The sequence below is a fragment of the Flavobacterium suaedae genome (genome assembly GCF_014642915.1).
Lineage (GTDB): Bacteria > Bacteroidota > Bacteroidia > Flavobacteriales > Flavobacteriaceae > Flavobacterium > Flavobacterium suaedae.
In genome coordinates, this window is sequence record NZ_BMJE01000001.1 from 1 (window position 1) to 115,343 (window position 115,343).

A 115,343-nucleotide genomic window follows, 5' to 3' on the forward strand; every position below is an offset into this window, starting at 1 on the left:
CCACAGAAGACTTAGCAGGCTTATCAGCAGGAACATACGATGTAACCGTAACCGATGCCAACGGATGTACAGCAACCGAATCAGTAGAAGTAACTGAACCAACAGCTATTGTAGTTGATGTTGTAGTTGACGAAAATGTAGTTTGTAACGGAGGTTCTACAGGGGCTGCTTCAGTAACAGCAACAGGAGGTACAGCACCATTTGAACTTACTGTTAATGGCACTACGTATAGTAACCTTCCTGATAATACGACTATACCTGTAGAAGGATTATCAGCGGGAACTTACCCTGTAAATGTAACAGATGGTAATGGATGTACAGCGACTGAATCAATAACTATAACAGAACCTGCAGCTATTGTAGTTGATGTTGTAGTTGATACAAATGTTAGTTGTTTCAATGGTAACGACGGTTCTGTAACTATTAACTTAACAAACGGTGTTGCACCATTTGAGTATACTATTAATGGTACAACTTGGAGCGGTGTTCCTGATGCGTCATTATTTGTTGACGGATTATCAGTAGGAACTTATCCAATAAATATTGTAGATGCTAACGGATGTACTGCAACTGGTTCGGTAGAAATTACAGAACCTGCAGAGGTAATGCCTCCAACAGCAGATGCACAAGTATTCTGTAACGAAGGTACTGTAGGTGACTTAGTTGCTGAAGGTACTGATGTATTATGGTATGATGTTGAAACAGGAGGTACTCCTCTAGATGCTTCAACAGATTTAGCTACTGCTACTTACTACGCTACTCAAACAGTAGACGGATGTGAAAGCCCAACAAGAACTGCAGTTGACGTAACTGTAAATGTTACACCTGCACCTTCAGCTTCAGCTCAGGTATTCTGTAATGAAGCTATGGTTTCAGACCTTGTTTCTTCAGGAACAGATGTACTATGGTATGATGTTGCAACAGGTGGAGAGGCATTAGCTTCAGACGCTATGCTTGCTACAGGTACTTACTATGTTTCTCAAACACTTAATGAGTGTGAAAGTGCTTCAAGAACAGCAGTTAGTGTAACAGTAAATGTTACTCCTGCACCTACAGCAGATGCTCAGGTATTCTGTAACTTTGGTACTGTAGGACAGTTAGAAGCTACAGGAGATAATATCCAGTGGTATGCTAGTGAAACAGCGGTTAACCCACTTGCATCAACAGCAAACCTTGCTACAGGTACTTACTATGTTACACAAACAATGAATGACTGTGAAAGCCCGAGAGCAGCAGTTGAAGTAACAGTAAATGTTACTCCTGCACCGGCGGCTATCGCACAGGTATTCTGTAACGAAGCTGTAGTTTCTGACTTAGTTGCTACAGGTGAAGGTACTATACTTTGGTATACAGAGGTTACAGGTGGTACTGCACTTGAAGGAGATGTTGTTCTTTCAACAGGTACTTACTATGCATCTCAGGTAATTAATGAATGTGAAAGTGCAGCTAGAGTAGCGATTAACGTAACAGTTAACGTAACAGAAGCACCAACAGCAGAAGCTCAGGTATTCTGTTCAGGAGCTATGGTTTCTGACTTAGCTGCTACAGGAACTGCTTTACTTTGGTATGCAGACGAAACAGGTGGAGAAGCATTAGCTTCAGATGCTATGCTAGCTACAGGTACTTATTACGTATCGCAAACAATGAATGATTGTGAGAGCCCAAGAACAGCAGTTGACGTAACAGTTAATGTAACTGAAGCACCAACAGCAGAGGCACAAGAATTCTGTAATGAAGCTATGGTTTCTGACTTAATTGCTACAGGAGATAACATCCAGTGGTATGCAGATGAAACAGGTGGAGAAGCGTTAGTTTCAGATGCTATGCTTGCTACAGGTACTTACTACGTATCGCAAACAATGAACGATTGTGAAAGTCCAAGAACAGCAGTTGACGTAACAGTAAATGTAGTTGCTGCTCCTGTTGCCGAAGACCAAACAATTTGTACTGCAGGTACTGTTGCAGATTTAGTTGCTACAGGTGATAACGTTTTATGGTATGCTGATGAAACTACTGATGAGCCACTTGCTGGTGACACAGTATTATTAGATGGTACTACTTACTATGCATCTCAAACTGTAGGTACTTGTGAGAGTACTGAAAGAACAGCTGTTATGGTTACAATAACTATGACTCCTGCACCAACTGGTGATGATGCACAAATAGTGGGTGAAAATGCAACATTTGCAGATCTTGTTGTTGATGGTACTGATATAGTATGGTATGCTTCTGCAGAAGATGCTGCAAACCATGAAAATGCACTTGATGCTTCTACAATACTTGTAGATGGTGTAACGTATTACGCTACTCAAACTGTAGATGGTTGTGAAAGTGTTGATTCACTTGCAGTAACTGTTACTGTATCACTTAGAGCAGATGTATTTGAAGCTAATAAGCTTACTTACTATCCTGTTCCTGTAGTTGATGTTCTTAACGTAGAGAACAACAACATGATAACATCTGTTACATTAATTAACATGATGGGACAAGTGGTACTAACGCAAGAAGTAAATGCTACAACAGCTAAAATAGATATGCGTTCGCTACAAGGTGCAACTTACATTATGCAAGTTGAAACTGAAACAGGAGTAATAACTGTTAAAGTAGTAAAGAACTCTGTTAACTAATTAATACATTAGTTATATAAATTAAAGTCCACGCGAAAGCGTGGACTTTTTTTATTAATTATACTTAATAGTATAGTATTAATATCTGTTTAGTTATTTTCTGTATTTAGATAATTATATGTTGTAGTAGCAAATACCGAAAAAATAATATGAGCTATAAATAATTGACTGTAATATCCTGAACGGTTGTTGTATGGAGGGTTTTTATGCTGTAAAAAAGTTAGTTCCCAAGTAATAATACCTACAGCCCCGCTAACAGACCCAAAGGCAAGCATAGATGATAATAAGTCTTTATCTAATAGTTTGTTTTTAATTGCTAAATGATAAGCTGACACAAAAAGTATACCTGCACCGGTATGTATTATCCATCCGTAAGGATTTACTTTTTTGTTTTTAATTTTCGGAAAATTTTCAGATTTATCAATAAGTCTGTTCAACAATTCTGCTTCTACATATATTTGTTTTTCTTTTTTTGATTTTAAGTAGCTGTAAAGCGACATAAAAACTGTTCCTGCTACTCCCGCTATTATTATTTTGTTTATAGTACTCTCCATAATCCACTGTATTTAAGTAATGTTTTAATACTTACTTATTAAAGTTATAGATTAACAAAAAGTATTTAGGTTAACAGTTTGCCAAAAAATATTGGCTATATAACTTATTTCTTTTGTACCTACAATGGTTAAACATACTATTAGTTTTTGATAATATATTATAAACCAAAAGATATGTTTTAGTGGTAAATTTATCGAATTGCAACTTTATCGATTTAGTATCTGAACAAAACGTAATTTATGGTCACTATTTTTCATCGTTTTTTAATTTTAATAATATTACTGTTTATCCAAAATATTTATTCTCAAAGTACAGCTAAGAGTATAGCTGTACGGGAAAAAATAGCAATAGATCATAACTGGCGATTTGCTTTCGGGCATCTATATGATACTGACAAAGATTTTAATCATGCTACAGGGTACTTTTCTTATTTAGCTAAAGCAGGAAACGGAGACGGGGCGGCAGCACCTGATTTTGATGACAGAGCATGGCGATTACTTAATATACCGCATGACTGGGCTGTAGAACAACCTTTTGATGAAAACGGAAGTTTTAGCCATGGGTTTAAAGCAGCCGGTAAAGGTTATCCTGAAAAAAGTATTGGGTGGTACAGAAAGAAAATAGATATACCGGAGAGTGATTTAGGACGAATAATTACCTTACAGTTTGATGGTGTTTTCAGAAATTCTAAAGTTTGGTTTAACGGACACTTTTTAGGTACAGAAGAGAGTGGGTATAACAGTTTTGAATACGATGTTACCGATTATATAAACTATGGCGGCAAGAATACTATAGCTGTTCGTGTAGATGCCTCTATGGAGGAAGGGTGGTTTTATGAAGGAGCAGGAATATACAGGCATGTATGGCTCAAAAAAACAGAACCGCTGCATGTTGCGACTAATGGCACTTATGTAACTACTGATATAGAAGATGATTTTGCAAATGTTACTGCCCAGGTAACTATTGAAAACAAAGGAAGTAAAAAAGGTGAGGTAGAAATAGTACAAACTATTTTTAATCAAAAAGGCGAACAGGTTGCTAAAACAAGTCAAAAAGCACAAGCTCCTGATTTTTATGGCACAACTACAGTAAATTCTACTTTAAAAGTAAATAACCCTCAGTTATGGGATATAGATAGCCCTAATTTATATAAACTGGTAACAGAAATAAAGAGAAACAATAACCTAATAGACCAATACACTACAAAATTTGGTATTCGCAGTTTTTATTTTGATGCAGAGAAAGGCTTCTTTTTAAATGGAAAACATGTAAAATTAAAAGGGACAAACAACCATCAGGACCATGCGGGAGTAGGAGCAGCTATGCCTGATGAGCTTCAATATTTCCGAATTAGTAAGTTAAAAGAAATGGGCTCTAATGCTTACAGGTGTTCGCATAACCCACCAACCCCTGAGTTATTGGAGGCATGTGATAGTTTAGGTATGCTTGTTATTGATGAAGCCCGATTAATGGGAATTAATAAAATGCATTTGGATAATCTAAGAAAGATGATAGAGCGCGATAGGAATCACCCAAGTATAATATGCTGGTCTGTAGGAAATGAAGAGTGGAAAATAGAAGGCGGTATAGTAGGGGAGCGTATTACACTTACCCTGCAGGATTATGTTAAGACTATTGATTCTACCAGACCTGTGTCTGTTGGTATAAGTAGCGGTTTTAAAAGCGGAATATCATCTGTAGTAGAAGTTATGGGGTATAATTACCTTGGTAATGGTGATATTGATGCGCACCGTAATGAGTATAAAGAGCAACCGGGGATGGGCTCGGAAGAAGGCTCTACGTTTGCAACAAGAGGTGTATATTTTACTGATGATGAAAAACATTATAAAAGTGCTTACGATGTTAAACCACGACCCAGCTTTTACAGTATAGAAGAAGGTTGGAATTTTTATGCTGACAGAGAATATTTGGCGGGAATGTTTATCTGGACAGGATTTGACTATCGCGGAGAGCCTACACCTTACGGTTGGCCTTCGGTAACATCGTATTTCGGGATGATGGATGTATGCGGATTTCCTAAAGACAATGTATATTATTTAAAGTCGTGGTGGGGGACTGAGCCTGTAGTCCACGTGTTCCCACATTGGAACTGGGAAGGTAAAGAAGGAGAAGAAATACCGGTATGGGTATATTCTAACTGTGAAGAGCTAGAATTGTTTTTAAATAATAAAAGCCTTGGTAAAAAGAAAATGAAACAAAACAGCCATTTAGAATGGCAGGTTACGTATAAAAAAGGAGAAATAAAGGCTGTTGGTTATAATAATGGTAAAAAGGTGCTGACGGATGTACAGAAAACAACAGGTAATCCTGAAAAAATAGCCTTAATAGCACATAAAAAGCAATTAACCGGGAGTGATGATATTGCTGTTATAACAGTTGAAACTCTTGATAAAAAAGACTTACATGTGCCTACAGCTAATAATGAAATCACTTTTAGTGTAAACGGTGGCGGAAAAATAATAGGTGTAGGGAACGGTAATCCAACCTCTTTAGAAAAGGATAAGTTTTTAGATGATATAACAACAATTGCATTTACTCAATTACAGGAACAGGCACTTGCAAGTGAGGTGCTTCCTGAAACATTATCTGAATATAATGAAAGCGATTGGAAAGAAGCTTTTAAGGATAGAGATTATAAAAACCTTGCTCCAAGCTATATTTATAAAACAACTTTTAAATTAGATGAACTATCTAAAAAAGATAAGATTACTTTTTTCTATGAAAAAATAGGTGAGGAAACAGCAGTTTTTGTAAATGGGCATTTAATAGCTCCGTCACAAGAAGATTCACAAAAATATGTGCTTAATAATGGGGTTTTAAAGCAAGGTATTAATACACTACACATTATAGCTACACCAATACATAAAGTAAATGATTGGGCTGTTATTAATAGTAGCCCTGGTATAATACAAGTAATAACACCTTCAGAATCATGGAAGCGTAAACTGTTTAACGGTTATGCTCAAGTAATTGTGCAGACTGATGGCAGTGATAATGAAATTACAGTAACAGCTACAGCAAAAGATTTAAAATCAGACACTATAGTTATAAAGAAATAATCTATTTTTTTTGTGATTATTCAGGTTAATAACCTTATTTCATTTTTCGGTTTACATTACTGCTGATAAACATTTCGTTTTTCTCTTCAATAATAATTTCTATAAACCTTTCGTAGTGTTTAAGCACATCAGATATTAGTTCATTTTTTGTAAACAAGTGTACATCATACCCTTCACGTGCATCACCAAAATACGCACGTGGGTAAAATGTTTTATTTTCATCAATATCCGGTAAGTTATCTTCATTAACAATATATTCCGAAACATCTCTTGATTTGTTTTCAATACCGTACTTAAAGTTGTTTACTATATCATAATGAATTTCAATTTCTACCCTTTTAGGGTTTTCATATTCATTAATTTTAGTTTCTATTTCATTGTTAGTAAACTCTTCTTGTAGCTCTCTAAATGCAGGCTTTGCTTTTGTTTCTATAAAATCATCAATTGTTTTTTTATCATTGAAAGAAATTATTTGTTTAAGACGTTCTTTCCAAAACTCTCCCGACCATGAAACAGTTGAAACAGAAAAATCACGTTCGTAATAATTTCGGTCAATAGCCAGTGCTTTAACTAAACTTACCATAAACAATAGTATAATTATTGAGAAAGGTAGGGCTGTTATTAACGTCATACTCTGCAGGGCTTTAAGTCCACCCGCATTAAGCAATAAAAGTGATAATATAGCAAGTAATGCACCCCATGTTATAGTTTGCCATTTCGGTGATATTTTTGCATTTTTTGTAGCAATACTGTTCATAACAAATATACCGGAGTCAGCAGAGGTTACAAAAAATATGATTATAATAGCTATAACCAAAAAGCTTACTACAGCAGGGAACGGTAAATATTCTAAAAATCGGAACATTAAAGCATCTGGGTTATCTGCCAGTTTGCTAAGTGCACCACCCGCCTTATTTACATCAAACCATATAGCACTGTTACCAAAAACAGACATCCATATAAAATTGAATAGGGTAGGGATAATAAGTACTGCCGATATAAACTCTCTTATAGTTCGCCCTTTAGAGATTTTAGCAATAAATAAACCTACATAAGGCGACCATGAAATCCACCATGCCCAGTAAAGAATAGTCCAGTTATAAAACCAAGGGAGTGTTTCTTCATCATACACATGGGTACTAAAAGTAAGGTTGAAAAAGTTGTTTATATAGCCTCCTATTCCTTCGGTAAAGCTTCCCAGTAAGTACACTGTAGGACCAAGTAAAAGCACAAAAAGCAGTAAAATAATTACACTGATTATATTGATACTACTTAATAGTTTCACGCCTTTATTAACCCCTGCAACAGCAGAGATAATGGATATGGATACCAGTATAGCTACTATTATTATTTGGTTTGTAAAGTTGTTACCGGGAAGAATGTTTAATGTTTCTAGTCCTGAACTTATTTGTACTACTCCAAAACCAAGAGTTGTAGTGATACCGAAAAAGGTACTGCACAAAGCAAAAACATCTATCGCATTACCCAAGCGGCCATTAATTTTATTTTTTAGCAGCGGATAAAAACAACTTCTTAACGATAACGGTAATCTGTACCTATAAGCGAAGTAGGAGAGTGAAAGTCCTACAATTCCGTAAATAGCCCAGGCGTGTACACCCCAATGGAAGAAGGTATAAAGCTGTGCATTCTTTGCACGGTTAACATAGTGGCTGCCCGAAAATATTTCATTAGAATAATGTTGCATAGGTTCTGCCACACTAAAATACATCAAGCCAATCCCCATTCCGGCAGCAAATAACATTGAAATCCATGAGAAAAACGAATACTCAGGTTTACTATCGTTTTTTCCCAGTTTAATATTGCCATATTTACTAAACATCAAGTACACCAGGAATATTACAAATATGGTAACAGCCCAAACATATACCCAGTTAAGGTTTACAAATATGAATGTTTTTATGTAATTAAGTGCACTTTCCGTAAGTGTAGGAAAAACAGCAGAGAGTAAGCAAATGAGAATTATAAATAGTAAACTGGGTACAGTTACTCCTTTATTAAAGGTTGTTCTCAACTTAAAGAATTTATTCATAAAATAATACTTTGGTATGTAGTAAGCTTGTTTTGCTTATACTCTTTTTTATGTCTTAATAATGATTTGAATTCTGTACAGGGAATACATAATTATATTAAGAAAAGGTAGTGCAATTGGTTATTATTTATGCAAAGATATTAATATTCTAGTTTACCTCCCGATACAGAAATTATAAAGCCTTTATATTGCTGTTTTCCAATGTTTTGTTAACTCTTCTTTCGATAATGCCAGAATGGGAAACTTTTCGGGGTAGAAACATAATGAGCTGATGACGTACTTAAAGTGCTAAGACAGAAATACAAAAAGATGATAGACAGGGAAGGTTTTGACCTTGCTTGTTCTGGTGAAGGATTATTTCGTGCACATCCCAATATTTTTATCTCAGCAATATTTACAGCGCTTATTTAGCTTTTTGGATTCTACTATTTTTTAAATGTAAAAAGTCATAAAAATTAAATTATCATCAGAGTACCAGCTATTACTACTCTGCTCATCTCTTTCACTAACTATTATTTATATTAAAAAACGATATTACTATTTAACTTTACTTTATCAGCAATTAACATATCTATACAACTAACACTTAAATAGTATAATTAACTTTATAGTAATTAATTATAAAACTTTTTGTTATGGAAACTGATAAAGAAAAAAATGGTCTCAATATTACAAGAGAGGAAAGAATTAACGAAGGAAGTGGACATTTTGATTCAGAAAAAGATCCTTCCGGCACAGATCCTAACCGATATGAAAATATTTCCTCGGAAAAGAATAAGGATAATGCAGATAAAAAAAAGGATAAATAAATATTTAATTCTGAAAGGTAATATTGGAAGAGAAGAAAAATTAAGTCAGTCTAATTTTAGGTTTTAAAACATTATTTTCCGATACAGAAATTAGCAAGTCTTTATATTGCTGAATTTCAGGGTTGTGAGGTACAATAGGGATACAGTTTTTATCCAAATATCGACAAACATCACAAACGAACCATTTGTTTGACTGTCAAAGACATACCAGCGAAGGGCTGCTGGTTAGACCACAAATGTAAAATATTTTTTGAACGAAAAAGTGCAAATTTGCTAATTTTTGGAGGTGTTTAGAAACCGATAATATAGTGGAGGTACAATCAGTTTCTATTTCGGGTAATTTTGTTTAAGGATGATATATTGAAATTTATTTTCTATTTTTACAAACGATGCAGAAAACAAGGCAAATATTTATCAAGTTTTTATCAGTTTATTTACTGGTGCTAATGATATTGCCTTGCAGTGATGCCCATGCTTCTCTTGGTAACACAAACTCAGTGCAATTGAGTCAACAGGCAGACGATGAACATCATGATATGGAAATTTGTACACCCTTTTGCGTTTGCAGCAGTTGTGTTGTAGGTGTAGTATTACAACCTGTGACGGAGTTCTGTATTTTCATTCCTGAAATACCTTCTGCTCTAATTTCAAACTTCTACCAATCGGTAAAGTCCGATTTTCATGGCTCCATCTGGCAGCCACCCCAATTAGTTTAATGATTTTCCGGCGATGAGCCGGGTTATGCCGCATGTATATATGTGGTGGTATTTATTAAATCATTATACTAATAAATTTTCAATGTTAGATAAAATCATACGTTTTAGCATCAACAATAAGTTTATTGTTGCTTTATTGACTTTGGTATTGGTTGTAGTGGGCACATACTCATTGTATAACCTTCCAATCGATGCCTTGCCTGATATTACAAATAATCAGGTACAAATTATTACCAGTTCTCCAACACTTGCAACCCAAGAGGTGGAACAACTTATTTCTTACCCTATTGAGCAATCCGTAAAGTCGATACCCAAGATAGTAGAACTTCGCTCCATAAGCCGCTTTGGGCTAAGCGTGGTAACCATTGTTTTTAAGGAAGATGTCGATATTTACTGGGCGCGTGCACAAATCTCAGAGCGCATAAAAGAGGCGGAGAATATTATCCCGAAGAGCCTGGGTACTCCGGAAATGTCCCCGATAAGTACAGGTCTTGGTGAAATTTACCAGTATGTAGTTTTTCCTGAAAAAGGTTTTGAGGATAAGTATGATGCGACCCAATTGCGCACCATACAGGACTGGATCATAAAACCGCAATTAACCGGGACACCCGGCGTGGCAGAGGTAAATACCCTTGGCGGCCTGCTCAAGCAATATGAAATTGCCGTGCAGCCGGACCGCCTTAAAAGCATGAATACGACAGTTGCCGAAATTTTCGAAGCGCTTGAAGCCAATAACGAAAATACAGGAGGAGCTTATATTGACAAGAAGCCTTATGCCTACTTTATCAGGGGTATAGGAATGGTTAGCAGTATTGATGACATCAATAAGATTGTTATTAAGAATGTTAATGGCATACCTATCCTTATAAGGGATGTGGCAAAGGTGCAGATTGGGAGCAGCATCCGTTACGGAGCGGTTACCAAAGATGGCAAGGGCGAGGAGGTAAGCGGATTTGTAATGATGCTTAAAGGAGAGAACAGTGGACAGGTTGTACAACGCGTGAAGGATAAGATGGAACAGATTAAAGCTACCTTACCTGAGGGCGTTGCCATTGAGCCGTTTATTGATAGAACCGTTATGGTTGATAATGCTATAGATACCGTTCAGACCAACTTAATAGAAGGTGCCCTGATTGTGGTATTTGTACTGGTGTTGTTGCTTGGTAACTGGCGTGCAGGACTGGTCGTGGCTTCAGTAATCCCACTTGCACTTTTGTTTGCTATTAGCATGATGAAATTATTTGGTGTCAGCGGTAACCTGATGAGCCTCGGTGCTATCGATTTTGGTATTATTGTAGATGGTGCGGTCATAATTGTAGAAGCTATCATTCACAGGCTTGAAGTCAGGAAGAAACAAAAGCTTACCGTCAACGAGATGGATGCGGAGGTTTACGGGGCTGCCTCAAGGATACGTAGCAGTGCGGCCTTTGGAGAAATCATCATACTGATAGTTTACCTGCCGATATTGGCCCTTGTGGGTGTGGAAGGTAAAATGTTCGGGCCAATGGCACAAACCGTATCATTTGCTATCCTAGGGGCGTTTATACTTTCCCTGACATATGTGCCAATGATGAGTGCTTTGGTGCTTAAAAAGGAAACCGGACATAATCCAAATTTTAGCGATAGGATCATTTCTTCGGTATACAATATTTATCGTCCCCTGCTTGACAGGGCACTGAATGTAAAGGGAACGATACTTGGGTTTTCGGTGGCATTATTTACTGCTGCGCTTTTAGTTTTCAACTCGTTGGGAGGGGAATTTATACCTACTCTGGACGAAGGTGATATTGCTACACACCTTATAATAGCGTCGGGAAGTTCGCTGTCTCAGGAAATTGAGGCCACTACCAAAGCTGAAAAAATACTTAAGGATAAATTTCCGGAAATTAAAATGATCGTCACCAAGATAGGCAGCGCCGAAATCCCGACGGACCCTATGCCCATTGAGGCAGGTGACATGATCATCATACTCAAAGACAAGGATGAGTGGACCTCCGCAGAGACCAAAGAAGAGCTCATGGAAAAAATGGAGGAAGCCCTGGAGGAAATACCGGGGGCTACTACGGAGTTCTCGCAACCGGTACAGATGCGTATGAATGAGCTAATGACAGGGGTAAGGAGCGATGTGGCCATCAAGATATTTGGGGAGGATATCGATATGCTGGTTAGCAAGGGAGACGAGGTTACCCAAATGATCAAAGATATACCCGGGGTCGCTGATGCAAAGGCAGAGCGGGTTGCAGGCCTCCCCCAGATAACGATACGCTATAACAAGGACAGGCTTGCGCTCTACGGGCTGAATGTAGGTGACCTGAACAGGGTGATCCGCATGGGTTTTGCAGGCGAGAAAGCAGGTATTGTATATGAAGGCGAGAAACGTTTCGACCTGGTGGTAAGGCTGGAAGAAGAAAGCAGGCAGGATATCAGCAGCCTTAAATCGCTTTACGTTACACTGCCATCGGGCAGCCAAATCCCTTTGGAGCAGGTAGCCGATATCAAATACGAGGAAGGGCCGATGCAGATCAGCAGGGAAGACGGCAGGCGCAGGATAGTTATAGGGTTTAATGTCCGTGGGGCAGATGTGGAATCGGTTGTGAACAAAATACAGGATAAGCTCGGAGCAAGCCTTAAGCTGCCTGCAGGTTATTACATTACTTACGGAGGACAGTTTGAGAACCTTGTGGAGGCTAACAAGCGCCTAATGATTGCCGTGCCTGCGGCTCTTGCGCTGATTTTCGTATTGCTGTACTTTACGTTTAAATCTTTGAAGCAATCCATCCTGATCTTTACCGCAATACCCCTTTCGGCAATAGGCGGCGTGTTTGCGCTGTGGCTGAGAGGTATGCCGTTCAGTATTTCCGCTGGTGTCGGATTTATAGCCCTGTTCGGAGTGGCGGTATTAAATGGTATCGTACTGATCGCCTATTTTAACCAACTTAAATCAGAAGGCATGACTGATATTTTCAAACGCATCCATGAAGGCACGAAGGCGAGGCTCAGGCCTGTAATCCTTACCGCATCGGTGGCGTCCCTGGGCTTTTTGCCAATGGCGCTGAGTACGGGTGCGGGTGCCGAGGTGCAGAAACCCTTGGCAACGGTTGTAATCGGGGGGCTCATCACAGCTACGCTGCTAACCCTTGTAGTGCTGCCGATACTGTATTACTATTTTGAGAAGGGATTTGGATACAAATCAAAAATCGGGGTTGCTTCCATTATAGCGCTGCTGTTCTCGATCTCGGGCAACGCCCAGACGATAAAGAGCCTGGATGTGAATTCCGCCATTACAACAGCAGTCCAGAATAATAAAGGTGTCCAGTCCTCCTTACTGGAGAGCCGTATGCAGTCACAGCTGAAGGGGACGGCTTTTGATTTGCCTAAGACTGAAGTTAGCGGGACCTTCGGTCAAGTGAACACCGCCGCCCAGGATAAATATATCAGTATTTCCCAGAATTTCAGCCCCTTCCAGTTTGGGGCGCGGAGGAAACTGTTGAATGAGACCGCCGCAGCATCGGAACTGCGCGTTGCGGTCACAAAGCAAGAGCTGTCCTACAGGGTACGGCAATCATGGAACGCCATGCTTTATTATACAGAGCTCAATAAGATACTTCAGGAACAAAACGGCTATATGCAGAAATTTGTACGGGCAGCCGACCTGAAATTCCGGACAGGGGAGACGGGATCCCTTGAAAACACCATGGCAATTGCCAAACAGCAGGAACTGCAGCAGCAGATCAAGCAAAACGAGACCATGATAAAAGTGGAGCATTCCAGGATGCGGATCCTGCTGAACCTTGAAGGAGACTTCACCATTACCGATACAACCTTCATTCCGCTTGTGGGTATCGCCGTACGTGATTCGGCCCGTTTGAAGCAAAATGCCAATGTACAGCTCGCAGTACAGGAGCTGGAAGTAGCCAAAGCCGGCTCAAGGGTGGAGCGTTCTGCCCTGATGCCTGATTTTACAGCAGGTTATTTTATCCAGTCCATGCGAGGTGTGCAGGATGTCAACGGTTCGCCGGTCAACTATGGCAGCTCCCTGCAATTTCAGGGATTTTCGGTAGGCATCGGGATACCTATTTTCGCAGGGAGCGGGTCAGCCAGGATCAGGGCTGCCAAGACCAATGTTGAAGTACAGCAGATGAACGCAGATTACCTCCTGGCACAATTACAGGGTGAATTTCAACAGCAGCTGGAACAGCTCAGCACTTTTGAATCGCTGATAAACTACTATAATGCCACAGCATTGCCCAACGCCGATACTATCGTTAATAATTCGACGAAGGCATACATGAATGGTGATATATCCTATGTTGAATATATGCAGGGCCTGGAAACAGCCCTGAATATAAGGACGAACTATATCAATGCGGTGAACAAGCATAACCAGGCGGTGATCTACCTTCAATTTCTATTAAACCAATAATGTGACTATAATGAAAAATATAAAGCTTAAACATATACTGTATATAATTTTGGGGCTGGCAGCCGTGTTTGCCTTCGATTACTTCCTGCTGAGCAATACTATGGAAGGCGATGCCCACAACCATGAGCACGAACAGGAAGAAAAGAGGCAGGAAAGCGGTGAAAAGAAAACATCTGCCATTAAGGAAGTCGAGCTCAATGAGGCGCAGTTCACAGCTTCCTCAATCGAGCTCGGGACATTTTCATTGAAAAACCTCAGCGAAGTTGTCAATGCCAACGGCTATACAAAACTTCCCCCGCAAAACCAGGCGGACGTCTCAGTGCACATGACAGGTATCGTCAAGTCCATTAACGTCATAGAAGGGCAGTTCGTAAAGAAAGGGCAGGTGCTGGCGACCCTTGAGAGCCCTGAATTTGCGCAGCTACAAGAAGCTTACCTAACTTCCAAAAGCAACCTGGAGTTCCTAAAACTTGAATACGATAGGCAGAAGATACTCAGTGAGGAAAACGTAAATTCCAAGAAAGTGTTCCAACGCACCAAATCCGATTATGATATCGAGAAAGCGCGGCTGGCTTCCCTTGACAGGCAGCTGTCAGTGCTGAACCTCAGTAAGTCATCGGCCACATCGGTAATGTCACTTACCGCACCTTTATCAGGCTACGTTACGCAAGTGAACGTCAAACTCGGCAGCAATGCGGAAGTTGGTAAGCCGCTGTTCACCATCGTGGATAATTCCAAGCTCCATGTAGACCTTCTTGTGTATGAGAAGGACCTCCAAAAGGTAAAAGAGGGGCAAAACATCAGGTTCGTGCTGACCAACCAGGACAATACCGAAATAATAGGCAAGGTATTCAATGTGAGCAAGTCCTTTGAAAACGATACCAAGTCGGTTGCCGTACATGCGGAGATACTGAACCCGACAAAGTCACTTATATCGGGGATGTATGTCAATGCGCTTATCGATGTGGGCACAAGCCAGGTAGAGGCACTGCCTGCCGATGCGGTTATAAGGGCTGACGGCAGGGAGTATATCTTTGTCCTGGAAGAAGGGCATGAGGAACCCCCTCATGATAAGCAGGAAGGCCACAGCCACGATGACGGGCATGGGCACGACCACGACGCCCAGGTGGGCCACACTCATGATGACGGCCACGAGCATAAAGAACCGGAAGGCAAAACCTACCATTTCCAGCGTATTGAGGTCAAGACAGGAACAAGCCAGTTAGGTTATGTCCAGGTGACAATCCTGAAGGATATTGAAAAAGATGCCAAAATCGTGCTCAAAGGCGCTTATTATATCCAAAGCCACCTGCTTAAGAGCGAAGGAGGCGGAGGCCACCAACACTAATCACAAAATTATGCACTATGAATAACGACAATGCTTCAATTACACAGGGCTCGACCGCAAAAATTGTGGAAGACAATGAGGGCTGTAAAGGGCACTGGCCGTTGCTTTTGGCAATAGCCATTCTTTTTGTAATGCTTACACTGGAATATGGTTTTGACTATATTCCGGTATTTCCTTATAATTTTATCATTTATGCTATAGCTTATTTGTTATCAGGATATAATGTACTTTTTTTAGCCTGGAGTAAGGCAAAAAGATTTGCTTTCTTCAATGAGTTTTTTCTTATGAGCGTTGCCACCTTAGGTGCATTTGCTATCGGATCCTACAGTGAAGGGGTAGCTGTTATGGCTTTTTACTCCATAGGGGAGTGGTTCCAAGACAGTGCGGTAAATAAAGCTAAACACAGTATCAAGGCACTGCTTGATGTTCGACCGGACGAAGTGACAGTAATCCGTAGCAATAAGACAGAAGTTATTCATCCTAAGGAGGTAAAGGTTGGTGAGGTTATACAGGTGAAGCCGGGGGAGAAAGTTGCCCTGGACGGTGAGCTGGTATCTGATAAAGCCTCGTTTAACACAGCAGCCCTGACCGGTGAGAGTAAGCCTGATACTAAGCAAAAAGGCGAGAGGATCTTTGCCGGAATGATAAATCTCAATACAGTGGCCGAAGTAAAGGTTACAGCTTTGTTTCAGGACAGCAAGCTCAGCCGGATACTGGAAATGGTGCAGGATGCTACCTCACGGAAATCACAGACACAGCTTTTCATAAGCCGTTTTGCTAAGGTGTATACGCCCATTGTTTTTGCATTAGCTTTGCTTGTTTGCCTGGTCCCTTACTTGTTTGTAGAGGACTATATTTTTGAGGTTTGGTTCTATCGCGCACTTGTCTTTCTTGTTATCAGCTGTCCGTGTGCCTTAGTGGTCTCTATCCCATTAGGCTATTTTGGAGGGATCGGCCTTGCTTCACGAAAAGGTATCTTGTTTAAGGGTTCTAATTTTCTAGATGTAATGACGGAGGTTGATGTTGTAGTAATGGATAAAACAGGGACATTGACCGAAGGCATTTTTAAAGTACAGGAAGTTGTAGCTCAGGGTGTGACGGAAAACGAACTGCTTAAATTGGCGGCTGTCTTGGAAAGCCAATCAACACATCCTATCGGACTGGCAGTAATGGAATACGTCGGTAAGGAAGCTTTGCACAACATCTCTATCTCAAATGTAGAGGAGATTTCCGGGCACGGGCTCAAAGGCATCGTCGCTGGGAAAGAAGTCCTTGCAGGCAACACAAAACTGATGAAGAAATTTAATATTGATTACCCGCATAGTGTAGATGCAAAAGTATATACCATAGTTGTGGTAGCTATTGATAATCAATACAGCGGGTACATTACTATAGCTGATCAAATAAAGGAGGATGCACCAGTAGTTATAACTGAACTGCATAACTTGGGTATACAGACAGTTATGCTCTCCGGAGATAAAGAGACTGTGGTTAAACAGGTTGCAAAGGAAATCGGGATTGACAATGCTTATGGCGACCTGCTTCCAGAAGGTAAGGTTGAAAAGGTTCAGGAATTAAAAGACCAGGGAAAACGGATAGCTTTTGTGGGTGACGGGGTTAACGATGCACCTGTTGTGGCACTCGCTGATGCCGGTATTGCCATGGGAGGACTTGGTAGCGATGCCACAATAGAAACAGCTGATATCGTAATACAGAATGATCAGCCTTCCAAAATAGTCACCGCTATTCGTGCCGGAAAGCTAACAAAGAAAATCGTTTGGCAGAATATAATTTTAGCGATGACTGTTAAAATTATTGTTTTAGGACTTGGTGCAGGAGGAGTTGCCAATTTGTGGGAGGCTGTTATTGCCGATGTAGGTGTTGCCCTGCTTGCCATACTGAATGCAGTACGAATACAGAAGTCTGACATTTAGACATTTCTTTTAAATATAAAGTTGAGAAATAAATACAGGCTAATATTTTCAATGTAAAATCAATTGTAATGGATACTTTAAGTTATTGGTTAATTTGAGAAAGAAGATAGATCTTACAATGTTTTCTGTGACAGTCCACTTTTTAGTATGAAACCCAAAATGGCAGTCAGATACAAAAGTGGTATTGTCACAAAAATTATTCGATCTTCCATAGTTATTCTCAAAGGAAAAGACCGAAAAGCGAGTACCATGGCAAACGGGGCATTCCACCTCATAAAATTTTTGTAAAAGACTGATTTTCTGCCAAAAAGGCATATCTAAGTATTCAACCGCCAGTAATGACTGTTTTCGCTGTCAGTTGCTATTAAGTGTATTGAGACTATCTTTCCTGTGGTTTTGATGCATTGAAAGCACTTTTTTTACAACTCACTGAACGCTTTTTGTAACATGTTTCAATAAGGATACTTATATATTGCATGGCTTAATGACACAAAATGAAAAAGCATCCCTTTACAGCTGACGGTATACAGGCATTTCACAGTGAAATGTCGATGTATGATGAGGAACGCCTGGTAAACGAAGCTGTCGTTTTAGCAGAGGATTGCCTTGGCTACCTCAATCAGAAATTTGAGATTGATGTTTCAATGCTGGAAGCCATGAGAATGTTGGATACACAGCAGATGTTCACTTTAGGATGGTGCCTTGCCATCGCGGTTATCAACAGGCAACCTATAACTTTTGCAGATAATATTTTCAGTATTGCAAGTCCTGTAGTGTTGCATAACCCAATTTATACTTTTACTATCAAATGAGTTTAGCTGACCTTCCCGGATTGTCAGATAGCTATTATAGTTTGTCGCTGAAATCATAAGATATAACTTTTTCAACCAAGTGCTTATCCAGCTGTTAATGCTCTTAATCAAGGTCACCTAATATGCTATCCGATGTAACTATTGTAGGGTCGTACCAGTCGGCCTTTGCAAGTGCCCAATCTATCCAAAGTTGTATCTCTTCGGAAATTCCACCCTTTATCATTGCCGTACGCTCTGCAGCAGCGACAAAAGCCCGTATTTTTTCCGCCTTCGCAAAGTTATCAGCCTGTGAGAGGAGAGTATCCAGCTTTGCCTGCTCGGCCTTTCGCAACCTTTCCTTTTCCTGTCTTAGCTGCTCTTCTTTCTCACGCTCTATGGCAGCGATCCTTGCCGTCTCTCTCCACTGGGCTTCTTTTTGCGCATCAAGTTCGAGCCGCACTACGATTCTGGGCAGCATATCCTCAATTTTTGTTTTATTATCCCGCCATTCTTTATCAAAGGAGTACCTGCCTGATTTCAGGATGAGCTTGCCGTTGGGTATCAGTTCAGAGGTAGGCCATCGCGATTCGGTGTTGTAGACTCTGTTGGAAGCTTCCCGAAGCGAGAGCTTTATCTCAACGCCATCAATAAGGGCAAAAGTACCCCTTTCGTTGATGGCAACTCCATGCCCGCGGTATTCCAGTAATTTTATAAGGGTATCAAAGAAAAGCAGTGCCCTCGGTCTGTTGGCTTTCTCTGTGCCGATACTGAGATGGGGCATGGCATTCCCAAAACGGAAGCGGTCGCTGTGCTTGTTTTGTTCCACCCAGTAGCGCTTGGTTTCCCTAATATGGGGATGTGCCTTGGCAAGGGTTTCGGGTACGATCAGCGGTGCATCAGGGTCAGCCTTCAGTTTCCGTACCAGAATTGTTTCAGGCGAGGCGTCAAGGTTAAAGGGGTTTTCATCTCCGCGAAGGGTGAGTTCAATGGCATCATTACCCGTACCAAAAGCCGGCAACTTCCCGGGCATCACCGGCTTGTTGAACTTCAGTTTCTGCCAGTAGCCGTTAGGCGGTATCGGGACTTGGTATTTTTTGCACATCTTACGAAGGCCGTTATCCGATATGGCATAGGTCTTTGCCAGCTTGCTCAGCGGAGTACTCCATACCAGGTTATAAAATTCTTTTCGGGTTAAGGTTACCTTTTCCATCCTTTATATTTTCAGGGGATAAACAGATGCCTGTTCCCATCCAGTAATCCGATTACTTCCCGAAGGCTATAGGCTTTCGATTTATGTTTATAATAAATTTCCATAATATCATTCTTTAGGCGGTGATAATAAAACAAGTCACCCCCGGTTGCATTTATTTTTCGGAAATCCATTTTAGAGAGCCTTTCAATTACCACAGTACAGGTAGCAGCATCATAATTCTTACAAATATTTATCAGCGCTTCCGAGGCAATGCGGGTCGGTAGTGTAAACCTATCGTAAATTGCCTTGCTGTCGGGAGTTGTAAGGTACAGTTCCATCAGAGCTACAAGATCATCTATGCCCTCAACATTGCTGTAGCGTTGCCAATCATCGTTACGGAATTGTATGGTTACAATCTTTTTTTCCTTAAGTCGTGCAGTAATATAACCGAGCAGACTCTTGAATGCATTTGGGTCGTTGCAACCGACCATGTGCCTGATAATATCAATCTCATCATATACCTGATTATCTATCAGTTCCCGCTCATTCTGTAATAGGAATGTCCTTATTTTGTCATTTTTTTCGCTCTTGCTCCAAATATCTATAATTGTATCATAGACCATGCGGCGTACCCTTGAATCTCCCTGGTAGTGCATAAGTTCGTCAAGTACATTGTCGTCATTTTCGTAAAGCCGCTTAATTAATTGTATGGCAGTTACTTCACTGCCGTAATCAAGATAACGGTAAATGATATCCAGAAAGTTTATATTTAGCGACATAATGTCGATATCATGGTCCAGGCAATAGGAGAGGTGACCGTAAAAACAGGATGCCGGCAGCTGGGCATGGACAAGATTCCAGACAACACGCTGCCCAATCTCTTCATTGGTCAGACCGTCAGAGGTAAGGTTCTCAGATGGATTAGCCTGTCCCGAAAGTTGAATGTTTATGCCTTCCCACAGTTTAAAATACAGGAAATTCAACAGTGTCTCCTTATCCAGCGGAAACCTGAAATATTTCTGGAAATTGTGGATCAGTTCGTAGACCTTGAATTCTTCGGTATAACGCAGTTCTTTATCTTCAATTAATCTTGACTTGTAGAACTCTCTTAGATTATCCGCCGTATTGACACACCAATTTTCTATATATTTCACCTGCATCTGGGAAACCTCAATCTTCTGGTTTTTCTCATCCTTTTTGGGAAGTGCCTGATAGATGTCAAACATGATGTCAGTTTCCATAGCGGCTAACCTTTTCGGGGCATCAGAAAGCTTCATCCCCTTTTTGCGGCGTATCATTTGTCCGAGCAGGTGCTTGGCATTGCTACGCACGGCCTTAAAAAGGTCAAGGTCGTGGTAATACTTCCTATAAACAGTTTCCAGATCCTTATTTGTCATGGTATCCTTGCCGAGATACCCATACATATAGTTGATCTGTCCCAGCAATCCCTCCCGGTTAAAAAGCAGGTTGAAGTCTTCCTGTTTATCGGTACTGCGAACCATTGCCCATTGATCGGCCTCGCCGATGCTTAGCTTGTCTAAAAAGAGGTAGCTGCTGTGTTGCTCCACAAATTCCTCAAACCTTTTGCTTAAGGTGAAGCTGCGGTAGCTAAGTACATTCCGGTATTCTCTTATAAAATCATCATTCACACTGCCGCTGTGGTACTGTTCGGTAATCATTATGAAGTCCTTTTCCTCCATGATTTCAACCAGAAAATGTTTGGTGCTGCTGTTGCCCTTTACAGCTTTAAGTACAGCTGTTGCCACAGGCCTTGCTATTGCACATGCCTTTACAAGATTCACAAGCAGGTCATCCTCATAATACCTAATATTATCATTGATAACAGCCTTGCTGATCATATCGGTTAAGGTGTCATTGTATTCCGGCCTGTCTTTGAAGACGTTTTCCATATGCTCCAAAAAATCCTTCAATACACTTTCCTTAAGTGAATTCTCCTTATGCCTGGCCAATAGGAACCGGTAAATACGAAGAAGCTTATCGGGATTGGTAATCCGGCAAAAATGCTCAAATAGTGTATCCTTAGTAGAGTTTATCGAGCGTGTCCTGGCAGTAAATTTCCATTGCTTTAAACCAAGTGCTTTGTCGAGTATACCCAAAAAGTAATCCAGATGGTTCTCTACCGTAGCCTCAGGGACAGCCCTGAGGACAGCTCCCACCACTTCTTTGTGATCATCCTCCCTAACTATTTCTATTAGTTCGCCAAAGAATTCCCGGTCGTCACTCAGCCCCAGGCTCTTACTGAGCATTATTATGTCCTCTTTAAGGTAAATGTAATCTTCATCCATGTAATCAGCCGAAAGAACCTGTTTCACCAGTGTCTTGACACTTTCATTATGGTGGTGCGCCGGTTCCATTAGCGAAAGGATCTTGACCGCTGACATTCGGGCACGCCTGTGAATGCTCTCATCTGCAATTTTTTTGAGCAGGTAGGTGATATTGGCTTCGGTCTGGCTGAAACGTGCGATCTGCCCGGCATCATTTATCCATAGGGTTTCCTGTTCGCAGTGCCTCTCAAAATAGCGGACCAGCAATCGTTCCTTGATATCATCACTGATCAGGTTGGCGTCGGCGTTAAAAAGCACTTCGTAATCATGTTCAGCCAGCCAGTCGGCAAGATCTGCATACACCTGCTGTGGCAGGTTCAGGTTCAGGGTAAAAGAAACAACGTTATACCATGAGGGATGTACTTTATTGATATCGGTGTCGATGCGGATCAGCTCAAGAATCTCTTCGAACGAAAGTTCCACCATAAGGGTTGCTACAAAATATTCTTGAATGTTTTTATTTTCGAAAGCCCACGTACCATCGGTGTTTTCTTCCAGGAAAGGGTTTTTTGCCAATGTTGTGGCCTCCATTCCTGTAACTTTTTTAAGATCGGCGGCACTTAAGTTTGTTTTTTGAAGCGACTCAAAGGTGAAGGCAGCCCGTCTGGTATCCGAAATAATCCTGTCAATGTCAAAGCCGGCATCATTACTGAATTTATTATCCTCATCGTGTTTTAACCGTGAATTCACGAATTCACGAATCAGTGTGGCCTTATCGGTACGAAGGCTTTTATGCTGGAGGTAATACTTTCCTATCAGTTCTAGATAGAAAGGATTCTCAAAGAGCTGTCGCTGCTGGCTGTAATCAAAATTTGGCTGGGTGCTCAGATCCAATCCGAATTTTTCAAAAAGGAACGGCGCCGCCTGAGAAAAGGCAACCTCGTTCAGGTAGTATTCGTTGAAGGCAGCTACCTGTTTGATGTATTTCCTGTAGACATTGGTGCGGCAGCTGATAATGAACCTTATTTTGTATTTTTTGAGCTTGGTTTCGTGCTCATCGATATAAGCCCTGAGTTTGTTGGTAAAATCAGTAATGTTTTCCACCTCATCGACCCCGTCAAGAATGATAACAAGCCCTGCCGTACGCAGTGCCTGTTTGGGAAGCAACTCTTCAATGGAGCTTGCCCTGTTAAAAGTTTTAAGCTGGACAAAAAAGCAAACGTTGGATTTGCTGTTTCTGCTTTCCCATGAAGACACCGCAAAATTGCGCAGTTCGGTCGATTTACCGTAGCCCGCACCCCCCAGGAGGACAATACCCTTTTCAACTGTCGCCAATGCCCTTTCTAGGCTGATTCCCGAGGGATTATACATTTCCATAAGACTCCGCTCCTTTGAGGGGCGTAGGGTACGCGATATTGTTATCGGGTCTTTAAGTAGCTTTCCGATATAGACTTGCCGGTCGGTCTCCTGTATGGTAACCTGGCTGAGCAGGTTATCAGAAAAGAGAAAGCTCCTGAAATTAGCGATAAGTGTACGGCGTTGTTCCGCATTGAGTACTAACGCCTCTTTGCGGTAGATTTTTTTATATAAGTCAGAATAAAGGCTGATATAGTCCTGTATCCTCTGGTCCGGTGTCAGAAAGGCTACAGAGAACAGGTTGGTTACAAGGGCTTCAAAGAAGGGCTTGTTCCTTGTAGGTTCCATAATATTACTGAAAGGCTGAAAAGGGGATAGGAATAGTGCCAGGTCGATATCCCTGTGTGTGGAAGCGAGTTGAGGAAGCTTTGTCATGGCCTCCGAGTAATTAAGCTTAGTTGTGTAGTCCTTGCACTCACAGTATATGGTAAAGGTAATGCCCTTTTGGTCAATAACCTGTATCAGGTCATCATAACCATCCTGACTTCCTGAGTGCTGTATACGTAATGTTGCTACCGACAGCCCCATTTCCTTGCAAATTCGCTCAAGAAAGTCAATGGCAACTGTTTCTAAATCTCCGCCTTTTTTCACATGTAAAAATTTACTACTAATATAAAGATTCACAGGGTCAGATTGGTGAAAGCGGATGAGATTTTATGAACAGTGAAAATCATTCTGTAACGTCGGTGAGGAGATATCAGAGGGTAAACTGTTGAAAAGTGGGAGTGAATGACTTTTCCGTAAAGTAATGTATCGGTTATTAAGGTAACAGCAGTCCCGCGCCGCAGGAAACCCCGGGAAGGTTCCCTGTAGCGCGACACCGCCTAAAGCGGCAGTGGCATTGTCCTCAAATCCCCTAAATTAACAAACACACCCCGCTGCTCGGTAAAGCCCTTTCTAAAAAGTTGCCACAACAGGCTGCAACCCATTTGTGCCAATACGGAGTTGATGAACAAATCCTGTTTTTCGAGGGCTTCGGCAAGTGAGCAGCTCGGCAGGTTTTCGGTATCGCCCTGTAAGAGCAACTCCGCAAATTCTTTTGTAACCTGTGGCAGGCTGCCCACAGGTATGAACTTTTCCGATGCAGGCTGTTGGATACTGCCGATTGTGGAAAGGATAACCTGCCCTGTGTCCCTGCTGTTACCGAAGTCCATCCAGTAACGGGGCGTATCGGAACCGTATGCACTCAAATCCAAATCATTTAAAACGTCCGCAATCCCGAAACGGGCTGCTGCGGTGTCCACACAGGAAATATAAATCGCATTCCTGCCTGTTACGGTATTAGCGGTAAATGGTTTTTCTACGGCTCTCCACGCTGTGCCGAAAAAGCGGTTGGTACGGGTAATGAGGGCGGTGGCTTTGAATAAGCCCACTTCGCACTCCGCAAACAACTGCCTGCCACGGTTGGCATCCGTAATTACATCATCATCCCACAGGCTGACCTGAAAGCCTGCGTGTCCCAATTGTTGCAGGCTGTGGGACATCCGTGCCAAGCCTGTCAGCACCTGTGAGCCTGTACCGCCTGCGCCAATCAGGCAGACCTTTATGGGGTTGGTCGGGTTTAGCAGTTCGGGTGCGGTAAAGTGTGCTTTTGTTTTCGTTTCCATTACAATAGGTTTTTAAGGGTTAGCGGTGTGGTTTTTAAGGTGTCGGTTGGAAATGGCTTTTCAGGGTCTGCCATAAGTTCTTTGTAGAGGTTAAACAGGTTAACACCTACGGGGTTGTGGTCATTGATGTGGTGGGAAAAATAACTCCCGAAAAAATAGCCTTGCCATGCCGTAATGAATTCCTCTAAGGTCGCAGCGGATTTAATGGCGATGTTTACATTACCCATACACACATTGCCCTTTTGGTAGAGGTTAAAAAAGGGGGCATGGTATAACGGGGTATCTATTTTTGGTTTGGCTTTACCGTTCAGGGCAAATAGTTGCAGTTCCTTTTTAGTGGCTTTCCAAACGAGGGCAGGCAGGGCAACCGTGCCGTTATCCAATCCCAGGCTTTCGGCAAAGTAAAGTTGTTGCCTTTGGGGCTTGGTGTACCATAGCACGCTGCCGTTGTCGGACGGGTTAAGGTGCAACACAGTATCAGGCAGTACGCCCTCGGGGCGCAGGAATGCCTTGCCTGCCTGCTCTCGGGTATCAAGGGCTTTGGAAAGGCTTTGCGCTTCCCTCACGGTTAAAGGGTGTGGGTTTACAGGGCTTCCGCTTTCGTCCATGTCGTAATACTCAATATAGGGGGCGGTAAAACCGCTTGCAGTAAAAACTACAAGGGCGGCTTTAGGTTGGTATAGAGGGACGTTTGGTGTCATAATCGTAGTTGTTTAAGAGGTAGCACAATTCATTTAAAAGTGGGAACAGTCGGCATTCAAAATCGAGGGTATCGTTGTCCTGCGGTTGCCCGTCAAAGAAACGTTTCAGGACAGGCTCTTGTTTTGACACGCTTTCGTTAAAGTTGGCGTTAACCGACTGTTGTACGTTTTCATACAGCCACCCGTCAGTACAGGCGACAAAGCCGATGTATTTTTCCATCGTGATGCATTCGTAATCATCATAATCATCGTTTTCAAAATCAGGCAGGCAGCTTGTATCGGCGTGTTTGTAGATGGAGGTTTCAGGGTAGTCCTGCCACAGGCTGTAAAACTTTTGGGCGATACTTTGGCATTGTCTGTCCAAATCATCACAGGGCGTAAAGGCTTCGAGCCATTCCACGAAATGGTCAAAGTGTACCGTGTTCCAAATCCTGCGTAGCATGGTTTCCCCGTATTGCTGCGCAGCCCGTAACTGGCTTACATAATCGTAATAGTCTTTTTGTTTCCAATCATCGGGGTCATTTTGCACCCATTCGGAAACCATTTCATACTGCCAATACAAAAAACTGTCCTCGGTGTAATACGGAATATGTACGGTATGGAACAGGTAGCTGAACACACAAAGCAAGAGCCGTGCGCCTTTACGGTGCTTTTTGTCTTTAATCATATAATGCAGGGGCAGCACAGGAATGTAAAACAGCGTGTTACCTGTATAGCAGGTTTCTGTTGCTTCAACTATGAAACTGCCGTTATGCTCCAACAGTTCCAAACCGACATGTTGGGAATACTTCTCATTGAGCAGCCGCGCGGCTTCGTGCAGGGCAACCTCCCTGCCATAGGGATAGGCAAAACCTGTAGTGTCCACAGGGTTCACATTATAATGTTCACACAGCAGTTTAAAACTCCGGTAAAAGTCCTCTTTTTCGCTGCTGCCTGCGATTGCCTGCCCTGCATAATGTGGCAAAAAACGGGTTTTCAGAAAACCATAGGCAGCAGCCCCACAGGGGCTGACATTGGGTGGTCGGAAAGTACCTCGGCGGTGTCTTTCCTGCGCTGCAAGCCCGTCAGGAACTCGGCTGTGTTTTTGTGCAGCAGCTTTTGTCTTTTGTTTTGGGGCAGCCGTAACTGCCCCGCTATTATCTTTTGCATAGTCCATAACGTTAGGTCTTACAATTATCCTTTTGTCCCCATAGTGGTTTCAAAACGGTACAGTACGGTATCGTTTGTAATTTCAGGGCCGACTGTCTTGGCGGTCGTTAGTGTCGGGTACGTGTTCGCATAGAAATGCATCACGGCTTCCACGCTCCATTTCGGGTCGGGGTCGGTCAGGGTAAATTCATTCCCCTTGTCTTTCATCAGGAACACCCTCGGCATCAATAAGGTCTGTAGCATCTTGTTCGGTTTTAGGTTCAACATTCGTTATATCAGTAGCAGGTTGTTCAGCACCAAACAGGTCGGGGCTGAATTGAGCCGACAGGCTCGACCTGCGGTTGCGGATTTCCTCGGATTTTTCGGGGAACTCGGAAGTTTTTGGCACTTTTAGCCATGCTTCCCTGAATTTACCTGCTGCTTCGAGTTTATCCACTTCCGCCATAATGCCCTTGTATTTCATTTCTTTGATTTCCTCGGGTGTGGCGGGCTTGTCCGATTTATCGGCTTTATCCGTTTTTTCGGTTTTTTTCTTTTCCATCGCTGCATTTTTTTTGGCGGTTTCCTGCCCTTTAAGGTAGGCTTCCATATTCACGAGCAGTTTAGAGGTTTCGGCTACAGGTGCGCTGACAGCATCAAAGAAGCCCTCACACAATTCCTTTGCGCTACCCCTTAAAATCAGGGGCGGTATATGGTTCTTTGCTGCATCCCCGCAGCCCTCATTTTGCAGCAGTACGGAGGTGGTCAGTTGCTCCCCGTCCTTTCTGACGGTAATGTTCAGGCAGCCCTCGAACGGGATGGCTGCGATATGGGCGAAAAAATTCGTTACTGGCATGGCATTTATCTTTTTGGTTTGCGTTTCGGTTCGGGGTTGCTCTCTATTACTCGCCTGATGAGGTTCAGTGCGGTTGCGGTGTCAAAGGCATCGGCTGCGGTCATTGCCACGTGGTCAAGCCTTTCCATAATCGGCAGTACTTTTTTTAGTGTGGTTACTGCCTTGCGTTCTGTGGTCTGTGCTAATATGCTCATAACATTGTATTTTATGCTGCACCGCTTAGCGGTGCAGCGGTTAACTGTCAGTTGCATTGCAGGGCAACCGCCCCGTTTTTAGAGAAATCTCCGCACAGGTCAAAGGCTTTTTGCCCCCGTGCCTGTGCCGTGCCGCCCAAGCAGATACTTTTCAGTTTATCCTCGCCCGTTTTAAAGCTGCGTACATTTTGGTAGTAGCCCGTAACGGCATTGTACGCGCCAAACAACGTGCCTTTGGTGGTTACAAGGCTTTGGGTGTCGTCTGCCATAGCGTATTCAAAGGCAGCATCACAGGCGTTTTTGTACATTGTCGAAAGTTCTTCGGTAGCCCCTTTCTTTAAAAGGTTGTAGGTTTCTTTGTTGGGACATAGTGCCAACTGTATCAGTTGCTTCACCTGCTTATCTTCAATGCGCACATTAGCCCACTCATTAAAAATGCCCTCTAATTGTAGTGAAAGCATATCGGCAACGCCCATTACTTTGTGCGCCTGCTCCAAACGTTCCTTAGCCCCTGCGGTATGGCGTATGCGTACCACGTTGGTAGCGGTTTTCAGGGCTGCATTAAGGGTGTTTTGGCATACGATACGCACGGGCGTAAAGGCTGCGGTAATACTTCCACTACCATCGTGGGAGGTGGTCAGGAAAATATACTTTTGCGTTACGTCATCGCCATTGCCCACACGGATATAGCCGGGCAGCTTGGCGCTAATAAAAATGCGTTCCCCGTTGCCGAGTGCGCCTGCGGTCTCATACAATATGCCCTCGCCACCGCCTACAATGGCATCGAAAAAAGCGAACGCATCGGCATTTTGTACAATTTGGTAATCCTTGCCGACCACACCGAAAACGGCATTGGTATCGGTGCGCAGGGTCGCGTACTGGTTCGGTACGGCAAAATCAAGCCCTGCTGCTTCGGTCTTAGCAAACAGGGGTGCTTTTACCACCTCGTAGTCCAAGCCTGCAAAGGCTATCGCTTCACGGCTTGTCGGGTAGTTTTCCACTATCTGCCCAAGCCCGTGCCATGCAGGTTGTTTTACACTCATAAAGGCATGTTGCCCTGTTGCTTCATTGAAATTTATATTATGTGCCATGATATTTCAATTTAAAGGTTAAACGGTTTTAAAACGGTAGGTCATCGTCAGGGGCTGTACCATTGGGTACTACTTCGGCTTCGTACACGGGTGCTTCGCCTGCTGCGGTCTGGTTTACAGGCTGCGCTTTATCTGTGGCAGCCCCGCCACCGTGCAGGGTAATTTTGGAGGTGTGGAAGTTCAGCCCCGCCTTAGCGTTGCCTTCGCTGTCCACCCAAGCCCGTGCACTTACACGCCCTGAAAGTTCTACAATAGTTCCTTTGGTGAGGTACTGCGCTATGCCTGTGCCTATCCAGTAGGAACAGTCAAAGAATTAGGTCTGTGTGATACGTTCCCCGCTTTTTGCCTTGTAGCTGTCACTGACCGCCACGGAAAAATTCACTACCTGCCTGTTGTCGGACAGCGTACGCACCTGGGCATCCGCTGTCAGTCGTCCTGTAATTTCCATAATCGAAAGATTTTAAGTTTGACAAAATGTTCTGTTGCTTTCCCCAATCCCGCATAACATTTTCCAAAAGAAAAAACGGAAAAAAAGAAAGCCAGCCCAAAGCGGGCGGTAAGGGCGCGGCGTGCTATAAGTCCCGGAGGGTGGCCCGCGCGGCAGCAGGAGCCATTATGCGCACGGAGCAACCGCCGCCTGCTAGCTTAGCTGCCCTTTTTGGCCGTTTTCGCATTGGAAATGTCCTTTTCCGCCACCTATTATGTTTGAAGTACTTTCGGAATATGGGCAATAGTGTTAAAAATTATTTATTTTTATAATCCAATTAACAAACAACTTATGAAGCATACAGCGGAACAATTGCAAATTTTTGATTTTGTAAAGAATGATGATGGACATGGTATTATAGATGCGGTTGCCGGAGCCGGTAAGACTACCACGATTATGGAGTGCGTCAAGTTTGTTCCCAACAGGAATGATATTCTATTTTGTGCGTTTAATAACAGTATTGCCAATGAAATTGCCTATAAATTCAGCCAAAAGGGGTTTCCTGAAGTAGTTGTAAAGACCATGCACTCGTTAGGACGAAGTATTCTTCATGAAAATAACGGAACAGGGCATCCGATAAATCTTCGGGAAGACAAATACCGTGAACTGCTTAAAAATGAAGAACTCCTGGAAAAGATCAGGCCTTTTTTTGAAAATATCGCTATCATTAATGACTATGATATTACACCCTTTGATGATAAGGCTAAGTTTGCTTTAAATAACTTATATTCTACAATCAGGAGTAAGTTGCTGGAGATAAATCAGAAGTATAGGGCTACCCTGACAAAAGATGACATTGAGAGCTTTAAAGAGATGGCTATTCATTACAACCTGTTCAATGATATTGATGTAAAGAAAAAAGATTTTCATAAAGAGGCTCTCAATTATTTTGAGGCACACCGTATCATCCTTAAGGAGGGAAATGATCTTTCTGAAAGGACAATGATTATCGATTTTACGGATATGCTGTACCTGCCGTACCACTGGAAATTAGAACCTTCAAAAAAATACAGCTTCCTTTTTATCGACGAGTGTCAGGATTTGTCCAGGTCACAATTAGCTATTGCTATGAAATACGGAAAGCGGACAGGACGTATTCTGGCAGTTGGAGATCCCCGCCAATCTATTTACGGATTTACAGGAGCAGATATAGAGTCATTCTATAACATACAAAAAATCACAAAAGCCAAGGCACTTCCCCTGACAGAATGTTTTCGCTGTCCGGCAGATATAGTAGCATTGGCGCAAAAAATAAGGAGCGACATCAAAGGGAATAAACCGGAGGCGGGCAAAATCCATAAAATTGCTTTCGGGGAAATTGTAAAACTGGCAAGGCCCGGTAATCTCATTATATCAAGATTTAGGGATCCGATTATCGTCCTTGTCTTTAATTTTATTGACGAGAATATAAAAGTACATATTCACGAAGATGAAGCAAGGGAAATCATCAATGAAATAAAGAGCATTTTTAAGCAGGAAGAACTTAATGCGATCATTGCCTATCAGCCAAAGCAATTCGAGTCCATTTCAGAGGCTGTCTTTAACCGATGGATGTGGATAATAAAAAAGAATGCGGCACCAATAATCGACAGTAAGGAGCGCAGCCTATATATAGAAGAGCAAAAGGACATTCTGGAGCAAAAGCTTCGGTTCTTAAATAAAAAATATGAGCTTTGGAAGGAGGAGTGCAAGACACTGGTGGATATCTTAAAGAAGATTAAGGAATTCATATCCGCGCCAAGCAATTCCATAAAGCTATCAACTATCCACAGGGCTAAGGGGCTTGAAAACGAAAGGGTATTCATACTTGGATATGACCAGCTACCATTTAAGAGGCTATATCATAAAGATTGGGAAAAAATCCAGGAACTGAACCTCAAGTATGTTGCCATCACCAGGTCACTGGACGAACTGTTTCTTATCGAAAGCAATAATTTGCAAACCCTAGAAGAGGAGGGAAGCCTATTCGATATCTTACCTATTTAGTCCTAATGCTATTAAGTAACCTATAGCGATTATTTAAAATTTAAATATATCTCATTTCATTTGGTGTATATTCAGACATTTTGAAATTGAAATAATTATTTTAATCTTCGAGATAAGCCTGTTATATTAAGTCTGAACCTTACCATTTCTTCGCTTGCATTGTATTCTTCAGAAATAGCAGTGATGGAAAGCTTCTTTTTTATAGACCATAGAAGACATGGTTTAGAAAGTTGTAGGGTTGCACCAAGATAAATGGCTTCATCTTCTTGTTCTTTGTTAAAGTCTCTCATGCCTAACGGTATCGGGAAAGGATAATTGACCGATTCAATTTTGTGATTGCAGACAATATGAGCTATTTCATGCATTATATTGCTTTGTTGTCGTGGTGGATTATGAAAATCATTATGTATTATGATTTGGTTTCCTTCCTTTGTGACCATAGTAAGAGCACTCCACCCTGATGCATCAGATTCGCTTCCCGCAAGTTTTTCATGCTCGTCATTAGAAGTTAAAAATTCTGAGGCATTATATATCGGTACTTTAAGATATTCAGCCAATTTGAATGCACATAGAGGATTGCAAGGATGAATTCCCATTTGTTCCCTAAATTGGTTGGCGAGGCGTTCGGCGTTAGCTTTGAACCCCCTTTTAAGCGTTGTCTTTGTAGCCAATGTAAGGTGGTTTTATTTAGTTTCATATGCCATATTAATCATCTTGATGAGCATATTTACAGTGTCAGGTGAGAGTTCTTTGTCAGCTCTTAAATGGGCAACTACCTGATCCTTATTGCTGGTTGGAGAATCTTTTCTCTCTCCAATTATGAAAGTATCTGTTGTTACTTCCAGCCAACGGCATATACTTATAAAAGTGTCAACGTCAGGAATTTTTCCCTGCTCAATTCTGGATAAGGTTGCTGCACTAACGTTTCCAATTTCTTCCGCAACTGCCCTCAATCCTTTTCCGGCTCTCTTACTTTTCAACATTCCAGCTAGAAGTGCTGTATTTAGTGTTGATTGCATGTTAATAAGTTTTATGTGTTTTACACTGTATCATATATGCAACGTATTTAAAATATAGATAAATTTGTGTTGCAGCATAGTTGTGTTTGTCTAACTGCTGCAACAAAAATATAAATAATTTTAATTTTTAGAACTATGAGCAAAAAAAATCAACATGTAGTTCCCCGAGGAGATAACTGGGCGGTACAGGGAGCTGGAAATCAAAAAGCTACGCGTATTGTTTCCACACAAAAAGAGGCGATTAAGATAGCGAGAGAAATTGCCATAAATCAATCCTCAGAATTGTTTATCCATAGGCAAAATGGGCAATTCAGAGAGCGGAATAGTTATGGAAATGATGATTACCCTCCTAAAGGTTAAGTATGAGTGCAAAAGGTAAAGTTAGTTTTACACTTGGAGGTTTAGGGCTGGTATCCTGCTTTTTCCTTGATGAGGGAGAGCTCAAGGATACCATCCTAAAGATTTCTTTAGGATTAGTTATTGCTGTAGTGCTGGAAGTAATAATATTTCTGTACGAGCACAGAAAGAAATGGAGTTTAATCAAAACAAAATTTTGGAAACCAAATGCTTCAGTGCGGATTACGGTAGCCTATCTTTTTAGAATTGAAACGAATGGCAAATATGTACTTATTAAAAGACATAAGAATGATTTTATCGGCTATCAGCCTGTAGGGGGAGCTTATAAATATTTTAAAGAAGAGAACCGAGCAAGGTTCGATGAACTTGGAATACTACCCTGTAATCAAATTGTAAGAGATGAGGATACTGAAAATGATATGCGACTGATAATGAATAAAAGAAAGAAACTTGTTGATTTTTTAAAGTGGTTTGATAGTAGAAAAGATAGGGAAATAGACCCTTTTCGGGAGTTTTGTGAGGAGCTTATTCAGCCGGGCATCTTACCGATGAAATTATTCCCTCATATTAAGTATTCTTACGTAGGAAAGCATCAGGAGGGCATATTACGTACCGATGATTACCCTGTTGATCAATTTAGGCATGCAGACATATTTGAGCTTAGAATTGAATCAGAAGCACAAAAGCAAGCGATTCTTGATTTAGCTAAACATGAAGAAATAATTTTTGCTACCGCTGAAGAAATTAAAAAAGGTACAGCAAGTAATGGAATTAGAATATTACCTCATACATTTAAAATATTACCAAAATGAAAATTTTTGAAGATAAGTATGTTCAGATGGATGATCTTCTGGATAGAATGGCAGAGTCACTGCAACTGGATGAAACCCGATATAATTTAATGATACAGCATTATGAAGCGATCAAAAAATGGATTGAATCTGATACAGTCTTTTTTAAACCTTTTGAATATGAACTCTATCCTCATGGGTCTGTCCGAATACGTACAACGGTTAAACCTATAGGTAAAGATGAATTTGATTTGGACTTAGCTTTGCATATTAAAACGAGTTGGGCCAATCATACGCCGGAGAAAATATACCAAGAACTTAAACGAAGGCTAGGTGAACACGCTGCATATAAGCAAAGGATGGAGCTTAAAAATAGATGTATCCGCCTCAATTACTCCGGAGATTTTCATATGGATATTCTTCCAGGCGTTCAGGAAAATAGTTTTGATCCTGATAAACTAAGAGTGCCGGACAGGTCTCGGAATTATTGGGTAAGTAGTAATCCAAGAGGTTACGCGAAATGGTTTATGAACAGAGCAGAATTAGTGAAGACAAGTTTATTGCAAAAAGCTCGTAGGGCGGAGAACCTTCCCGAAAATGATTATGATGCGAAAAAGCCTTTACAGCGTGCAGTTCAATTGATTAAAAGATATCGTGACTTGTACTTTGAAAATAAACCTGAATTCAAAACCTCGAGTATCATTTTGACAACGATAGCAGGAGAATTTTACATGGGCGAGGAGAGTATTTTTTTGGCCATAGAAAGTATCATAAACAGAATAAGGGTTAAAACGCATGAACTACCAACACGGATAAAAGTATTGAATCCGGTGAACCCCGAGGAAGATTTTACAGACAAATGGGATGAAGATCCTCGCTATTATAAGGCTTTTAGAGAATTTAGTGAACATCTTTACAATGAATGGCAGGAGCTTAAGAGAGAGAATGGCTTAATAAGTGAGGCAAAGATACTGAAAGCTTTATTCGGAGATGAACTATATATGAGAGCACAACTTTCTCAGTCACAGGTTATAAGTACTGCCCGAAGAGAGCAGCAGTTAGGTATAAACAGAAATTCTGGCACACTGGCAGCCGTGGTAGGTTCAGCCAGTACAGGAGTCAGATCAAACACCTTCTTTGGGAACTGATGCTTCGCTATCTCATACAAAACAGAAACTTAAATGATCAGGCTGCTTCCGTTATGGTCAAGTTTAAGGAGTGGAAAGTAAGCTTCGGGGGTTACTACATTAAGGCTGTTGGAGAAATAAAGCCAACACCAAGAAGCGAAACATATACTGTGGAAGTTAAATTTTTTACAGATGAAAAAAAGCAGCCTTTGATCAGAGTACTATCTCCAAAGCTGGTAAGGAACCATAAAAATGAAGCCATACCGCACATGTATGGCCAGAAATATCTTTGTCTTTTCATGCCTGCCTTTAGAGAATTTAAGAGCACCGATTTAATTACTGATACTATAATTCCCTGGACTTCTTTGTGGCTCTATTATTATGAAATTTGGCATATAACAGACCGTTGGGAAGGAGGAGGTATACATATCGAAAACATATAATTTTTTAAAATTATTTATTGAAAAATAAGAATGAAATGCTAACAACAAATCAACTTTACGAATTAGTAACTGACCAGTTAACTATTGAAGCTATTCATCCTTTGCACAGGTCTATATTGGAAGAATGTTGCGAGCATGTATTAGCGAACACAAACTTGGATACTCAGTCAATTGTGATTGGCGTTCAGGTAGCTTTCTTGGCGTGTGAGAGAACGCTCAGGACAACTTTAAAAGCTTCTCTAGATAGTTTTAATGCAGACGAAATAACATTAAATTATCGTGGTAAGACTTTCATAATCAAAAAGGACTCACCATTTTTAAAAAAATACTTAACGGCTTTAAATTAAACGATTACCGGTTTAAAGTGCAAAATTGACTGCTTAAGAAATATTACTAAAATATTAGCTTTGAGATTTTAATGCAGATTTTTCCATTAGCAATGTATGGCAAGTAAACTCTTAATTCTTTCAATGAATGAAATCTCAGCTTGTTTTAGACTATTAAAATTTTGAAGGGCATTTACATGAATTCCGTCAATAATAAATGATGGTGGGAGTTCTTCATTTCCGTACAGATGTTTAGAATGAGAGATATGAGTATTTACTTCTTTGGTGAAAGGATATAGTAAGCCGGCTAATACGAGATTGGTATTATAAAAGCCAGCGTAAGAATGGATTTGGTGCAGGTCGTTTCTATCAACGTCTGCATTCACCATTTCCATTTTTTTAAATTTTACATCAAAAACCGCGATTTTATTATTTACCTTATGCTTAAGTACAATATCGGGAAACATGGAACGTCTGTAAAACTGCTTGTGATAAAGTGCCAAATTTTCTTGTCCAGTTACATTCCAGTTTTCTAATCCCCTAGATAATAATTTTTCCAGATAGATTTCAAATAATTCAGCAATATCAAATAAATAACCATGTGTAGATAATTGATTATCTTGTTTATTTTGAGTCAGCCCATCATTCTGCAGAATAATCTCCGCATATCTTAATACGTTGCGAAACCCTGCGTACATTGGATTGTTAAATGAAGGATTGTTTTTTGCTTTCTCTATGATTCGATGACTAGGATAGTATCCGGAAAATTCCTGCTGTAAAAGCTGGATAATACCAAGCAACCTTTTTTGATCTTCAGAAGACATAAAATTCTCAATCTTTTTGATTGCAACGTGCAGTACGTCAACAATTTCCTGTACATATTTACGCTCATTAAAGACAGACGTTATTTTTCCCTGGAAGGGTATATCCCTTTTTATATATTCAGCTATATTGATGTTACCTCTAAGCTTACTGCTTCGTTGGATATCTCTTTTATATTCTTGTGGGATACCTAATATCGCTGCTTTCTCAAGTGATTGTACGAATAAATATTTGATAATGTGGAGGTAAGGATTTTCAATATTTTGTTTTTGGGCTTTCTCGGGGTTGCAGTCAATAAAAATATCTAATACAAAATTTAGCATCCTGTGAAGTAATATATCACCGTACCGGCTTGAAATATTTATCTTACACCCTTTATGGAAAATTACACCCGCATATAAACCTGTTTGGATATAATATTCTTTGGTGCTTTTTTTTTCCTTACTATACATTTTAAGGATTAGACGATTATTATCGGCGGTAAAATGCCTGCCCTGTTTGAGGCTTACTATCTTAACTTTTTTAAGGTCAGGATTTCCTGTATTTAATTCGTTAACTGAAGAAAAAATTTCCTTTAGGCATTTTAACTGATCTGTACAGGCATGAAATGCATCAGTTAGGGCTGACTCCTTTATAGGAGACTCCTCATGAAAATTATGATTGACAGGAACCGTGATTTGCATGTTAAGCTCTAAATAGATTTAAGGCATATTGTAATTTTTCGTCGATTTCGTTTTCCGGATAAACAGACCTGAGGTATTCCCTTAGTGTTGGTCTTAAGTATAAATTAAATAGGACGTCTTTATTACCAGGAGTAATATTTTTTTTCTTTGCAATATCTCCTATTTTCATGAAAAAGGCGTGACCAAATTCAAAAGACCTTCCGAGACCTAAGTCACTGCTAATATAATTGTTAAGGTTTCTGCATGATAGTATGTAGTCAGCGATATTTTCGAAGTTGTCCTTTCCGTTGAATAGCGTTTCTTCGTCCAAAACGTCGTAGTCGCAATCTTTTCGGAGCCATTTGAATCTCCTGCGCAATGCCAGATCAAAAGTGTCGATACTTTTATCTACGTCATTCATCATTCCGATAAAATACAAATTGCTTGGAATACCAAATTTCGAAATACCATTATCAATTTCATATGCCAGATGACCAAAATTATTTATGTCTTCTGCTATAAGGCTATCTACTAATGAAGAGTATTGAGTACGGATTAAGTTCTTATTACTTCCGGTTTCATGCCTGTATCCTTTCTCCATCAACGATAATGTTTCTCCAAAAACTGCGGAGAGATTAGCACGATTTATTTCATCGACGATGAAATAGTATTCCTTATCAGGATTTAGTTTGGCTTTAATGCAGAAATTTTTAAATATTCCGTTAACTAACTCAAATCTAATTGTTCCGTCTTTTGTAACTCCTTTTGGTTTAACACCTTCAATAAAATCCTCATAGGTGAATGAAGGATGAAACTGCAGTAATTCATATCTTGTCGTATCTCCGAGGCAAACAAATTCAATATCATTTAAAACGGAGTAGGTTTTCCCGGTACCCGGCGGTCCATACAAAATAACGTTTGGACTATTACTGTCAGCTATGGCTTGAGCCTTTGTATACTTCCAAATAAAACGAGAGAGTAGCACAAGTTCAAGTGTATCTGTAGGGTCAATGTCTAAAATAGATAGTAAGACTTTGCAAAGTTCGTGGCTTCTTGAAAAAGTTGTCTCTGTTGTACCATCAATGAAATCTTCATATAATTTACCAATAACATCACCCGAGTAGATAAATAAGAAATCTGAGAGGTTGTCTAATACCGCCATCTTCATCAGGATTTGTTTGGCGCTATATGAAGACGAATCAACGAGTTCAGCCTTTTTAATTGGATCTTTTTCAAGTACAATTTTGTTTAGAATTTCCTTAATATTTTTATTAAAGAATTGTTCCGCATCAATTTTTGATGCATTTGCCGACTGTTTCTTTACGTAGTAAGTACCATCTGCATTAAGTTTTACTCCAAAATTTTCAGCATTTCCTGGTTTAGAAGATCCAAGCACACTACTGGTAGTCCGCTCAAGAAAATTACAAAGATATCCACCTGGCAAGGTAGCACTAGTGTTTTTTAGTACATTAGTGTATTCATCGAGGCTTAGTGTGCCATTCGTAACCTTTTGCTTATATAATTCCCAGTCACCCAAAGTCTTATTAATTCCATCTTGATATAGGGTTCTCTGTTCAGGAGTAATACCAGCTTTGAAATTATCCCAAAGAGCTTTTATCTGATCTTTACGTGTTGTAGAGAGTTTAATGTTGTTCATAAGATTACGATATTGTATGGCCCTGTGCCATTTTACTATAAAATGATTTGTTGCATTGTCATTGTTGCAAAATGTAAGAGTGCCAGGAGCCTGTATGTGATTGCTATTATATTTATTTAAAATATTGTCAAGAAGGATTTTATCCTCCGATTCAAATAACCCAAGTATTTCGATTTCTCTCCTTAAATCAAACCAGTCAAATTTTGGGTTGATATTGTTGTCGATATAAGATTTGCCAACGACACGGACTAATGCAACAGGATTTGTTCCATCCCGTACCATGACGATATCTCCTATTGCCACACTATCTTTAAAATGACGAGGGTCATCTACTGGGTTACCATGTTTGTTGTTCCATGAGCTACCCATACCAATAATTTTCTTTTTTCTAAGTATTTCTATAATGGTTTGCTCACTTAGTCTTTCATCGGGATGCATTTGTAGGTGCCAATAATTCATACGGGTTTGTTGAATCTAGGATTTGCACGAAAATACATCAATTATTTAAGCTTGAGGAATTTTTTTATAGATGTCATAGAGATTTAACTAGTCTAAAAGTCAAATTAATCCTTGGCAGCATTTCTTTAGCCGATTTCGGTATATGGTGTTCCCAATACGTATTGGTAGTTCCTGACATCAAAAGCAATGTACCGTGATGCAGGGGTATCTCAACCTGTGGAATGGATTTATCGGTCTTATGCCGGAACCTGAAGGGCCTTGTCTGCCCGAAGGTCACTGAAGCAATATTGGGATTACTCCCGATGCGGTGCTCCTTATCCGAATGCCAGGCCACACTGTCACTGCCGTTACGATACAGGTTCAATAATACCGCATTAAAGGACAGCCCGGTTTCCTTCTCCACCTTTTTTCGAAGTAGAAGAAGCTCCGGAGTCCAGGGCAGAGAACCCTCACCGGCCTCTTCGGGTTCGCCATACCAGGCAATCATGCGTGGAGCGGTAACGATCTTATCATACATGGGCATCTGATATTCCCGCCATGGTGTGTTATGGAGTAATTTTTCATAAAAAACATCCGCTTCCGCTTTCGGAACAAAACCGTCATACTGCATCAGCTCCATATCCGGCAGGTCGTAATAGCGTTTTGGTGAATTCCCTGTGGTAAACAATTCCGTATCGTCAAAAAGTGTCATCATAATTTTTATCCTTTCTACTGTCGTATTTTCTTCTTTTCCTCCCACACTTTATTCTTCGGCAGGCACTTCAGCCCGCAATACTCTACCGGGATGTTTCTCTGCGTAACCCGTAATGAGCTGCATGATATAGCGGTTGCTGTGATGAGGCGTTACATAGTCTTTTATTTGTAAAGCTTCGGTAATCCCCACATCCGACGGCATATAACCCATACCGTAGAAATGCCCGTTTTCCACCCAGATGCAGCTGCGTTCTTCAACAGATCGCCCCTTATCCACAATTCCGAAACTTGACCTGTTACTGGTAATATGTTCCATAGCCTTCTCCACCTTAGCATTGTGCTGTTTTATATCGGGCAGATTGGATGTATTGCTTTTAATAATGAAGTCCCCTGCATCCTGAACCCCGTAATGACAGAACCGATGGTCGATACTGAATTCCCCAGCCAGGGAAAGCAATAGGTTCACCCCCTCGTGCAGGGAAAAGAAATGTTCCACACAAGCCTGGCCTTTGGCCAGCTTCCCGATGCCAAGGTATTGATACCCGCTTCGCGCCTGGTAGTGGTACAGCCCGAACTTCGGCTCGAACTTCTTTAGTGCCCTGTTGTGCAGGGGCCAGAGCTTTCTGATCTCACAGCATTCCAATAGCAGTGCCATAAACTCGGTCCCGCAGACCTCATGGGAGATGGAGTGGATATCACGCATAAAGTTCTGGCGCTGGGGTGTGATCTTATGCCCTGAGAAATGCTGTGCCACCCGTTTCTTGATGTTTTTGGCCTTCCCGACATAGACCACTTTCCCCACCTGGTTATAGAAATAGTACACCCCTGGCTTTTCGGGCAACTGCTCGAATTCGGACTGGGGCAGGTGGGGAGGGAGGTTCTGGTCGTGGGAGTTGCGTTTGATCATCTTTGCTATTTCCCCGGCCTCATCCCATAACAGTAATCGGGAGAGCAGGATGGCTGTGGCATCGGCATCCCCTCCGGCACGGTGGGCGCGTGTAAGGGGGATATCCAGTGTGCGGCACAGGTTGCCCAGGCTGTAGGAAGGCAATCCCGGCCGTACCTTACGGGCAGCCCTCACGGTGCACAGCTTGCGGGTGGTCCATTTCAGCCCGGCATGCTCCAATTCATGCTTTACAAAGGAATGATCGAAATTCACATTATGTGCCACAAATATCCGGCCTTCCAGCAGCTCCAGTACCTTTTCGGCTATGTCATCAAAGATGGGCGCTCCGGCTACCATCTCGTTATTGATCCCGGTCAGGGCAAAAATGGGCAGGGGTATTTCCTTTTGCGGATTCACCAGGGTTTCCCATCGGTCAATCACCTTTATCCCGTCATGGATAATGATGCAGATTTCCGTAATGCGGCTCCTCGAGGCATTACCTCCCGTGGTCTCGATATCTACTATAGCGTACTCGTTCTTTCTCATTCTGCTTATCCTGTCTTTTTCTGGGTTGTTACTGTATTCATCTTATGCCTTGGCAGGCCGATTTCCTGCTCCTGCGGGTAAGGCGTACGATGGGTCATCGAAACATCTTCCCGCAATCGCTGCGCCGTACGGGTACTTTCCTCTTCGGTTTCCCTGTAACGCGGATCGGCAATGAAAGGCAGCTTCTCCATTTTGGATATGGTGATGGTAGGGAAGTGGTAGTCCACCTCCACGGTACCTAAGAGCAGGTAACAGCCACCGCCCTTAAAGGGGTACTGCTTCAGGCTGCCTGTAAAATGGGCGGTATCAAAGAATTCCCCGTTGGCATCGATCCATGTCCCGAAATACATGGCTCCCATCTTGGTGGGTACATGCTTACGCGAGACCAGATAGGCCAGCATCTTCACCTGTCTTTTATGGTACTGCACCAAATCCCGTGCCATGACGTCCCCACGGTAGCCGGTTTTCAAAAGGTTGAATGGGGTAACAGATACAGGGAAGCCCAGCAATTCAATCTCGTCAAAGGCATCCTCAAAAGGGGAGCGTTTCAGTTCGGGGAGCCTGTACTGCTGCACCGGCTCAGGAAGCAATTGCGGCTGGCGCTGCACCGGCTTAAAATGCATCATGATACGCCGGGCGGTAACCAAAAGTTCGTTCTTATTCTTCCCCGTGCAGCGGAAGGCTCCGATATAGATCAGCAGCTGCAGGCCTTCAATCCCTATAGGCACCCGGTTAATGAAATCCTCTAACGAACTATAGTCTCCATTTTCAATACGTTCGGATACAATACAACGGGCAATCTCCCACTGAAGCCCCTGCAGGTGCATAAAGCCCAGATAAATATCTTTTCCGTACAGGGTCGTCTCTACTTCGCTTTTGTTGATGCAGGGGGTATGGATAACCGCCCCGGACATCCTCGCCTCATGTACATACACCTCGGTGCGGTAGAAACCGCCCTGGTTGTTGATGACCGCCACCATAAACTCGATGGGGTAGTGTACCTTCAGGTACAGGCTCTGATAGCTTTCCACGGCATAGGAGGCCGAATGCGCCTTACAGAAGGAATACCCGGCAAAGGACTCGATCTGGCGGTAAATCTCTGCACTCAGCTCCTCGGGATGGCCTTTGGCGGCACAGGAAGCAAAAAAATTGTCCTTTACGCGTTGCAGCGCCGCTTTCGAACGCCCCTTACCGCTCATAGCACGGCGCAGGATGTCCCCGTCGGCTGCAGCCAGCCCCCCGTAGTGCAGGGCGATCTTGATTACATCCTCCTGGTAGACCATAATGCCGTAGGTTTCACCTAACTGCTCTTCAAATACCGGATGGAAGTACTCGAACTTATCGGGATGGTTGTGTCGGAAAATATATTCCTTCATCATTCCGCTTTGGGCCACACCCGGGCGTATGATGGAAGAGGCTGCCACCAGTGTCTTATAATTATCACACTTTAGTCGGCGGAGCAGCCCCCGCATGGCAGGGCTTTCAATATAAAAGCAGCCGATGGTCTTTCCCTGTCCCAAATACGTATTACAGATCGTTTCATCCTTGGAAAGGGAGGTATCGCGTATATCCACGGTAATCCCGCGGTTCTTTTTAATGAGCCGTACCGATTCGTCAATATGCCCAATGCCCCGCTGGGAGAGGATATCGAACTTGTCAAAACCGATCTCCTCAGCCACATGCATGTCGAACTGCACTATAGGAAAGCCCTTGGGTGGCAGCTCCAGTGCCGTAAAATCGGTAATGGGGTCTTCCGATATCAGTATCCCGCAGGAATGCATCGAGCGCTGGTTGGGGTATTTCTCCAACAGCATTCCGTAACGGTGTACCAGCTTTACCACCTCATTGGTATCGTGCCGGTCCATCGAAGTACCCGACAGGGCATCCAGTTCTTCTTTCGGGAGTCCGAATACCTTACCCACCTCCCGGAATATAGATTTGTACTTGAACTCTACATTAGTACCGCAGAAAGCCACATGATCCGCCCCGTAACGTCGGAAGATATATTCCAGTATCACATCGCGCTCCTTCCAGGACCAGTCGATGTCAAAATCCGGCGGACTTTTACGGTTGAGGTTCAAAAACCGCTCAAAATACAGGTCCAGCTCGAGCGGGCAGATATCGGTAATGCCCAGGCAGTAGGCAATGATACTGTTGGCTCCGCTGCCGCGCCCGATATGCAGAAAGCCCATGGAGTTGCTGTAGCGGACAATATCCCAGGTAATCAGGAAATAGCCGCTGAAGCCCAACTCATCAATAACCTTCAGCTCTTTTTCCACGCGCAGGCGGGCAGCCTCATTATTACTCCCATATCTTCGTACCAATCCCTGCCCGGCCAAACTGGTGAGTAGTTTCCGGTCGGTTTCCCGCGCCCCGGTGTAGTGTTTTTTGTTGCGGGGTACCCCAAATTCATACTGAAAATCACATTGCCGGATCAGGGCAAAGGTATTCTCCAATAATTGGGGATATTGACTAAAGCGCACCATAATCTCTTCCGGTGACAGCATCCGCTCCTCCGGCCCGCAATAATCCGAAGGCTTGAGTTTGCTGCCCAGGGTATTTAGGTCAATGGCCCGCAGGATACGATGCAGGTTGTACTCAGTTTTGTCGCGGAAGGTAACCGGCTGCCATACGACCATACGGTCAAGCCTACCTTTCCAACGCGATTGTATCAGTAATGATAACTCTTCACTGCGGACTCCGATGTACTCGAACTCCCGCAGCGTATCCGGCGCCTTATCCATCGGATAAACAACCACTACCTCCTTAAAATCAGGAGCCAGAGCAGGCACGGGAGTACCCTGCAGATTATGATCGGTACGGTGGCGGTTGATCTCCGCTATACCCGCACGGTTTTTAGCCAGTGCGATATACAATAGCTGATTCCCTTCACGGAATTCCATTCCTACAAGGGGTTTGATACCTGCATCCCTGCAAAGCCTGTAAAACTCATAGATGCCTGTTACCGTGTTGACATCGGTCAACGCCATAGTCGTTACCCCCAGGCTTTTGCCCAGGGCGACCAGTTCGGTTACCGGGATGGTACCGTAGCGCAGAGAGTGAAAGGAATGACAGTTTAGGTACATACGAATACTAAGAAATCAATTAATTCATTCTTGGTTTAACAAATGCCCCGCTACAGCGCATCACGGCGTTGGCGCCAAAGCGGTTCTTGATCTTATCCATTGCCTGGTAGAGTGACATCATCTCCTGGGTATCCTCAAAGAGGTTGATCTGGTAGGAGCCCCGTACCAGCCTGCCGAAACGTACCCCCACAAGGCGCAGGCTCATGCGGCGTTGGTAAAGCTTCTCAAAAGCCTCCAGTACGACCCGGGTCAAGGTATGGTCGGCCGAGGTATAGGCTAGGGTCACCTGACGGGTTTCGGTATCAAAATTGGAATAACGGATCTTTACCGTCACATTGGAGGTTAGCCAGCCCTCACTGCGCAGCTGGTAGGCCAGTTTTTCCACCATACCCGATAGTACCGCGCGCAGGAATACCATATCGGTGGTATCCTGATGAAAGGTGTCTTCGGTGGAAAGGGATTTACGCTCGCGATAGGGTTCGACCGGGGTATTGTCAATACCGTTGGCCTTTTTCCAGAGTTCCAGCCCGTTGAGCCCGATCATTTCCTGCAGCACCTTTGCCGGCATTTCGGCCAGAGTACCGATACTACGGATACCGATACGGGAGAGCAGGGTAAAGGTGGCATTGCCCACCATGGGAATCTTTCGTATGGATAAAGGGTTCAGGAACGGCTGAACCATCGCCTGAGGTATTTCCAGGTTGCCTTTGGGCTTGCCTTCCCCGGTACCGATCTTGGAAACGGTCTTGTTGACCGACAGGGCAAAACTGATGGGCAGCCCAGTCTCACGGGTGACCAGTGAGGAGAGTTCATGGGTCCATTTGTAGGAACCGTGAAAACGGTCCATACCGGTAATGTCTAAGTAAAACTCATCGATGGAGGCTTTTTCCATCACGGGCGCCTTTTCCTCGATGATCTGGGAAACAGTATGCGAATATCGTGAGAAAAGTTCCATATCCCCCTTGACAATACGTGCCTCGGGACAGAGGCGGAGTGCCATCTTTATCGGCATGGCTGAGTGAACGCCAAAGCGGCGGGCCTCATAGGAACAGGAAGCCACCACACCACGGTCACCACCGCCCACAATGAGAGGAATTCCTTCTAAATCACTGTTCTGCAGCCTTACACAGGAGACAAAAAAAGTATCGAGATCCATATGTACAATCGATCGCATCATAACTATTCATATTTGTACTGAACAAAATTAGGACAGATATTCCCAAAATGTTTTATATTTGTTGCGATAAATAATCCCAAAAACACTATGTCTTTATTTTCCGACAACATCAGGCACCTCAGGACGAAAAAAGAGGTTTCCCAGGCGATCGTGGCAGAAAACCTTGCCATAACGCGTGACAGGCTTGCCAAATACGAGGAAGGCAAGTCCCAGCCGCCCTTTGAGATACTGATCAAAATCTCACATTATTACCATGTGAGTATTGACCTGCTTTTGACGGCCGATATTCGAAAAATAGATATGGACGGGCTGATGCAGTTGGAGGACAATCGTATCCTTTTACCCATTACTGTAGACAGGGAAGGGGAGAACACTATTGAGGTCATTCCCCATAAGGCCAGGGCCGGTTACCTGAACGGTTACAGCGACCCCGAGTTTATCGAAGGCCTGCAGCAGGTCTCCCTGCCGTTCCTGACCAACGGTAAGTTCAGGGCCTTTCCCGTATCGGGGGATTCTATGCCACCCCACAGGGACGGGTCTTTTATCGTAGGAAGGTATGTGGAAAACCTGGGAGAGGTACGGGACGGCAAGACCTATATCCTGCTGACCAAGGAGGACGGTATCGTCTACAAGCGGCTGAACAAAAACGGCAGGAACAGCCTAATGCTGGTATCGGACAACAGTTTTTATGCACCCTATGCCATCAAAGCCTCCGATGTATTGGAGATCTGGGAATATGCCTGCAGCATTGCCACCAAGGAGGCAGAACCCGAGAATCTCGACCCGCAGAGTATCCGTGAGCTGCTTTACGGCATCCGTGAAGAAGTAAAAGCCCTGAAGCATTACAGGCAATAATCAAACTGTTATCCAAATTAGCATACCCCATGAACACGACCATCTGCCTGAGGATAAGGAAAGAACTTGACCCTGCCACCGAAAAGATAATCATCCGGCTGAAGGGTAGCCTGATTGCCCGCAACTTTACCGATATCATCTATTTTGATGATGATGATGATGAGCAGGAGTATTATATACATCATTTTACCGTGGAGACCGCACGTAAAAAAGAAGCAGCCGACTATATAGCCGGCTGTATTCAGGAAGGGAATCTTTCTGATATTGTCATGTTGGTAGAAAATTAAAGTACACTCTAAAGAATAAATCGACTAATCCTATTTTCAGTCCAAATCACCGACCGCCTGCTCCAGGTCTTCCTTGATGAGTTCCCAGTAATAACCTTTCAGGCTTACCGGGTCAAAATCATCATCGGCCAAGGAAAAATCTGTAAAATTAGCTACAATACGTTCCCTCTCGTGTGTGTAGGGATAACGTTTTTCATGGAGCGCTATCATTTGGGAAACCGGATACGAACTTAAAAGCTCGTGCAGGTCCCAGAAGTCCTTTTTCCTGCCGCCGCGCTGTACAATGTCCATTTTCATGGCAATGATTTCTTCGGGTGTGGCCATACGTAAATCCTCTATCTCAAGGGGTGGTGTGATAAAGGGATCGGTATAGTACAGGTCCAGCTTCACAGCATTCTCTTTATCCCTACCGATAAGATAGGATTTTCCCATACCGATGGCCGTACCGAAGCCTTTGTCCAGATAGGGAAAGGTGGCTTCCAAAAAAGATTCTATCGCCCGAAAATCAACCGAACCGTAGTCCGCATCGGTGAAAAGGTCGATGTCCACCGATATGCGGTGCCCCAGTTGCAGGCTGAGCGCGGTACCGCCCACCAGGCGGAACTCCTTTAGTGCATCGGACTGCATCAGCAGGAGCAGTGCCTCACGCAATGATTCGCTTACTGTATTCCAGTGTATCATACGGCCTTGTTCCATTGAACTGCGCCGGCAGCGTTATTGTTATCCCTGAGTACCTGCCTTGTTTTCTCCGCTCCGTAAAAGCGCAGGATTTCTTTTTTCTCGGTAAAGTTTCCCCTTTCGAATACGCGCAGGATTACCGCACGCGCCTGTCTTGTCCAGTCGATAGTCTCACTGTCGGTATCCCAAAAAAGGCTTTTACGAAGCAGTTGCATATTAGGCCTGTTTTCCTGTAGCAGTTTTCTTTTTTCTTTTTCAATCTCATAGTACGTCTGCAACAGTGCCAGGGTACCTTCCTCTATATTTAGTTCATGGTCAATCCTGAGTGCGGCAGGCAGCGGCAGGCTTCTTTTGCCCTTGATGATCTGGTTAAACGATTGTCGGGCCAGCCCTACCGATAAGGCAAACGGACGTTGGGCGAGGTTTCTATTTCTGAGTTCCCGCTCCAGTATAATGCCCGGATGGATGCCCCGGTATTTTTCAAATCGCTTTTCCATATCACAAATGTAAGCATTTTTGCTTACAAATACAATTTGTTTCGATGTTAAGCTTTTTACGTTCATTGCTATAAAAAAAATAGATTAATAATACACATACATAAATTATTTACGGATCACCAGGTAGTACAGGGCAGGGTCGGCCAATAGGCGTTCCATTTCCGACTGGATGATGTCCTGCACATCCTGTTTTACCTGCATATAGTTCCGCTGTACCATCAGCGGGTCGATCTTGCGTACCGGTTTGATTTCCTCATAACCCGCTTCCTCTTTTTTGATCGCTTCATGGTCGTTGAGTATCTCACAATGAAAAGCCTTGAGTTCAATCTTATTCAGGGGATTATCGGCTACAATCCCCACAAACTCCCCGGAGCTCAGCGCGGCAATCTTCGAAGGTGGTATGGCGGCTTCCAGCTGTTTGGATCGGCTGATGGAGGTATCGTTGCTGTTGATGGACAGGCTCTCGCGGTCCTGCATGATCTTGCCAAAACGCTCGGAGAGCTGCTTGGCGGTATCCCCGGTGACCTGCCCGGAGATGATGTTTCCTGTGATGTTCATGATTACATCCGCCTGCTCGCGCCCGTAGTCCTTACGGAGTTGGCTGAAATCCTGTATGCCGAGGCAGGTCGCCACCTTGTTGCTCCGCGCGGTGGCAATCAGGCTGTCCATATTATTGAGGTAGATGGTGGGGAACTCATCGAATACCAAACTGCTTTTGAGTTTGCCCTTTTTATTGACCTGTTTTACCAGACGTGTTACGTACAGGGAAAGTACTGCCCCATAAATCTGTATTTTCTGCGGGTTGTTGCCCATACAGACAATCTTAGGGTCGTCGGGATTGTTGATGTCCAACAGAAAATCATTGCCAGAAAGTACATAATACAGCTGTGGCGAAGACAACCTTGCCAGGGCAATCTTAGCCGATGCAATCTGCCCCTCCAGCTGCTCCATAACATCATTTAAGTAGGCGTTCACAAAGGGATTGATCAGCACCTCAATTTCCTTTTCGGTACGCAGCAGGGTAAAAAGGCTGTCGTAGTCCACCTGCATCAGTTCGATGACATGGGGCAGGGTACAGAACTGCCCGTCTTTATATTTACGCAGATACCAGATAACAGCGGTAAGAAAATTAATGGGTGACTCCACAAAAAAATCACCCTGCTTTTTGATCCATTCCCGGTTCAAGCCCATCAGGATGGTACGCGCCGATTCCGCCGCATCGGTAATATCGGTCATGGAGGAGGGTTCCAGTGGATTACAGCGATGGGAGCGGCTCAGGTCATCGAAATTGATCACATAGAAATTGGCAGGAACCGTGTATTTGTTCCTGTTCCTGAGCCAGGCATTATAGGCGATGCGCGAGAGGTCGTCGAATTTGAAATCATACACGAACATGGTGAAACCCTTGGCAATGTGCTGGGTAATGACATGGCGGATGACAAAATAGGATTTGCCCGAGCCAGGTGTCCCGAGTACCATCAGTGCCCGGAAGGGGTTGATGATGTTGATCCAGCTTTCGCGTACCTTGTCCTTGAGGCGGTAGCGGGAGGGAAGGTTAACCGAATATTCGTTCTCCAGCAGCCGCTCTTCCTGGGGGAAGGTCTCGTTCAGGGCGTTGAAGATGTCCCTGCCATCCAGCCTGCGGGTGATAATGCGCGAGAGCCGCATGCCCCCCGATAACACCAGCAGAAAACCAAGGGTACAGACCACCATATACAGCAAAGACTTAGCAACGATTCCCAAACTCAAAACCATCACTATCACAGCACCAAAATAAACTCCCAATCCGATACCGATACGCCAGAGCGCCTCCTTTGCTTTCAGCTTCTCGTCCTTTCGGCCTTTCGCCCCCAGAAGGGATATGCATAAAAAGCCCAGGGCAATCAGTTTGGGTTTGTGAAACCATCCGTACAATCCTGTAGCACGGATATTGCCCAGTATCCGGTCGGTGAATTCACTATGCAGCCCGAAGTGGCTGAAAAAGCCATAACACTCGTAATAGAAATGCAAAAAAAGCAGTACCAGGCTGATCAGCCGGGTCATGTCCAAAATCTTGCGCAATGCCTGTTCATTCTCTCCTGTATTCATAGCGTCAGTTTTTACTATAAAGGCCCGCGCCTTTTTCGTTTTTTCCTTTTTCGGGTATAATGTTTCGACACGTATTCCGGTGCACGTTCCACATCCACCAGCTTGTCCAAAAGCCCGGAAATCTCACGGATAATCCCTGAGGCAGAACCGTCCGGGTCACGGAGGGAGAGATCGTCTGCAATTTTATTCAACCTTTGGTCCTTTAATCCCGTCGACGAGAGCCCGGTTTCATCCGAAGTACCACTTAATGGAAAACGTTCCTGCATACCCTTGGCACTGTAGGGTTTTCCCAGGCTGCTGCCATTGCAGACCGTACCCGTCTTATGTTCCACATAGGTTAGCCCGTAGATAAAACCCTCACTGTTCCGTCTAGTGACAAGAGTAATGCCCTCTCGGGCCAATGCCTGCTCCACATCCGCGAGACCGGCACCTTTTTTTGTGGCCTCCAAGCGGTCAATGACGTTCTTAATGTGGAGTGTCTGTCCTTTGCCCGTTATCTTGTTCCGGGCAAATTTGCCTTCCAGTCGCTGCAGTGTAGGCCTACTATAAAACAGGCTTGCCTTAACGGGTACCCCGACGGGTTGGCCCGTATCGTCCAGGATGCGGTACTGAAGCCCTTTGTGCTGCTCCATTCGCGAGCCCTCACTGCCACGCTCCGCCCGCACGTTATAGATGCCCAGTACGGCATTCAACTCGTGCAGGCTGGTATATTTGTAGCGGTCCAGTACCGCCTCCAGTACGTTCTGGATGGCTGCGCGTGTTTCCGTTTTGCCATAACTAACAGGGCGGAGTATTTTCTCAGGGAGCGTTTTTTTGTTTTTACGGTCCTCTGCGCGAACCAGCCCAAAATGCTCTTCCAGTTTTTTGCGTGCCGGTTCGGACTTCCGAATTCCCAAATGATGCAGGTCTATCCTGCTGCCATCTGCCCGGATGTTTGTGGTGACCAGGTGCAGGTGCGGATGCCCCGCATCGTGGTGGCGGTACATCAGGTAGGGCTGCTCCCCAAAGCCCAGTTCCTTCATATAGGCATGTGCAATTTGTGCCATCTTTTTATCGCTCAATCCCTTTTCCGAGGTATCAAAATTCAGGGAGATGTGCAGGCTGTTCCGTTTGGTATTGGTGTTGAGTTCCATGCGCCTTGTAAAATAATTCAACCGCGCGGTAAAGGATAAATCAGCCGCTTCCCCTGGAAAGTTGTTGCCGCCAAGACAGACCGCCTTTTGCCGCTCTACCTTATTCTCATTATAGTTCAGGATACGGTTAATGGAACTGCTGACCTTAATCACCGCAACCATCGTTCGGCCATGGTATTGAGCAGCGCCTTTACCTCGGCAATCTTAGACAGTAGCTATTGCGATTCGGAAGCGTATCGTGCCGTCCAGCCCACCACTTCACCTTCCCGCAGGGTATGCAGCCGTTTTACCGTCTGGTTAAGATTGTTACCAATGCTGTTAAGTTCACGGTTTAAAACAACGATCTGTTCTACTATTTCATCCTGAGAAATATTACGAAAGGTTGCCACTATTGGATGGTCAAAAATTATCGAACGTATATATATGCTGAGATTGCGGCAGGTTGAGTTCATCTTCCTTTTCACAATTATATTATACTCATCAGGAGATAATCTAATATGTATCCATTTTACGCGGTTGTTGCTATCTTTTTTGTGTATGGTCCTCTTCATAATCTTGACTGTAATCAAATCGAAATTAAAAAGTAATTAATTTGAAAGCAATCAAGCGTAAAATTTACCTAGCAAGAATACCTGACATTTATCAGTTTGAATTTAAATAGATTTGGGTTTTAATCTTTATTGAAAGGAAAAAAAACAGCTTCTTTATAGCCTATCTGATCTTCTATAAATTTTAGCCCTTCCTTTGACAGTTGGCCGACTTTAGTGAAGGGTTGCCAATCATTCTTTTTATGATATAGATATGCAGAGATGAAGCTTGCTTTAAATTGTACCTGCCATTCAAATCCATCATTATTAAATTTTTCAAAATGGCTTTCCTCCAATGCAATATTTCCAAATTTGGCTGAGCTTGTTAACATTGCGCCCAAAAATTGCATTTTTGATTGAGGGTCCGGTGAGAGATATATCATAAAATGAGCAGGTATGCCGCGAACATTACGATTATTTTTTCCATGGAGGATATCCCCTGCATTGGCTTGGTTGTTAGGATCAGTCATAATTGCCATTATATTATTATTCTACTCATAGTCGTACTGAAATTATCATTAAATATAGATTACAGGCCATAAACTGATCTACATGCTTCCTCATAAGCTTCATAAGAACTTAAACCAGTCACAAAACCTATGAGGATTCGTCTACGCTTGTTTAGTGAGCCATTATTAGGATTAAGAGCGTTCAGCATTGATGGATGCTCACCTTTTAATTCATTATATTCTGAGATCAATGCTTTAGTTCTGGTCACCACTTCAAGATGCGCGGAACTACTTTCATCATATGGGGGAGTGACCCCAAAAGGCAGTTTATGCACATGACGTTTTCCGAATGCACCTTTTGGTTGAAAATCTTCAATGATTATATTTATTGCGTCACTATTTAATAACCCTGTTAAATATATCGCTTCGTCTTCTGAAGCAACTTGTGCCCAATATATTGTCTGATCGATTATTAATTTTGTAATATCGACATTATTGACATCTAAATAGGCCGAACATACTTTCCCTCCGCCAGCACCAGTCATAACTATGTATCCAGAAGGCGTAATCAATTGCTGACGCAATTTACCCAAAGTATTGATTAAATTGTAGATAGTATTAACTGATACACTTTTGGGATCAATTGTTTGAGAAATACTCTCAAATGAACTCTGGGTAACCGCACCAAATAATGCCACTTCTGCATCTGAAATTCCTTGCCAAGTATTGCTGTCGCTTTTCTTCAAAGGCAAAAATGCTTTTTGAAATTCAGCAACGTTGAACGGTGTTAATAAATTGGAAGTAATAACATCAAAAAATAATTTTTTAGGAAGCATTCTCCCTGTTAAATGAAAATCGCTAAATTTTTTTGCATCTTTAACCGTGAATCCAATGGGACTGGTAGTTGGATCTATTGATTGCATGTGAAAAAGTTGTGGATTTGAAGATTCACCCACTTCGTAAAAAAACAAATTCCTTGGCATAATATCAGCACCTTGCCTAAAGTTCGCGGGGTTGAAGAAGCCATTATTAGCACCAGTCATATTCTGTTCGCTCCAAGCGGTTCTATTCCCTTGTTTATTTTTATAGAATAGAATGTCTGTAGGAGGATAATTTTCCCGAATAGCCTTACCAGGAATAGTTTCATGGCTTACCTCAGCAATAGCTTTCCTGCCAAACAGAACTGCAGCATTATTCTTGAATACTTGTTCTTGTATTTTCCATATTTCTTCAACTGAAAATTGCACTGCTTTCGAGGATGTTCTAAACTCGGCAGTTCGGAACCTATTGTGATGATGTCCGTTTAGTATAGTCTCAGGAACGATACAGCCAATTTGAGCATTTGGCAGCAGATATTGATTCACTGCATAAAGAAGGAAAATAGTTGCTAATTCTATATGAAGGTGTGAAGAGCCAAAAGGTTTAATACCAAAATCTTCGGCCATTTTTTTAAGAATAACCTGATATGGATTGTTTGCGACCTTACTCAGGGCCAGCCAAGGCGGATTAGAAACTAAACCATTGAATTGTCCTGCGACTAATCCTGGACGAAAACTATTTCTTAAAATGTATGCCCAAATCCCGTTACGCCCATCTCTATTGAGTTCATCAACTGTGGTTATAAACTCTAAGAAGAAAGTTAGAACCTGATCTAATTCAACGTCTTTTAGTTTCACAGTTGAAGATTCCTGAATTGACTCAATATGCTTTTGCAGCGTATCCGGATCAATCGTCAGAGCACTTTGCTGCTTGTTGGAAACGATAAGACGATAACCAGTATCAATTAAAGTGTCAAAATAAAAATGATATTCAGGAGTGACAAGGAATGATGGTAAATTGATTGAATATTCTGCTATTTTGAGGGAATAATATCCGTTTTCATTTTCTTCAGCATTATTTGAAATAGGTGTAATTGCAAATAATGAATCTGCATGGTAAATGGGAATTGATATTTGATGCGTTCCAAGAGGTTGTATCCAATCTTTTGCTTTTAAAACCCAGTTTATCTTTGATAGCATAACAGCTAAAGGATCAATATCGAAACCTGTGATCGATTCTGTTAGAAGATGTATCCGTTGTTCAATTGAAATATCCGGATTATTCCGACTAATTCGTTCCTTGGCAATCTCTATGGCTTCGACAATCATAGAACCGGAACCACAGCACATATCAATTAACCGTAAAGGCTGATCAGGGCTTATACTTTCAATGACTTGTGCTACTAATTTATGAGATAACCATCCTGGTGTCCACTCTTGCCCTAATAATAATCTTTGAGATCTATTGGCAAGTTGAGCCATAAGTTCGCCAAACAGATCTTCACTGGGGATTGGGTTGAAGTTATAAGCCACCAAATCCTGCTGAATAGCTTTAGCTATAGGCAGAATAGCATTGACATGTTCAGTTGAATTCAACCAACCAAAATAATCATATTCCACAAAATTAAGTAGCCCTTTATTCTCAAAGAACTTACCATTTATAATTGAGGCTATTTCATTGTCATCGGAGCTGAGTGCTCTTTGTTCCAAATAATTTGCACATATCAATTTACCAAGCGTGAGAATGTAGTATTCATCAACATAGGTTTTTAAGTCAAAGTCATCAGCTTTTCCATCTTCACGTAAGTAACTTACAAAATTGCACCATAGCTCAGTGATAAGCGAAGCATATTTTTGGTTGACCGAAAATGCTTCGTTAACAATCCCGAGAAGGGAAATCAGATGAGGTTCACAAAACTTACTTTTAAATCCTAAATCATTAGCTATAGAGCTTGCCGAAACTGGTCTTGCTCCAATCCGGCCAAGGTATTTTTGGAGAAATCGGGCCAAATCACTTGCATCTTTTTCTGATGCAGTACTGCAATCAAGGAATTCAATTTGAGTAAGGATTATATTATCTCTTGAGCAAGTTTCCTCTGTAAGTTTTTCAACATCTATCTGAAAGGCGTACCATCGAATAGTATCGGATAGAATGCCAATTATCAAGGCAGGATCATGGCCTTGGTTTACCAGGCTTGAGACATAATCTTTTACCTGATTTAATCCTGTATTATATTTTGACGATACTTTTAAATTACTCTCATATTCAATAGCGGTTAAATCAACAAGATTGTCGACGAAACCCGTTCTTCCTTTTGATTCTTTTACAATCTTAACGGCAGCTTCACTTCCTTGTATATGCCTTACAACCCAATTTGGAACTTCTGGAAATACCTGACGCAAGTGAGATGTAAAACTATCCCGAATTATTTGCTCATTTTTTCCCTGTTCAATTAAAATGATGTTGTCAATCAGAATACGTTGTGCTGCTTCGATGTTTACAAGAAGTTCATTCATTTGACTTTTCGTTTTTTTAGGAGTTTAGCTTTGATTTCCAAAAGTTCATTTAGCTTATCGCCAGGATTGGATATGAAACCAAAGCCGGAAATAATAACTTTGTCAATTTCCTGAATTATATGTAGGTCATATATGGATGATTTTGACAACTTCATTCCTAGATTGGTAAGCGCTTTAATTGAAAAGGAATCTAACTCAGGAAAAAGGAGTTGATTCAATTGCGAAGCTTCAAGCTTTAAAGCTCCTCCGCCCATTACAGTACCATATTCTTCCATTGCAGTTGTTGCCCAGGTACTATTTAATAATGCTAATAATGCATACGGGTTATAATTTGATTCTTCTTTTAACCAAATAGAAGAAAAATTAGCATCAACAATATAAATACTGTTTGTATTAAGAAACGTTTTGGTTGTTCCTCCATTTATCCTTGGTAAAAATAGATCTGGGGAATGCCGTTTTGAAAATTCAGGTAGCATGTACCAAAACTTAGGTTGTAAATAAGGCTTTCTTTCATTCCATGGCCTGATATTGGTCTTTACTGCAGAAAGGTTTGGTAGCAAGATATCATCCTTTTTTTTTCCATTTTTTAATGTTGATGCGCGGCGTATATAATTTGCTAATGGCTCTGGAATCGGCTGATATACTCCTTGAAATTTCTCGTTATAGCTTACTGCACATTCAATATCCTCAGGTAAAGCGAACCCCTGGAGAGATAACACCCGACCACTTTTCGGTAGGCTATTCGTTGAAAATTGGTTTGGCAACTCCGTTTGATTTCTTATGACAAGTTTGAAATATTTGTTTTCGATCTCGAAAGGCGAAATATTAAAATTCTTACCAGGATATATTTTTAATCTTTTTTTGTCAAGATTCTCATAATCGATATAAAAGAATGTATTCGCTCCCGTTCTGAGGCCCTGTCCAACGCTTACCCCTAAATCTTTGAGACGTACAAAAGTAGTTGTTTTATTTTCACTCCAATCGGATAGCATAGATGAAGGCTTCAAAATTCTAATACTGTATGCCGTATCGAGAATAGCAGCAGAAAATAATGATTTATACCATTTTTTTTCTTCAATTATGGACTGTAATTCAAATGCAAATTCCTGTATCGATATCTCATTCGTAACAAAGTAACTTTTGTGCGATTTACCCTTAGCAATAGCGCTCATAAAGTCCTTTTCAGGGGATGAGCTGTCTGGAAATGCATTGCCTACCAAGCTATTATTATTTCGAGCAGTTACATAAAGTTGAGTATAGATGAAGTTTTCCCTGCCCCAGGAAATAAAACTATCTTTCTGTTCTATTCTTTTAGCTATAAGCAGTATTGTTTTTACTTGTGCGTCCTGAAACCATGCCGCGTTAGCGTCTTCGATAATATATTCAATCCTGAACCATCTTAGCAACAAATGTTTAACGATTTGGGCATAATCCCTATTTAGCCAAGTTTCCGGTACTACTATGGCTATTCTTCCTCCTGTTTTTACCAATAATGTACATAATATCCATGATGGAACAGCTAGATCTGATAGGCCAGACATGCCTAAAATAGTATTTGTCACTATTTGTTTTTCCGCTTCGCCTATCGTCTCAAAATGGGACAGTGATGCAAGCAGATTTGTCCGGATCTCCTTCATATCAAGGGCAGGAGAAAAGCTATTCTTAAATTTATTGACTGTTTGGTGACGTACATATGGCGGGTTTGTTATTACCAAATCGTAACCTCCTGGAAGAAGCTTACTTATTACATCAATATCAAAAGCATTTCCCTGTATTAAAGTAGCGGAATCTGATACGATTATTCGGTCTTTCAATTGTGAAAAAATAACAGGATCTATTTCAATTCCGCTTATGGCTAATTCACCGTTGGTTAAATCAAAGCTTGTAAGCATATCTCCAATACCGCACATTGGATCAATTATATTTTTTACTCCCTCAGAAGTTGAAAGAGTTATTAGTAACCTAGCGATGAGGCTTCCAGAAAAAAACTGGCCTAATTCTTTTTTTCGAGATATGTCATCTATTGCTAATTCCAAGTCAGTTAGTGTTATTGAGAAATTTGGTAAATGTGTAATTTTTCTTTAATTATTTCATAAAATTGCCCCGCATCTAATTCAACGGTCTCACCTTGTAAAATACATTCGTTAATATATCTTGAATATAGCCTTTCCGGTTTCTGCTCATCCAAATTGTCTGAATGTACAAACGCATTTTCGAGTATATTTCCTATCAAATCTGGGTTGTACTTTATTCTTTTTGTCTTAAAATCATCGTTGACTTTTTTTAATAATAGCAAAGGATCTCCTTGGACCTTAATTTCAGAATTTATCTGTTTAAAACTACTTTGTATCTTATCCAATACACTTGATGCCAAAACATGTAATCCTGCTTGCTTATATGATTCTATCAAAGCTTCCCAAATTTGCGCTTTAGCGGAATGGAATACTAAACTTATCGAACCCTCTGGTGTCAAGGTTCTGCTAACTTCAGAAAAGACACCTGCCATCAAAGTTTTGTAGTCGTCAATACCTTTATTTTGTGCTGTATTTACGATTGCCTCAGATTCGTTGTCGGTAATACTTCCTAGCCATGCTTCGTTTACCTGATTAATTTCGGAATATGGTATGTAATCTCCAAAGGGTGGATCGGTAAAAACATAATCGACGGACTTATCCGGAATTTCTAAAGATGTGCTGCTTGTATTATATACAGTAACATTACTTGTACTGTCTTTGACCAATTCAAATGCTTGTTTGAATGTCATTATTTTACGTTTAACACCTTCAAATATATTTTTTTCCACAGGGAGATTACTGATATATAATACGCCGGATTGAGAACCTGTTATTACAAAATCACTTATATTTTTCTTCACGACAACCCTGGTCATTAGTGTTGAATGTGTTGAGTTATAGCTAAGCAGCAGTAATTTAAGTGCACTTTGGTAATCATCCGGATATTCAGCAACTTTGTTCCATAATCTTGAAAACACGACAGCATTCCTGGAAGTATATAGGTGGTGCAAATGTGAAATGCCATAGTGATAGCCTTTCCTGTATAAGACTCCCCAATTAATCTTATAATCGGGAAAACTGTCCATTTGGATTTTAGCAGTTTTATTATAGTAGTCTTCTATGTCAACTGAATTAGCAAGGCGGCTCCATGTTCGCTTACCTGTTCGTCCATATATTTTTACAGGAATTCTCTTTTTAGAAATATGTTCTTTTCCAGTAATATGGTCGAGACTGGTTTGAGTCGCACGACTAATCTGAGAGGCTTCGTTACTATAATCGCATTTTGGGCACCTAAATGAAGATGAAATTTGAAGAGGGTCATGTGAGACAGCCCCATCCCAAAAAGTGCTTTCGTTGTTACAATTTGGGCAAATTAGAACTTCTGACCAAATTGTATACCTTATATTTCCTTCATTTCCCTCATTATCAATTATCGAGTATATATTTTTCAATTCGTCCTCGACAGTGCTTAATAAATCGTTAGCATATTTTTCAAATTGCGTAGGATTTGGAGGATTACACATTACCGTCGATATGAATGATCCTAATGTGCTTAATTCATACAATATTGCATTTCTATTTCCCCAAACAGGCTGTAACCCTAATTCCTTAGCAGCTTTGATCATGTAGGGGGTCGGCCTGTCGCATAACTTTGCTCCTAAACCGGTAGTTCCGCTTCCGCTAAAAGGATCTAAAACTGTGTTACCTACCTTTGTATGGCATGCAATAAAAATCCCAATAGCTTCAGGCGATATTTTTGTTGGATAGGAGAAAGCATTATACAAAGCACCGCTCCTGTTAGAAGCTAACGGTGTTTTATAAAGTTTCATTAAATCCGAAATAATACTCTGTAACTTATTGTCACTCATTACGTTTGTTTGTGCTTAAATTGTCTTCTGTTACCTTGAGCGCATAGGATGCAATTTCTTCATCCTTAACCAAATCATAGACCTGATCTGCCAGCCATAATGTAAGTAAAATTTCTTTCTCTTCATTATAGAGTTGGGCCAAAATCAAAACCTGCTCTTTTTTTGCTCTTCTTTCCCCTCTCTCGATCTTACTGAGCATAGGGGTGTCTATCTCCAATAATACAGCAACCTGCCTTTGTAACAAGTTGTTAGACTCTCGTAGATACTTGATTTTATTGCCAAATTGATTTTTCAATTTTCTATATTTGACTTGTCATATTTTGGCAATTATACGTCTTTTTTTTGAGTTAGAATCCGTAAAAAATCAATATATTACAATGTGGATTAAGATTTTTTCTTATATAAATTACAGACATGCCCAAAAAATATCAGCTTATAATTTTGGGGCATTTTGCTTATACGCTCACCGCCCCGAGTTCCGAGGCCAGGGCGGCAAGACCCCGGTTGTGTGATACAACCGTTCATCTTGCCGATTGCACCAGAGACGGCAATCTCCCTTAGAAATGTCCATCTTTTAAAAACGGTTTCCATTATAGTCAGGACAGCATATCAGAAAAACAGGAACTGTGGGAAAAAGAATTGTCCGCTGTCCCTGTCACCTCAAAACCTGTTTGCGAAAGTGAATCCATGGAGTGTGCGCAATGGATTTTTTTTCGCCCGTTACTCCCTTAAGGGGCACTGTACTGAGGACCGGTCCGAAGGGTTGTGCACCCGCTGTAAACCATTTGATACGGAACCTAAACCTATACGTCTCAATACGGTTGGCGGGATAGGACAAAACAAAAGTATAGGCAAGGGAGAAGGTATCCAATAATGGGGAAATTTTGACTATGATAATTCAAAGCCCCTTTCCTAAATTTGTTTTTTAGATGTCTAATTAAAACCAGAACGTATGCTGACAACAAATGAAGTGGGGCAGGTATTTGATACCATCTTAAGCAGCCCCGGGATGAATGATGCGGTACGAATCGACATGCGCATTTCAAGAAAAAATGTATTACTACTGACCCACGTGATCGAACAGGGGCTTACCGAAAAAGGGGAGGGCAAGGGCGGCCTGTTTGCTTCCGCACCGGAAGAGTCCCGCCAGGAACTCAGGGACATTTCCCATGACTTTCTGGAGAAGGCCGGACTGACGGAACTCAGCGAAAAACTGAAGAGCCTTGCCGGTACCAAGTAAACCTATCAGGGCTGCCTCATTAGGGTAGCCCTTTTTATTTTAAACAAGCCTGCTTTTTAAAATTTCCGGAACGCTTTGAGCAATCTCTTTTTTATTCTATGAAAGTAATTTAGCCAGTATACAAAGCTAAATTATTACAGCAAATGAAAATCCAATGTTCCATTCGGTCTGCCTTCATAGAAATAGTCTGTTACCTTTATGTCATTCTGTTTGTTTACGCGGCAGTAAGCAAGATCATTGATTTTCAAAATTTTCAGGCTCAGATTGGTCAGTCACCACTCTTGAGTATCTATGCGGGAATTATCTCCTACGGGGTTTTACTGTTTGAAATTATCCTTGCCGTCCTTTTATGTTTTCAACGGTTCAGGCTGGGAGGCCTCTATGGGGCATTTACATTAATGATATTATTTACTGTATACATTTTTATCATTCTAAATTACAGTTCGGACATTCCCTGTTCCTGTGGTGGAATCCTTGAAAAAATGGGATGGAAGGAACATTTCATATTTAATTGTTGTTTTGTCCTCCTGGCTCTGCTGGCGATACTATTTTATCCCGGATCCCGGTCGGATTCGGTAGCGAAATTATCCAATCCAGGCAAAAAACTAGTCGTCATGTTAAGCATCTCTGTATTGAGTATAGCAGCACTTACAGTCATGTATGGAAGTTCAGAGCGCAGGATGCACCAAGATAATCCATTCATACGAAAGTATGTTACAGGATATGCAGAGCGGTCAGGTGAGATGAAACTGCATACTGCTTCCCTCTACTTCGCCGGAACTGATAATACTAAGCTGTACCTTGGCGACAGCCGTGCGCCACTGTACATATTCGAGGTTGACACCATGCTCAAGAGCAGGAAGCACCATGTTATTCAGCTTGAGAATGACAAGTTGCCATTTACCCGCATACAGGTGCAGGTTAAAGGAAAAAACTTTTACGTGTACGATGGAACGGTACCTGTTATTTTTAAGGGAAGTATATCGGACTGGAAGGCTAAAATCGTAATGCAGCCCAACGATATTTATTTCACTAACGCTTTAGCAACAAGTGAAAATGAAATCATTTTCAAACAGTATCAATCTGGCAATCAAAGGACTGTAATTGGAAGCATAGATCTTAATGAGAGGAATGCGGTTCGCTACAGAGATGACATCCTGCAGAAACAGATTGATGGTTTGTTTGATGTTGATGGCACTATGCTCTATAATAAAAGCTCCGAAAGTTTTATATACCTGTATTACTATCGGAACCAGTTTACGGTCACCAATCATAAGCTGCGATTATCCCATCGTTGGAATACGATCGATACTAACAGGATTGCCGGTATAAAGACTTCATATGACCGTATTTCAGGTAAGCGACAGCTCTCATCACCCGGACATGTAATCAATAAAATTGCAGCTACCTATGACAATTTGCTACTTGTCAATTCAACTGCCAGGGGAAGGTTTGAAGCCGATCGGATGTGGGAAATTGCGAGCATTATAGATGTCTACGATTTTGCCGAGGGGGAATACCTTTTTAGTTTTTATATCTATAACGGACAGGAGGCCAAACTTAGGGATATGATGCCCTTCAATTCCAATTTATTTGTGCTTGTGGGGCATGAGCTGCAACGTTACAAAATAAATACAACATTTAATAATATCAGGAAGTAAGATCGAAAACCTGTAAAAAAGAGTAGATCAAATCTTTAATTTAATTTCTTATATTATGAAAGCAATTGCAAAATTGATTTTACCTGTAGCGGCGTTTATGCTGGCAAGTGCAGGTGCTGTGGGTACAAAGGCTGTTGAAGACAGTAAAGAAGGTACCCTGAACATTACCGGATATGTCCACCAGACTTCTAATCCGTGTTTTGAGGTTTCGGTAAACTGCCAGACCATGAACAATGGTCAAATCTGCAAGGCACTGACGCCTGAACAGAATGTTTACAGACTGACCGGTACCAATCAGTGTGCAGAGCTGCTGTGGAAGGTAATTCCATAGTATACCGTGAAAGTGACGGAAGCAATGATGCAGTTCTTTAGAAGAGCTGCATCATTTTTTACTTTACACCTTTCGTTATCCAGTCGTGGGAATACTCCTTTTTTAAAAAGTAATCAAACCACTCTCCAACCCTTATCGTAAGGTCTTCCTGGGCAGCCGAATCGAAAAGAACATGGCCCTCTTTAGGATAGAGGAGCAGTGCCGTTGTTTTATTCAGCCTTCTCAGGGCCAAATACATTTCTATACTTTGCTCGTGCCTGACATTGCCATCCATTTTACCCGCAAATAAAAGTAAGGGAGTCTTAACCTTATCGGCAAATAAAATCGGAGAATTATCCAGATATATATCGGGGTTATCGTAGAGCATGCTGCCAAGCCTGTATTGCTGGATTTCATATCGCCACATATCCGCTGTGTTGGAGTCCGTATGAACTGAAAAATAAGCACTAACAACATCGGAAACAGCCGAGCCGCTGACTGCCGCTGCAAATATATCGGAATGGGAAACAATGAAATTAGTTTCATAACCCCCAAAAGAATGCCCGAAGAGGCCAATCGCGGACGTATCTATGTCAGCCCAGGACCGTGCCGCACGTACTGCAGCTTCTACGCATTCAACTGCTGATTTGCCGGTGTTTCCTTTTGCATACATTATATCCGGTTTCAGCACTAAGTATCCATTGGCGGTAAGGTGTGCAATATTAAATCCGTAATTATTTCGTAGTGCGGGATTTACATAAGAGTTGATGTCCCTGGATACAATATCATAGATGTACACAATCATGGGATACTTTTTCTTCTCATCATAATCTGCAGGATAATACAATGCTGTATTTAATGTTTTTTCATTCTGAGTTTTATATTGGATAAGTACGGATTTTCCCCAGCTGTAGTGAAAATGATGCGGGTTCGATTGATATACCATCACATGCCGGCCTGTACTTTCGCCATAGATCAGTTGGGGCGGTAAGTCAAACCTCTGATTGATAAAAATGTATGAACTGTCATCCCCGGCGGTAATCAAACGACTTGCTGAAAAACCGTCGGTAAACGTTTCTGTTGTTGTCTTATGAAGTACGGAGTAACCCCAAACGCCCGTGTTTATATCGAAGGTCCGCAGCCATACTGGCTTTGCAGGGTCTATGGTTTCCAGTGAGGCACCTGAATAGTTGTAGGGAACCTGCCATTGATTTTCGGGAACTATCCTGTACTGTACATTATTCTCCCTTCCTTTTGTAAGCCTCCTGAAAGCTTTGCCATCTGATGACAGCGCCCAGATGTCATAGTAATCATATACCAGCAGTTCCCTGTCTTTTGTATATCCTCCCAAGCCATAGACTTCCAGTTGATTCGCAGGGTCCATGCTGCCGGTGTCAAATACGGTAGCGATTCCTGAGGTCAGATTGAAATGTTTTTTCATGGATACGGAATACGACCACCAGTCAGACCCTCTGTAGTAGTAAATGAAATTTCCATCGGGTGATGTCCTGAGCTGTGATATAGCCGTCGGCTGCTTTCGCAGCAGGAGTTCTGTTTTTCCGGTAGACAGTTCGGTAAGGTAAAGATCCATGTCCTTTACGCCTTTATACTGAGGATCGTAGTTTATGCTGCTTCCCGTGAGGGCATAATTCTGACTGCCCGCAAGCATTACAAACGAGTCGTCCTTACCGGTAATCTTCCTCACTTTTCCTGACAGGGGCCACCATACTGCAAGTTCATAAAATTCATCCGACCGGTATGCTTTCGCCTCGGGATATAATCTTTTATCATTACCGTTCCATAGCTGCACATATTCATCTTCAACCCAAGGCGTATCATTATGGCCCTTCAGTCCAAAGAACACCTTCTTTCCATCATCAGAGATTTTCAGGGCTCTTGACCGATCTTTACCGATTGCCATGCCTTTTGGAAAACCTTTTGCATGAGAAGGCGTAAGCCGGAATAACTGTCCGTTTTTCAATTGGTAGCAGCATAGGATATTCTCCTGCGCTGTCGAGGTATCAGCATCCCCGTAAAATAGTAAATAGCGGTCATCACTGCTCCAGGTCAGTGTATGGATATTATAGGTTCCAGCCTCCATCACAGTTATACTTTTCTTCCTTCCCGTAAACGGAAGGACATAAATGTGCGATTCTTTCGCATTTCTAACAACATATGCAAGAGCATCTTTAGCAGTATTCCACGCATAAGAGCTTACATTGTGGATTGTATCGCGTACACTTCCCCCGGCAGTCCGTATCAGGAGTGCCCTCTCTTTTTTATCCACCCTCTCATAAGTGACCAGATACCTTTGGTCACAAGTAAAGGAACCGCATTCCGCATCTGGCATCATCGTTGATTTTCCCGTATTTGTATCGAGTAATTCCATACCGCCGGCAACTACTGTAAACAAGAACTGACTATCTCCATTAAAACAGCCCTGAGTTGCATTCGGAAAGGCATATTTGGCAGCTGAGGAAGTGCTTTTCACAAACAGGGTATCATTTCCACGGTCATTGGTCATATAATAGCTTGCCCATTTTCCGGTGGCTGAAACAGCCTCCGGCTGTAAGGTACCCCAGAGATGGTAATCTGCGTCGGTAAGCTTTTTTTTGGGAAGAGCCTGCCCCCACAGGGGACAGGACACTAACCCAAAAATGAGTACAGCGAAAGTGCTGTACACAACTTTTAAAGGTGATACAGGGCAGTTCATCAGTAACCTATATTTTGCGGAAGCAGGTTCGGGTTTGCCAGTATTTCGGTTTCGGGTACCGGCCATAGCCTGTCATGGGTATCCCATCCGGGCTTTACCTCCGATAAGGCAGCATCCAGCCCGCCAGTGCGCTTCAGATCGAAAAAGCGGTGCCCGTACTCGGTAAAAAGTTCATGCCTTCGTTCTTCCAGGACGGCTGAGACGATATCTTCAGCTGTTGTTGCTTCGGTAGCTCCCAATCCTGCGCGTGCCCTGACTTTATTGAGGTCCGCAACAGCCCCGATCAGTTCCCCCTGTCTTGCCCTGGCCTCTGCGCGGATAAGGTATTGTTCGGCCAGACGCAGCAGCACCGAGTATTCTACAGATGTCCCCGTATTTGTATTCTGTTTATATTTATAGGGATAGTACCATGTATCGATCCCGTCCGTAACGGAACCAACCCAATGCAATTTCCTCAGATCACCCGCTTCAAAAGAATCGATGAGTCCCTGAGTTAAAGACATGGTGGGTGGCGGACCTTCCAGGAAAATAAAAGCACGAGCCTCATAGGTATTATCACCTTCCTGCAGCGGCTTTGCCTGCCAAATCGTAGACGAGCTTTGCCTGAGGAATACAAGGTCAAGGTCTGTTTCCCAAAAATATTGGGAATCATTAATTACAGCCGATGCTGCATCGGCTGCTTCAGACCATTGCCCTAAATACAGCAGAACCCTTGCCATCATTGCATAGGCAGCACCCCTGTTCGGCCTTACCCGCTCTCCTGTAAGGTCTTCAATTGGCAATAAAGCTATTGCAGTATCCAGATCAGCTATAATCCGTGTATAAACTTCTGTAGCAGGCATACGGGAGACAAGACGGTTTTGCTCATAATTTGTCGTTGTAACATATGGGATATCCCCATAGGCGTTGAGCAGGTAGAAATGAACAAGGGCTCGAAGGAAATGGGCTTCTCCGCTAAAGCGGTTTCGGTCATCGGTTTCAAGAGCCTGTGATTGTTCAACACCTTCAATTACGGCATTGGAGCAGTAAATGAGATAGTAGCTTTCATTCCACAGTTGCGAGGCAACCGAACTGGAGGGCAGCAGCGCATTGTTGTAGAGTTCCAGGTTAGAGGTGCCTGCTCCCCCGAAATACTTCAGCTCATCGGCATAGAGCCCCATGGCAGTGGTACTTCCGAGGCTGGACCCGGTAAGGAACCCTGTGTCGCGCAATCTGGTATAGATGTGTGCGAGTGCCGCATTTGCCGTGTTAGGGTCATTAAATACGGTAGTTCCTGTCAGTTGTGAATCTGGAAGTTCAACTTCCACAAAATCCTCACAACCATAACAGCATATTAAAAACAGTAGAATGTATATCTGATTTTTCATTATTAACAGGTTTTAAATTTAGAAAGTTAGACGAACCCCTGAGGATATTACCCGTAGGGGAGGGAGCTGCCCGGCAAATTTGAACTCCGGATCGCTTCCTTTATACTTGGTGAATGTCAGGAGGTTCTGGCCCTGAACAAAAATCAGGCACTTAAGGGGCTTCGCATCGTTTAGTGGCAGGTCATAGGAAAGGGATACATTCTTTAATTTTAAATAGGAGGCATCAACTACCGCGGCATCGCTGGAGGTATACCGATCATAGGCTTCCATGGCGGCACCGTTATACCCAAGGGTCAGTACCTGTTGTGAGGACACATCACCAGGCTGTTGCCATCCCGTCTGGTTGCCGCGGAGCTGGTTTACCCAGGTACCCCGCGCACCTGCATTGAACTCAAAACGTTCCTGTTTTACAAATTGCAGAAAGACATCCAACTGGAGCCTTTTCCAGGTGAACTGGTTCAAGAGCCCTCCGAAATATTTCGGGGCAAAATCAACGATCCTGCTCCTGTCACCCAGTGAGCTCAGTGTCCCGTCGCCGTTCACGTCCTCGAAGGTGTAAATCCCGCTCTGGGGATCAACACCCGTATAGTGGTATAGCTTCCTTATGTTCACCGACTCACCGATAACATAGGTATTGGCATACGGAGATGCTACCAGCCCCGGAAAGGACAGCAGCTTATTGCGGTTAGCCGAGATATTAAAAGTAGTGGTCCACGATAAGCCATCATATTTAAGATTTTCAGTCCTCAGGGTAAATTCAACACCGCGGTTCTCCACGGTGGCGCCAAGATTGGCATTCAGGGTAGTAAACCCTGTTGTCCCCGGAAGGTGTATCCCGACGAGCTGGTCTGAGGAGCGATTCGTATAAAATGAGGCTGTTATAAAAATACGGTCCTTAAAAAAACCGGTTTCCAGCCCCAGCTCAAGTTTCCTGTTTGTTTCCCATCCAAATGCCGGATTGTACAGCCTTGAAGGCTCTAGCCCGTTTGTACCCTGATAGGCCACACCGGTGGAGGTATAGGTGTCGAGGAACTGATAGTCACCAATCTGGTCGTTTCCGGTAATACCGTAGCTTCCCCGTAATTTTCCAAAACTCAGAATAGTATTATCCTTCAGCCAGCTCTCGTTGGAGAGCAGCCATGCTGCCCCGACAGCACCAAAGTTGGCAAACTGCCTGCCCGGCCCGAAACGGCTGGATCCGTCCCTTCTGCCGGTAATGTTTACAATATAGCGCGAATCGAAATTGTAATTTAACCTTGCAAATGCCGCCTGGTATTTGTAGATGGTTTCGTCGCTTCGCAATACGGAGATACTGGCAGCCGATGCAAGGTCATTAATGAGGCTGTTGCTGGAAAAGCCGTTCCCGCTTTCAAAAAGTCGTTTGGTACGCTGGCTTTGAAAGGATGTCCCTACCAGGGCCGTCAGGGTTCCTTTTCCAATCCTCAGGTTGTAGTTTACCTGCGGCTCAATAATCCACGAGCGCAGCGCAGTCTGGCTTATATTCAGACCCGAGACACTGCTGTCGAGGCCGTATGCAGGGTTGAATACCGTGGACGGAGTTGTTCGCCGCTCCTCATTGAGGATCTCATTATACCCGAAACTGCTTTTTAACTGTAAACCGTTGAACAGCTGATAGGACAGTACAGTATTCGCTGTCAGGCTGTTGGTGCGTGCCAAAAAATTTGAATTTAAGGCAGCAAGCGGATTTTCAAAGGTGCCGTTTTCCCAATTCAGGTTACCCTGGTCATCATACAGTGCCGGGGCATTGGGGGCAAGGGTAAGCGCCACGCCGCTCAGGTCAGTGGCAGCCTGGTTGTTTTTCTGAAAAACATAATTTCCCGAGAATGATATGGTGAACTTTTCATCCTGTGACCTGTGGTTTGCGGTAAAATGTACAGCACCTTTGTCGTATTGAAAATCACCTGGCATTACGGTGGTCTCCGTCCTGTAATTCCCGCTTAGAAGAAATTGCGTACCGGCAGAACCGCCTGACATCGATGCCCTAAGGTCCGTAATCCTTGCCGTGCCGCCGATAAGTTCCTTTTGCCAGTCGGTATAGCGGTTCCGATCCCATATACCGTTGATATCCGTCGCCCATTCGGGAATTTCTGTCAGTCCGTCACTGGCGACTGCCTGCTCCCGCATGGCAATGTATTCCCGTGTGTTCAGCAGTTCAGCAAAGCGGCCCACTTTAGCGAAAGCCGTCGAAGCTTCCGTACTGAAGGTTGTTTTACCCGCTTTTCCCTTTTTGGTGGTGATAAGCACCACACCATTGGCTCCGCGTGAACCGTAAATAGCTGTGGCATCCGCGTCTTTAAGCACCTCAATACTTGCAATATCCGCCGGGTTAATGCTGTTGAGCGGATTTGTCATAGTAATGAATACCCCGGATGTATTGGGGGCACCGATGCTTTCGGACGAAAAAGGCACTCCGTCGATAAGGTACAGCGGCTCATTGCCGTCAGCCCTGAGACTGTTTGTGCCCCTGATCCTTATCTGGAAGCCTCCTCCGGGCATGCCGTTATCCTGTGTAATATCCACCCCGGCCATACGCCCCTGCATGGTGCCCAGTACGTTGGCTACCGGCTGGTCGCGTATCTCCTCATTGGTGATACGGGCAATACTGCCCGTACTTTCTTTTTCCTTTACCGAGTAGTACCCGGCATTGATGACCACCTCCTGCAGCTGCGCTGCATCCTCTGCCAGCAGCACATCAAGGGTACTAGAGTCCACGACATACTCCACCTCTTTATAACCGATAAAGGAAAACACCAGTGTATCTCCAAGGGCTGCATTAATGCTGTACTGTCCCTTTTCGTCCGTGATGGTTGAAATAGATTTCCCCTTTACAAAAACGGTAACACCGGGCAATGATCTGGCAGCATCGGATACTGTTCCCGAGACGGCTGACTGCCAGTAGGAAATAGTTATATCGTGACGAAGATAATTGGCATGCATGTGGCTGCACCAGAGCAACAGCCCTAAAATAAAGGCAAAGCAGCCCTTATTCAATGAAATTATTTTCATAATTTTGAATTGTTAAATGAAACGAAAGTTTTGTTTTCTCACGCCTTCTGCTGGCTCGGCCAAGAAACAGCAGAGGGCTTTTTATTTGTGTTTTGGTCCGATTGTTTACTGGTCTTTCATGGGAAAAAAATGGTTTGTAGGTTAGTATTCTGGCTAGTTATTCTCTTTCCGATAGTTCCGGAGCCTTCTACAGATATTGCGGCATGAGTGGTGGGATCCAAAGAGTAAGGACCGAAAAAAGGAAAACGATGAATTTTCAAACACGCAACCATACTGTAGTATTGCTTAGCGCGACACCGGGGAAACATTGCTGAGAAGTAAGCTGAATAAAATACAATAGAAAACCATCCCAAAAAAGGAGGCGTGGGTTTCAACTCAACTTACTGCCATTGAGGTACTGGTATACCGTGCAACAATAAGTGAGCCCACGCCATTATGGCGTGAGCATTTACACTTATCTTCCCGTTGCAAAAATTACCAGTTTTCAATGGCGGGATTCAAAGCGAATGCTTCTAATATTAATATTGAAGTATCGCAAATTTAACAAATATGATACATTATACATAGTATCGAGTCAAATATATTAATTTTTATCGGTACGTCAAAACGTACCGATAAAAATATTTAGAAATTGTTAATTGCAATTGTGAAGGAAGATACGGATAATATTATTAAAATAAGAATTGCAATTACTTTACGACAGCTGCTCAGAAAAAAAGGAGTACCTGTTGAAGTTAGTAGCTATAATGATATCGCTATAGTAGCCGATTTAAGAAAAGCAACCGTTACCGATGCTTTCAATGCCAATACGGCATGTAAAGGAGTAACCTTATTTCTAATTATTAACGCAATGGGATATTCCGTTACCGAATTTGGGAAAGTTTACGATTCTATATTAGATTCAGAGATTACTCAGTTTGTGAGAGGAATACATCCTACTCAAAGGAAAAAATGAAAGATGTGAGAGCATCTTTCATTTTTTAGAAATATTACCTGTCGATTAAAACAGGTATTATTACCTATTTATTTTTAACACAACTTTTGTAATTTTATCTTACATCGTTAAGCTCGATATAAGATGAAGATTGATATCCATACACATACTAAAAAAATCAAATCAGGAGATGCTCCAACACGCCACGTTGAAGTAGAAGATTTCCAGGAAATCTTACGCAGTACAGATGTAAAAATCCTTGCGATCACGAATCATAACCATTTTGATGTTTCCCAATATAAAGCTCTACGGGAGTCTGTCGCAGGACATACGGAAGTATGGCCGGGGATTGAGCTGGATATCTTGGAAAACGGTAAGCGATCGCATATACTGGTTATTGTAAATCCATCCGTAGTGGACGAATTTGCCAATAGGACGAATACGCTTTTGGAAGGAGTAAATGCTGACACCTTTACAATCTCTTTGGACGATACGGTGAAGCTATTTGATGACCTGGATTGTGTTTATATCGCTCATTATCTTGCTAAGAAACCTAATTTAGGTGATGCGGAAATCAATAAATTATTAGGTCTTGTTGCCAATCCAAAAAGGGTGCTTAAAGAAGCTACGAATTCTATTTCAGCCGGTATTTACATAAGCCACGGACATAATTCAATATATGGCTCTGATGTTCATGACTGGAGCCTCTATCAGCAACAATCACTGGATTTACCAGAGCTAAGGTTGCCGGTTTCAAGTTTTGAGCAATTTTGTCTTCTACTTGAAAAGGATGAAGTAACGATTAATACGCTGCTAAACAAGAAAGTTAAAGAATCTGTCGAAATCGTACCGTTCACGGTGGCAGATATGGTGAAACTAGATATTTATAATGATATTAATATATTATTTGGCTCCAAGGGGACCGGTAAAACAGATATCCTTGATTCGCTGTCAAAATATTTTAACGAAAAAGGGCATAACACCTCAGTTTATAAATCTAATGATATACATCTCAGCGATGAATTTGATATCAAGGGACATGACTTTCACGTTACAGCATCTGATTTAGGGTTTAATAATTGTACAGAAGAAATTAATTCGCTGAAATCTGCAACCGACCATGATGTGACAAGCCTGTCAAAGTATAAGCAATATTTCTCTTATACAGAAACGAACAGGATTTCTCAAAAACTAAAGATAAAAAACATTACAAAAGAAGACGAGGGTCAGCCCGGCAGGCAGCTATTTGTTATTAAACATATTGTGGAAAAATTCAGTGAATTTACCGCATATATTCACGAGAACCAAAATCTTAGCAAATTTATAAATGAGCAACTTTTAAATGAATTACAAGATGTATTGGAAAGGATTTTGGGCGATTTAAAAGACGAGTCTGAAGAAAGCCTGGTCAATTTACAATCAGTCAAAATGCTAAATAGCATAATAGATATATTTATAAATGAAATCGCTAAAAAGACCGGTACTCCACAAAAACCAAGCAGGACCGGATTTGCTGAATATGCAAGTAATAGAATGAAACTCGAGGTTCAGGTTAAAAAAATTATCTCTAACATAAATCATCGGATTACTCCGATGAAAGAATTGGCCGGTAGTTTAGGAGTTAAAGGAAATCTTTACTGCGTAACCAACCTTATTGTTCAAAATGGATCATTTACTGATGGAGCATATACGACAGTTAAAGATGTAAATAAAACACCACAAAAGTCTTTTTCAAAAAATTTACTGATAATAATTAATCATTTGTATGAGAATAGCCTGTTTGAGAAGATAACTGAGTTAAATTCGATTGAGGGTATTGAAACGATAAACAGCATTGAGGATCTTTTGCTGTTTTACAGGCATTTTACGTTAAACGACAATTTGTATCACCCATCGAGCGGAGAATCTTCAATGATATTATTGCACAAAGAGTTATTAGATGACAAAGAGATATACTTGATTGATGAACCTGAAAAAAGCTTAGGCAATGATTATATTAATGATGTAATTGTACCTATACTTAAGGAGAAAGCTGCATTAGGAAAAAAAGTTATTATTGCTACCCATGATGCCAACATTGCAGTAAGGACACTACCTTACAACTCTATTTATAGGTTACACGATCAAAATCAATATTATACAATGACAGGAAATCCGTTTTCAAATACACTTAGATGTATTTATGGAAGTAGAAAGGAATTAGACTGGAAAGAAATTAGTATGAAAACACTTGAGGGCGGAAAAGAAGCCTTCGGAGAAAGAGGAAAAATATATGGAAACTAAGAAAGCTACAATTTTAAGAGAAGGGGACGATACTGTATACCTTGAACTACATCAAGCTGATGGGACTTTGAGAATAGCATTAACCGATAATAATCCTAATAATATTAAAGATGTTTTTAATAAGCTAATTAAAGGTTTGAAATTAGGACAGTTCACTTTTGAACTGGTTGACGACAAGGAAGATTTATATCATCATATATGTGTTGAATATTTAATTCAGTTAAATTCTGAAATGGAAAGCGTTTATAACGAACTTAGAGATTTAAGTTTATTAGAAAATACTCAAGAAGTGGATAATAGCAATTGAGTACTTAGAGCATACACCTGTTAAATCACCAATGGAGGAAATTTGTTTACACAATTAAGCTGTTGACAATATAAATAGTTTTCTCTTATTTGGTAACTGCGCGCAAATTAGTTCGTTTAATAAAATTTCGCGAATCGCACCGGACGGATTTAATATATTCTATAAAGTTAATTGTGCTAAATACTGGTGCGAACGCAACCATTTAAATGTTATTTATAATTTTCTTACTTTTATCTAATGAGTGAACATTCAATTGAAAATTTAATTGATAATATATTTAGTTCCAAGACAAGAGAATACTTTCACGAAGTTATTCAAACATACTATACAAATTGCTACAGGTCGTCAATAGTGATGCTTTATTCCGTAGTTATATGTGATCTTATTTATAAGCTTGAGGAACTACGAGATGTGTATAATGACTCTACGGCAAAAAAAATCCTTATAGAAATTGAGGGATTACAAAAAGCTAATCCAAAATCTTCTGATTGGGAAAATAAGCTGGTAGAAATGATAGCAGATCGTACAAAACTACTCGAGATTTCAGACGTCGAAAATATTAACCAACTTCAAAAACATCGTCATTTATCGGCTCACCCAGTTCTTAATCAGACCTCTCTTCTATTCAAACCCAATAAGGAAAACGTAAAGTCGCATATTATAAATATGTTGAGCGGGGTTTTGACAAAGCCTCCAATTTTATCTACCAAGATATTTTCGGAGCTTGTAAATGATCTTGCTACTAATCGTGACCGTTTTTCGGAAGATAAAGATTTGAAAAGATTCTTGTCGGCAAAATATTTCAAAAATCTACGTCAAGAAACTTTAGATGATATATTTAAAAAGATATGGAAATTAGTTTTTAAGCTTGAAAATGAAGAATGTGATCTTAACAGGGAGATTAATTACAGAACCATAAATATAATTTTTGCATTGAATCCTCCAGAAATTTTAAAACTTTTGAAGACTGAGGAAGCGCATTTTGATGGTATACTTCCTAAAGTTTGTACAAATTACTTTTTTAATTTCCTTTTTGACAATCCTAAAGCCTATAATGTGCTTAGCGAATTGAATAAGGCTCATGTTGATCACGAGATAGAAAATTCATTGGAGTTTAAGTTTTTAAGTTGGTTTAAGTTCGACTCAATCATGGAATATCATGAATTTATTTTATCGGAAATTAACGATGGAGGAACTTTTTATCTGCCAATGGAGATTATCCATAAGCTAAAAGAATTATACAAAGATTTCAACATGAAAGAAAAGTTCTTGGATTTATATATCGCAATCTTTGCTAAAAGTAATTTATTTGATACCGCAGATAGAAACTTTAATCAATTAATTCAACCTTATTTGGAAGATTTTTCAGAAGGGCAACTTCAAAATATTGTTTATGCCATAAATAACAATGGTCAGTTACACAATCGTGGTTTGGCAAGATATTCGAATAGATTGGTAAAAGCTGAATTGGATAGAAAGATTACCGACTTTAAATATTCAGATTTATACAACTTCAGGACCTAAAACTATACGTCATTAGATATAGGATTCAAATTTAAAACTAATAATTATTAATTATATAAAAAGAAAATTTATAGTTGTTATTTCGATTTTGAACCAGAGGATGTTACTTAGTAATGTCTTTTACTAATGGAGAGTTTAAATGAAACGAATCATGATTATAAAAAATCTCAACGGCAATATAGCATTATAAATCTATGTAATATTTTATTTCTGCATAAGATTATAATAATAATAGTAAGAAATTCTTTCGTCAAGTGTCAAATGGATGTTTTTAAAAACCTGAACGAAATTCTCTAAATCAATTGTAACATTGTTAAGCTCATCAACATAAAAGTGGTTAATGTTGGCATTGTTTAGTGGATAGCGTGAAAAATCCATTTTATCATCTTTGTTACTTGCTTTTGTGATCGCGAAAAGTTCTGCTATGTATAGCTGTAACATTTTGGTTTCTTGGTTAAAATACTTTAGTTCCTTTGCGCCACCATAATCTTTAATTCTAGACTTAACTGTTTGTAAGAATTGTTGAATATTGTGGCCGCGTTCTATTCTACTATTTTTAAGTAGCTGGTTAAGAGTCATTATAAACGCCTTAAGATAAAGCTCTATACCGTGATTAGCGTTGTGCAGTATTGGAAATATTAATGCATCAGCTTTATAATCGCTATTATCTGCTAGGCATATTTGAGCCAGTTCTAGTGATGATCTCAGAAAACCATCTGCCATTACAATGAAATTATCTATACTTTTATTAGAAGATGTTCGCCAATTGAGAAATGCTGATTTAGTAACATCAACATTTTCGGAAAAAATTGCTTTCATGCTTTAATAATTTAAATTAATTGCAACGTTTGAAATCCATTATTTCCAGCAATCGCTATCAAAGGTGCGATTACATCCCTGAACTTCTGATATTCAAAATTTACCCGGTCATTATCCGATTGAAATAAACACCAATATTCCTCCAGTAATTTTGATTTTGGGCTGTGGTGCGAAATAATCTCAAATGCTGATTTCTGCAAGCTGTAAAAGCCATCAAAATGCAAGTCCATGCTTGGCAGCCTATCACTTTTAACCGAATTGAATGTAGTATCAATCGGCACCAGGTTCCAGATCAGGTCGTGTGACACGAAGGCATGGGGAACAAAATGATCCAGTGCATATTTTCTGGCGGTAAGTCGGGTATTGGTAAATATACAGTCCACACCATCCAGTTCATTAATAGCGATATCCCAATAGTCCCTACGTTGTTTTACCAAAGTATTGCGCAGTGGCGGTTTTATAAGTTTTCCGGGGATATTCGGCACATTAGGATTTCGTACCTGAAGAAACAGGGAAAGGTTCCAGTAGCAATAGTCCTTTAGTATCCTCGAATTGGTTTGCATGTAAGATATCCAAACAGGGTTTATCGTAATACTATCGGAGAACAGGGCGTAGGGGACCTGACCGTAGAACTGTTGCGACTGCTTATAAATATTATTTCTATAGGAGCTGTCGTTTTCACCCCGGTTTCGTGATATCCACGGGGTCAGGAACCAGTGGGGAACATTCTTATCAAAATGTTTCAGCAGATTTACCGTGCTAGGATTTTGACTATTCAGGAGTACCTGTAATAGTCTTTCCTTCCGTATGTTGACCGGAATATTCTCTGTAGCTGTAATGGCCTGGATGGCTCTTTGTATAAGGTCCTGGCTTCCGAAAGAAACATGGAAGTAGTTTACCGTATACCATGCATGACCTAACATCCGTGCAAACAGTTCCTTTTTAGAAGTTTCTGTCATGCCTTCCTCACAGGCCTCAAGGATGGACAGTAGCCAATAAAATTTATAGGTAGCAGAGGTATTGTTGAATACACCTGCCAGTTTGCCGATATCAAGATTGGTTGCGTAAGGTAACTCCATAAACCAAAAATAAACTTTTCTGATGATGGAATAGCATAAAAATCAAAAAGCAGGCTTTTAAGCCTGCCTTGCAGCGGATATAAGAACACCTTACCTTAATTATAACCGTAGTTAATGATGTCTTATTTTTTAGATTCCTCCACAGAAACCTTACGGAAATCCTTCATCAGCTTACTAACCTCAAGGGCTGCCTTACGGGCACGGGTACCCGCTGCCTTGTTTCCTTTTTCGATGTGCTGTTCCGCCTCTGCCTTAAACGCCTCGTATCGTGCGTTGATCTGGTCAAATAATTCTTTCATGGAATATTTTTTGTTTTATTGCCACGCAAAGATAGCAGTATCCCGAATTGTGCCAAGTAAACCGGCTACTTTTTCCCTTCCTTTTTCTCGTACTCCTCCACAAAATATCCGGGTGGCATTCCCGTTTTCTTTTTGAACGCGGTCACAAAATGCTGCGCCGTGCTAAAGCCCGCCTCATCGGCCAGGGCGCCGTTGGTGTATTTTCGGATCTGCGGTTCCGCCTTTAAACGGCCCACCAGGTAATCAATCCGTAAGTCGTTGATATAGTTAATGAAACTCTTACCCCGGCGGACGCTGATGACCTTGGCGAGGTACTTGCTGTTGGTATCAAATGCTTCGGCGAGTTTTGTGGATGTAATTTCCTTTTTCAGGAAACCGTGCTTTTGCTCAAAGCTTTCCAGCTGCCGCACGATGTGATTGACGATTACCGGATTGATATCCAGCGTGTCGTTGGTAGGGGATTGTGTATCAGTAGGTGCCGGAGATTCGTTTTTTAATAATTCCTCAAACCGCCTGCGGTACTGTTTGCGCAATGTTTTGTGCCTGTAGAACAACAACCCAAAACCAAGTACAAGAACGATTATCGTGGCTTTCAATGTCATACTAAGGCCCTGGGTATGGTTCAGTTGGGACTGGATCTGTTGCTTCTCGGAGAGCAGTTCCGTGGTGTCGTATTCTTTGTATACTTTCTTGATCAGGTACCGGAATTCCTTACCCAAAACGCTGTCTGCCTGCAGAAGCCGGTCTACATATACCAGCTCCTGGGTGGGCATTTCCTTATGGTTATAATACTTTATGAGGTATTCGTAACTGCGCCTTAGGTCCGGGCGCAGGAAATTTTTGGTGAGGAAAATGGTGTCCACGTTCTTAAAATGCAGCGCCGCCGAATCCAGGCTGCCTAATTCCCAATAGGCTTTCCCCAAGTTAAAGTGCGCAATGGATTCGTTGGCATAATCCCCGTCTTTCTGTATCTGGGGCAGGGCATAGGTGAGCTGTTTTACCGCAGCGCTGTAGTTGCTTTTTTCCAGTTCGATAACACCCTGCGCGCTCTCCAGGTAGGGAAGCAGGTCCTTGATACGCAGCCGAGCACTTTCAGCCAGCGCAAGGTGGCAGGTTACCTCCGCTTTTTCGAGATTCCCGACAAAGGTATAGCATACCGTCAGGCAGTGCAGGGACTTAAGGTAGGGCAGGGGCTCTTCTTTGCTGAAATAGGCAATGCATTCATTAAAAAGAGAAATGGCCTCGTGGTAATAGCCCAGGTAGTATTTGATTTGGGCGATACTGTATTTGACCTTGTTCTTCAGGTAGTCGTCTTTGGTAGCGACCAGGTAACTGTTGGCCCTGATATAATTGTCGAGCGCCCTCTGATGGCTGTTGCGTTGGTAGTATACGATGCCGCGTGTGAGGTAGGCATCCCCGATAAGGTCATTGTCCCCGGATTGCCGGGCGGCGGCAATCAGGCTGTCGGCGTACACCAGGCGGAGTTTTTCGGGGCACTCATGCAGCATTTCCCTGTAGGCAAAAACAATCTCAGGAGCATTATTTTCCTGTTTGGCTTTACGCAGGTAGGCTTCCAGATAAGGCCAGGCTTTTTGGGTTCCCTGATACAGATCGATCTGTTGCAGCAGGGCATCATAGGAAAGGGTTTCCGATGGCTGTTGGGCAAGGGCTAGTACTGTGAAGAAAAGGCTGATAACAAATCCCGTGATTTTCATTTTCATAACATTCTTGATATAGCTGTACGCTATAGTAAGGTGCATGCGATATCATTGGGAGACTGCTTTTCAAATGTACTTTAAACTTTGTTAATAAAAACTTAACGATACGATAAAATTAGGCTGTGGAATTCCCGAATTCCACAGCTGCCATACCGGAATGGCACAGCCAAACAGTTGTGACCCTTGGTGATGTAAAATAGATTTGTCCTGAATTCAAAGCGAAAGGGAACCTCAAAAATTTCCTTGTTCCGCTCCCCGGGCGAATGGAACTGAATAACTGATTCAGGAACATTAAACGTTACATCATGAAGGTATTTGCTTCACTTACATTATTGCTGATACTGTCGGGTTGCAGTCCTGACGGCATTGCACCTGCACAACAGGAATTATCCGCCTCGGGCCTCTCGCATAAAAATGCGGTTGCCTTACCGGCAAACCCGTCCAACCCTGAGGACTTTATCGGAACCCTCTATGCCGAACTGCTACAGGAATACGAACTCTTAAATACCAAACCCTCCACGCTGCCGCTGCTGATACAGCAGGGGGAGACGCTTGCCTGGGCGAATGCCGATTTCCTCGCCCTGGAAGACCTTTCTGCCTACGACCCGATCGGTGTTGCCAATGTGCAGGCTTACCAAAATATCAATACAGCCGACCTGCGATCCCATCTTTCATCAGGTTACAGTACTGTTGCCAAAGACATTTATGTAGCACTTGCTACCGAGCTGACTGCTGTCAAAGCCAATGACGGCAACTATCAGGAAGCCTGTGAGGCAATCATGGCAACCGAGGGATTGATTATTGCCGCACCTAACCTTACGGCAACCGAACGCCATGCCATGCTGATGACGTCTTCCATCATGCGCAATGCCGTATATCAGGACGGGCGAAAAAGGAAAAGGGACCGGGACTGGGAGTGGATGACCGGCCACTATGCTGCCACTGCCAACGGAGCACTGGAATCATCCCCACAGGCCTTACTACTGTCCTTCGTGACCGATCTGTATAACGACTGACTGTTGCTCCCGGAGGTTCGCTTCCGGGTTTTTTATTAAAAAATTATTGTCATGGTGCTGATTACAGCTTTAGGGGATACCGGATTTCAGGTTCGCCGCCTGCAATTGCGGGGCGATGCTTTTACGCTGGCTTTTCTCTACGGGGTGCAGTATTTCCGTTACCACATCATTGTGGTAACCGAGGGACAGCTTCAGATAAACAGCGATACTCAAGGCTTAAAAGCCGTGGCGATGGATGTCTGTATAGTACCGCCGGAAAGTTATATGAAAGCTGCAGGCGGACAGACGGTAATAGTCTGGCTTGTCCGTTTTACCGAAACCTACCTGAGACAGACACTCTATACTGCCCGCAACACTACACTTACCGTGTTGCTGGAGCGAGAGGAACTGTATAGCCTCAAAGCCGATGAATTCCACTTTCAGGTCATCTGCCAGCTGCTGTTATTGCTGGAGAAACACCAGAAGCAGGGCACATCCCAGCACGCCGGAACCATTACAACCCTTACTTTTAACCTGCTGCTGAACTGTTTGTTGGAATTGCGGGAGCATACCGGATCCCGGTTCACGAATGCTGTCAGACGTAAGGAGCAACTGACCATCGCCTTTCTACGCCTTGTGGAACAGCAGGGCGGCATGCACCATGACGTAGGTTATTATGCTGATGTACTCTGCATGACGCGGGGCAACCTGACCAAAACCGTGCGGCAGCTCACCGGAAAAAGCCCGAAGGCACTAATTACGGTAGCCCTTGTCCGCCTGGCAAAGGAATTGCTGGACGGCAGCGAAGTACCGGTCTACGGTATTGCCGAGGCGCTTCATTTTGGTTCCTCGTCTGCCTTTGTCAATTTTTTCCGCCACCACACCGGGCTGACCCCTGAAGCCTACCGTAACCGAAAAAACCGATAGCCATGAGTACCGCGCGCACCTATTCGCTGGAATGGCTGGATGCCCTGATCTCGGTCACCCTTAATCCCGCACGCCCATACCGCAGGGAACTGCGCGCGGAGGATATTGCCCTTTTGCTGGAAAAGGTTTCCCTGGAAAGCCAGCAGGTGGAGCACGAGCTCAACGATAAGGTATTTGCCCTTTATAAAGACAGCCAGGTATGCCATCTCGTCCAAAAATACCATACCGCCCTGACCCACCTCAAAGAACAGGCTACAGGTTATCTAAACGGGGAAGCCGCTTCCGGCTCTGACCCGTTCAGGGAACTGGAGGAGCGTATCGCGAGCTCCCTTAGCACTTTACTTACATTTATTGAGCAGCGGTATTCCCATTACCTTTCGCCAGCTACTGAAGATTTGCCTGAAATGCCTGCAGTTCCATTAAAACCGTCCAATGACCGGATGAAAATATACTGCAACCTTTCCGGCGACCAGCTCGCCCTTATGCTACGGGCTGCCGATGAGGCCCAGCTGCTTAAAGCCCGCTCGATGAATGCCGTCTTCAAAGCTATAATCCCGCACCTGGCTACCGCCCAGCGCAACGAGCTCTCTGCGGATGCCATCCGCAGTAAGGCCTACAACCCCGAGGAACCGGACCGGGAAGCGTGTATCAATGCCCTGCAAAATATGATACGGAAAATTAAGGACTACTGAGGAACAACTTGGGGCACAAGTGAAAGTTGTTCTTTTACAGGCCAATCCCAACATGTAATTTCGGTACTGTAAAATGAGTTTAGCGGTGTTGCCGCAATGAAGATGATGAATGTTGAACGAAAAAAACAACGCTTATGTTTACCGAAATTACATGGGCTGACTACCTTAGGGTTACAGCCGCCGCACTTTTTATCTACTACACCATCCTGCTGCTGAAATTTTACTTTCCGCAAATCAGGGCCGCCGCCGGCGCAGGTGCATCTTTCCATTCCATGGGCAATCCGGGCCCGGCAGAACCCAATGCCACAACCGCCATCATGGAGGGCGGGGGCAACCTGACCCCGACAGGGGAATTCCAACAGCCGGTTACCGATTATGAGATTATCGAAGAGCTGGTAGACCGTGTCAAAAAGAACCTTATGGAGTCCTTTGAAAATAAGGCCGGCCAGCAGACCGTAACAAACGGCCTGAAAGCCATCGTAAACGATTATCCCGTCCTGGGCCAATCGACCTTCCGCCCCTCAATCAACGAGTTCATAGCCACAGAAAGCCAGCAGCACGGTTTCACCTTTATGACTGAAACACTGGCCGAAACCCTTTGGCAGAAAGCATAATCATAGCGAAGGCTATACCCCTGTTCGTCCCGCAGAAGTAAGAGGAGGTGACAGAAAGGAGGGGATGGCAACGGCGGATGGCCTTCGCTTATTTTTCACTAAAAATCTTCTGTTATGAAAACATATATCAACAGGGCACTACTGCTGTGCGTATTGCTTGTGGTGCTGGGATTCCCATATGCTGCCCTTGCGCAGGACGGGGTTGCCGGCATCAACGAGGCCAACCAGCAGGTGAGGAGCTATTTTGATGCGGGTACCGACCTTATGTATGCCGTAGGCGCCATACTGGGGCTTATCGGTGCGGTAAAAGTCTATCAGAAATGGAACGCGGGTGATCCCGATACCGGGAAAGTAGCCGCCGCCTGGTTCGGCAGCTGTGTCTTCCTGGTGGTAGTGGCCACGGTTATCCAATCCTTTTTCGGCATCTGATCATGGGCAGCCTGTACAAAGTCAATAAGGGTATCAACCAGAGCATTGAATTCAAGGGGCTTAAGGCACAATACATCTGGTACCTTGGCGGGGGCGTCATCATTCTGATGATTGTCTTTGCTGCCCTCTTTATCCTGGGTGTACCCTCACTGGTCTGTGTGGGGCTGATCGGGATACTGGGCACCGTACTGGTCGTCAAGATCTATGCGATGAGCCGCAAATACGGCGAGTATGGCATGATGAAAGCCCTGGCCCGGAAACAGCTTCCCAAAACGCTCAAATGCTACAGCCGTAAGGCCTTTATGCAACCATCCAAATAATATGTCATGGAGAAAACAATCGAACAGCTGCTGCCGCTTCTGGATGTGCGGCAGGGCATCATCATATCCAAGCAAGGCGATGCCACCCTGGGGTTCCGTGTGGAACTGCCGGAGCTCTTTACCTTATCGGATCCGGAGTACGAGGCCTTCCACCAGGCATGGCTGAAAGCCTTCCGGGTGCTGCCTAAGCATACCGTACTGTGCAAACAGGACTGGTTTATACACAGCAGGCACCAGCCGGATTTCGCAAAGGAGAGTTTTCTGGACCGCAGCAGCGAGCGTTTCTTTAACGAGCGTCCGTTCCTGGACCACAGCTGTTACCTGTACCTGACCAAAAAACCGGCCGGAAGAAAAAATGCTACCTCGCTGTTTTCCAGTCTCACGCGCCCTTCGCTGCTACCCAAAGAGACACTGGGGGCACAGGCACTGCAGGATTTCAGGGATGCCTGCGGGCAGTTTCAAAGGATATTACAGGACATTGGTTTTGTAAAAATGTTCCCTTTGGGGGATAGTGATATTTACAGCGAAGCCCACAGGGTTGGGCTTTTGGAACAGTACTGTACCCTGAGCGAGAGCAAAGGAGAATACCTGTATGGTGATGTTGCCTTTAATGAGGGCCTTTTGATCAACGGGAAATATGCCCAGTTGTACACCTTGGGGGAGGCTGCCAACCTGCCCTCACTGTGTGGCCCAAGGATTACCTATGACCGCTATTCTACCGACCGTACCCCGTTCAGCGTGGGGTTTGCCTCGCCGTTGGGGCAGTTGCTTTCGTGCAACCACCTGTACACCCAATACCTGTTTTTTGAGGATGGTGCCAAAACCCTGCAGCGCATGGAAAGCAAAAGGCTGCGCCTGCAGTCCCTTTCGGCCTATAGCCGTGAGAACTTGATAGCCCGGGATGCCACCAATGATTTCCTGAACGAAGCCATCAGCAAACAGCGGCTTCCGGTAAAAGCCCATTTCAATATACTGGTATGGACCGACCGTAAAGAAGAACTAAACGATTTGAAGAACAAGGTCTCTTCAGCCCTTGCCCAAATGGATGCCGCTGCCAAACAGGAGACTGTTGGGGCGCCACAGATCTGGTGGGCGGGCCTGCCGGGCAACGCCGCGGACTTTCCCATGAACGACACCTTTGACAGCTTTGCCGAACAGGCCTCCTGTTTCCTGAACCTGGAAACCGGCTACCGCAGCTCTGCCAGCCCGATGGGCATCCGCCTGGGCGACCGCCTGACCGGGCGCCCCGTGCATGTGGATATCAGCGATGAGCCCATGAAAATGGGCATCTGTACCAACCGCAACAAGTTCATACTTGGCCCTTCGGGCAGCGGCAAATCCTTTTTTACCAACCACATGGTACGCAGCTACTACGAGCAGGGCACCCATGTGGTACTGGTCGATGTGGGGCACAGCTACAAGGGGCTTTGCGATATGGTGGGCGGGTACTACTTCACCTATGAGGAGCACAATCCTATCCGGTTCAACCCTTTTTATATCGGTGAAGGCGACCGGCTGGATACCGAGAAAAAGGAAAGCATCAAAACCCTGCTGCTGGCCCTTTGGAAAAAGGATACGGAGACTTTCCGCCGCAGCGAGTACGTGGCACTTTCAAATGCGTTACAGCTCTACTACGAGAAACTGGATGCTGATCCTGAGCTTTTTCCCGGCTTTGATTCCTTTTACGAATTCCTGCGGGATGATTTTACCGCGGTATTACAGCAGGATAAGGTCAAGGAACGCGACTTTGATATCGGGAATTTCCTGTATGTGCTTCGCCCGTACTACCGCGGCGGTGAATTCGATTACCTGCTTAATGCTACGGCCAACCTGGAACTGTTACAGGAACGCTTTATCGTCTTTGAGCTGGACAACATCAAGGACCATCCTATATTGTTCCCGGTAGTCACCATCATCATCATGGAGGTGTTTATCAGCAAGATGCGCAAGCTAAAGGGGATACGAAAGATGATCCTGATTGAGGAGGCGTGGAAAGCGATAGCCCGTGAAGGCATGGCCGAGTACATCAAGTACCTTTTTAAGACGGTGCGTAAATTCTTCGGGGAGGCCATTGTGGTGACCCAGGAAGTAGAGGATATCATTTCCTCTCCCGTGGTCAAGCAGGCGATTATCAACAACAGCGATTGCAAGATATTGCTGGACCAGCGCAAATACCAGAACAAGTTTGATCAGATACAGGAACTCCTGGGGCTGACCGAAAAGGAAAAGGCACTGGTGCTCTCGGTCAATAAGGCCAACGATCCCGACAAACACTACAAAGAGGTGTTTATCTCCCTGGGCGGGGTACTTTCTAAGGTCTACCGCACCGAGGTCTCCCCGGAGGAATATTATGCCTATACCACCGAGGAAAGCGAAAAGGTAAAAATACAGCAATACGCCGCCCGCTTCGGCGGGGATGTGCGCAGGGGTATCGTAGCCTTAGTGCAGGAACTACACGATAATAAACCTAAATGATACGCTATGAAAACAATTGCAAAAATAATGGTGTGCCTGATGCTGCTCAGCAGTATTGCCGCACGTCCGGCGACTGCCGCACCGCCCATTTTTGGGATCATCCGCGCCGCAGTGGTAAAAGCGATTAAGGCGATGGACCTTAAGATACAGAAACTGCAGAACAAAACCATCTGGCTGCAGAACGCCCAAAAGGAAATAGAGAATACCCTTTCGAAGGTAAAACTGGATGAGATCTCCGACTGGACCAAAAAACAGAAGGAACTGTACCAGGAATATTACGATGAGCTCAAAGCGGTCAAGTCCATTATCACCCAGTACCAGCGCATCCGCGACATTACCGACAAACAGGCGCGTCTGCTCTCGGAATACCAGCGTGCCTGGCAGCTCTTCCAACAGGACGGGCATTTTACCGCGGACGAACTAGACTATATGGAGGAAGTATACGGCGGCATCCTTGCCGAGAGCCTTTCCAATATGGAGCTGATCTTTTCGATTATCGAATCCTACACCACCAGCATGAGCGATGCCCAGCGCCTGGAACTCATCAATGAGGCAGCGGACCAGATTGACCGCAATTACGATGACCTGAGACGCTTTAACGGGCAGAATGTGCTTCTGAGCCTGCAACGTGCCAAGTCCTCAAAAGAAGTAGAGCAGTTGCGCAGGTTGTACGGCAGTGTACACTAAAACAATACCGCGATGAAAACACTATTGACCATAACAGCCCTGCTGTTGTCCTTTGTACTAGTTGCGCAGTCAAGCCGCGACCGGGTTATGCTGCAGCAGATCGCAGCCCTTAAGACCTACGGCAGCTATCTGAAAAAAGGCTACCGTATCGCCCGTGACGGGTTAAATTTTATCGGAGACCTGAAGGACGGCGAGCTGAACCTGCACAGCCTGTTTTTTGAGGGGCTGGATAACGTAAGCCCTTTTGTGCAGGACTATCCCAAAGCAGGTGCCATTGTCACGCTGAACGCCCGTATTGCGGAGCTACAGGAAAAACTCTCCGCCCAGCTTGACGATGCCCTTTTCTACGGGAATGAGAAAGACTATATCCGAAGGGTCATCGCGCGCGTGCTGGAGGGTTGTGCTGATGACCTTGAAGAGTTGGAGGCCGTGCTGTCCCAAACCGGCTACACCGCTGATGATGCCGAGCGCATTGACCGTATTGACACGCTTTATGCCAATACGGAAGACCGCTACCGCTTTGCCCATGACTTTTACGACCAGTGTATGCTGCTGGTAAATGCCAGGGCACGCGAAGCCCGAAGCGTGCAACAAAGTGAACGCCTATACAATCTAAAGCCATAATTATGAAAGCACTTCGAAAACTACTGTTTGTCAGCTTTATGTTTTTAATTACCGTACAGGGCAACGCCCAGGTACAGGAACTCAAGCAGCTCGCGCTGAATATCGAAAAATTGGCGCAGTTCAGGGCCATACTTAAAGATATGAAGGAAGGTTATGAGATACTCACGAAGGGATACAACACCGTAAAGGACCTGACCGAAGGCAATTTTGACCTTCACAAGACCTTTTTGGATGCCTTGCTGCAGGTAAGCCCAGCGGTACGCAATTACAAAAGGGTGGGGGAGATCATCGATTACCAGGTGGAACTGGTCGGCAATTCGGGCCGCCACCGCAACAAACTGCAGTCCAGCGGGCTTTTTGCCCCTGAGGAACTCGCGTATTTCGTGCAGGTATACGACCGCATTTTCAACGAGAGCCTGCGCGATCTGGAAGAGCTGACGGCGGTACTGACCGCCGGGGAGCTGCGCATGTCGGATGAGGAACGCCTCGCGGCCATCGACAGGATCTATCTGTCGGTACAGGACAAATGCCTTTTTGTAAGGGATTTCAATTCGCAGACCGGGATACTAGCCCTGCAACGCGGCAGGGAAGCCCATGATGTGGAAGCCCTCAGGTTACTGACCCAAACCTACCCGTAAACTGATTGTTATGGCTATCAAATCTCAAAAAAAACTATGGGGCATGGCAGCAGTACTGCTGCTTCCTGCTATAGGCTACAGCCAGTCCATGGCGGAGGAGATGAACGGCCTTCATGCCGTGCTTGACCAGCTGTACGACGAGATGATGCCTCTGTGCAGCGACCTTATCGGGATATCCCAGGGTATTGCCGGTTTTGCGGCCCTGTTCTATATAGCCTCAAGGGTCTGGCGGCACCTGGCCAATGCGGAGCCCATCGATTTCTACCCGCTGTTCCGTCCCTTTGTGATCGGTTTCTGCATTATTTCCTTCCCGCTGGTCATTGCCATCATCAACGGCATTATGAAACCCGCGGTCAGCGCTACCGATACCATGGTGGAGAACTCCAATGCCGCTATCGAGGAGCTGCTCCGCCAGAAGGAGGAAGCTATTAAGACCACGGATGCCTGGCAGATGTACGTCGGGGAAGACGGCAGTGGCGACCGGGAACGCTGGTACAAATATACCCACGAGGAGGATTCCGGATCCGGGGAAGGATTGATCGAGAGCATTGGCAACGACATCAAGTTTGCCATGGCCAAGGCTTCCTACAATTTCAGGAATTCGGTCAAGGAATGGATGAGCGAAGTACTGCGTGTCCTTTTTGAGGCTGCGGCCCTTTGTATCGATACCCTACGCACCTTTCAATTGATCGTACTGGCAATACTGGGGCCACTGGTATTCGGGCTGGCTGTCTTTGAGGGCTTCCAGCATACCCTGACTGTTTGGCTGGCTCGATATATCAACGTATTCCTGTGGCTGCCCGTAGCTAATATTTTCGGGGGAATCATCGGCAAAATACAGGAAAAGATGCTGCAGGTGGACATTGCCCAGGTCAACGAGTACGGCGACACCTTTTTCAGCAGGACCGATATCGCCTACCTGGTCTTTATGATCATCGGTATCATTGGGTACTTTACCGTACCCTCGGTCGCCAATTACATTGTACACGCCGGCGGGGGCGGGGCTTTTGGACAGAAAGTGACCAGTATTTTCGGGGGTACCGCCACGGCTGCAGCACGTACCGCCTCCATGGGCGCCGGTATGGCAGCCGACGGGCTTGGCGATGCTGCAGGCAGGATGTCGGGAAGTTATTCCGGCCATGGGAGCAGCGGCCCCTATTTCGATAACGACAATTATATGAAAGATAAAGTAAAAGGCAATGAATCATGATGTTCACAAAAATTGACAACCTTGAAACCGCCTTCCGCCATGTAAAAACCTTTACGATGGTCGTGGTGGCGGCCAGTGCCCTGGTGAGTGTCTTTGCCCTCTACCAGAGCTACACGACGGTACACCGCCTGCAGGACAAAATCTATGTGCTGGCCAATGGCAAGGCAATTGAAGCTTATGCCTCGGACCGCAGGGACAACATCGCGGTGGAAGCGCGTGACCACGTGCGCAATTTCCATCACTATTTCTTTACCCTCGACCCGGATGACAAGGTCATACGTGAGAACGTGGCAAAGGCGCTGTATCTGGCCGACAACTCGGCAAAACGGGTGTACGATGACCTTAAGGAAGGTGGGTACTACTCCGGTATCATCTCGGGTAACATCAGCCAGGGCATCACCATAGACAGTATCGTGGTGAGTGTCGCGAACTATCCCTATTACTTCCGCTGCTATGCCAAGCAGCAGATCGTAAGGCCGACCAGCATCCTTAAGCGCAACCTGATAACTGAAGGTAATCTGCGGAACGTATCGCGCAGCGACAATAACCCTCACGGTTTCCTGATCGAGCGATGGCGTACGCTGGACAATAAAGATATCGGAACCGAAAACCGCCAGTAGCCATGATCGATAAAAATCAACATAAAGCAGAAAGGCCCAGCCTGCAGCAACAAATTCACGCGTTGCGGCTCCGGACACAACTGGCATGGGTGGAATGGATGGAAGCCAAGGCAGCCCGCCTTTCCCGAAAAGGGCAATACCTCTTATTAGGCCTTTTTATGGCCGTATCCGCAGGCTTTTGTACACTGATGCTCTTCGGAGGCCTTGGCAATCTAATGAGGTTTAACGCAAAACCGGCGGCTATCCGCAGTGTTGATGCCCCGCGGATCAGGAGTTCCAAAGTGGCGCCTAATGATTCCCTGCTACAGGAACGACTAGCTATTTTCCATCACTACTGGGACAGCCTTTCACTGACCGTATCCGGACGAAAGACTCGCGACAGTTTGCTGCAGACCCGGCCGGGACTGCTGGACAGCATCAGTATAGCCGAACAATTAATCGCAACTCAAAAACACGATTCTGATGAAAAACAATGAACCCGCACCGATGCGCAGGAAAAGAAAAATCCTCTGGCTCCTGCCGCTTTTACTGCTTCCCTTTACCACGCTCTTCTTCTGGGCTATGGGAGGGGGAACACCTACCACTGCTGAGGGACATCCCAAACGCGGCTTTAACCTCAAGCTGCCTGCTGCCAACCTGGAAGATGAAGCATCCTTTGACAAGATGCAGTATTATGACAGGGCCGCACAGGATTCCATCAAGATCAATGACCTGAGGAAAAAAGACCCGAACTACTCGTATGACACCCTTAACGAAATGACCGATTCGGTTACCGGGACCGGCAGGCAGCGCAGTGGGCTCTCCATAAGCAATTTCCAGAGCCCCCAGGAGAAAAAAGTCTACGAGCAGCTGGAAGCACTACAACGTGCTGTCAGTACACCACCCGAAACCAAAAAAGCACCACCTGCTGAACCCGCTGTTGAGCACCCTGTAAACACTATCAGCCAGAGTAGGGCATTGGAGGAGATGCTGCAATCCATGGAAACGGCATCGGAGCCGGACCCCGAACTGGCACAAATAGGAGGTATGCTGGAAAGTATTTTGGATATACAGTATCCTGAGCGCGTGCAGCAGAAACTGCGTGAGCAGTCCAAAAGCAACAGGGGCAGGGTCTATGGCATTGCCACAGAACGGGACGAGGAGGTGGTATCCAGCATAGCACCACAACAGCCACATAAGGTCGCCTTTGCACCCACCGCTGTCCATACCGGTTTCTACGGCCTTGATGAAGTGACCACGGAAACCTTTCAGAATAATGCGGTATCGGCGGTCATTGCCGAGACACAGACCGTGGTCAACGGCGCTACGGTAAAAATGGAACTGGACCAGGAAATCTACATTAATGGTCAGGTGATCCCGAAAGGCACTTTTGTGGTGGGTACGGCTTCCCTGAAGGGGGAACGCCTTACCATCGAGATACAGAGCATCCGACACGGCAATTCCTTATTCCACGTGGAGCTTGCCGTATACGACTTGGACGGGCTAAGCGGTATTTACATACCCGGAGCCATCAACAGGGATGTCGCCAAAGCCTCGGCAGACCGCTCCATGCAGACCCTGGGTGTTACCACCCTGAGTGATTCCTGGAGTGCGCAGGCGGCAGGTGCCGGCATTGAAGCGGCTAAAGGACTGTTCAGCAAAAAAGTAAAGCTGGTAAAAGTGATCCTTAAAAAGGGCTACCGTATCCTGCTTAAAGATGAACAACAAGATAAGTAACCCTAATAATCAGACTATGAAGACAATGTTTATTTTAAGATGTGTGCTGATGCTGCTGCCTGTTTGCCTATGGGCACAGTACAGCGGTTCGGCCCTGCCGGTTAACAGGGAAATCGGCATCTCGGAACAACAGACCACCAGCCTATTGTTCCCGTACCGTATCCTGAGCGTGGACAGGGGCAGCAGGGACATACTGGCCCAAAAGCCCAAGGGGCTTGAGAATATTTTGCAGATCAAGGCTGTGCAGGAAGAGTTCCTGCAATCCAACTTGACGGTGGTCACCGCGGACGGGAAACTCTACAATTTCCTGGTCTACTACGAAGCCTGTCCCTACTACAGTGCCTATGATTTTACGGTCAAGGGCGCGGGAGCGGTCGTGGCTGAGCAGACGGACAATGCTGCACTGCTTGATGCCCTGGCTTCCAAAGCCTACCATGACCGGCACCGTATCCGACTAAATGAAAGCGATAACGGCATCACCCTGTCGGTTACCGGCATGTTCGTAGAAGAGGAGTACTTTTTCTACAGGATTACCATAGAGAACGCTACCCATATCAGCTACACCATAGACAGGCTTCGTTTTCTGATTCGCGACCAGAAAAGGAGCAGGCGAACCGCTTCGCAGGACATTGAGATCACCCCGATAAGGGTATGGGAACCGACTGAAAAGGTACCGCCCAATGCCCTGAAGACCTTTGTGGTGGTACTGCCCAAGTTCACCATACCGGATAAAAAGAACCTGTTTGTGGAACTGACCGAGGCATCCGGAAGCAGGCACCTGCAGCTGAAGCTGCGCAACCGCAAGGCAACGCAGGTGGTACCGCTTCCGACTTTTAATGAATAACTAAAATGATGTATTATGAACGAACGTAATTATGATTACCTGAAAGACCAGGTAAAATACACCGGCTTCGGGGAAGCCCTGGAGGGCGAACTGAAGCAGCAGATGGAAAAGCAGCAACCCACTTTCAGCCTGAAGCATGATGCCTTTTACGGCGAGGACAAGGTAAGCGCGGAACTGAGTTTCAGGAAATCGGAACAGACCGACCTTTATTTTTTCAACTCTTATAAGGTAAGCCTGCAGAAAGAGGGCAGGCCGGAATCCCTGGAGCAGACCTTTTACATCAATAAGGGCAACAACATAACCCTTAAGGAAGCCTATAACCTGATGGAGGGCAGGGCAGTGAACAAGGACCTGACCAGCAGGGAAGGGGAGGTGTACAACGCGTGGGTTTCTTTGGACTTCAAAGATACCGACAATAACGGCAACTTCAGGCTGAACCACTACCATGAAAATTACGGTTATGACCTTGAGGCGGCAGTTGGCAAGCATGCGATAAAAGAGCTGGAAAATCCCAGCCATAAGGAAGACCTGATGAATTCCCTGAAAAAGGGGAATCTGCAGTCGGCTACCTTTATCAGGGACGGTCAGGAGGTAAAACAGTACCTGGAAGCCAACCCGCAGTTTAAGACGGTCAATGTCTATGATGCGGACAAAAACAGGCTGGATATGCGCCAAGGTAAAGAGCAGCAGCAAAGTGAGAAACAAGGGCAGTCGGCCAAGCAGGGGCGTGGGCAATCCGCCAAGGGCGCTGATGAGGATGGACCTGGTGACGAAAAGCAAAAGAAACAACGCCGTAAGGCACAATCCATGTAACTCAGTATGAATCCCCTGTCAGTTTTCCTGCGAGGCAGCCAGAACGATTACCGTATCAGCAGCACCCACATCGGGGTTTTTGCCGCCCTGGTGCAGTACAGCGCTGACAGGGGTCATATCAATCCCTATCGGGCCTACAGCTATGAGATCATGAAAATAGCCCGAATATCCAGCCTGAAAACCTACAGTCGCTGTATGCAGGACCTTAATGCCTATGGCTACCTGAAATACGAGCCCTCAAAAAAGAAAAACCTGGCCAGCAGGATCCGGTTCAACGAATAAACCCCTACCTATGAAACCTTTTACCTTTGACCAGATCCCCAAACTTATCGGCAAACTCTTTGACAAGATGGATCGTATTGAAGCGCTTCTAAAAGGCCTCAACATTGAGCCACATTCCGAGGAAGAGTTACTAACTATTACCGAAGCGGCGAAGTTTCTCAATCTTTCTGTGGCCACGTTATATTCCAAAGTCAGCCGTAACGAGATACCCGTATGCAAAAAAGGTAAAAGGCTCTACTTTTTGAAATCGGAGCTAACAGCATGGATACAATCCGGAAAAATTCCTACCAACGAGGAAATAATGGAAAGGTCAAGGCCTGATTAAAGCTTTACGTCTCATCAATTCTTCCTATTTTTATTTTTTCTGCTGCCTCCCTTTTTCGCTGATCCACCACCTTGGTATAAATTTGTGTTGTCTTTACGCTTTTATGCCCCAGCATCTTAGATACGGTCAATAAGTCAGTACCATGGGCAATCTGTAGTGTGGCGTAGGTATGTCGGAAACAATGAAAGGTGATATGCTTGCTGATACCCGCATCGGTTACCCAAATGGGCACCAGCCGGTCAAAATCCCACTTTTTAAGGTTTGGAAATACCAATTCTTCAGTACCAGTTGGTTTACCCAGTATTTCATATGCCATTTCAGAGATTGGAAGGTTCTCCTGTCGTTGGGTCTTTTGCTGCGCGAACCTAATATAATATCCATCATTTAAAGTATGCTGTACTTCTTTCCATTTAAGTTTTCGGATATCCGAATAGCGCATGCCCGTCAGTATGGAGAACAAGCTGACACGTTTTACGACTTCCTTTTTGCAGGGAGTGTGGAATAGTGCCGTGGCCTCTTCCAGCGTCAGGAAATTCCGTTGTGATTCCTGTTCCTTAATCCCTTCGATACCTGCATTCACATCAGTGCGCAATAATCCTTCCTTATAGGCTTTCTTTAGGGTGGTTCTTAGTTTGTTGAAATACGACAGCGCCGTATTCCTGGCCAGTACCTTTCCGGTATCCCTTCTGCTTTTGGCCTTTAACAGATAGTCACGGTAATCATCCACTAACACTATCGTGATATCCCCGAAACTTAATTTCTGACCATCGGCAAAGTTTTCAAAATGGCAGATGGCGCTCTCCCAAATCTCATTGCTTTGCCCCGAACGTTTTGCTGCCTGCTTTTTGAAGTAGGGCAGGAAGGGACGTTTGGCAATTTCTTTCTGGCGCAGCTGCTCCAACTCAAAAGGCGTATAGATAAATTCCTTGTTTACCTCGTTGCGGCGACGGGTGCATATCATTTCAGCCATTCTCAGGTTCTCGGAATTATTGAGTTTTTGGGCAAAACCCTTCGGTTTTTCATAGATGTACAGTTTCAGGAATTCCCTTCGGGTTTGAATTCCAGTCTCCGAATCGGTTACAGGCGGGTAAAAGTCAAGATACAGTGACTTCCTGCCGCCGCTAAGTGTTTTGCTTCGTAATGTTACACGTGTCTTTTTCATAGCTCCACTGCATTAAATATAACATCGAGTTCAGCTTTGGGAACATAGGTAAACTTACCTATGCAGTACTTTATAATCCCATGGCGGTGCAACAGATGGTACAGTGCCGCAGGGGACACGTTAAATTCGGCTTGTACCTGACTTATAGTATAGCAGTGCTCAATACCCGGAAAAGCCTGAACCGGTTCCAGTTTTTGCGGAATGATGGGTACGGCAAAAAAAGCTTCCATATCGCATTTTCTAAGCACGGTACGGGTTCCGAACTTGGCGATGTTCAGATGTCCCCGGTCAATTAACCGGTAAATTGTCCTTCTGCTGATTCCGAAGATCCTTCCCGCCTGGGTAATGCTAAGGAATTCCCGCTGGGTAATTTTCTCCAAATCGCCACTTAATAAACGGCTGGTCTGCGCATTGGTTTTGTCTATTTTTTCCTGTCGCTGCGCGGCTTTGTAGGCCTTACTGTTGCACTTATGGGAACAGTATTTCGTCGTTGTTTTTTTAGCCGTGAATTCCTGCAGACAGAACTCACAGATTTTCTTAATCCTGATGTTGGTGCTCATTCTCCCAATATTTTGTGCCTCCCTGTGCCTAAGTGTGTCTCTGTGTGCCATTATTTCGCCAAAAGAAGGTCCCGGAGGACAACTTTGAGGGCGAGGTACAAATGGGGTACAAATTTGAGCCAAACATCACCAAATAAAGATAAAGTGGCTAAAAATGAAAAACCAGTTAAATTGCTGTTTTATAACAATTTAACTGGTTTTGTTTGTGTTGTCTTGTGATATTTTGCGCCTGCTATTTACCGATACAGAAGTTAGCGAATATATTACCCAGTAACTCATCATTAGTAACCTGACCTGTTATTTCACCAAAGTAGTACAAAGCTTGGCGAATGTCTATAGCCATAAGGTCGGCAGGCAGGTTAGATTGCAGTCCGAATTTTACTTTCTGTATTTCCTCCAGAGCCTTTAATAAGGAGTCGTAATGGCGTGTATTGGTTACAATAGTTTCGTTGTTTTTTAGAGCTCCTGTATTTACAAACGATAGTATTTTTTCTTTTAACCCCTCAACACCTTCATTTTGTTTTGCTGAAAGCAGGTTTATTTCGGGAATTGACTCTAATAGTGTTTCTTTTTCAGTTGCACCAAGTTTATCTGCTTTATTAGCTAAAACTATTAAAGGCCGGTTTGGGAACTTCTCTTTAAGTTCCTTTACTGCCTTTATAGTATTTTCTAATCTTTCAGTATTATTTATTACTTCATAGCTATCAACCAAATATATAATTATTTGAGATTGTTCTATTTTCTCAAAAGTTTTCTTTATACCTATACTTTCTACAACGTCTTTGGTTTCTCGTATACCGGCAGTATCAATAAATCGGAACCCAATACCATTTAGTACAATTTCATCTTCTACAGTATCGCGGGTTGTACCTGCAATGTCTGATACTATTGCTCTTTCTTCATTAAGTAATACATTAAGTAGGGTAGACTTTCCAACATTAGGCTCACCAACAATGGCTACAGGAATACCGTTTTTAATAACATTCCCTACCGCAAAAGAGTCTATTAAGCTTTTTAATACCTTTTCTATTTTATTTAAAAGTTCATGAAATTGCGTACGATCGGCAAATTCTACATCCTCTTCAGAGAAATCAAGTTCCAGTTCAATTAAAGATGCAAAGTTTAAAAGTTGCTCACGTAGCTTTTCAATCTCTCCTGAAAAACCACCACGCATTTGCTGCATAGCTATTTGATGGGACGCCTCATTATCGCTGGCTATAAGGTCGGCTACAGCTTCTGCTTGAGATAAATCGAGTTTACCGTTTAAAAAAGCACGTAATGTAAATTCTCCCGCATTAGCCATTCTACAGCCTCTTCTTAATAGTAACTGTATGATTTGCTGTTGAATAAAAGTAGAGCCATGACAAGATATCTCAATGACGTTCTCGCCTGTGTATGAGTTGGGTCCTTTAAAGACAGATATTAGTACCTCGTCGAATATTTTATTATTTTCAACGATATTTCCTAAGTGTATTGTGTGCGACTTAACTGTTTTAATATCTTTGTTTACAACAGAATGGAATACTGTTGATGCTATTTCGATAGCATCGGGACCTGAAAGTCTTATTACAGCAATGGCTCCTGAGCCTGATGGTGTAGCTAAAGCAACAATAGTATCCTGTGCGATCATTGAAATTTTTTTTTGCAAAGATAACGCTTTAGTATTTATATGTTAGCATAACTATAACCAGTATTATTGTTTTGTTAATTAGTAAGAAAATTCTAGGTGTTTTCAATGTTATTTTGTAGTTTTAGTTTGTAAACATTGATTTATGAAACAGATTATTTTTCCAACTGATTTTTCTGAGGCTGCGAATGTTGCTTTTATTTATGCATTAAATTTTGCAGATGTTCTTGATGCTGAGGTAACTATACTGCATGTGTATGATTTACCTATAGTGGAAACGCCACCACTACCGGAGTCTACAAAAGAAATTTTTGATGTGGTAGAAGCAAATAAAGCAGAGAGTTTTAAAGAAGAATTAGCTAAATTAAATCAGTTGGCTGAAGAAAAAGGTTTAAGCAATGTAAAACTGAATAGTGAGCTTTTATACGGTGACCTTGTTTATAATATAAATAAGGTAACCAAAGAGCAAAGTGCAGGTTTGGTAATTATGGGTACTACCGGCGCAACAGGAGCTAAAGAGGTTTTTTTAGGCTCTAATGCTGCTTCGGTAATAAGTAATGTTAATATTCCTGTGCTGGCAATTCCTGCAAATGCAGATTTTAACGAAAAAGTTAGTAGTATAGTATTTACTACTCAGTATCAGGAAAAAGATACTGATGCTTTTAATAAAACGCTGGATATTGCAAAGAGCCTAAAAGCTAAAGTTTACTGTTTATATATTAAAACTCCGGATGATCCGACCAATATTGAAGAGCGAATTAATGAATGGAAAATATTATATAAAGATAATGATGTTTCTTTCTTTAATATTGATGGTGACCATGTAGAACAAACAATAATTGACTTTGTAGAAAACCAAAAAGTGGATATGCTCGTAATGTTAAAACATAAGCGCGGTTTTTTCGAGAGCTTATTTCATAGAAGTTTAACCAAAAAAATGGCATACCATACTAAAGTACCTTTAATGGTATACCATGAAAAATAATAAATAAATTAGCTTAGGATTGTTTAACTTAAAAAATAAAAAAGGATTTAATTTTTACATAAAATAATATAGTTTAATAATAGCGAAGTTTATATCGCTTTCTCTCCCCTCCCTTATATTAAATACTATATTGATTGATTTACTTTAAAGCCGCAAGGTGGTGCTATTTATTTTAATATTAACTTATTAAAGTATAATAGCGATGGATTTAGTAAAAACAAATTTAAAGAATGAACAGGTTTCATTTTTTAATAACACAGTAAATAAAGAAGATTATTTACTTGAGCAAAAAAGAAAAAGCATTTTCTATACATTGCTTGATGTAAACGGTAATGAAGTTAAAACTGATTTAAATATTGTACATCAGTTTGATAATGGATTGTTACTTACATATACTCCTTTCAGTAAAATGTATAAGTCGTCAGACGGTTACAGGTATGCTGTAAACTATAATGTATACTCAGTATATAACTATACTACTGATGAGTCATTGGTAATAAACATTATTCAGTCTGATAATCTTTTAGAAACAAAGTTTAAATCGGCACCTCAAGTTACAGTTCTTAAAGACTTTATGAGCGGTAAAATATATAAGTTTAACGACTTTATTTTTTCTGAGATAGTAGATAGTACATATGTAATAGTAGGTACACATTTAAGTTTTTCAGTAAAAGCTCCTAAAGTAGAGGCTAGTTTTGATGCTTTACAAAATAAAAAAATATGGGGTATTGCTGATTTGAGTCTTTGCAAAGCTTATACTGGAGAAACTGATGTAGAAGATGCTATGCTTTCGGGGTGTATTTTTAAAGAGGTAGAATATACATTATACAATCTTGTTACCTTTCCAGGTACTAACTTATTAGAAGAAAAAGAAATAAAGGCTAAAAAAGAAAAAGCTGAGAAAAGAAACTTGGAAAGAGAAAAAGTTGTTATAAACGTTAAGCCTAGTTTTTGGAAACGACCAAAATGGCAAACAGTACTAAATAACTTTCTTACTTTTTAAATTGATAATAATCGAATTATTCATTTTTTATTTAAATGTCATAATTTAAATACTTACTTTTTAAATAATATTTATGCTGAAAACTATATAATATCCCCCTTATTATTATATAAGTTTATCATTATTTAGTATTATTTTTTATCAAAAAACAACGTTAAAAATTTTGTTATTTTTAACGAAATTAACAAATATTTAGTTTTACAGTTTTTTTTGAGCACTTTTCTTACAAACTCTCATTGTAATTAACTTTTCTATAAAATTATTAACTTACTGATTGCTAATAATTTTAAAGTGATTTTTATCATAAATCCTTTCAACCAAATAATTTTTTTTATACTTTTACCACCGAATAAATTACAGATACGAGCAGTAAAAACTAATTGAGAAGAAAAAAATTATAACAATAAAGTAGAAAACATTAAGGATTTGTAAATCTTTAGATTACTATTGCGGCTAAAAACGGGGGGCCTGTAGTTAATATAATAAAGATTAAATTTAAGATTATGAGATATTTGTTTGATTATATCGAACACTTTTGGATATCCTTAAGTTCGTTCCCGTTTGTAATTCAAATAGCTATATTTTTTATATTTTTCAGTACAGCGGCTACTTTAAGTTTTATGATTGCTGTATTCATTATCCGAAGAGATAAGAAAAGAAGAGAAAAAATAGTTAGAGAATTGCGCCCACGTATTTTCTCGTTCCTGAGAAACATACTTATTTCCAAAGAAGATTATACAGATGAGGAAGTTTACGATAAGTTTGAAGAAAACTTTGGTAAGCTAACTAAAAAGATATATATATCATTAATACCTACACTTGAAGATGTTGTAGGGCAGGAGAGTGGTCATTTAGACTCACCTAATTATTATAATATAATTAGAGGACTTAAAATAGATGATTATTTAGAGAAACGTCTTGACTTCTCTAATACGAGAGTAAGATTAAGGGCTTTCCACTCATTATCACGATTAGACCTTACAATATCCGATTCAAAAATACTTCCCCATACCTATGCTAAGAATAAATCGCTTAGAAAAGAGTCGAGAGCATCATACGTAGGGGTAAGTAAAAACGATCCTTTTAAATTTTTTGATTTAGATAATGATTTAAATCAATGGGATCAAATAAGTTTACTGCAACAGTTTATATTACATCATAAAGATAACTTACCAAACTTTAGTAAATGGATTAAGTATTCAAAGGACTACAACCAAATAAAATTCTTTATAAAATTAGTAGCATATTTTAACCAGGCATCATCAGTAAGTGCTTTAACAGAATATCTGGATCATGAAGATCACTCTGTAAGAAGAGAAGCTATACTTGCAATGGGGCGTATGCGTGTAAAAGAAATAGAATCTCATTTAATAAAAATATATAATACACAGCCTTTAATTTGTCAAAATGCTATTATAGAAGCTGTTTCGTATATAAATTCAGGTAAAGCTATAGGTTTCCTTAAAAGTGCATACGAGTCAGCCAGTGCTCACGACACTAAAAGATTAATAGCAGAAGTAATATACTTATACGGAAAGACAGGTGAGGCTTATTTTGAGGAAATATATAAACAAGAGCAAGGGTTTAATCACTTGATATTAGAGCATGTAAAAAACCCCTTAATTCCTTCTATGTTGCGTAATTATCATAAAAATAAAATGAAAGAAGATTACACATCAGTAGAAGATTTAAATTTAAAAGTAACGTAACCTATAAAGGCAATAAAGCCTTGTTTTTAGCTCTTTTTACTTACTATTTATTCCTACATCTCCTTAATATCGCTTGTAAATGGGATTAACCTATAACTTTTTTGAATACTTTGTATTTTTCTACGCCTCGTCTATGTTTTTAGCATATTTAATACTGGGTGTATTTTCCTTCATTAGTATAACACGTTACCGTACCTATAACTCCAGGTTAGATGACCAGTTTTTACTGGATTCTCCTTTAACTCCCGGAATTTCAGTTGTTGCACCTGCCTACAACGAAGAGAAAACCATTATTGTAAATGTAAAATCATTACTTACCTTAAATTATCCACTATATGAGGTGATAATTGTAAACGATGGTAGTAAAGATAAAACGTTGGAACTATTAATAGAGGAGTTTGATATGAAGGAAACTCCATATGCCTATGTAGAGCGTATTAAAACCAAACCTTTTAAAAGAATATTTAAATCTACTAACCCAAAATATGAAAAATTAACGGTAGTAGATAAAGAAAATGGTGGTACAAAGGCAGATGCGTCAAATGCAGGAGTAAATGCTTCGCAATATCCCTACTTTTTATGTACAGATGTAGACTGTATATTAGAACGTAACACCATGCTTAAAATGATTAAGCCAATTCTTAATGCTAAAGAAAGGGTAATTGCAGTAGGTGCAACGTTAAGAATGTCTAACAGTTGTGATATAGAGGAGGGGGTAATAGAAAGAGTAAAACCACCTACAGGACTTATACCCAGATTTCAGGAACTGGAGTACTTAAGAGCTTATCTTTTTGGAAAAATGGGGTGGAGTCTCATCAACGCAGTACCAAACGTTTCGGGAGGATTAGGACTTTTTGATAAAGAAATAGCAGTAAATGCCGGAGGGTATGATGGAGATTCTCACGCTGAGGATATGGATATTTTGACCAAAATGGCAGCATACATGATTAATAATCACCAAAAATATAGTATAAAGTACATACCTGTTTCTTGTTGTTGGACTGAGGGACCACCTAACGTAAAAATTTTAGGACGTCAGCGAACACGTTGGTCTACGGGTTTAGCACAGATATTCTTTGTACACAGAAAGATATTACTAAATCCTCGTTATAAAAAGCTGGGGATGATAGCTTTTCCATTTCAGTTGATATATGAATTCTTGGCACCTGTTATTGAGGCAACCGGTATTGTGTACTTTATATACCTGATACTAAAAGGTGATGTAAACTGGTCTATGGCAGGGTATATATTCCTGTATTCCTATTCATTAGCTATAATGTTCGGGACACTGGTAATACTTATGGATAACTTTGTGAAACGACAATACAAAACAGGTCGTGAAACGTTTAAACTTTGGCTCGTAGTATTTTTAGAGCCATTTATCTACCACCCATTACTAATATTTTTCTCCTTAAAAGGATATTTTAACTTTTATACATCCAGACAGATGGAATGGGGTACAATGACAAGACAAGGTTACGATACCAAAAACAAAAAAGGAACTCCTACACCAAATATAAATACAGAGAACAATAATAATGGATAGGTTATTTAAAAATATAAAATATATAGTTGTTTGTGTGCTTTTACTGGGCTTTGCAAGTACAGCCTATTCACAAACATCCGATGAGTATTTCCAGATGGCTAAGCGGGAAGGAAAACAAAAAGGAAATTTTGCTGCTGCTGCTGAGTATTGTGAAAAGGCTTTGGAGTTAGCACCTTTAGATATGGATATTAAAGAATATCTGGGAAAATGTTATTTGGAACTGGGAAGACTGGAAGAAGCCCGAATTACATTGCTTGATGTACTGCAAAGAAGTCCCAGACGTACAGATGCGAGGCACTATCTTATAAATATAGAAACACAAACAGAGCGATATGCCAGTGCAATATGTTATGTAAACGAGCTACTGGAAATAACACCATACAGCAAAACGCTTTGGATGCGTAAAATAAACTTGTATAACCTTGACGATAATAAGGTAGAGGCAAACAGGGAGACAAAAAGACTGTACCAAATATTTCCTCAGGATGAGGAAATAAGGCAAATGTATCATAATGTTTTAATGGAAGATGCATTGAAAAAAAGTAAGGCAGGCGACCTTACAGGGGCAGCAAAACAATATCAGGCAGCATTAAAAGTAAGCAAATATAATTCTGACCTTTACCTAGGATTGATTAACCTGTATATTAAACTTGGCAATACTAATGAAGCACTTAACACAGCAGATATGGGGCTTTATTATTTACCTGATAACAGAGAAATATTAGATAAGAAAATAGGAATACTGGAGCAACAACACCGTTATCAGGAAGCTATTGCCATTGTACAGGAGCAATTAAAAAAATGGAATTCTCCATCATATAATAAACTATTAACTTACCTAACAGCAGAAGCAGCACGCCATTATAAAAATTCAGACCCTTATGTGTTGTATGGGCAGGTATATTACCGAGATTCGGGTAATAGTGAGGCGCATGATTACTTACTAACCACGGCCCTTTCACGAGGGTATTACCATGATGCCCAAAGAATACTAACAGAAGACTTAAAATCTAATCCTAATTCTAAAGATTTACTTGTAAAACAATTATTTGTTTATGAGAATTTAAAGGATGAAAAGGGAACACGCCAAACTTTAGAAAGGCTTTACGAATTATATCCAGAAGATACTGATATACGTGCTAAGTATAATGCTATGAGGTTTGAAGATGCTAAACTAATGTTTGCCAATGGTAACCATAAAGAAGCATTACCAATTTTTATAAGACTTTCTGAAAATCCTGATTATGGAAAGCCGTCTAAAAATTACATTTTTTCGATATACGTGGCAAAAGCCAACTATGTGCAGGCAATGGAGTTAATCAATGAAATGATTAGAGAAAACCCGGGTGAACAAAGGTACATAATAAGAAAAATAGACTTGTTAATGGCTATGGAGGAATACCCTGAGGCTTATGAATTGGCAAGAACGTATAAAGAGCAGTACCCTGATAACTTGGAATATAAATATATGTTCAGGGATTTATCTGTTGAATATATAAAATACTTAAATGAACATGAAGGCTACGAAACAGTAAAAGATGTAGCCGATGCTTTGGTTGAAGAAGACCCTGACAGCATGTTAGCGTACAACTATGCTATTGGAGCAAGAATTTCTATGAGTCAATATGAAGAGGCTATGGAAATGATACAAAGAGCTTTAGACCGTTTCCCTGATGATAAGCAAATGCGCTTAAAAGAAGCAGGTGTTTATTCGCAAATGGGAGAACACGAAAAGTCAATTGAAGCGTTGCGTGCTTTGTGGCAGGATTACCCTTATAATCATGATATAAAAGGCTCATTGGTAGAAGAAATGTTACTCCATGCCAAACAATTGCAGGAAGATGACGAACCTTTTCAGGCAAAAGCAGTATATCATGAAATTTTATTAATAAAACCAAATGATAAAACAGCAGCTTTAAAGCTGTCTAGTATTTATATTGACAGGCAGGAATATCCTGAAGCCATGAAGGTGGTGGATGACAGTTTGGAACTTAACCAAAACGATAATGATTTACTGTATAAAAAAGGAATAATTTATGAGCTGATGAAGGATTATAAGCGTGCCCGAAAATACCAGGGAATGTATAATCCTCCTGCACATAAATATGATGAACATATAGAGCATTTAGAGTATTTAGATTCTCAGCTGCTTAAAAATCAAATTAATGTAAGCTACTTAAAAGCAACTTCAGATTCTATTTTAATTACAACTTCAGTTGCTTCAATAGAGTATATGAGAATTAACAGAAGAGATACTTATGTTGCACGTCTTAATTATGCTGCCCGCTCTACCGGCGTAGGCGTGCAGGGAGAAGTAGACTGGTATCATACATTTAAAAATAAATCATATTTACTGGCAAATGCGGGAGTGGCAAACAGATTTTTTCCTGATTTTAAAATAGGAGCATCATTATTTAAGCCATTTAAAAAAGTATGGCAAGCAGAACTTGGGGCTCGTTTTACCAGATTAAGTAACGAAACTAACTTTTATACCGGTATAATAGGACTTGAAAGAACCTATGACAGGCTATGGTTAAATGCTAGAGTTATGTTAATGGCAGATAGTGAAGACATATATAATAGTATTTTAGCCCAAGGAAGATTTTATTTAGATAATGATAGAGATTACCTTACAGTAATGGGTTCGGTGGGTACAGCGCCACAAGACCAAAAACTGGATTTTCAGATAAATACGTTTACATCTTATGTAAACACAATGGTAGGAGCAGGATATTTCCATTTTTTCAGTCACAGAACCAGTTTTGGGGTTATGGGTAATTGGTATAATTATCGTGTTACACCAACCTCATATATCAACCAGTATAACTTATACTTAACGGTAAGAACTAAGTTTTAAAACTTTATGATAAAGAAATTAGCTTTTATATTGGTTATATTTATTGGTTTGAGCTGCGATAGCAAGTCTCAGAACTTTGTGTTGTATAAAAAAGGTAAAGTAATACCTGTAGTTAAAGTTAATAGTGCCGATTTACATCCTTTAGCTGAAGATTTATGTGACCTTTTTGAGCAGGCAGCAGGCATGCGCCCTGAAATAATTGAAGGTAGTACTCCGAAAGGAACTCCTGTTATAGAAATTGGATATTTAAAAAATAAAGAAGCAGAGAACTATACCTTTTCATTTACTCAAAAAAAGAGTGATTTTATTATTGAAGGTGCAGCTAAAGAAAGCCTTTATTATGCTAACAGAAAATTTTTTGAACTGTATACTGGGGCAAATCAGTTTAATTTCAGCTCAAAAGAAGATAAACTGACAGAAATAAATATACCGCGTAATTTGGAATACAAGTTTACTCCTGATTTTGAATATAGAGAGCCTTATTTTCCGCAAAACTTTAAAGAGCAATTCAGACGTTGGAACATGACACATACTCTTGATGAAGAATGGGGTATATGGGGGCACAATATTAATAAAGCTGTTAAGGTTACTGAACCCATGCTTGCAACTGTTAACGGTGAACTTAATGAAGAGCAATTATGCTTTTCCAGCCCTGAGTTGAAAGCTGCTTTAACCGATTACATAAAAAATCAGATAGCAGAGAAAGCAAAGCAGTCAAAGTACATGATAATGCCTAATGATAATGCTTTGGTATGTCAGTGTGATAGATGTAAAGCTTTAGGGAACACCGAAAAAAATGCAAGTCCGGCTGTTTTTACCTTATTAAACATTTTAGCTAAAGAGTTTCCTGAAAAACAATTTTTTAGCACTGCTTATATAACCACACAACAACCTCCGGAATTTAAACTTAAAGACAACACAGGTGTTATGCTTAGCACTATGGCTTTCCCTAAAGGAGTAGTTATAGCACAGTCTAATAAAAAAGACTTTGCCGAAAAGCAGCTTTCAGAATGGAAAAATGTCACTAATACTATTTACTTGTGGGATTACGCAATTAATTTTGATAATTATTTAGAGGTATACCCAACTGTAGAAATTATGCAGCAAAACCTGCAATTTTACAAAAGCAGAGGAGTAACAGGTGTTTTTATGCAGGGGAGTGAAGGTACCTATAGCTCGTTTAGTGATTTAAAGAGTTATTTATACGCTCAGTTATTACAAGATGCTAATGTTAACTTAGAGCGTTGTATGAATACTTTTTTTAATGAAAACTATCCTGAAGTTAATGATTTGCTTTTTGATTATTATACAAATGCTGAGAGATTAGCGTTAGAGTCTAAAAAAGCATTTGATATATACGGAGGCTTCAACCAGGCATATGATAAATACATAGAGAAATCAGGTTTTGATTTATTCTATGACCGACTTATACAACGAACAGATACACTGGATATTGAAAAAAATAAAGACTTACAAAAATTACTCTTAAGTTTTACCTTCCAAAAACTGGAAATGTTACGCACCAAAGGTATAGGCGTGGGTGGTTATGCTGAACTAACGGAAGAAGGAAATATTAAAATAAAGTCTGTTACACATACACTTTTTGAAAGGCTTAAAAAGCTTAAAAAACAAACAGGTATAGAAGAGTATAATGAATCAGGTTTAAAGCTGAGTGATTATATAGTGCATTGGGACGAAAAAATCTTAAATGGCAACTACAGTAATTTATTACTGAATAAAAAAATACAGTTTTTAACACCTCTGGATGAAGATTACCCTAATGGACGTATGTTAACTGATGGCGCAATAGGCTTTCCTGATTACTACAATAATTGGCTTTTAATTAGCCATGAAGCCCCTTCAATAAAAATATATACGGAAGATGTAGGTAATGCTTCAACAATTAAAATGAACTTTTTAGTTGATGAAAGGCATAGAATATATCCGCCAAAAGAAGTAAGGGTAAAAATTAACGGGCGTCAATATGGTGCAGAGGTTACTACTGAAGAAGGTAGTTATAAAGCTACGGCAGTTATACCTATAGCAATAAAAGAGGGTGATGAGGCTATTATTATCACGATAGTAAAACAGCCTGATTACACCAAAAGACCAATAGCCTGTGATGAATTATACTTTAAATAAAAATATATAAGGTTTGTTATGAAAAGACCTGTAAAACATAAAATTATAATCAACTTTAAAAAAGTACTGTTACTTATTAGTACACTCATGCTGGTTTCTTTACTGCAAGGGTGTAAAAGTGACAGAGAAAATGCTTTTTTAGAGCTTACTACTATGGAGATAGAAGACTCCATAAGGCACTATTACCCTATATTACAGGGCTTAGAGCAAAATATAGTAGTGAAAATTACAAATACGGGTGAAAACCCTTTAAAACTGTATAAGGTATTGCCTTCTTGTGGGTGTACTACTGCCGAGTTTACCGAAAGAGCTATTGCGCCGGGCAATAGTGGGTTTATAGAACTAAAATACAACAGTATTAAAAATATAGGTAAAGTAGGTATTTATACCACTATAATAGCCAATACAAAAAAGCGTTCGCACACTATGTACTTTGATATTCACGTAGTACCCGATGCTTTATATACTAAAGATTACGAAGAACTTTACCATATACAGGAAGAAGAAAAAGGAGGTCTTCAGGAAATGGTAGAAGGTGAAACCAACCAACGTGGCTATGTGGTAGACTCTACTGAAGTACAGAAGTATATGTAATATAAAAATTTAGTTTTTATAGTGCTGTAAGCCTGTACTATTGCTGTATATTTGTTTCTTTAGCATTACAAAAATGGAATTTTATATTACCCAACTACAAGGTTACAAAACATTACTAAACAAACTAAAAAAACAATACAACATAATAAGCATCAGCAGGCTATTGGTAGCTGTTGCCGTTATAGTATTACTTTGGTTCAGTATACAAGAGCAAAGTATAAATAGTTATTTATTACCTATAGCTGTTTTTATATTGGCGTTTTTCTTTTTAATGAACAGGCATACTGTTATATCCCGAAAAAGAAAAAGAGCAGAAGCTATTATAGCCATCAATCAGGATGAAATTACCCATTTAAAACGAGAAGGGAATAATTTTGAAGACGGTGCTGAGTTTACAGACCCAAAACACGAGTATTCTTATGATTTAGATATATTCGGGAAACACTCTATTTTTCAGCATATAAACCGCACGGAGACCTATAAAGGAAAAGAAAAGCTGGCAGGTTTATTCTTGAAATTGTTACCTCAAAATGAAATACTCAACAATCAGGAAGCGGTAAAAGAACTTACAATAAAGCCGGAGTTCAGGCAGGAAATTCAGGCTTTAGGACTTATAAAAAAGGATAACCAAAAAACATATTCCAAGCTAATAAACTGGAGTAAGGAAAAGGTAGTTGGTGTAAGCCTAATATCAAGACTATTAGCATTTTTACTACCTTTGGTGTTACTAGGGCTTTTTACTGCCTATATAGTAACACGCGACACCGCATTACTTTCCGCTTGCGGTTATGTATTTATATTTAATCTGCTATTGGTTTTAGGCAAAATTAAAAGCCTGAGAAATGAAAATAATTATACTACAGAGGTTAATGAAATACTGCACCAGTACAGTTTAATAATCAATCAAATAGAAAAAGAGAAGTTTAAAGCAGAAAAACTGTTAACATTACAAAACAAGCTATATTCAGGTAAAGAACCTGCGGGTAAACTCATAAAAACATTAAGCATACTGTTCTCTCAAATGGATACTGTAGGTAATGTTTTGGGTGCCTTGATTATGAATGGAATTTTCCAGTACCATGTACATATATTGGCAGGGCTGCATAGCTGGAAAAAACAACATGCCGATAATATAGAAAACTGGCTGGATGTTATTGCCGAATTTGAAGCCTTAAACAGTTTGGCTAATTATTATTATAATAACCAGGACTATATTTTCCCACAGCTTAATACAGAATACAAAATTGAGTTTAAAAACCTCTCTCACCCTTTATTAAATCCTGCTACACGTATTGGTAACGATGTTGCTTTTACTCCGCAATTTACGGTGTTAACAGGTTCTAATATGTCGGGGAAAAGTACATTTTTACGCAGCTTAGGGTTAAATATGGTTTTAGCCGGTATGGGCGCTCCTGTTTGTGCCGATGCTGCTGTAGTACACCCATTGCCTGTATTGGTCTCTATGAGGCTTTCCGATTCTTTAGCGGATAGTGAATCGTATTTCTTTGCAGAGATAAAACGCCTTAAAAAGATAATGGATGCCGTTAAAAATGAGCGCTCTTTTGTATTGCTCGATGAAATACTGCGCGGTACAAACTCTGATGATAAGCGCAGTGGTACTATAGCCGTTGTAGAAAAAATGGTAGGCTACAATGCCATTGGTGCAATTGCTACCCACGATGTTGAAGTTTGTGAAACTACGTATAAATACCCTGATAGTTTAGTTAACCGTTGTTTTGAAGCAGAAATAACCCATAGCGAACTTTATTTTGACTACAAACTACGCGAAGGAGTTTGTAAAAATAAAAGTGCTACTTTCCTTATGAAAAAACAGGGTGTTATATAATTTATTTTATTGATACATAATTGTTTGTTGCTAATAATATTTATTTTAGCTAAAAATCTATCTAATTATGAAACTAATAAATCTGGTTTTTAAATACGGAGTAGCTCTAATTTTTCTGTTTACATTTTCAAGTTGTTTATACTTTCCTAAACCAATGCCACTAGAAGCTGATACGGTTGATAATTTTTCAGGTCTTCTTGAGGGAAGTTATAAATTTTTAGATGAATCGGATAAACAAAAAGATAGTATTGGAAGGCTTAAAATAATCAAAGATAAAAATGTATATAAAATATATGATTGGAAGAAAGCGAAAGACAACCCTGAAACTGTTGGTAGCAAAAAGCTATTGTTTCAATTAGATTTTGATACCAAAACTTTTTATGATTATAGAGCAAAGGAAGATGTAGCAAAGTCAAGTTTTATTCTGAAAAAGTTAAAGAACACTTTTTTTATTAATATATATATATACAATTCAGAAGCTAATAAAGGCATGTGGCACTTATATGCAATAGAAATCGAAGGAAACTTGATGACTTTTATTCAGTTTACTTATGATAAAAGTTTAGAAGATAACTTTAAATTAACTCGTGTAGGGGATAATAAATATAGCGATTATATAGTTAGTGTTACAGATGATGAGCTTTTTTCATTAATCAATAGTAGTACAAAAGCTATAACACGATCACATTTTATGAAAGAACCTGAGCCTGAAAATTATTTGAATAAATATTTAATTATTGGTACAGCTTTTATAGGTGTACTTTTAATAATATTATTTATATATAGAGCAGTAAAAAAATAAACAAAAAAGGCAGGTTATTTAAAAACCTGCCTTTTTCAATTTATAGAAATTTTGGTGTGTTTAGTTGTTAAGCATTACCGGCATAACCAGCATTGTAACGCTTTCGCCTTCGTCAAGACCATCAACAGGGGTTAATATACCTGCACGGTTTGGTAATGACATTTCCAGCATAATTTCATCGCTTTGCAGATTGTTCAGCATTTCAGTAAGGAAACGCGAGTTAAAACCAATCTGCATATCATCACCTTGGTAATCACAAGTAAGGCGTTCTTCCGCTTTGTTAGAGTAATCAATATCCTCCGCAGAAATATTTAACTCCGTACCTGCAATTTTAAGGCGTATTTGGTGTGTAGTCTTGTTAGAGAATATTGCCACACGCTTTACAGAGCTTAAAATCTGCATACGGTTTATAAGTAACTTGTTAGGGTTTTCTTTTGGTATAACCGCTTCGTAGTTAGGGTATTTACCATCTATAAGGCGACACGTTAACACATAGTTCTCAAAAGAAAAAGTAGCATTAGAATCGTTATACTCAATAGTAACCTCTGCATCAGATGCTGCTAAAATTCCTTTTAAAATAGTTAAAGGCTTTTTAGGCATGATGAAATCAGCTACCTGAGAGGCTTTAACGTCCTCACGTGAATATTTAACCAGTTTGTGAGCATCAGTAGCAACAAACGTTAAACCTTCGGGAGAGAACTGGAAAAACACTCCTGACATTACCGGACGTAAATCATCATTACCTGCTGCAAAAATAGTTTTACTAACGGCTGTAGCTAATACTTCGGCAGGCACTATAGTTGACGATGGGTCATCCAGCGATACTGCTTTAGGGAATTCATCTCCTTCAGCATAAGCCAGTGCATATTTACCCGAGTTAGAGCTTATCTCTATAGTACTGTTATCTTCTACTGTAAAAGTAAGCGGTTGCTCAGGGAATGTTTTTAAGGTTTCCAATAATAGTTTTGCAGGTACTGCAATGCTTCCCTGGCTTTCTGAATCAATATCAAGCGTAGAGGACATAGTAGTCTCTAAATCTGATGCGGAAACAGTCAGTTTATTATTATCTAATTCAAAAAGGAAGTTATCTAAAATAGGTAGGGTGTTGCTGCTGTTTATTACGCTGCCTAACACCTGTAACTGCTTTAATAAATATGTACTGGATACTATAAATTTCATCTCGTTGATTTATTTAATTGTAAGGATATACAATTTTACAAATATATCGTAATCCTGTTAATGTTGAAATATTTTTTATTAACACTATTTAGAATATTTACGCTTACGCAAGAAGGTAAACAGTATACCGAAAACTAAAAGTATTAGTATTGGTAACCCGACAGTTATAAACTGTGCGGTGGTATAATCGGCATATACTTTTTCTTTATCCAGCATTGGCAGGTTTACCTCTTTGCTTCTAATGTTGATAAGTCCTGTATCATCCAGTAAATAGTTAATACAGTTCATAACAAACTCTTTGTTGTCATACCTGTTTTTTGTCCACTTATCATAACCTAATTCAAGCGGTCTGTACTGGCTGTCTAACTGATTTTTTGCTATATCTCCGTCAGATATTATAATCATTTTGTTCTCTTTTCCAACACTTTTGTATGTGTCATCTTTAAAAGGCAGTACTCTGTTTTCATATACAGAGTGGAACTTACCTTCCAGCAATACCGAAACGGGAATGTAACCAAAGCCTTCATAATCGGCAGGACTGGTTTTTTGCGCTACCATACTAAGGCTTATTTGGGTAGGTGTACCTACCGGTTTAGAATACCTTGAGGTAGATAGCAGTACATTCTTTTTAATACCGTTTTTAAGGGTATCTATAGGGTTTGCGAATTCAAATTTAATTCCCCCTAAGTTTTTAACTATTGGGTGATTTGCACCTTTATATACTGTAGTGTCAGGATATACAAAAGGGGAGAAGCGCCATAAATATTGCTGGTATTGTGTTGAACTACCTTCAGCACCTGTTGCCAGTTGTATTGGTGTAGCCATTTCATCCTTAATAATATCAGGATTAAGGCGGAAACCATACTTAAAGAACATATCCCTAAGGTTTAAATCGCGAGGGTAAGCAAGCGTGGTACCGTTTTCGTTATACAGGCTGTCCATATCCATTTGTACCGCATCTACCATCCACAGTGTTTTACCACCATTCATAATATACTGGTCCAGCACTTCTTTTTCTTCTTCGCTAAAGCGTTCAGTAGGTTTTGCTATTATGGCGAGGTCATATTCTTTTAAATCAGTCAGTGTTTTTTGTGGATTGGCAGCCACAGAATCTAAAGTAAAAGGAGCAATAAAATAGCTTTCTCTTACTTCTTGCAGTAAGTCGGCTATAAACATTTCTCTCATTTCGCCATTACCTTTTATAACAGCTACCTTCTTTTGTTTTTCTGTAATTACTTTGTTTATGGCATCAGCAAAAGCATATTCTAAATGCTGTACCGATGTTACTACCATTTCGGTAGTGCTGGCGCCCATTTGGTTTTTAAGTAACTGAACAGTGGTGCTTTTGTTACCATAGTTAACAATGGCCCAAGGGTATACTATTTCCTGTGTTTGTTTTCCTTTGTCGTTAACGCTTATGTTTAAAGGTGTAAGACCAATTTTATAAAGGTCTGCCATTACCTGTTCTTCATTTACACCTTCTTCATCAAGAGGGTTTACAAAATTGAATACAATATTATCATTATAAGCTTTAAATTCTTCTAATAACTGGCGAGTTTCGTTTTGTAGTTTTTTAAACTCTCCGGGAAAATCACCTTCTAAAAACACATCTACATATAGCGGTTCAACAGGAGTTTCTACCAGTGATAGCGTAACAGGTGACAGGGTGTAACGTTTATCCTGCGTTAAGTCAAATCGTTTAAAATAATAACCACCTGCAAAATTTAGTGCCAGTAATACAATTACTGTTATAATAAGCTGCTTTATGCTTTTTTTCTTACCTGCTTTCATTACCACTTTAGCGATTTAAGTTTATACACAGTGAATGAAAGGAAAAGTATTGTTATGCTCACAAAGTAAATAACATCGCGAGTATCGATAACACCTCTGCTCATACTTTTGAAATGATAATCCATTCCGAAAGAAGCTATATAATTACCGGCTTGTTGTGCTATGCCTTCAAAACCGTAATACAGTATAAAACACATAAAAACAGCCGATATAAACGCTACAATTTGGTTTGATGAAAGGGTAGAGGCAAAAAGCCCTGCTGCGGTATACCCTGCAATAAGGAAGAGTAAACCAAAATAAGAACCCAGTGTGCTGCCCATATCAATATTGCCGGGAGGGCTGCCGTAGTCGGAAAGCACAATAACATATATTATAGTAGGTAATAGTGCTAAAATAATAAGTATAAAAGCCCCGAAAAACTTACCGCCTACTATTTGCCAGGTACTTAAAGGCTTAGTGAATAAAAGCTCTATAGTACCTTGTCTTTTTTCATCAGAAAAACTGCGCATGGTTACCGCAGGAATTAAGAAAATTAAAATCCACGGTGCAAGCGTAAAAAAGGGAGTTAAATCGGCAAAACCACTATTCAGAATATTAAAATCGCCATCAAAAACCCAAAGAAAAAGCCCGTTTAGTATGAGAAAAACCGCAATAACCAAATAGCCTACAGGCGACCCGAAAAACGATTTGATTTCTCTTAATAATATAGCTTTCATTTACTTAGTGTTCTGTTAGTTAGTTGTGTTTATATCAATTAGTAGTTTCAGTTTTTTTTGCTAATGTATTACTCCAGTGTTACCAGTTTGTCAACGCTCCAAGCCTGTGGTTTGTCATTAAACAGTTTTTTGGTAAAAGCCCAAACCTCTTTAAATAATTCAGACTGGCGATAGCTTTCTAAATCACTTTCGTTTTCCCAATAGCTGTATGTAAAAAATACAGAAGGATTATCTTTATCTCTGTACAATTCTAAAAAACGGTTTCCGGGATAGTTTCGTATGTGTTGCTTTACTTCATGGAAGTTTTCTAAAAAAGCAGCTACTTTATCCTCGTGAAAACTCATTTTTACAATTCTTACAAACATAGTGTTTTTATATTATTCTTTAAACTCAATACTTACCACATCCTGATACTTTAACCCGAACAGTGATTTAGCTGTACCTACCGTTAACGGGTTACTACGGTATATGCAAATTTCTAAAAGTCCTACTTCATTAAATAAAGCCAGTTTTAACCCTTCATAATCTTTTAGGGTAAAACGTTCATTTGTAGCAACTTCGGCATATTTATTTTTTATAGCACTTATAGTTGTTTTAGAGTTACCCAGTTTAACCTCATAACTCCTGCCACGACCAACGTCTTTAAATACTTGCTTACTTATATTAGTTACACAGTTACCAAAATGGTCTATATAAATAATATTTCCTTTTATGGTAGCTTTATCGTTACTTATTACCGGTTGTAACAGGTTTACGGTTTTAATTTCGCTTATCTCTCTGCCTATAACGTTTAACAGTCCACCACGCGCTATATGGCAGGCAACCTTTACAAATACATCTATATCGGTAACATTGCTGTCAAAACGGTCATGTATAGTAATCTCTACAATTTTTTGCGGAACTATTTTTTGAGTTAATATGCTCAGGATTCCATTATCGGCACAAATAAAAAAATGGTCGTTCCATTGCATAGCAATGTGTCTTGTTTCTTTATTTCTCTCAGCATCAACACCAACCAAGTGCACAGTACCTTTCGGGAAGCTGGAATATGCCGCATTTATAACATAACTGGCTTCCGGTATATTAAATAAATCAATATGGTGTGATATGTCAACAATAGTAGCCTCCCTGTACTCAGAGAAGATTTTTCCCTTTAGGGCGCCCACGAAATGGTCTTTAAGTCCAAAATCGGTTGTAAGGGTAATTATTGACATAAAATTGTGTAAAACTTTTACAATGTGCGATTAAAATTTCACTAAATTTGAATGCAAAGCTAATAATATTATGCCTATTATTTTTAATTAAAAAAGACTGCTTTTGAACGAAAGAATTATTGAACTTACTGATGTTACCCCAAAAGAGTTTTGGGGCGCTAGAGACATCCACCTTGAAACTATAAAAAAACACTACCCGAAACTTAAAATTGTAGCGCGAGGCACAACGCTTAAAGCCTTTGGAGAGAAAGAGGTACTGGATGAGTTTGAAAAGAAATTCAGAAGGTTAATGCTGCACTATAGCCGTTATAATAATATTGATAATAATGTTATAGAGCGTGTTATTTTAAGCGACCAGCAGGAAGAACAAATGAAGCCGGGTAACATACTGGTTCACGGAGTGGGAGGTAAGTTAATAAAGGCTATGACGCCCAACCAACAAAAACTGGTTGACCTGATGGCTAAAAATGATATGGTGTTTGCAGTAGGGCCTGCAGGTACGGGTAAAACCTATACGGGTGTGGCACTGGCTGTAAAAGCACTAAAGGAAAAGCAGGTAAAGCGTATAATATTAACCAGACCGGCAGTAGAGGCAGGGGAGAACCTTGGTTTTTTACCTGGTGATATGAAAGAAAAACTGGATCCTTATATGCAGCCTTTATATGATGCACTACGCGATATGATTCCGCCGGAAAAGCTGGAAGATTATATTTTAAAAGGTGTTATACAAATAGCACCATTGGCATTTATGCGTGGACGTACGCTTGATAATGCTTTTGTAATACTTGACGAGGCACAAAATACTACACACTCACAAATGAAAATGTTCCTTACCCGTATGGGGCGTAATGCCAAGTTTATGATTACAGGCGACCCGGGGCAGGTAGATTTACCAAGACGAACAATTTCAGGTTTAAAAGAGGCATTACTGGTACTTAAAGATGTAGAGGGAATAGGTATGTTATATCTTGATGATAAAGACGTTATACGCCATAGAAT

Annotated in this window: 95 protein-coding genes and 1 pseudogene (1 of these 96 running past the window's edge); 51 read left to right on the forward strand and 45 right to left on the reverse strand. The window is 41.7% G+C overall.

Features of this window, described 5'->3' with window-relative positions:
• Nucleotides 1–2,627 (forward strand): Ig-like domain-containing protein (locus IEW45_RS00005; RefSeq protein ID WP_188619170.1); only part of this gene is annotated, 2,627 nt, incomplete at its 5' end.
• An 89-nt stretch (nt 2,628–2,716) separates the two neighbouring features.
• Here the strand turns inward: IEW45_RS00005 and IEW45_RS00010 are convergent.
• Complete coding sequence (locus tag IEW45_RS00010) at nt 2,717–3,181, reverse strand: hypothetical protein (protein ID WP_188619171.1); 465 nt, start codon at nt 3,179–3,181, stop codon at nt 2,717–2,719.
• Between the two features lie 240 nt (nt 3,182–3,421).
• On the opposite strand from IEW45_RS00010, the gene galA reads away from it, so the two are divergent.
• On the forward strand, nt 3,422–6,262 hold the full coding sequence (galA, locus tag IEW45_RS00015) for a beta-galactosidase GalA (protein WP_188619172.1): 2,841 nt from the start codon (nt 3,422–3,424) through the stop codon (nt 6,260–6,262).
• 34 nt (nt 6,263–6,296) lie between these two features.
• Here the strand turns inward: galA and IEW45_RS00020 are convergent, their stop codons facing one another.
• Nucleotides 6,297–8,312, reverse strand: a complete 2,016-nt coding sequence (locus IEW45_RS00020; protein WP_188619173.1) for a BCCT family transporter — start codon at nt 8,310–8,312, stop codon at nt 6,297–6,299.
• A 635-nt stretch (nt 8,313–8,947) separates the two neighbouring features.
• On the opposite strand from IEW45_RS00020, the gene IEW45_RS00025 reads away from it, so the two are divergent.
• The 6 genes from IEW45_RS00025 (at nt 8,948) to IEW45_RS00045 (ending at nt 18,354) form a co-directional block, all read left to right on the forward strand.
• Nucleotides 8,948–9,121, forward strand: coding sequence for a hypothetical protein (locus IEW45_RS00025; protein WP_188619174.1), 174 nt, complete (start codon nt 8,948–8,950; stop codon nt 9,119–9,121).
• A gap of 389 nt (nt 9,122–9,510) precedes the next feature.
• On the forward strand, nt 9,511–9,837 hold the full coding sequence (locus IEW45_RS14875; protein ID WP_373283142.1) for a DUF6660 family protein: 327 nt from the start codon (nt 9,511–9,513) through the stop codon (nt 9,835–9,837).
• Between the two features lie 82 nt (nt 9,838–9,919).
• Nucleotides 9,920–14,260: a CusA/CzcA family heavy metal efflux RND transporter gene (locus IEW45_RS00030; RefSeq protein ID WP_188619175.1), complete on the forward strand. Its 4,341-nt coding sequence runs from the start codon at nt 9,920–9,922 to the stop codon at nt 14,258–14,260.
• Between the two features lie 10 nt (nt 14,261–14,270).
• On the forward strand, nt 14,271–15,608 hold the full coding sequence (locus IEW45_RS00035; RefSeq protein WP_229665856.1) for an efflux RND transporter periplasmic adaptor subunit: 1,338 nt from the start codon (nt 14,271–14,273) through the stop codon (nt 15,606–15,608).
• Between the two features lie 17 nt (nt 15,609–15,625).
• Nucleotides 15,626–17,542 carry a heavy metal translocating P-type ATPase gene (locus IEW45_RS00040; RefSeq protein ID WP_188619176.1) on the forward strand — a complete coding sequence of 639 codons (1,917 nt, stop codon included), beginning with the start codon at nt 15,626–15,628 and terminating at the stop codon, nt 17,540–17,542.
• 494 nt (nt 17,543–18,036) lie between these two features.
• A complete protein-coding gene (locus IEW45_RS00045) occupies nt 18,037–18,354 on the forward strand; it encodes a hypothetical protein (protein WP_188619177.1) in 318 nt (105 codons plus the stop codon).
• Between the two features lie 103 nt (nt 18,355–18,457).
• On the opposite strand, the gene IEW45_RS00050 is transcribed toward IEW45_RS00045, so the two are convergent.
• The 10 genes and pseudogenes from IEW45_RS00050 to IEW45_RS00095 all read right to left on the reverse strand — a co-directional run bounded on the left by IEW45_RS00050 (nt 18,458) and on the right by IEW45_RS00095 (nt 29,251).
• Complete coding sequence (locus IEW45_RS00050) at nt 18,458–19,543, reverse strand: hypothetical protein (RefSeq protein WP_188619178.1); 1,086 nt, start codon at nt 19,541–19,543, stop codon at nt 18,458–18,460.
• A gap of 11 nt (nt 19,544–19,554) precedes the next feature.
• The gene (locus IEW45_RS00055; protein WP_188619179.1) at nt 19,555–23,817 is read right to left on the reverse strand and encodes an NACHT domain-containing protein; all 4,263 of its coding nucleotides are present in this window, start codon (nt 23,815–23,817) and stop codon (nt 19,555–19,557) included.
• Between the two features lie 233 nt (nt 23,818–24,050).
• Entirely contained in the window at nt 24,051–24,833 is a 783-nt protein-coding gene (locus IEW45_RS00060) for a PRTRC system ThiF family protein (RefSeq protein WP_188619180.1), read from the reverse strand.
• Nucleotides 24,833–25,534, reverse strand: coding sequence for a PRTRC system protein B (locus tag IEW45_RS00065; protein ID WP_188619181.1), 702 nt, complete (start codon nt 25,532–25,534; stop codon nt 24,833–24,835). Before IEW45_RS00065 ends, IEW45_RS00060 begins: the two co-directional genes overlap by 1 nt.
• Nucleotides 25,503–26,690: a hypothetical protein gene (locus IEW45_RS00070; RefSeq protein ID WP_188619182.1), complete on the reverse strand. Its 1,188-nt coding sequence runs from the start codon at nt 26,688–26,690 to the stop codon at nt 25,503–25,505. Before IEW45_RS00070 ends, IEW45_RS00065 begins: the two co-directional genes overlap by 32 nt.
• 17 nt (nt 26,691–26,707) lie before the next feature.
• Complete coding sequence (locus tag IEW45_RS00075; protein ID WP_373283144.1) at nt 26,708–26,950, reverse strand: PRTRC system protein C; 243 nt, start codon at nt 26,948–26,950, stop codon at nt 26,708–26,710.
• Entirely contained in the window at nt 26,871–27,518 is a 648-nt protein-coding gene (locus tag IEW45_RS00080) for a prtrc system protein e (protein WP_188619184.1), read from the reverse strand. The genes IEW45_RS00075 and IEW45_RS00080 overlap by 80 nt, the downstream gene beginning before the upstream one ends.
• Before the next feature lie 5 nt (nt 27,519–27,523).
• Complete coding sequence (locus tag IEW45_RS00085) at nt 27,524–27,712, reverse strand: hypothetical protein (protein ID WP_188619185.1); 189 nt, start codon at nt 27,710–27,712, stop codon at nt 27,524–27,526.
• Between the two features lie 47 nt (nt 27,713–27,759).
• Nucleotides 27,760–28,803 (reverse strand): DUF932 domain-containing protein, encoded by a 1,044-nt coding sequence (locus tag IEW45_RS00090; protein WP_188619186.1) that lies wholly within the window; start codon nt 28,801–28,803, stop codon nt 27,760–27,762.
• 28 nt (nt 28,804–28,831) lie between these two features.
• Nucleotides 28,832–29,251: pseudogene (locus IEW45_RS00095) on the reverse strand (single-stranded DNA-binding protein).
• A 330-nt stretch (nt 29,252–29,581) separates the two neighbouring features.
• Between IEW45_RS00095 and IEW45_RS00100 the strand changes: the two are divergent.
• Nucleotides 29,582–31,276: a UvrD-helicase domain-containing protein gene (locus tag IEW45_RS00100; RefSeq protein WP_188619187.1), complete on the forward strand. Its 1,695-nt coding sequence runs from the start codon at nt 29,582–29,584 to the stop codon at nt 31,274–31,276.
• Nucleotides 31,277–31,371: 95 nt separating this feature from the next.
• Here the strand turns inward: IEW45_RS00100 and IEW45_RS00105 are convergent, their stop codons facing one another.
• On the reverse strand, nt 31,372–31,947 hold the full coding sequence (locus IEW45_RS00105; RefSeq protein ID WP_188619188.1) for an ImmA/IrrE family metallo-endopeptidase: 576 nt from the start codon (nt 31,945–31,947) through the stop codon (nt 31,372–31,374).
• Between the two features lie 12 nt (nt 31,948–31,959).
• Nucleotides 31,960–32,295, reverse strand: coding sequence for a helix-turn-helix domain-containing protein (locus IEW45_RS00110; RefSeq protein WP_188619189.1), 336 nt, complete (start codon nt 32,293–32,295; stop codon nt 31,960–31,962).
• Nucleotides 32,296–32,430: 135 nt separating this feature from the next.
• Here IEW45_RS00110 and IEW45_RS00115 point away from each other — a divergent pair, with 135 nt between their 5' ends.
• The 5 genes from IEW45_RS00115 to IEW45_RS00135 are packed head-to-tail and all read left to right on the forward strand — an operon-like array spanning nt 32,431 to nt 35,360.
• A complete protein-coding gene (locus IEW45_RS00115; protein WP_188619190.1) occupies nt 32,431–32,655 on the forward strand; it encodes a DUF2188 domain-containing protein in 225 nt (74 codons plus the stop codon).
• Nucleotides 32,656–32,657: 2 nt separating this feature from the next.
• A complete protein-coding gene (locus IEW45_RS00120) occupies nt 32,658–33,464 on the forward strand; it encodes an SMODS-associated NUDIX domain-containing protein (RefSeq protein WP_188619191.1) in 807 nt (268 codons plus the stop codon).
• Nucleotides 33,461–34,591, forward strand: a complete 1,131-nt coding sequence (locus tag IEW45_RS00125; protein ID WP_188619192.1) for a nucleotidyltransferase domain-containing protein — start codon at nt 33,461–33,463, stop codon at nt 34,589–34,591. The genes IEW45_RS00120 and IEW45_RS00125 overlap by 4 nt, the downstream gene beginning before the upstream one ends.
• The gene (locus IEW45_RS00130) at nt 34,591–35,013 is read left to right on the forward strand and encodes a type II CBASS E2 protein (protein ID WP_188619193.1); all 423 of its coding nucleotides are present in this window, start codon (nt 34,591–34,593) and stop codon (nt 35,011–35,013) included. The genes IEW45_RS00125 and IEW45_RS00130 overlap by 1 nt, the downstream gene beginning before the upstream one ends.
• A gap of 17 nt (nt 35,014–35,030) precedes the next feature.
• Nucleotides 35,031–35,360, forward strand: coding sequence for a hypothetical protein (locus IEW45_RS00135; protein WP_188619194.1), 330 nt, complete (start codon nt 35,031–35,033; stop codon nt 35,358–35,360).
• Nucleotides 35,361–35,446: 86 nt separating this feature from the next.
• Here IEW45_RS00135 and IEW45_RS00140 read toward each other — a convergent pair whose 3' ends face one another.
• The 6 genes from IEW45_RS00140 to dinB form a co-directional block, all read right to left on the reverse strand.
• A complete protein-coding gene (locus IEW45_RS00140) occupies nt 35,447–36,844 on the reverse strand; it encodes a 5-methylcytosine restriction system specificity protein McrC (protein ID WP_188619195.1) in 1,398 nt (465 codons plus the stop codon).
• Nucleotide 36,845: 1 nt separating this feature from the next.
• Nucleotides 36,846–38,939 carry an McrB family protein gene (locus IEW45_RS00145; protein ID WP_188619196.1) on the reverse strand — a complete coding sequence of 698 codons (2,094 nt, stop codon included), beginning with the start codon at nt 38,937–38,939 and terminating at the stop codon, nt 36,846–36,848.
• 73 nt (nt 38,940–39,012) lie between these two features.
• Nucleotides 39,013–39,678 (reverse strand): alpha-ketoglutarate-dependent dioxygenase AlkB family protein, encoded by a 666-nt coding sequence (locus IEW45_RS00150; protein ID WP_308421018.1) that lies wholly within the window; start codon nt 39,676–39,678, stop codon nt 39,013–39,015.
• 3 nt (nt 39,679–39,681) lie between these two features.
• On the reverse strand, nt 39,682–41,064 hold the full coding sequence (locus tag IEW45_RS00155; RefSeq protein ID WP_188619197.1) for an exonuclease domain-containing protein: 1,383 nt from the start codon (nt 41,062–41,064) through the stop codon (nt 39,682–39,684).
• A gap of 5 nt (nt 41,065–41,069) precedes the next feature.
• Nucleotides 41,070–44,150, reverse strand: coding sequence for a DNA polymerase III subunit alpha (locus IEW45_RS00160; protein ID WP_188619198.1), 3,081 nt, complete (start codon nt 44,148–44,150; stop codon nt 41,070–41,072).
• A gap of 19 nt (nt 44,151–44,169) precedes the next feature.
• Nucleotides 44,170–45,327, reverse strand: a complete 1,158-nt coding sequence (gene dinB, locus IEW45_RS00165; protein WP_188619199.1) for a DNA polymerase IV — start codon at nt 45,325–45,327, stop codon at nt 44,170–44,172.
• 87 nt (nt 45,328–45,414) lie between these two features.
• Here dinB and IEW45_RS00170 point away from each other — a divergent pair, with 87 nt between their 5' ends.
• Both IEW45_RS00170 and IEW45_RS00175 read left to right on the forward strand, forming a co-directional pair.
• The gene (locus IEW45_RS00170; protein ID WP_188619200.1) at nt 45,415–46,182 is read left to right on the forward strand and encodes an XRE family transcriptional regulator; all 768 of its coding nucleotides are present in this window, start codon (nt 45,415–45,417) and stop codon (nt 46,180–46,182) included.
• Between the two features lie 29 nt (nt 46,183–46,211).
• Complete coding sequence (locus IEW45_RS00175; protein WP_188619201.1) at nt 46,212–46,469, forward strand: hypothetical protein; 258 nt, start codon at nt 46,212–46,214, stop codon at nt 46,467–46,469.
• Nucleotides 46,470–46,505: 36 nt separating this feature from the next.
• Here IEW45_RS00175 and IEW45_RS00180 read toward each other — a convergent pair whose 3' ends face one another.
• The 10 genes from IEW45_RS00180 to IEW45_RS00225 all read right to left on the reverse strand — a co-directional run bounded on the left by IEW45_RS00180 (nt 46,506) and on the right by IEW45_RS00225 (nt 59,414).
• The gene (locus IEW45_RS00180; RefSeq protein ID WP_229665857.1) at nt 46,506–47,165 is read right to left on the reverse strand and encodes a nucleotidyl transferase AbiEii/AbiGii toxin family protein; all 660 of its coding nucleotides are present in this window, start codon (nt 47,163–47,165) and stop codon (nt 46,506–46,508) included.
• A complete protein-coding gene (locus IEW45_RS00185) occupies nt 47,147–47,644 on the reverse strand; it encodes a helix-turn-helix transcriptional regulator (RefSeq protein WP_188619202.1) in 498 nt (165 codons plus the stop codon). Before IEW45_RS00185 ends, IEW45_RS00180 begins: the two co-directional genes overlap by 19 nt.
• 105 nt (nt 47,645–47,749) lie before the next feature.
• On the reverse strand, nt 47,750–49,732 hold the full coding sequence (mobC, locus tag IEW45_RS00190) for a conjugal transfer protein MobC (RefSeq protein WP_188619203.1): 1,983 nt from the start codon (nt 49,730–49,732) through the stop codon (nt 47,750–47,752).
• Between the two features lie 14 nt (nt 49,733–49,746).
• The gene (locus tag IEW45_RS00195) at nt 49,747–51,027 is read right to left on the reverse strand and encodes a relaxase/mobilization nuclease domain-containing protein (protein WP_188619204.1); all 1,281 of its coding nucleotides are present in this window, start codon (nt 51,025–51,027) and stop codon (nt 49,747–49,749) included.
• 53 nt (nt 51,028–51,080) lie between these two features.
• The gene (locus tag IEW45_RS00200) at nt 51,081–51,416 is read right to left on the reverse strand and encodes a plasmid mobilization protein (RefSeq protein WP_188619205.1); all 336 of its coding nucleotides are present in this window, start codon (nt 51,414–51,416) and stop codon (nt 51,081–51,083) included.
• Nucleotides 51,417–51,535: 119 nt separating this feature from the next.
• Nucleotides 51,536–51,922, reverse strand: coding sequence for a hypothetical protein (locus tag IEW45_RS00205; RefSeq protein ID WP_188619206.1), 387 nt, complete (start codon nt 51,920–51,922; stop codon nt 51,536–51,538).
• A gap of 59 nt (nt 51,923–51,981) precedes the next feature.
• Complete coding sequence (locus tag IEW45_RS00210) at nt 51,982–55,236, reverse strand: N-6 DNA methylase (RefSeq protein WP_188619207.1); 3,255 nt, start codon at nt 55,234–55,236, stop codon at nt 51,982–51,984.
• Nucleotides 55,233–57,272: an Eco57I restriction-modification methylase domain-containing protein gene (locus IEW45_RS00215; protein ID WP_188619208.1), complete on the reverse strand. Its 2,040-nt coding sequence runs from the start codon at nt 57,270–57,272 to the stop codon at nt 55,233–55,235. Before IEW45_RS00215 ends, IEW45_RS00210 begins: the two co-directional genes overlap by 4 nt.
• Nucleotides 57,273–57,283: 11 nt before the next feature.
• Nucleotides 57,284–59,119, reverse strand: a complete 1,836-nt coding sequence (locus tag IEW45_RS00220) for a DNA methyltransferase (protein WP_229665858.1) — start codon at nt 59,117–59,119, stop codon at nt 57,284–57,286.
• Nucleotides 59,112–59,414, reverse strand: a complete 303-nt coding sequence (locus IEW45_RS00225; RefSeq protein WP_188619209.1) for a helix-turn-helix transcriptional regulator — start codon at nt 59,412–59,414, stop codon at nt 59,112–59,114. The genes IEW45_RS00220 and IEW45_RS00225 overlap by 8 nt, the downstream gene beginning before the upstream one ends.
• 657 nt (nt 59,415–60,071) lie before the next feature.
• Here IEW45_RS00225 and IEW45_RS00230 point away from each other — a divergent pair.
• From IEW45_RS00230 to IEW45_RS00240, 3 genes are all read left to right on the forward strand, one after another.
• Entirely contained in the window at nt 60,072–60,359 is a 288-nt protein-coding gene (locus IEW45_RS00230; RefSeq protein ID WP_188619210.1) for a hypothetical protein, read from the forward strand.
• Nucleotides 60,360–60,502: 143 nt separating this feature from the next.
• Nucleotides 60,503–62,020 carry a MauE/DoxX family redox-associated membrane protein gene (locus IEW45_RS00235; RefSeq protein WP_188619211.1) on the forward strand — a complete coding sequence of 506 codons (1,518 nt, stop codon included), beginning with the start codon at nt 60,503–60,505 and terminating at the stop codon, nt 62,018–62,020.
• A 55-nt stretch (nt 62,021–62,075) separates the two neighbouring features.
• Nucleotides 62,076–62,351: a DUF6520 family protein gene (locus tag IEW45_RS00240; RefSeq protein WP_188619212.1), complete on the forward strand. Its 276-nt coding sequence runs from the start codon at nt 62,076–62,078 to the stop codon at nt 62,349–62,351.
• A gap of 58 nt (nt 62,352–62,409) precedes the next feature.
• Here IEW45_RS00240 and IEW45_RS00245 read toward each other — a convergent pair whose 3' ends face one another.
• From IEW45_RS00245 to IEW45_RS00255, 3 genes are read right to left on the reverse strand one after another with little or no spacing between them, the layout of a single operon-like run.
• Nucleotides 62,410–65,043 (reverse strand): alpha/beta hydrolase family protein, encoded by a 2,634-nt coding sequence (locus IEW45_RS00245; RefSeq protein WP_229665859.1) that lies wholly within the window; start codon nt 65,041–65,043, stop codon nt 62,410–62,412.
• Nucleotides 65,043–66,410, reverse strand: a complete 1,368-nt coding sequence (locus tag IEW45_RS00250; protein WP_188619214.1) for a RagB/SusD family nutrient uptake outer membrane protein — start codon at nt 66,408–66,410, stop codon at nt 65,043–65,045. The genes IEW45_RS00245 and IEW45_RS00250 overlap by 1 nt, the downstream gene beginning before the upstream one ends.
• An 18-nt stretch (nt 66,411–66,428) precedes the next feature.
• Nucleotides 66,429–69,437, reverse strand: coding sequence for a SusC/RagA family TonB-linked outer membrane protein (locus IEW45_RS00255; protein WP_188619215.1), 3,009 nt, complete (start codon nt 69,435–69,437; stop codon nt 66,429–66,431).
• A 646-nt stretch (nt 69,438–70,083) separates the two neighbouring features.
• Between IEW45_RS00255 and IEW45_RS00260 the strand changes: the two genes are divergently transcribed.
• The 4 genes from IEW45_RS00260 to IEW45_RS00275 all read left to right on the forward strand — a co-directional run bounded on the left by IEW45_RS00260 (nt 70,084) and on the right by IEW45_RS00275 (nt 74,485).
• Nucleotides 70,084–70,392 (forward strand): hypothetical protein, encoded by a 309-nt coding sequence (locus IEW45_RS00260; protein ID WP_188619216.1) that lies wholly within the window; start codon nt 70,084–70,086, stop codon nt 70,390–70,392.
• A gap of 123 nt (nt 70,393–70,515) precedes the next feature.
• Nucleotides 70,516–72,654: a hypothetical protein gene (locus IEW45_RS00265; protein WP_188619217.1), complete on the forward strand. Its 2,139-nt coding sequence runs from the start codon at nt 70,516–70,518 to the stop codon at nt 72,652–72,654.
• Nucleotides 72,644–72,961 (forward strand): hypothetical protein, encoded by a 318-nt coding sequence (locus IEW45_RS00270; protein ID WP_188619218.1) that lies wholly within the window; start codon nt 72,644–72,646, stop codon nt 72,959–72,961. The genes IEW45_RS00265 and IEW45_RS00270 overlap by 11 nt, the downstream gene beginning before the upstream one ends.
• Before the next feature lie 237 nt (nt 72,962–73,198).
• Nucleotides 73,199–74,485 carry a hypothetical protein gene (locus IEW45_RS00275; RefSeq protein WP_188619219.1) on the forward strand — a complete coding sequence of 429 codons (1,287 nt, stop codon included), beginning with the start codon at nt 73,199–73,201 and terminating at the stop codon, nt 74,483–74,485.
• 204 nt (nt 74,486–74,689) lie between these two features.
• On the opposite strand, the gene IEW45_RS00280 is transcribed toward IEW45_RS00275, so the two are convergent.
• The 4 genes from IEW45_RS00280 to IEW45_RS00295 form a co-directional block, all read right to left on the reverse strand.
• Entirely contained in the window at nt 74,690–75,304 is a 615-nt protein-coding gene (locus tag IEW45_RS00280) for a hypothetical protein (RefSeq protein WP_188619220.1), read from the reverse strand.
• Between the two features lie 11 nt (nt 75,305–75,315).
• Complete coding sequence (locus IEW45_RS00285; RefSeq protein ID WP_188619221.1) at nt 75,316–76,383, reverse strand: HNH endonuclease domain-containing protein; 1,068 nt, start codon at nt 76,381–76,383, stop codon at nt 75,316–75,318.
• A 122-nt stretch (nt 76,384–76,505) separates the two neighbouring features.
• Nucleotides 76,506–76,682, reverse strand: coding sequence for a BF3379 family histone-like protein (locus tag IEW45_RS00290; protein ID WP_188619222.1), 177 nt, complete (start codon nt 76,680–76,682; stop codon nt 76,506–76,508).
• A 65-nt stretch (nt 76,683–76,747) separates the two neighbouring features.
• Nucleotides 76,748–78,403 (reverse strand): helix-turn-helix domain-containing protein, encoded by a 1,656-nt coding sequence (locus IEW45_RS00295; protein ID WP_188619223.1) that lies wholly within the window; start codon nt 78,401–78,403, stop codon nt 76,748–76,750.
• Nucleotides 78,404–78,705: 302 nt separating this feature from the next.
• Here IEW45_RS00295 and IEW45_RS00300 point away from each other — a divergent pair, with 302 nt between their 5' ends.
• From IEW45_RS00300 to IEW45_RS00385, 18 genes are all read left to right on the forward strand, one after another.
• Nucleotides 78,706–79,416: a hypothetical protein gene (locus IEW45_RS00300; protein WP_188619224.1), complete on the forward strand. Its 711-nt coding sequence runs from the start codon at nt 78,706–78,708 to the stop codon at nt 79,414–79,416.
• A 51-nt stretch (nt 79,417–79,467) separates the two neighbouring features.
• The gene (locus tag IEW45_RS00305) at nt 79,468–80,322 is read left to right on the forward strand and encodes an AraC family transcriptional regulator (protein ID WP_188619225.1); all 855 of its coding nucleotides are present in this window, start codon (nt 79,468–79,470) and stop codon (nt 80,320–80,322) included.
• Nucleotides 80,323–80,324: 2 nt separating this feature from the next.
• Nucleotides 80,325–81,014 (forward strand): hypothetical protein, encoded by a 690-nt coding sequence (locus IEW45_RS00310; protein WP_188619226.1) that lies wholly within the window; start codon nt 80,325–80,327, stop codon nt 81,012–81,014.
• Between the two features lie 134 nt (nt 81,015–81,148).
• Nucleotides 81,149–81,628, forward strand: a complete 480-nt coding sequence (locus IEW45_RS00315; RefSeq protein ID WP_188619227.1) for a hypothetical protein — start codon at nt 81,149–81,151, stop codon at nt 81,626–81,628.
• Nucleotides 81,629–81,742: 114 nt separating this feature from the next.
• Nucleotides 81,743–82,057 carry a DUF4134 domain-containing protein gene (locus IEW45_RS00320; RefSeq protein ID WP_188619228.1) on the forward strand — a complete coding sequence of 105 codons (315 nt, stop codon included), beginning with the start codon at nt 81,743–81,745 and terminating at the stop codon, nt 82,055–82,057.
• Nucleotides 82,058–82,059: 2 nt separating this feature from the next.
• Nucleotides 82,060–82,377: a DUF4133 domain-containing protein gene (locus tag IEW45_RS00325; RefSeq protein ID WP_308421020.1), complete on the forward strand. Its 318-nt coding sequence runs from the start codon at nt 82,060–82,062 to the stop codon at nt 82,375–82,377.
• A gap of 6 nt (nt 82,378–82,383) precedes the next feature.
• Nucleotides 82,384–84,852, forward strand: coding sequence for a TraG family conjugative transposon ATPase (locus tag IEW45_RS00330; RefSeq protein ID WP_188619229.1), 2,469 nt, complete (start codon nt 82,384–82,386; stop codon nt 84,850–84,852).
• Between the two features lie 6 nt (nt 84,853–84,858).
• Entirely contained in the window at nt 84,859–85,539 is a 681-nt protein-coding gene (locus IEW45_RS00335; RefSeq protein ID WP_188619230.1) for a conjugal transfer protein TraI, read from the forward strand.
• Nucleotides 85,540–85,551: 12 nt separating this feature from the next.
• On the forward strand, nt 85,552–86,163 hold the full coding sequence (locus IEW45_RS00340; protein WP_188619231.1) for a hypothetical protein: 612 nt from the start codon (nt 85,552–85,554) through the stop codon (nt 86,161–86,163).
• Nucleotides 86,164–86,165: 2 nt separating this feature from the next.
• Nucleotides 86,166–86,801, forward strand: coding sequence for a TerB family tellurite resistance protein (locus IEW45_RS00345; RefSeq protein ID WP_229665860.1), 636 nt, complete (start codon nt 86,166–86,168; stop codon nt 86,799–86,801).
• A gap of 43 nt (nt 86,802–86,844) precedes the next feature.
• Complete coding sequence (gene traJ, locus IEW45_RS00350) at nt 86,845–88,011, forward strand: conjugative transposon protein TraJ (RefSeq protein WP_262891425.1); 1,167 nt, start codon at nt 86,845–86,847, stop codon at nt 88,009–88,011.
• Entirely contained in the window at nt 88,008–88,631 is a 624-nt protein-coding gene (gene traK, locus IEW45_RS00355) for a conjugative transposon protein TraK (RefSeq protein WP_229665861.1), read from the forward strand. Before traJ ends, traK begins: the two co-directional genes overlap by 4 nt.
• A 2-nt stretch (nt 88,632–88,633) precedes the next feature.
• Nucleotides 88,634–89,107: a hypothetical protein gene (locus tag IEW45_RS00360; RefSeq protein ID WP_188619233.1), complete on the forward strand. Its 474-nt coding sequence runs from the start codon at nt 88,634–88,636 to the stop codon at nt 89,105–89,107.
• A complete protein-coding gene (gene traM / locus IEW45_RS00365; protein WP_188619234.1) occupies nt 89,094–90,347 on the forward strand; it encodes a conjugative transposon protein TraM in 1,254 nt (417 codons plus the stop codon). Before IEW45_RS00360 ends, traM begins: the two co-directional genes overlap by 14 nt.
• A gap of 16 nt (nt 90,348–90,363) precedes the next feature.
• The gene (traN, locus tag IEW45_RS00370; protein WP_188619235.1) at nt 90,364–91,191 is read left to right on the forward strand and encodes a conjugative transposon protein TraN; all 828 of its coding nucleotides are present in this window, start codon (nt 90,364–90,366) and stop codon (nt 91,189–91,191) included.
• Nucleotides 91,192–91,206: 15 nt separating this feature from the next.
• A complete protein-coding gene (locus IEW45_RS00375) occupies nt 91,207–92,004 on the forward strand; it encodes a hypothetical protein (RefSeq protein ID WP_188619236.1) in 798 nt (265 codons plus the stop codon).
• Nucleotides 92,005–92,010: 6 nt separating this feature from the next.
• The gene (locus IEW45_RS00380) at nt 92,011–92,286 is read left to right on the forward strand and encodes a hypothetical protein (RefSeq protein WP_188619237.1); all 276 of its coding nucleotides are present in this window, start codon (nt 92,011–92,013) and stop codon (nt 92,284–92,286) included.
• 10 nt (nt 92,287–92,296) lie between these two features.
• The gene (locus tag IEW45_RS00385) at nt 92,297–92,611 is read left to right on the forward strand and encodes a helix-turn-helix domain-containing protein (protein WP_188619238.1); all 315 of its coding nucleotides are present in this window, start codon (nt 92,297–92,299) and stop codon (nt 92,609–92,611) included.
• A gap of 4 nt (nt 92,612–92,615) precedes the next feature.
• On the opposite strand, the gene IEW45_RS00390 is transcribed toward IEW45_RS00385, so the two are convergent.
• The 3 genes from IEW45_RS00390 to mnmE form a co-directional block, all read right to left on the reverse strand.
• Nucleotides 92,616–93,773 (reverse strand): tyrosine-type recombinase/integrase, encoded by a 1,158-nt coding sequence (locus IEW45_RS00390; RefSeq protein ID WP_188619239.1) that lies wholly within the window; start codon nt 93,771–93,773, stop codon nt 92,616–92,618.
• Nucleotides 93,770–94,333: a helix-turn-helix domain-containing protein gene (locus IEW45_RS00395; protein ID WP_188619240.1), complete on the reverse strand. Its 564-nt coding sequence runs from the start codon at nt 94,331–94,333 to the stop codon at nt 93,770–93,772. Before IEW45_RS00395 ends, IEW45_RS00390 begins: the two co-directional genes overlap by 4 nt.
• Nucleotides 94,334–94,565: 232 nt before the next feature.
• Nucleotides 94,566–95,963, reverse strand: a complete 1,398-nt coding sequence (gene mnmE / locus IEW45_RS00400; protein ID WP_188619241.1) for a tRNA uridine-5-carboxymethylaminomethyl(34) synthesis GTPase MnmE — start codon at nt 95,961–95,963, stop codon at nt 94,566–94,568.
• Nucleotides 95,964–96,105: 142 nt separating this feature from the next.
• On the opposite strand from mnmE, the gene IEW45_RS00405 reads away from it, so the two are divergent.
• The 9 genes from IEW45_RS00405 (at nt 96,106) to IEW45_RS00445 (ending at nt 109,444) form a co-directional block, all read left to right on the forward strand.
• Nucleotides 96,106–96,945, forward strand: a complete 840-nt coding sequence (locus IEW45_RS00405; RefSeq protein ID WP_188619242.1) for a universal stress protein — start codon at nt 96,106–96,108, stop codon at nt 96,943–96,945.
• A gap of 202 nt (nt 96,946–97,147) precedes the next feature.
• Nucleotides 97,148–97,948: a hypothetical protein gene (locus IEW45_RS00410; RefSeq protein WP_188619243.1), complete on the forward strand. Its 801-nt coding sequence runs from the start codon at nt 97,148–97,150 to the stop codon at nt 97,946–97,948.
• Between the two features lie 503 nt (nt 97,949–98,451).
• Nucleotides 98,452–99,657, forward strand: a complete 1,206-nt coding sequence (locus IEW45_RS00415; protein ID WP_188619244.1) for a HEAT repeat domain-containing protein — start codon at nt 98,452–98,454, stop codon at nt 99,655–99,657.
• A gap of 79 nt (nt 99,658–99,736) precedes the next feature.
• Entirely contained in the window at nt 99,737–101,203 is a 1,467-nt protein-coding gene (locus IEW45_RS00420; RefSeq protein ID WP_188619245.1) for a glycosyltransferase family 2 protein, read from the forward strand.
• Nucleotides 101,196–104,060: a tetratricopeptide repeat protein gene (locus IEW45_RS00425; protein ID WP_188619246.1), complete on the forward strand. Its 2,865-nt coding sequence runs from the start codon at nt 101,196–101,198 to the stop codon at nt 104,058–104,060. Before IEW45_RS00420 ends, IEW45_RS00425 begins: the two co-directional genes overlap by 8 nt.
• Before the next feature lie 6 nt (nt 104,061–104,066).
• Complete coding sequence (locus IEW45_RS00430) at nt 104,067–106,202, forward strand: DUF4838 domain-containing protein (RefSeq protein WP_188619247.1); 2,136 nt, start codon at nt 104,067–104,069, stop codon at nt 106,200–106,202.
• Between the two features lie 18 nt (nt 106,203–106,220).
• A complete protein-coding gene (locus IEW45_RS00435; protein ID WP_188619248.1) occupies nt 106,221–106,796 on the forward strand; it encodes a DUF1573 domain-containing protein in 576 nt (191 codons plus the stop codon).
• 73 nt (nt 106,797–106,869) lie between these two features.
• A complete protein-coding gene (locus IEW45_RS00440; protein ID WP_188619249.1) occupies nt 106,870–108,642 on the forward strand; it encodes a MutS-related protein in 1,773 nt (590 codons plus the stop codon).
• Nucleotides 108,643–108,709: 67 nt separating this feature from the next.
• On the forward strand, nt 108,710–109,444 hold the full coding sequence (locus tag IEW45_RS00445) for a hypothetical protein (protein WP_188619250.1): 735 nt from the start codon (nt 108,710–108,712) through the stop codon (nt 109,442–109,444).
• 60 nt (nt 109,445–109,504) lie between these two features.
• Here IEW45_RS00445 and dnaN read toward each other — a convergent pair whose 3' ends face one another.
• From dnaN to IEW45_RS00470, 5 genes are all read right to left on the reverse strand, one after another.
• Nucleotides 109,505–110,623 (reverse strand): DNA polymerase III subunit beta, encoded by a 1,119-nt coding sequence (gene dnaN / locus IEW45_RS00450; RefSeq protein WP_188619251.1) that lies wholly within the window; start codon nt 110,621–110,623, stop codon nt 109,505–109,507.
• An 84-nt stretch (nt 110,624–110,707) separates the two neighbouring features.
• Nucleotides 110,708–112,414: a gliding motility-associated ABC transporter substrate-binding protein GldG gene (gene gldG / locus IEW45_RS00455; protein ID WP_188619252.1), complete on the reverse strand. Its 1,707-nt coding sequence runs from the start codon at nt 112,412–112,414 to the stop codon at nt 110,708–110,710.
• Nucleotides 112,414–113,130, reverse strand: a complete 717-nt coding sequence (gene gldF, locus IEW45_RS00460; protein WP_188619253.1) for a gliding motility-associated ABC transporter permease subunit GldF — start codon at nt 113,128–113,130, stop codon at nt 112,414–112,416. The genes gldG and gldF overlap by 1 nt, the downstream gene beginning before the upstream one ends.
• Before the next feature lie 68 nt (nt 113,131–113,198).
• Complete coding sequence (locus tag IEW45_RS00465; RefSeq protein ID WP_188619254.1) at nt 113,199–113,495, reverse strand: putative quinol monooxygenase; 297 nt, start codon at nt 113,493–113,495, stop codon at nt 113,199–113,201.
• A 12-nt stretch (nt 113,496–113,507) separates the two neighbouring features.
• Nucleotides 113,508–114,344 (reverse strand): SAM hydrolase/SAM-dependent halogenase family protein, encoded by an 837-nt coding sequence (locus IEW45_RS00470; RefSeq protein ID WP_188619255.1) that lies wholly within the window; start codon nt 114,342–114,344, stop codon nt 113,508–113,510.
• A 103-nt stretch (nt 114,345–114,447) separates the two neighbouring features.
• On the opposite strand from IEW45_RS00470, the gene IEW45_RS00475 reads away from it, so the two are divergent.
• Nucleotides 114,448–115,343 carry the 5' portion of a PhoH family protein gene (locus IEW45_RS00475; RefSeq protein ID WP_188619256.1) on the forward strand. 49 nt of this gene lie beyond the right edge of the window, so 896 of the gene's 945 nt are visible here — the first part of the coding sequence; its start codon is at nt 114,448–114,450; its stop codon lies beyond the right edge, outside the window.

Coding starts and splice junctions, on each gene's coding strand:
- IEW45_RS00440 (WP_188619249.1), top strand. CDS start 106,870: ATGGAATTTTATATTACCCAACTACAAGGTTACAAAACATTACTAAAC.
- dinB (WP_188619199.1), bottom strand. CDS start 45,327: ATGATGCGATCGATTGTACATATGGATCTCGATACTTTTTTTGTCTCC.
- mnmE (WP_188619241.1), bottom strand. CDS start 95,963: ATGATCGCACAGGATACTATTGTTGCTTTAGCTACACCATCAGGCTCA.
- IEW45_RS00360 (WP_188619233.1), top strand. CDS start 88,634: ATGATCGATAAAAATCAACATAAAGCAGAAAGGCCCAGCCTGCAGCAA.
- IEW45_RS00160 (WP_188619198.1), bottom strand. CDS start 44,150: ATGTACCTAAACTGTCATTCCTTTCACTCTCTGCGCTACGGTACCATC.
- IEW45_RS00290 (WP_188619222.1), bottom strand. CDS start 76,682: ATGAAAGAATTATTTGACCAGATCAACGCACGATACGAGGCGTTTAAG.
- IEW45_RS00325 (WP_308421020.1), top strand. CDS start 82,060: ATGGGCAGCCTGTACAAAGTCAATAAGGGTATCAACCAGAGCATTGAA.
- IEW45_RS00425 (WP_188619246.1), top strand. CDS start 101,196: ATGGATAGGTTATTTAAAAATATAAAATATATAGTTGTTTGTGTGCTT.
- IEW45_RS00130 (WP_188619193.1), top strand. CDS start 34,591: ATGCTTCGCTATCTCATACAAAACAGAAACTTAAATGATCAGGCTGCT.
- IEW45_RS00220 (WP_229665858.1), bottom strand. CDS start 59,119: ATGAGTGACAATAAGTTACAGAGTATTATTTCGGATTTAATGAAACTT.
- IEW45_RS00345 (WP_229665860.1), top strand. CDS start 86,166: ATGAAAGCACTTCGAAAACTACTGTTTGTCAGCTTTATGTTTTTAATT.
- IEW45_RS00030 (WP_188619175.1), top strand. CDS start 9,920: ATGTTAGATAAAATCATACGTTTTAGCATCAACAATAAGTTTATTGTT.
- IEW45_RS00090 (WP_188619186.1), bottom strand. CDS start 28,803: ATGGCACATAATATAAATTTCAATGAAGCAACAGGGCAACATGCCTTT.
- IEW45_RS00120 (WP_188619191.1), top strand. CDS start 32,658: ATGAGTGCAAAAGGTAAAGTTAGTTTTACACTTGGAGGTTTAGGGCTG.
- IEW45_RS00435 (WP_188619248.1), top strand. CDS start 106,221: ATGAAAAGACCTGTAAAACATAAAATTATAATCAACTTTAAAAAAGTA.
- IEW45_RS00020 (WP_188619173.1), bottom strand. CDS start 8,312: ATGAATAAATTCTTTAAGTTGAGAACAACCTTTAATAAAGGAGTAACT.
- IEW45_RS00280 (WP_188619220.1), bottom strand. CDS start 75,304: ATGAAAGCAATTTTTTCCGAAAATGTTGATGTTACTAAATCAGCATTT.
- IEW45_RS00335 (WP_188619230.1), top strand. CDS start 84,859: ATGAAAACAATTGCAAAAATAATGGTGTGCCTGATGCTGCTCAGCAGT.
- IEW45_RS00330 (WP_188619229.1), top strand. CDS start 82,384: ATGGAGAAAACAATCGAACAGCTGCTGCCGCTTCTGGATGTGCGGCAG.
- IEW45_RS00310 (WP_188619226.1), top strand. CDS start 80,325: ATGAGTACCGCGCGCACCTATTCGCTGGAATGGCTGGATGCCCTGATC.
- traJ (WP_262891425.1), top strand. CDS start 86,845: ATGGCAGCAGTACTGCTGCTTCCTGCTATAGGCTACAGCCAGTCCATG.
- IEW45_RS00035 (WP_229665856.1), top strand. CDS start 14,271: ATGAAAAATATAAAGCTTAAACATATACTGTATATAATTTTGGGGCTG.
- gldG (WP_188619252.1), bottom strand. CDS start 112,414: ATGAAAGCAGGTAAGAAAAAAAGCATAAAGCAGCTTATTATAACAGTA.
- IEW45_RS00465 (WP_188619254.1), bottom strand. CDS start 113,495: ATGTTTGTAAGAATTGTAAAAATGAGTTTTCACGAGGATAAAGTAGCT.
- IEW45_RS00235 (WP_188619211.1), top strand. CDS start 60,503: ATGAAAATCCAATGTTCCATTCGGTCTGCCTTCATAGAAATAGTCTGT.
- IEW45_RS00380 (WP_188619237.1), top strand. CDS start 92,011: ATGAATCCCCTGTCAGTTTTCCTGCGAGGCAGCCAGAACGATTACCGT.
- IEW45_RS00305 (WP_188619225.1), top strand. CDS start 79,468: ATGGTGCTGATTACAGCTTTAGGGGATACCGGATTTCAGGTTCGCCGC.
- IEW45_RS00390 (WP_188619239.1), bottom strand. CDS start 93,773: ATGAAAAAGACACGTGTAACATTACGAAGCAAAACACTTAGCGGCGGC.
- IEW45_RS00115 (WP_188619190.1), top strand. CDS start 32,431: ATGAGCAAAAAAAATCAACATGTAGTTCCCCGAGGAGATAACTGGGCG.
- IEW45_RS00185 (WP_188619202.1), bottom strand. CDS start 47,644: ATGGAAAAGCGATTTGAAAAATACCGGGGCATCCATCCGGGCATTATA.
- IEW45_RS00285 (WP_188619221.1), bottom strand. CDS start 76,383: ATGGAGTTACCTTACGCAACCAATCTTGATATCGGCAAACTGGCAGGT.
- IEW45_RS00140 (WP_188619195.1), bottom strand. CDS start 36,844: ATGCAAATCACGGTTCCTGTCAATCATAATTTTCATGAGGAGTCTCCT.
- IEW45_RS00180 (WP_229665857.1), bottom strand. CDS start 47,165: ATGGAACAAGGCCGTATGATACACTGGAATACAGTAAGCGAATCATTG.
- IEW45_RS00100 (WP_188619187.1), top strand. CDS start 29,582: ATGAAGCATACAGCGGAACAATTGCAAATTTTTGATTTTGTAAAGAAT.
- IEW45_RS00080 (WP_188619184.1), bottom strand. CDS start 27,518: ATGCCAGTAACGAATTTTTTCGCCCATATCGCAGCCATCCCGTTCGAG.
- dnaN (WP_188619251.1), bottom strand. CDS start 110,623: ATGAAATTTATAGTATCCAGTACATATTTATTAAAGCAGTTACAGGTG.
- IEW45_RS00300 (WP_188619224.1), top strand. CDS start 78,706: ATGAAGGTATTTGCTTCACTTACATTATTGCTGATACTGTCGGGTTGC.
- IEW45_RS00375 (WP_188619236.1), top strand. CDS start 91,207: ATGAACGAACGTAATTATGATTACCTGAAAGACCAGGTAAAATACACC.
- IEW45_RS14875 (WP_373283142.1), top strand. CDS start 9,511: ATGCAGAAAACAAGGCAAATATTTATCAAGTTTTTATCAGTTTATTTA.
- IEW45_RS00430 (WP_188619247.1), top strand. CDS start 104,067: ATGATAAAGAAATTAGCTTTTATATTGGTTATATTTATTGGTTTGAGC.
- IEW45_RS00395 (WP_188619240.1), bottom strand. CDS start 94,333: ATGAGCACCAACATCAGGATTAAGAAAATCTGTGAGTTCTGTCTGCAG.
- IEW45_RS00045 (WP_188619177.1), top strand. CDS start 18,037: ATGAAAAAGCATCCCTTTACAGCTGACGGTATACAGGCATTTCACAGT.
- IEW45_RS00420 (WP_188619245.1), top strand. CDS start 99,737: ATGGGATTAACCTATAACTTTTTTGAATACTTTGTATTTTTCTACGCC.
- IEW45_RS00175 (WP_188619201.1), top strand. CDS start 46,212: ATGAACACGACCATCTGCCTGAGGATAAGGAAAGAACTTGACCCTGCC.
- IEW45_RS00210 (WP_188619207.1), bottom strand. CDS start 55,236: ATGAATGAACTTCTTGTAAACATCGAAGCAGCACAACGTATTCTGATT.
- IEW45_RS00170 (WP_188619200.1), top strand. CDS start 45,415: ATGTCTTTATTTTCCGACAACATCAGGCACCTCAGGACGAAAAAAGAG.
- IEW45_RS00385 (WP_188619238.1), top strand. CDS start 92,297: ATGAAACCTTTTACCTTTGACCAGATCCCCAAACTTATCGGCAAACTC.
- IEW45_RS00445 (WP_188619250.1), top strand. CDS start 108,710: ATGAAACTAATAAATCTGGTTTTTAAATACGGAGTAGCTCTAATTTTT.
- mobC (WP_188619203.1), bottom strand. CDS start 49,732: ATGAATACAGGAGAGAATGAACAGGCATTGCGCAAGATTTTGGACATG.
- IEW45_RS00060 (WP_188619180.1), bottom strand. CDS start 24,833: ATGGAAACGAAAACAAAAGCACACTTTACCGCACCCGAACTGCTAAAC.
- IEW45_RS00275 (WP_188619219.1), top strand. CDS start 73,199: ATGAGTGAACATTCAATTGAAAATTTAATTGATAATATATTTAGTTCC.
- IEW45_RS00320 (WP_188619228.1), top strand. CDS start 81,743: ATGAAAACATATATCAACAGGGCACTACTGCTGTGCGTATTGCTTGTG.
- IEW45_RS00110 (WP_188619189.1), bottom strand. CDS start 32,295: ATGCAATCAACACTAAATACAGCACTTCTAGCTGGAATGTTGAAAAGT.
- IEW45_RS00410 (WP_188619243.1), top strand. CDS start 97,148: ATGGATTTAGTAAAAACAAATTTAAAGAATGAACAGGTTTCATTTTTT.
- IEW45_RS00250 (WP_188619214.1), bottom strand. CDS start 66,410: ATGAAAAATCAGATATACATTCTACTGTTTTTAATATGCTGTTATGGT.
- IEW45_RS00010 (WP_188619171.1), bottom strand. CDS start 3,181: ATGGAGAGTACTATAAACAAAATAATAATAGCGGGAGTAGCAGGAACA.
- traN (WP_188619235.1), top strand. CDS start 90,364: ATGAAGACAATGTTTATTTTAAGATGTGTGCTGATGCTGCTGCCTGTT.
- IEW45_RS00405 (WP_188619242.1), top strand. CDS start 96,106: ATGAAACAGATTATTTTTCCAACTGATTTTTCTGAGGCTGCGAATGTT.
- IEW45_RS00245 (WP_229665859.1), bottom strand. CDS start 65,043: ATGAACTGCCCTGTATCACCTTTAAAAGTTGTGTACAGCACTTTCGCT.
- IEW45_RS00065 (WP_188619181.1), bottom strand. CDS start 25,534: ATGACACCAAACGTCCCTCTATACCAACCTAAAGCCGCCCTTGTAGTT.
- IEW45_RS00415 (WP_188619244.1), top strand. CDS start 98,452: ATGAGATATTTGTTTGATTATATCGAACACTTTTGGATATCCTTAAGT.
- IEW45_RS00050 (WP_188619178.1), bottom strand. CDS start 19,543: ATGGAAAAGGTAACCTTAACCCGAAAAGAATTTTATAACCTGGTATGG.
- IEW45_RS00340 (WP_188619231.1), top strand. CDS start 85,552: ATGAAAACACTATTGACCATAACAGCCCTGCTGTTGTCCTTTGTACTA.
- IEW45_RS00075 (WP_373283144.1), bottom strand. CDS start 26,950: ATGTTGAACCTAAAACCGAACAAGATGCTACAGACCTTATTGATGCCG.
- IEW45_RS00070 (WP_188619182.1), bottom strand. CDS start 26,690: ATGGACTATGCAAAAGATAATAGCGGGGCAGTTACGGCTGCCCCAAAA.
- gldF (WP_188619253.1), bottom strand. CDS start 113,130: ATGAAAGCTATATTATTAAGAGAAATCAAATCGTTTTTCGGGTCGCCT.
- IEW45_RS00315 (WP_188619227.1), top strand. CDS start 81,149: ATGTTTACCGAAATTACATGGGCTGACTACCTTAGGGTTACAGCCGCC.
- IEW45_RS00200 (WP_188619205.1), bottom strand. CDS start 51,416: ATGAAGAGGACCATACACAAAAAAGATAGCAACAACCGCGTAAAATGG.
- IEW45_RS00085 (WP_188619185.1), bottom strand. CDS start 27,712: ATGAGCATATTAGCACAGACCACAGAACGCAAGGCAGTAACCACACTA.
- IEW45_RS00155 (WP_188619197.1), bottom strand. CDS start 41,064: ATGAGAAAGAACGAGTACGCTATAGTAGATATCGAGACCACGGGAGGT.
- IEW45_RS00145 (WP_188619196.1), bottom strand. CDS start 38,939: ATGAATTATTGGCACCTACAAATGCATCCCGATGAAAGACTAAGTGAG.
- galA (WP_188619172.1), top strand. CDS start 3,422: ATGGTCACTATTTTTCATCGTTTTTTAATTTTAATAATATTACTGTTT.
- traK (WP_229665861.1), top strand. CDS start 88,008: ATGATGTTCACAAAAATTGACAACCTTGAAACCGCCTTCCGCCATGTA.
- IEW45_RS00265 (WP_188619217.1), top strand. CDS start 70,516: ATGAAGATTGATATCCATACACATACTAAAAAAATCAAATCAGGAGAT.
- IEW45_RS00240 (WP_188619212.1), top strand. CDS start 62,076: ATGAAAGCAATTGCAAAATTGATTTTACCTGTAGCGGCGTTTATGCTG.
- IEW45_RS00040 (WP_188619176.1), top strand. CDS start 15,626: ATGAATAACGACAATGCTTCAATTACACAGGGCTCGACCGCAAAAATT.
- IEW45_RS00195 (WP_188619204.1), bottom strand. CDS start 51,027: ATGGTTGCGGTGATTAAGGTCAGCAGTTCCATTAACCGTATCCTGAAC.
- traM (WP_188619234.1), top strand. CDS start 89,094: ATGAAAAACAATGAACCCGCACCGATGCGCAGGAAAAGAAAAATCCTC.
- IEW45_RS00230 (WP_188619210.1), top strand. CDS start 60,072: ATGCTGACAACAAATGAAGTGGGGCAGGTATTTGATACCATCTTAAGC.
- IEW45_RS00125 (WP_188619192.1), top strand. CDS start 33,461: ATGAAAATTTTTGAAGATAAGTATGTTCAGATGGATGATCTTCTGGAT.
- IEW45_RS00025 (WP_188619174.1), top strand. CDS start 8,948: ATGGAAACTGATAAAGAAAAAAATGGTCTCAATATTACAAGAGAGGAA.
- IEW45_RS00205 (WP_188619206.1), bottom strand. CDS start 51,922: ATGACTGATCCTAACAACCAAGCCAATGCAGGGGATATCCTCCATGGA.
- IEW45_RS00470 (WP_188619255.1), bottom strand. CDS start 114,344: ATGTCAATAATTACCCTTACAACCGATTTTGGACTTAAAGACCATTTC.
- IEW45_RS00255 (WP_188619215.1), bottom strand. CDS start 69,437: ATGAAAATAATTTCATTGAATAAGGGCTGCTTTGCCTTTATTTTAGGG.
- IEW45_RS00270 (WP_188619218.1), top strand. CDS start 72,644: ATGGAAACTAAGAAAGCTACAATTTTAAGAGAAGGGGACGATACTGTA.
- IEW45_RS00295 (WP_188619223.1), bottom strand. CDS start 78,403: ATGAAAATGAAAATCACGGGATTTGTTATCAGCCTTTTCTTCACAGTA.